This is a genomic window from Variovorax sp. 350MFTsu5.1 (assembly GCF_048302515.1).
Classification (GTDB): Bacteria; Pseudomonadota; Gammaproteobacteria; order Burkholderiales; family Burkholderiaceae_C; genus Variovorax; species Variovorax guangxiensis.
Map to the genome: position 1 here is coordinate 3,211,233 of NZ_CP157620.1, position 112,825 is coordinate 3,324,057.

Sequence of the window (112,825 nt, forward strand, 5' to 3'; positions counted from 1 at the left end):
GAAGGTGTCGGTGGACGGCCGCGAGTTCACCGCCGATCCGAAGGAGAAGGCCGACTTCGAGGCTGCCCTCGGCGTCTTCCGCTCAGGCCAGTTCGCGCAGGCGCAGACCGCGTTCGCCGAATTCGTCAAGCGCTACCCTCAGAGCGGCTACAACGCCTCGGCGCTGTTCTGGCTGGGCAACGCGCAGTACGCCACGCGCAACTACAACGAGGCCATCGCGAACTTCCGCTCCATGCTCTCGCTCGCGCCCGACCATGCCAAGGCTCCCGAGGCCGTGCTGTCGATCGCGAACTGCCAGATCGAGCTGAAGGACACGCGCGCCGCGCGCCGTACGCTGGAAGACCTGACCAAGGCCTATCCGCAATCCGAAGCCGCGCAGGCCGGCCGCGAGCGTCTCTCGCGCCTGCGCTGATGCGGGCGGAGCATTCCGCTTGAGCGCCATCATCGCTACCGCATCTCTCACTCCTCCCACAGCCGCCGCGGACGTCGTCACAGACTCCGCGGCGCCTGACTTTGCGCGCCGCTTCGGCGGGCTCGAGCGGCTCTACGGCGTGGCCGGCGCAGCGCGCATCCGCGATGCGCACGTGCTGGTCGTCGGCATCGGCGGCGTGGGCTCGTGGGCGGTCGAGGCCCTGGCGCGCAGCGGAGTGGGGTGCCTGACCATGATCGACCTCGACCACGTGTCGGAGTCGAACATCAACCGCCAGATCCATGCCCTCGACGCGACCGTCGGGCAGGCCAAGGTCGAGGCGATGCGCGAGCGCATCGCCCAGATCAACCCCGAGTGCAAGGTGCAGGCCATCGACGATTTCGTCGAGCCCGGCAACTGGCTTTCGCTGCTCGAGGCCGCGCAGGCTGTGAACGGGCCGGCAACGGCCGTCATCGACGCCTGCGACCAGGTGAAGGCCAAGGTGGCGATGGCGGCCTGGGCGCGTGCTTCGCGCGCCACCTTCGTCACCGTGGGCGCGGCGGGCGGCAAGCGGCAGGCGCACAAGGTAGACATCGAGGACCTTTCGCTGGTCACGCACGACCCGCTGCTGGCCCAGCTGCGCCAGCGCCTGCGCAAGGAGCATGGCGCCCCGCGCGAGGGCCGCAAGATCGGCGTCGCCTGCGTCTTCAGCCGCGAAAGCGTGGCCCCGCCGGACGCCTCGTGCGCCATCGAAAGCGGCGACGGCACGCTCAACTGCCACGGCTACGGCTCGGTGGTCAGCGTGACCGCGACTTTCGGCCAATGCGCGGCAGGTTGGGTTCTGGACAAAATCGCGTCCAACGTCGCGCTATAATCTTTGGCTTTGCCGGATATCACTTCGGCAAAGAACAGAAAAATGGTTCCGGGACGTTAGCTCAGTTGGTAGAGCAGCGGACTTTTAATCCGTTGGTCACTGGTTCGAATCCAGTACGTCCTACCAGACCTTCTTCGAAATCCTCGCCTGCCTTGTGCACGCGAGGATTTTTTCTTGGCCGCTCCAATACGCCTTGCCTGCGACATGTGTTCAAGGCCGCTGCTGAGGACACCCCAGCCTGAACTGCCTGTCCCGCGTGCGGTGCCGTTCGGCGCGCTGCCAATCCTGGGTGTACATGCCTTGCGGCTGCCTCCCAAGTGCGTCCAGCCACTTGATGCGCTCGGCAAGTCCGCTGCACTCATCGGCGAAACCTTGATCGACGTTCTGCGCCACCTGCCGTTCGTACTCCTGCTGTTGCGCCGCGATGACCGCGTTGTTCCGCCACGATGCCTCGCGCTCCTGCGGACTCATCCCATCGGCGATGTTCACGTCGCGCCGCAGGCGCACCGTCGTGGCGCGTGAGCCTTCGGGACACGGTCCGTCGGAGTACGCTGCCTTGCCGGAAGGCGTGAGGCACTTCGTGACCTCGAAGGTGTCCTGTGTCGTCGTTCTTTCCTGGGGAGGCGAAGGCGTCGCCGTAGGTGCAGGACGATTGCTCGCCGACGGCGGTGTGGCAGACGAGGGCATCGGGGTGGAACGCGGTCCGACAGGCTGGGTCAGCAGCCACTCGGCCAGCAGGTAGAACACGAACACCACCACAACGCCCACAACCAGCCACAGCCCCAGGCGACGTTCCGGCTGGGGCTGTCGCAAGCTGCGCTCCCAGGCGGCCATGGCCTCCCGGCGTTCGCGCATCGGATCGTGTTCGTCTTCGGTGCTCATGGGGCCGTAGTATCTGCGTTGAAGGCTCCCGCAGAGCGGTCGCCTGGCCCGGCAAGCACTCGGCTTTCACCTACGCAATCAGCTCTTCGCTCTCCACATCGAAGAAAACCACCTTCGACAGATCGACCGAAAACCGCGCCCGCGCCCCGGCCGTCAACGTCACATCCGGCGCCAGCCGCGCCGTGAAGTCATGCCCGTCGATGTCCAGCAGCACCAGCGTGTCGGCCCCGGTCGGCTCGACCACCTGCACGCGCGCTTCCAGATGGCACTGCGAGGGACCGGGCACCGCATCCGAAGCAACGAGGCTCACCGCCTCGGCCCGCAACCCGACGATGACATCCTGCCCAGCGCAGACCGCCTGCGGCACAGCCGCCAACACCTCCGCCGGCAGATTGATCGCCGTTTCCCCGGCACCACCATCCGCAGCCACCAGCCGCAGCTCCCCATGCCGCTCGCTTGCCATCCGCATGCGCAGCAGATTCATGCGCGGCGATCCCATGAAGCTGGCCACGAAGGTATTGGCCGGCCGGTTGTAGACCTGGTGCGGCGTGCCCAGCTGCTGCAGCACGCCGCCCTTCATCACCGCGATGCGCGTGGCCAGCGTCATGGCCTCGATCTGGTCGTGGGTGACATAAACGATGGTGGCGTTCAGGCGCTGATGCAGCTTCTTGATCTCGGTGCGCATGTCTAGCCTGAGCTGGGCGTCGAGGTTGGACAAGGGCTCGTCGAACAGGTAGAGCTGCGGCTCGCGCGCCAGCGCGCGCCCGATGGCCACGCGCTGGCGCTGGCCGCCGGAGAGCTGGCGCGGCTTGCGGTCCATCAGGTGGCCGATCTGCAGCAGCTCGCCCACCTTCTTCACGCGCTCAGCGCGGGTGGCCTTGTCGACCTTGCGCATCTCCAGCGGAAACTCGATGTTCTTCGCCACCGTCATGTTGGGGTAGAGCGCATACGACTGGAACACCATCGAGATGTTGCGTTCCGCCGGCGCGGCGTGCGTGATGTCGCTCCCGTTGAGCTGCAGCCGGCCTTCGCTGGGCTCTTCCAGCCCCGCGATGATGTTCATCAGCGTGCTTTTGCCGCAGCCCGAAGGGCCGACGAGCACGAGGAATTCGCCGTCTTCCAGCGCGATGGAGATGTCGTGCAGGATGTGCACGGGGCCGAAGCTCTTGCGGATGCCAATCAAGTCCAGAGAAGCCATTCACCTACCCAACTAACCTTTGACCGAGCCGGCCATGAGGCCGCGCACGAAATACTTGCCGGAGACCAGGTACACGATGAGCGTCGGCAGCGCCGCGATGAAGGCGCCCGCGAAGTGCACGTTGTATTCCTTGACCCCCGTGGAGCTGTTGACGAGGTTGTTCAGCGCCACGGTGATGGGGAAAGAGCTGTAGTCGCTGAACGAGGCCCCGAAGAGGAACTCGTTCCAGATGTTGGTGAACTGCCAGATCACCGTCACCACGATGATCGGCGTGCTGTTGGGCAGCAGGATGCGCCACAGCACGCCGAAGAAGCCCGCGCCATCCATGCGCGCCGAGCGCACCAGTTCCTGCGGAAAGGCCGCGTAGTAGTTGCGGAAGAAGAGGGTGGTGAAGCCGATGCCGTAGACCGTGTTGACGAACACCAGCCCCGTCACCGTGCCCGCGATGCCCAGCAGGCCCAGCGTCTTGGCCATCGGGATCAGCACGATCTGGAACGGGATGAACACCGAGAACAGCATCGCCGCGAACAGCAGGTGCGCGCCGCGCACCCTGAACTGCGTGAGGATGTAGCCGTTCACCGCGCCGATCAGCGTCGACAGCACCACGCCCGGCACAACCAGCAGGAACGAGTTGATGAAGTAGGGCTTCAGCCCGGTGGGCTGCACGCCGATCTGCGCTGTGCTCCAGGCGGCGCGCCAGGGCGCGAGGGTCCAGTCCACCGGCAGCGTCATCAGGTTGCCGTTGCGGATCTCCTGCAGCGGCTTCAGCGAGTTGACGACCATCACGTACACCGGCATCAGGAACACCAGCGCCATCGCAGCCAGGAGCGCGTAGAGCGCAATGCGCAGGCTCCGCTCAGCCATTGTTCTTCGCTCCCCGCATCTCGCGCAGCAGGTAGGGCACCACCACTGCGCTGATCGCCAGCAGCATCAGCACCGAGCTTGCCGCGCCCACGGCCATCTCGTTGCGCGCGAAGGTGTACTGGTACATGAAAACCGAAGGCAGCCAGGTCGAGCGCCCGGGCCCGCCGTTGGTCAGCGCGATCACCAGGTCGTAGGACTTGATCGCCATGTGCGCCAGGATCACGAAGGCCGAGACGAACACCGGCCCCAGCTGCGGAATGACGATGCGCGCGTAGATCTGCCAGGTGCGCGCGCCGTCGACGCGCGCGGCGCTGATCTGCTCGCTGTCCACGCCACGCAGCCCGGCCAGGAACATCGCCATCACGAAGCCGGAGGTCTGCCACACGGCGGCGATGACCACGCAGTAGATGGCCATGTCGCCGTCCTTGATCCAGCCGAAGGCGAAGCTGCTCCAGCCCAGGCTCTGCAGCGTGTGCTCCAGGCCCACGCCGGGGTCGAGCAGCCATTTCCAGGCCGTGCCGGTGACGATGAGCGAGAGCGCCATCGGGTAGAGGAAGATGGAGCGCAGCACGCCCTCGGCGCGGATCTTCTGGTCGATGAGTATCGCCAGCGCCAGCCCCAGCACCATCGCAATGACGATGTAGAGGCTGGCGAACACCGCGAGGTTGTGCAGCGACACCTCCCAGTTCTCCAGGCCGAGCAGGCGTTCGTAGTTCGCCGTGCCCGCCCACTCGGCGGTGGGCAGCATGGTCGACGTCGTGAACGACAGGTACACCGTGAACATGATGTAGCCGTACACGCAGACCAGCACGAGCAGGGCGCTGGGGCTCAGCAGGAGCCGGGGGAGCAGGTTGGATTTCAAGGGCGGCAGCAGGCGTCGGTGAGGTCTTCAGTTCTTCGCCGCCGACACCAGTGCCGCGACGGCCTTCCTGTCGTCCAGCTGGCCGTTGAAGTGCCGCGTGATCACGTCGTAGAACGCGTTCTTGATCGACGCGGGCACCGCGTGGCCGTGCGCCATCGAGCCCACCAGCGTGTTGCCCGCGCTGGCCTCGGCCACGTCCTTGATGGCCTTCTTGCCGCAGGCGTCGAAGGCGGTGTCCGGCACGTCGGTGCGTGCGGGCGCCGAGCCCTTCACCACGTTGAAGGCCGACTGGAAGCCCGGCTCCATGATCGCGGCGGCCAGCTTCTGCTGCGCGGCTTCCTTGTCGGCGTCCTTCATCTTGAACATCACGAACTGGTCGGTGTTGAAGGTGACCACGCCCTGCGTGCCCGGGAAGCGGAAGCAGGCGAAGTCCTTGCCCGGCACCTGCCTGGCGTTGACGAATTCGCCCTTGGCCCAGTCGCCCATCACCTGGAAGCCGGCCTTGCCGCCGATCACCATGCCGGAGGCCACGTTCCAGTCGCGTCCCGAGAAGTCCTTGTCGACCAGCTTGCGCAGCTGGCTCATGCGCTGGAACACCTTCTCGGTGATGGGCGAGCCGATGGTCTTGCCGTCGCGCTCGATGAAGACCTTGCGGTAGTAGTCGATGCCGCCCGTGGAGAGCGCCACGCTCTCGAACAGCGTCGCGTCCTGCCACGGCTGGCCGCCATGGGCGATGGCGACGAAGCCGGCCTTCTGCACCTTCTCGGCGGCGGCGATGAACTCGTCCCATGTCCTGGGCTCGGCCGTCACGCCGGCCTTGGCCAGCACCGCCTGGTTGGCCCACACCCAGTTGGTCGAATGGATGTTGACCGGCGCGGCGATCCACTTGCCGTTGTACTTCGAGAACTTCTGCAGCGCGGGCGGCACCACCTTGTCCCAGCCGCCTTTCTGGGCGAGCGCGTTGAGGTCGGCCACCACGCCCTGCTTGCCCCAGTCGAGGATGTCGAAGCCCAGCATCTGCGAGGCCGTGGGCGGGTTGCCCGCGGTCACACGTGCCCGCAGCGCGGTCATCGCGGCCTCGCCGCTGCCGCCGGCCACGGGCATGTCGTTCCACTTGACGCCCTGTTTCTCGAGGTTGCCCTTGAGCACGTTGAGCGCGCCGGCCTCGCCGCCGGAGGTCCACCAGTGCAGGACTTCCACACTCTGCTGTTGCTGGGCCATGGCGGCACCGCTGCCCATGGCGAGGCTGAGGGCGGCTGCGGTGAATCGGGATGAGGTTTTCATGTGCTTGTCTCTTCTCATTGCAGTGTCGGATGCCGGAGCCGGCGGCAGTTTAGGCAGCCCCTCCGGGGCCGCGCGCTGTGATTTCCCTGACGAAACACAGCGTTGCGAGCGCAACAAGAGCGCCGCCAGGAGCGTGTGCGGGATCGCCATTGCCTGGTTCACTCCCACCAGGCTTCCATCTGGATGCCGAACACGGTGGCGCTGCGCCGTCCGTTGGCGCCGAAGGTGCCTGCGTTGGCGTCGGCCGCGGCCTTGTTCCAGCTGGCGCGCGTGGCGTAGATGCGGAATTCCGGCCGGGTCCAGAAGTCGGTGTTCGGCGAGAAGGCCACGGCGATCGTGCCCTTGTTCAGCGTCTGCCTGGGCTGGCCGTCGATGCTGCGGCGCGTCGTGCCCAACTCGGCCAGCAGCTTCGTGTACTTGGCGATGCCGTAGGACACGCGCCCGCCCAGCGTGAAGTCGCGCGTCTCGGGGCCGTCGTCGGGGCGCGTGGTCTGGTAGCCGATCAGCGTCTGGCCGCCGAAGCGCCCGATCTGGAAGTCCATCGAGTCCAGGATGCGCCGCTGCTTCGCGCCCGTCTGCGGCGTGATCACCGTGCGCTCCACCAGCGGCGCGAAGAAGAAGCTGTCCGACTGGCCGATGCCCGCCGGCAGCAGGAAGCCGGTGGTCGTCGTGCTGTTGTCCAGGTTGTAGAACTTGCCGCTGAGCGACGAATGCCCGTTGGAGGCCTGCGCGATGAAGATGTTGTTCAGCCCCGGCGTCAGGAAGTTCTTCTGCACGTGCATCAGGCCCAGCGCGCCGCCGTCCTTGCCCTTGGCGAAGTTGCCCGAGATCAGCCCGCCCGTGACGGTGAGCTTGCCGTCCGGGTTGGTCGGGATGTCGCGCCACTGCACGTTGATGCGCTTGGCGTTGTTGGGGTTGCCGCTCCTGTTGTCGACCGAGTCGGCCGTGTGCACCGCCACGTTCAGCCGACCGAGGCCGCCCAGCGGAATGTCGTCGATGCCGGCGCCGTAGTTGTCGCCGTCCTCCACCACCCACTTGTCGACGATGTGCACGTCCTGCACGCGGTGGTAGCGCTGGCCCGCCCACAGCGTGGCGCTGTTGCCGAAGATGCCGCTGAGCGAGAAGTACGCCTGCGCGGTGCCGCTCTTGCCGTTGTAGATCGTGGGCATGTAGAACACGCCCCACTTGATGCCGTCGCCCAGGTCGAAGCGCTTGCCGATGCCGAACTCCAGGTAGTTGTCGCCCTCGTTGCCCAGGCGGTACTTCTGCAGGTCGCCGCCCAGCGAGTAGCCGCCCTTGGGCTTGCCGTTGCCGGCGCTGTAGAAGCCGCCGCGGCCGTAGCCCCAGAACTCCAGGCCGGTGGCCTCATTGACCTTCTTGACGAAGTCTTTGGTGGGGTCGGACTTAACCGCCGCCTCGGGCGGTGCGTCCGTCGGTGTCTCCGCAGTCTGGGCATGCGCCAGGCCGTGCAGGCCGGCGAGCAGCACGACGGCCGCGGCGGTGATTCGGTTCAGCTTGGGTCTCACGGGAGTCTCCTTGGTCAGGGTTGTTGTGAAGGCGTGAAAGAAGCGGGAAAGAAAAAAGAAAAAAAGGCCGTCCGGCCGCTTTGGGCAAAAGCGGTCCCGCACCGGTCGGAACCGGCGTGTCGCGTTCAGACGCGTTCGAACGGAAAGGGGGAGAGAGGGAGCGAGGGAGGCGCTATCGCTTCATCGGGCGACAGGCAGGGCGGGCGCACAGCACAGGGCGTTCGCGAAAGAAGTGACGCACGGCGATGCGGCAATGAGGCCTGCGTTCAGGCATTTGCCGGTCGTGCATGCAGGTCGCTGCCATGTGCTGTGTCTCCTCTTGTTGTGCTGCGTTTGCCGTGTCGCTCTTTGTCGGAAGGCCGGCTTCCCGAGGGGGCCCGACGTGTGACGGCACGCAGTGTAGGAGCGGGGTTTCGCGCGGCGATCTTGTGATTTCCCGGACGAAACACAGCGTTGGCAGCGCAAAAAGCGCCGGGGTGAAGAGCCTGCTGTGGCGGAAGAAAAGCGCTTCAGCCGCTCGTGCTCGCGCGCACGATCAGCTCGACGGGCAGCGTGTTGAGCCGGGGCATCGAGGAGCCCTGCAGCACCAGCTCGACACCGAAGCGGCCGAGTTCCTGGCGGTCCACGCGCAGCGTGGTGATGGGCGGATCGGACTGCGCCGCGGCGAGTGTGTCGTCGAAGCCGACGATGGCGATATCGCCCGGCACCGAGAGGCCCGCCTGCCTGCAGGTGCGCAGCGCGGCAAGCGCCGCTGCGTCGTTGTACGCGAACACCGCGTCGGGCGGCCTGCGCAGCCGAAGCAGCTGCTGCATCGCGGCGGACGCGCCCAGGTCGTGCAGCTGCCCGGTCGGCGCCACCACTTCCAGTTCGGGGTCGGCGAGGATGCCGGCCTCGAAGAGCGCGCGGCGGTAGCCCTGCGCGCGCTCGAGGATGCTCACATGCGCCAGCGAGCCCGCGATGTACGCGACGCGCTTGCGGCCGATGTCCAGCAGGTGGCGCGTGGCCATGTAGCCGCCCACCGCGTTGTCGGGGTTCACCGAGGGCAGGTCGCCCTGCGAGAAGTCGATGAGCGCGATCGGCAGCTCCAGCCCCGCGACCATCTGCAGCACCTCGCTCTCGAAGTAGCCGGCCGCGAGGATCATGTCGGGCTCGTGCATGCGCAGCTGCTCGCGTATCGGATCGGTGGGCCCGCAGGTCAGCAGCGTGGGCACGATGCCGAACCTGCGGCACGCCTCCTCGACGCCATGCAGCACGTCGGAGAAGAAGGGGTTGGTCGAGAAGTGGCTGTGCTGCCTGTGCACCATGAAGGCCAGCTGCCTGGCCTTGGCGCCACGCAGGCGCGCCGCGTTGTAGCCGATGTCGCGTGCCACCTGGCGGATCATGCGGCGCGTCTCGTCGGAGAGGCCGCGCTGGTTCTTCAATGCGCGCGATACGGTGCTGATGGAGACGCCGGAGGCCTCGGCCACATCGCGGATGGTTACGGGCATGGATCTCCTTGGGATGGGCTGTCGCGGTGAGAAAGGGCGCCATTTTGGGGTTGGCGGCGCGGCCTTGTCGAGGCACTGCTGCACGCGCGAAGCCTTTGCCTGGAAGGGGAAGCGCGCTGATTTGTTTCCCTGCCAACGCCATGTTTCGTTCGGGAAATCACAAGACCGCCGCGGCCGCGGCCGTACCTACACTGCGGCCGTCCGGCGCTCCGACCGTGAGCGATGTACAGACAACCAGGGAGACAGACAACATGGAAAAGAAGCTCGCATGCGGCAGGACCCTGGCCGCGAGCGTGATCGGTGCGTCGCTGCTTTGGGGCTGCGGCGGCGGTGGTTCGGGTGGCTACTCGATGCCCCTGCCGACGGCGGCAGGCGGGACGGCCACGGCTCCTCCGGCCGCGAACGGTTCCGACCCCGGCACCGTCGCCTCGGGCACGAGCCCTGGCCCCGATGCGGGTGCGTCGACGCCGACCGTGCCGGTGCAGGAAAAACGCATCGACATCCCGCTCACGCAGTACGTCAACCTGTTCGTCGGGACGAAGATCTCCGACACCGGCAGCGGCCACTCCGGCAACGTCAACCCCGGCGCGCAGGCGCCCTTCGGCATGGTGAGCTTCGGGCCCGACACGCGCGGCAGCGGCTCGCCCTGGGGCTACGGCTCCGGCGGCTACTACGACGGCGACAACGCCATCCGCTACTTCAGCATGACCCATCTCAACGGCCCGGGCTGCAGGGGGCAGGGCGCGGTGGCCATCCTGCCGAACAACGCCGGCGGCGGCATTCCCTCGGGCGGCCTTGTCTACACGAAGGCCAACCAGTCGGCCAGCCCCGGCTACTACAGGGTGAAGTTCAACAACGGCATCACCAGCGAGCTGACGGCGACCACGCGCACCGGCATGGCAAGGTTCAGCTACGCGGACAAGGACAAGGCCTTTCTCGTCATCGACTCCGCGCGCAACAACCCCAACCAGAGCGGCGTGCCCTACAGCGGCCTGACCGACATCGCGCTGGGCGCCGATCTCAGGTCGGTGTCGGGCACGGCGGTCGCCAACGAATTCTGCGGCGGCACCTGGAAGCAGCCCGTCTACTACTACGCGAGCTTCGACAAGCCGCTGAAAGCCGGCTCGGCCATCTCGGGCAAGGCCGCGCAGCTGCAGTTCGACCTGAAGGACAACGACCTCTCGGTGCAGCTCAGGGTCGGCATCTCCTCGGTGAGCGTAGCCAACGCGAAGGCCAACCTCGAGGCCGAGAACCTCGACGCCTCCTTCGACACCGTCAAGGCCACGGCCGACAGCAACTGGAACAGCCGGCTCAACGTCGTGCAGCTCGACCTCGCCAGGGCCGGCGAGCTCGACAAGCTCGATGCCGGCAAGAAGGACGACGCGACCACCCAGCTCGCGAAGTTCTACACCGCGCTCTACCGCGTCTACAGCGGGCCGACCGTCTACAGCGACGTCAACGGCGACTACCGCAGCATGAAGCAGGCCGACCTCTCGCAGTCCAACAACGTGCTGCCGGCGAGGGCCACCGAGAACGTCGCGAACTACAAGTTCAAGCTTGACGGCAAGGACGCCGGCTACAAGACGCACTACAGCGGCTTCTCGATGTGGGACACCTACCGCAGCCAGGCCCAGTTGCTCGCCATGATCGCGCCCGACGAGGCCAGCGACATGATGCAGTCGCTGGTGGCCGACGCGCAGCAGTGCGGCGCCTTCCCGCACTGGGTGGACGGCAGCGAAGACACCACGCCGATGAACGGCGACCATGCGCCCACGGTCGTCGCGGGTTCCTACATGTTCGGCGCGCGCAAGTTCGACCTCGACACGGCGCGCAAGTACATGCTGCAGGCCGTCACCAACCCCAGGGGCCAGTGCAACGACAAGTTCTCCATCGGCAAGCCCGGCGACAGCCTGGCCGACTACATGAGCCTTGGCTGGATTCCCTCCGACAGGGGCTACGACAACCCCTCGTCGACAACGCTGGAGGCCATCACCACCGACCGCTCCGTCGGTGCCTTCCTCGATGCGCTGCCCGCCACCCGTGCCACCGACAAGAGCGTGATCGACACGGTGTTCAGGCGCGCGGGCAACTGGCAGAACATCTTCGACGACACGAGCAAGACGCTGAAGTCGAAGACCGCGGCGGGCGACTGGGCCGGCGGCGTGTTCCATGAATCGACCGAAGCCAACTACCTCTGGACCTTCGCCTACGACTGGACCCGTCTCGCGCAGAAGCTCGGGGGCCAGAAGGGCACGCTCGACCGGCTCGCCAGCCTGTTCTCGCTCGATACCGCCGATGCCTTCAACGGCACCGAGCCCAGCGGGCAGGACCTGAACGGCGGGGAGAGTTCCGACAACTACTACATCGGCAACGAACCCGCCTTCCAGACGCCGTGGGCCTACAACTGGATCGGCTCCGCCAAATACGCGCAGTACGTCATCCCGGTCATCCTTCGCAAGAACTTCAGCCTCGGCTCGGGCGGACTGCCTGGCAACGACGACATGGGCGCGACCTCGGGCTGGTTCGTGTGGGCTTCGATGGGGCTGTATCCGGTGATTCCTTCTGCCCCCGGACTGGCCGTGTCCACGCCGCAGTTCTCGGGCATGACCCTCTGGCTGGGCAACGGGAAGAAGCTGCGCATCGAGGCCGACCGGCAGGCGCTCATCGACAACGTGCGCTACATCGGCGAGATGAAGCTCAACGGCACGACCTACGCGGGCTCGTGGCTGCCGCTCGACAGGATCAAGGACGGCGGAACGCTCTCCTTCAAGCTGTCGACGACGCCCACCGACTGGGCTTCCGATCCGTCGCTGACGCCGCCCTCGGGACCAGCCGCGGACTACACCAAGGCAACCGCCGCGGGTGCGATGTGAGCGCCCCGGCATGGTTCGCGGGCAGGGCTGCCCGGGCTGCCGCATGGGTTGTCGCGGCAGCACTTTGGGGGTGCGGCGGCGGCTCCGGCGGGGGCTTCCCGGTGCCGTCGCCGCAGGGTGGAGCACCCGGCGATCAGCAGCAGGTCGCCGGAAGCAATGGAGGCGAGGGCAACGGCAGCACAGGCGCGGGCAACACCATCGTTACCACCGTCACCACGGGCGGCACGAGCGGGAGCGCCCCGGCCCGCGAGAAGCAGGACCTCGCGAACTATGTCAACACGCTGCGCGGCTCCCACTCCAACGCCTACATCTACGACGGCTATTCGCGCGGCAACACCTTCCCGGCCACCGCCGTGCCCTTCGGCTTCACGATGTGGTCGCCGGTCAACCGCATCGACCCCGATGACGAGAGCTCGGGCTGGAGCAACACCAAGCCCTATGACGGCTACATGGGCAACGATTTCTTCTACACCTTCTTCGAGGACGAGAACGACACCAAGCCGCTGGACCGCATCTTCGCCTTCGCGGCGGTCCACGAGGCCAGCCCGTGGATGGGCAACCGCCAGTCGCTTCAGTTCATGCCGGTCACGCAGACCGACAGCGCTGGCAACCCGGTGCTCGACAAGGCCTCGCGCGGCGAGAAGTTCAGCCACGGGAACGAAGTGGCGCATGCGCACTACTACAGCGTGACCTTCGACAACGGCACCCGCACCGAGATCACCCCCACCGACCACGCGGCGTACTTCCGCTTCACCGCCGCCGCGAACCAGCCTTCGCTGGCGGTGGTGTTCGACGTGTTCAAGGGCGTGCCGGGTTCGCTGAACGTCGACGCAGCCAACGGCACGGTCTCGGGCTACACCGACCAGGGATCGCCGCGCATGTACTTCCACGCGGTGGCCGACGCACCGGTGAAGGCCTCGGGCGCGGCCTCGTTCCCGACATGGCTGAGCTTCGACACCGCCTCCGCGGGCAGGCAGGCGGTGGGCCTGAAGGTCGGTACCTCCTTCATCAGCGTGGAGCAGGCCAAGGCCAACCTCGTGCAGGAGATCGGCGCCAGGTCCTTCGACGACGTGCTGGGCGCGGCCAAGGAGGCCTGGAACGACAGGCTCAACACCATCCAGGTCGAGGGCGCGACGGAGGACCAGAAGACCATCCTGTACTCCAACATGTACCGGGCCTTCCTGTACCCCAACTCGGCCTGGGAGAACGTGAACGGCGCGCCGTCGTACCTGAACCCCTACGTGAGCCCGATGACGGTGCGGCCCGGCAAGCTGTGGGTCAACAACGGCTTCTGGGACACCTACCGCACCACCTGGCCGCTGTACACGCTGCTCTTTCCGCAGCAGACCGGCGAGATGCTCGACGGCTTCGTCAACGGCTACAAGGACGGTGGCTGGACCACGCGCTGGGCCAGCCCGGGCTATGCCGACATGATGGTGGGCACCAATTCCGACATCATCCTTGCCGACGCCTACCTGAAGGGCGTGCGCAACTTCGACGTCAACGCCGCCTACGACTCGATGCTGAAGAACGCGTCCGTCTACAGCCCCAACAGCGACCGCGGCCGCAAGGGAATGGAGAAGACGCCGTTCTACGGCTACTCGACGGTCTACGACGAGTCGGTGTCGTGGTCGCTCGAGGGTTACCTTAACGACTTCGGCGTGAGCCAGATGGCGAAGGCGCTGGGCAAGACCGACGACGCAGCCTACTTCGCCAACAGCGCGACCGGCTACGCCAACATCTTCGACGGCGCCTCCACCGGCACCTGGGCCGGCGGCTGGTTCCGCCAGAAGAGCACGGGCGGCGCCTTCGGCGGCGGCGCGCCGAACCCGATGGCCTGGTACTACGGCTACACCGAGGGCAACGCCTGGACCTACGCCTTCGCCACGCCGCAGGACGGCCGGGGCCTGGCCAACCTCTACGGCGGCCGCGCCGCGCTCAAGACGAAGCTGGATGCCTTCTTCACGACCAGGCCGGGCCTCGGCTACGACGGCACCGATCCGAACGGCTCGCACACCGGCATCAAGCCCGAGATCAAGTCGGCCTACGACGTGGACGCGTTGGCAGGCGTCGGGCAGTACCAGCACTCCAACCAGCCGGTGCACCACACGATCTACATGTACAGCCACGCCGGAAGCCCGGCCTCCGGCCAGAAGTACCTGCGCGACGTGATGGACAAGCTCTACTTCTCGGGTTTGGACAAGAACGGCGTGCCGAACGGCGACGGCTACATGGGCGACGAGGACAACGGAGAGATGTCTGCCTGGTACGTGCTCAGCGCCATGGGCTTCTATCCGGCCTCCACGGGACGGCCCGAGTACACGATAGGCGCACCGTACTTCCCGAAGATGACCGTGCTGGTGCCCAACGCGAAGGGCGAGCCGCGCGCCATCACCATCAGCGCGCCCGGCGTGAGCAGTACCAATCGCTACGTGCAGGGCCTGAAGCTCAACGGCGCGAGCATCACGCGCACCTACCTGACGCACGCCGAACTGGTGGAGGGCGCGACGCTGGAGTTCCAGATGGGGCCGAACCCGTCGTCATGGGGCACTGGCGACGACGATGCGCCTTCGTCCGTCACCAAGGACGCTGCCAGGCCTTCGCCCTTGCAGTCGCTGCTGCCAACCTCTGCCTTCGCCACCACCGCGAGCAATACGACCGGGCTGAAGAACCTGAACGACCGGACCTCGCTCACGGAATGGAGCAGTGGTGCCGGCGCGGCGTGGATCCAGGGCAGCACGACCGGCACGGCGCGCAAGGTGGCGATCTACACGCTCACCTCCAGCAGCAAGACTGGGCAGGACCCGGCCGGCTGGACACTGAAGGGCTCGAACGACGGCATCGACTGGACCACGCTCGACACGCGCCAGGGTGAAGTGTTCGCCTGGCGCCGCCAGGTACGGCCCTTCGTCGTGAAGACGCCGGGCGCCTATTCGACCTACCGGCTGGAGATCGGGGGAGGAGTGGGCGGGGGCGGGGCGGTCAGCCTCTCGGAATTCGAGCTGCTGGCCGCGCCGCTGAACTGAACTGAAGACCCGAGCCAGCCGCTCAGGCCTCGGGTGCCACGCTGCCCGGCAGCGCGGCCGGCGGCGTTGCACCGCTGGCAGGTTCCTCGCCCGGGCCTTCTTCCTTCTGGTGCCGCGCGGCGATGAAGAGGTACATCGCCGGCACCACGAAGAGCGTGAACAGCGTGCCGATGGAAAGTCCGCTGAAGATCACGATGCCCATCGCCTTGCGGCCCGCGGCGCCGGCGCCCGAGGCGATCACCAGCGGCAGAACGCCGAAGACCATGGCGGCGGTCGTCATCAGGATGGGGCGCAGTCGGGTGCCGGCGGCTTCCACGATGGCGTCGAGCTTGCTCAGGCCCTGCTTCTGCAGGCGGTTGGCCACCTCGACGATCAGGATGCCGTGCTTGCTGATGAGGCCCATCAGCGTCACCAGGCCCACCTGCGTGTAGATGTTCATCGAGGCGAAGCCCCAGAAGATGAAGATCATCGCGCCGAAGAGCGCCAGCGGCACCGACACCAGGATCACCACCGGGTCGCGGAAGCTCTCGAACTGCGCCGCCAGCGCCAGGAACACGATGATCAGCGCGAACACGAAGGTGATGGCGAAGTTGCCCGACTCCTGCACGAACTGTCGCGACTGGCCCGAGTAGTCCACCGTGTAGCCGCTGGGTGCCATCTGCTGCACCAGGCCGCGCAGGTACTCCAGCGTCTCGCCCTGCGTGCCGCTGGGCACGCCCTGGATGGTCACGGAATTGAGCTGCTGGAAGTGGTTCACCGTCTCCGGCTGCACGCTGTACTTCAGGCTCGCCACCGTGCTGGCCGGCACCACGCCGTTGGGCGTCTTGATATAGAAGTTCAGCACGTCCGACGGGTTCAGCCGGTCGACCTGCTGCACCTGCGGGATCACCTTGTACGAGCGGCCCGAGATGGAGAAGTAGTTGACGTAGGCGCCGCCCAGCGCCGCGCCCATCGCGTTGCCCACGTCCTGCTGCGTGATGCCCAGCGTGGCGATCTTGTCGCGGTCGACCACCACGGAGGCCTGCGGCAGGTCGATCTTCAGGTCGGCGTCGATGTAGTAGAACTTTCCGTCGGCGCGCGCCTTGTCCATGATCTGCTGGGCGAGGGCATTCAGGTTCTCGAAGGGCTCGGTGGTCTTGATGACGAACTGCACCGGCAGGCCCGAGGCGCCCGGCAGCGCCGGGAACTGGAAGGCCACCACCTTCGCGCCGGCGATGCCGTTCCAGCGCTTCTGCAGGTCGGTCTGGATGTCGTGCGCGCTGCGCGTGCGCTCGTCCCAGGGCTTGAGCAGCACGCCCGCAATGCCCGCGTTGGTACTAGGCACGCCGGTCAGCTGGAAGAGCTGCGCGTATTCGGGCGTGTCGTGCGCGATCTTGAAGATCTGGTCCGCATAGGTCTGCATCTGGTTGATGGTGGCCGTGGGCGCGCCCACCACCTGCGACAGCACGATGCCCTGGTCTTCCTCGGGCGCGAGCTCCGACTTCGACATCTTGAACATCACGAACAGCAGCGCCACCAGGATCGCGCCCATGACGATCATCACCGGCCAGGTCTTGAGCACGCCGCGCAATATCAGCTGGTAGCGGTGGTGCACGCGCTCGAAGACGTGCTCGATCTTCATCGCGAACTTGCCGCTGTCCTGCTCGGGCTTGAAGAAGCGCGAGCACATCATCGGCGACAGCGTGAGCGCCACGATGCCCGACACCACCACCGAGCCGGCCAGCGTGAAGGCGAACTCGGTGAAGAGCGAGCCGGTCAGTCCACCCTGGAAGCCGATGGGCACGTACACCGCCACCAACACCACCGTCATGGCAAGGATGGGCCCGCCCAGTTCGCGCGCCGCGAGCAGCGAGGCCTGCATGGGCGACTTGCCCTCTCGCATGTGCCGGTCGACGTTCTCCACCACGATGATCGCGTCGTCCACCACCAGGCCGATGGCCAGCACCAGCGCCAGCAGCGTGAGCAGGTTGATCGAGTAGCCCAGCGCCAGCATGATGAAGAAGGTGCCGATCAGCGACAGCGGCATCGCGATCACCGGCACCACCACCGCGCGCAGGCTGCCCAGGAACAGGTAGATCACCACCGTCACGATGACCAGCGCCTCCACCAGCGTCTTGATCACTTCGCTGATGGAGGTGTTGATGAAGTCGGTCGAGTCGTAGACGATCTTGCCCGTCAGGCCCGTGGGCAGCTGGGACTGGATGTCCGGGAACACCGTGCGCACCTGCTTGGCCACGTCGAGGATGTTGGCCTCGGGCGCGACCTTGATGCCGATGAACACCGAGCGCACGCCGTTGAAGGCCACGTTGAAGTCGTAGTTCTCCGAGCCCAGGGTCACGTTGGCCACGTCCTGCAGGCGCACGATGGCGCCGTTGGAGCTCTTCACCGACAGTTGCTTGAACTCGTCCACGCTGTGCAGCGAGGTGCCGGCCGTGAGAGGCACGCTCACCATCTGGCCCTTGCTCTGGCCGACGGCCGCGAGGTAGTTGTTGGCGGCCAGCGCCGCGCTCACGTCGGTGGCGGTCACGCCGTAGGCGGCCATCTTCTGCGCGTCGAGCCAGGCCCGCAGCGCGAAGGTGCGCGCGCCGAGGATCTCGGCGGTCTGCACGCCCGGAATGGCATTGAGCTTGGGCTGCACCACGCGCACCAGGAAATCGGTGACGTTGTTGTTGGGCAGGGTGTCGCTGTAGAAGCCGATGTACATCGCGTCGGTGGTCTGGCCCGTGGCCACCGTCAGCACCGGCTGCTGCGCCTGCGGCGGCAGCTGGTTGCGCACCGAATTGACCTGCGTGTTGATCTCGGTCAGCGCGCGGTTGGAGTCGTAGTTCAGCCGCAGCGTGGCGGTGATGGTCGACACGCCCAGGCTGCTGGACGACGACAGGTAGTCGATGCCCTGCGCCTGCGACACGGCGGCCTCCAGCGGCTGCGTGATGAAGCCCGCGACCGTGGCCGCGTCCGCGCCGTAGTAGGCGGTGGTGATGGTGACCACGCCGTTCTCGGTCTTCGGGTACTGGTTGACCGGCAGCCCGGCCAGCGCGCGCAGCCCGAGCACCACGATCAGCATGCTCACCACCATCGCCAGCACCGGCCGGCGGATGAAGATGTCCGTGAAGTTCATGCGGGCGACCTCACTTTTCCTGCGGCGTCGGCGCCGGGTTGTTGGCGGGCTGGACGCTGTTGTCCACCACCACCGGCGTGCCGTTCTTCAGCTTGTTCTGGCCGCTGCTCACCACCACCTGGCCGGCCGTGAGGCCCTTGACGATGGCGATCTGGTCGCCGCGCGTCGGACCGGTCTCGATGAAAACCTGCTGCGCGACGAGTTGCTTCGCGCCCGGCGGATTGGCGGGCTGGGCGGGAGCACCCGCGGCGCCAGCGGATCCTGCCTTGGGCGGCTCGGCCTCCTTCACCACGTACACGGTCGAGCCGTACGGGTTGTAGGTCACGGCGGTGGACGGCAGCGTGAGCTGCTCCTGCACGCCGCCCACGTCGATCTTCACGTTGGCGAACATGCCGGGCAGCAGTTGCTGCTTCGGGTTGGAGACGGTGGCCTCCACCTGCACGTTGCGCGTGGCGGCGTCCACCTTCGGGCTGATCGCGTTGATCTTGCCGCTGAAGGCCTGGCCCGGAAAGGTGTCCACCGTCAGGTTCACCACCTGGCCCACCGCCAGCCCCGCGAGTTGCTGCTGGGGCAGGGCGAAGTCGACGTAGATCGGGTCCAGCGTCTGCAGCGTGACGAGCTTGTCGCCCGCGTTCACGTACTGGCCGGGGTTCAGCGTGGTGATGCCCAGGCGGCCCGAGAAGGGCGCGCGGATCGACTTCTTCGCCACCACCGCGGCCTGCTGCTCGACCTGCGCGCGCTTGGCCTTCAGGTCGTTGGTGTCGGCGTCGATCTGCGCCTGGCTCACCGCCTGCACCGCGAGCTGCGCCTGGTCGCGCTTGAGCACGGTGGCGGCCTGCGCTGCGGCGGCCTCGGCCGAGTGCAGCAGGGCGATGTCGGAATCGGCGTTGAGCTCGATCAGCAGGGTGCCGGCCTTCACGTCCTGGCCCGACTTGAAATGCACCGTGCGCACCAGCCCGGCCACTTCGGTGCTCAGGTCGGCGCCTCGCACCGGGTTCAGCGTGCCGACCGCGGTGAACTGCGACTGCCACTGCAGCTTCTGCACTTCGGCCGTCGACACCGTCTGCGGCGCCGGCTTGGGCACGGCCGCAATCAGCGCGCGGATCTGCATGAACTTGCCGAACGCGAGCACGGCGACCAGCAGCAGTACGCAGCCGATCATGATGATCATTCTTCGGGTCATAAATTGGCTTTTCTTGGAGTTTTTGGAGTGTTCGGGGCCGCTCAGTTCTGCGGCGCTGCTGCCTGGGAAGCCTGTTGAGCCGATTGCGCCGATTGCGCCGGCTGTCCGGGCGCGATGGCCGCATTGGCGAGCGCACCGCGGTTCCACCAGCCGCCCCCCAGCGCCTGGAAGAGGGCGGCCGTGTCGGCATAGCGCGCGGCCTGCGCCTGCACCAGCGCGGTGTGCGTCTGCAGCCAGGCCTGCTGCGCGGTCAGCAGCGTCACGTAGCTCACCGCGCCGGCGCGAAACTGCGCGGTCGACAGGTCGAGCGATTGCCTGGCGAGCGATTCGGCCGTGGCCTGGGTCTGCAGCGCGGCGGCGTCGAGTTCGAGCGCGCGCAGTGCATCGGCCACGTTCTGGAAGGCGCCGAGCACCGTGTTGCGGTACTGCGCCGCCGCCGACTCGTAGGCCGCGACGGCCGCGCGCTGCTGCGCGCGCAGGGCGCCGCCGTTGAAGATCGGCTGCGTGAGCCCGGCGCCGATGTTCCACAGCGTGGTCGGCCCGGTGAACAGGTCGCGCGCGCGCAGCGAGGTGTTGCCGTAGCTGGCGCTCAGCTGTATCTGCGGATAGAGGTTCGCCGCGGCCACGCCGACCGCCGCGCTGGCCTGGTGCAGCTGCGCCTCGCTGGCACGCACGTCGGGCCGCTGGCGCGCGAGCTCGGAGGGCAGCGACAGCGGCAGCTCCTGCGGCAGCGAGAGGCTGGAGAGATCGAATTCGGGCAGGCCCTGCTCTGACGGCAGGCGGCCCGCGAACACCGCGAGTTGGTGGCGCGTCTGCGCGAGCGACTTCTCCAGCGGCGGGATCGCCGCCTGCGTCTGCGCGACCTGCGTGCGCTGCTGCAGCACGATCGATTTCGGGATCGCGCCGGTGTCGAACTGCTTTTCGATCACGCCCAGTTGCTCGCGCTGTGCCTGCAGCACCTCGCGCGTGGCCTGCAGCTGGCCGCGCAGCGCGGCTTCGCGGATCGCGGTGGTGACCAGGTTCGACGTGAGCGTGAGGTAGGTCGCCTCGACCTGGTAGCGCTGCGCTTCCACGGCGGCCTGCGCGCCCTCGATCTGCCGGCGCGAGCCGCCGAACACGTCGAGGTTGTAGCTGACGTTGACCGATGCGTTGTACAGCGTGAGCAGCTGGCCGCCCGGCACCTGCGTGCTGACCTCGGAGGCCCGCTCGCGCTGCGCGCCCAGTTGCGCCGTGATCTGCGGCCACAGCAGGTTGCCCGACTTCGCGTCATAGGTGGCTTCGGCCTGCCGCAGCGCGGCCTGCGCAGACGCCAGCGTGGGGCTCTGTTCGAGCGAGGCGCGGATCAGCCGGTCGAGCTGCTCGGAGCGGAACACCTCCCACCACTGGGCCGGGATGTCACGGCCCGGCAGCAGTTCCTGGGCCTGTCCGGCCGGCACGTCGGACTTCGCGGTGCGCGCCGGCATCGGCGCGGGGGTGTAGTCGGCACCGCTGGCGGCGGCGGGAAGATCGGGCGTCTTGAAATCCGGCCCGACCGCGCAGCCGCCCACCAGCAGCAGGACGACGCCGAGCACGGCACCCTGAACGGGCCACCCCGGCCGCGAGCGCGCAGGCGCAGCGCGCAACGACGAACCGGGGTGATCCTCCAACGCATTGTTTTCTTGATATTGCATGGGGCAGCGGTTGTACACCCGGAACGCCCGGGCTGCCTGACTTTCCCGAAGTCTCGTAGCCGTCGCCCCGCGTTGCGAGGCCGTTGCGACGAAACAGGATCTGCACGGCGCGAAATGTACGGGCAAGGCGCCAAACGCACCACCCCGAGACGCGGCGCAAGCCTCACCGCTGCCCCTATGCCAGGAACACCGAGGAACCGGCTTTGCCGGGCCTCAGGTGTTGCCCCCGGTAGGGGGTGGCGAAGCGGCACGCAGTGCCGCGCAGCCTGGGGGCGAGCAACATCCAGACAAAAAAAAGCCCGCACGAAGGCGGGCTCGAAGGTGACCTGCTGGAGGAGGGAGGATCAGAGGATGCAGGCCACAGGGAGAGCCATGAATATCGCTTCCGAACCTGCACGCAACCTGACCTCGACGGAATCCTGTTCCACGCTAATTTCCGGCTCATTCTTCGCCGGAAGCGTCAATCGCGCTCGCGATCGGTCCTCGCTCAGTCTTCGTCTTCCCACTTGCCGACAACGGTGCCCAGCACGGTGAAGGACGTGCGTACCGGCTCGTGCTTCGGGTTCAGCGGCAGCAGCCAGCGGCGGCCGTCGTCCTGCTTGAACACCTTGAAGGTGACCTCGTCGCTGTCATCGAGCTTCGCGATGACGCGTTCGCCGTCGTCGGGCTTTCTCAGCGCGGTATCGACGAACACGATGGAGCCTGGCGGGTAGCTCTTCAGCAGGCCGCTGGTGGAGGTCATGCTGTCGCCGCGAACGCGCAGCGCATAGCTCTGGAGGCTGTGGTGGGCGATGCAGGGAATCCAGCGCTCGGCGTGCGGCTGCTGCGAGATCTCGTGGCTGTCCCAGTTGGCTGCGTCGGCCCAGGAGATGAGCGGCACCGTGCCCGGCGTGCGCGGGTTGAAGCTGGGAATGGACGGCGGCGTGTGCGTCACCCGATAGGGGCCGAGCGGCTCGCTGACCCGGTCGCGGGCCTGGCGGAGCTGGTCTTCGTCCCACGGGGCGGGGCCGTCGCCGGTGTCCAGCCAGTTCGGATCGGCACGGTAGGCGCGCGCCAGGGCCAGCACGCTCATGGAGCGGGTGACGTCGCCTCGTTCGATCTTGGAAATGCTGGATTGCTTGACGCCCGAGACCGCTTCGGCCTGCTTCTGCGTCATCTTGGCGAATTTGCGCGCGGCAAGGGCGCGTTTGGCAATGCTGTCCATCGAGTGGGGATTTAAGCCCAAACGAATATTCTTCTCAAACTCTAGAATAGTAAGAAAAGGGAGGAAAGAATGAAGCCACGGGAGTTGGTTCTGGCGCTGAGGGCCATGGGCCTCACGCAGAAGCAGATCGAAGAGAGAACGGGAATTCCCCAGCCGACGGTCTCCAAGATCGGCCTGGGCCGGGTGGCCGACGTGATGTCGCGCCACTACGTCGCGCTGGTGGCCGCCTACGAGCAGCGGGTGAAGGAGGAAGCGCTCAAGCCCGGGCCGGAGGCTTTCCGCCAGCCCGAGAAGAAAAAGCAGCCGTAGCGATGAGCGCGCGATGCGCCGTCAACTATGGCCGTCGGGCCTGTGGCTCGACCGCACGCTTTGCGTGCTGCTGGCGCTGCTGTCCCTCGCGGGGCTTGCCTTCGGGCTGATCGCGGCGCGCCCGGCCTTTGCGGGCGGCGGCTGCTTCGGGCTGGTCTGCGCGGCGTGGGCGGCGCAGGTGCTCTTCGACGGCGAGGCGCTCAGGCGCTCGCGTGCGGTTCGGGCGGCGCGAGAGCGAGGGTGGTACTGACCCGGACGCAGTCCTTGATGTGCTGTTCGCCGAGGGCGCGCAGCGCCGCGTAGCCGAGCGCGGCCGACACCACCTGCCCGGCGATGGGCACGTACTTGGTTGCCTGCTTGGCCGTGAGGCGCACGCCCGCGTGCCTGGCGAGGCGCAGCAGCAGGTCGCGCGTGACCAGCCTGCCGACCAGCAGCGCGCCCACCGTGGTCGCGGCCTTCTGGATGCGCTCGCGCTGGTGCGGCGCGAGCTTCTCGACCTGCGTGACCGAAAGGCCGAACTCGGCGCTGATCTGCGGCACCAGCCGCGAGAGCAACGCGGCGTCGGCCATCCAGTCCAGGCCGGGCAGGGGAACCGCGCTGGCCGCCGCCGCCATCAGCGCCTTGCGGCTGATGAGGCGGCGGCTGCGGTGGACGGCGGCGATGAGCTTCTCATCGCCCCGGGCCAGTTCGATGGCTGACGGCATCCGGCGGCTCCTTCCTTCTTCCTGCCTGCGTGGCCTTGCGGTTCAGGCCGCCAGGGCTTCCAGCTGGTCCGAAAGGGCCAGCCAGCGCTCCTCGAGGCGGCCGATTTCGTCGTTGAGCGCCTTCAGCCGCTTGCCGGCTTCGGCGATCTCGGCGGAGGGCAGCGGCTGGGCCAGCCGAGCTTCGAGTTCCGCGCGCTCGGTGGCGGCCTTGGCCAGGCGCTCGTCGATCTGGGCGATCTCGCGCTTGATCGGCTTGGCCTGGTCGCTGCGCTGCTGGCGATCCTGGGCATCCTGCTTGCGCTGCTGGGGCGCGGGCGTGGCTGCGGCGGCCGGTGCCGCGGCGGCTTCGGCCTCGCGCACCGCCACCTTGGCTTCCTCGCGCAGGCGCTTGGACTCGTCGAGCAGGTAGCGCTGGTAGTCGTCGAGGTCGCCTTCGAAGTCGCCGACCACGCCGCGGCCCACCAGCCAGAACTCGTCGCACACCGAGCGCAGAAGCGCGCGGTCGTGGCTCACCAGCATCAGCGTGCCCTCGAATTCGTTGAGCGCCACGGCCAGCGCCTCGCGGGTGGCGAGGTCCAGGTGGTTCGTCGGCTCGTCGAGCAGCAGCAGGTTGGGGCGCTGCCACACCATCATCGCGAGCACGAGGCGGGCTTTTTCGCCGCCGCTCATGGTGCCCACGGGCTGCTTGACCATGTCGCCGCTGAAATTGAAACTGCCCAGGTAGCCGCGCAGCGCCTGTTCGCCCGAGGGCTCCCTGGCGTTGCCGCCGAGCTCGCGCGCCAGGCGCACCATGTGCTCCAGCGGGTTGCTCCCGGGGTGCAGCACGTCGAGTTCCTGCTGCGCGAAGTAGCCGATGTTCAGTCCCTTGCCCTCGGTGACCTGGCCCGCCAGCGCCCCCATCTCGCGCGCGATGGTCTTCACCAGCGTCGACTTGCCCTGGCCGTTGGCGCCCAGGATGCCGATGCGCTGGCCCGCCAGCACCGAGCGGTTGACGCCGCGCAGGATGGTCTTGGGCTCGGCGTCTTCCACGACGTAGCCGAAGCTCGCGTTGCTGATCGACAGCATCGGGTTCGGGATGTTGCCCGGCTCCTTGAACTCGAAGCTGAAGTCGGCTTCGGCCAGGAGCGGCGCCACGCGTTCCATGCGCTCCAGCGCCTTGACCCGGCTCTGCGCCTGCTTGGCCTTGCTGGCCTTGGCTTTGAAGCGGTCGATGAACTTCTGCAGGTGGGCGATCTTTTCCTGCTGTTTGGCGAAGGCCTGCTGCTGCTGCTCCATCTGCAGCGCGCGCATGTCCTCGAACTTGCTGTAGTTGCCGCCGTAGCGCGTGAGCTGGGCGTTGGCGATGTGCAGGGTGACGTCGGTCACGGCGTCGAGGAACTCGCGGTCGTGGCTGATGACGATCATGGTGCCCGGGTACTTCTGCAGCCAGGCTTCGAGCCAGACCAGCGCGTCCAGGTCCAGGTGGTTGGTGGGTTCGTCCAGCAGCAGCAGGTCGCTCGGGCACATCAGCGCGCGAGCCAGCTGCAGGCGCATGCGCCAGCCGCCGGAGAAGCTGTTGACCGGCGCGTCGAGCTCATGCGTCTTGAAGCCCAGGCCCAGGATGAGCGCCTGCGCGCGCGGCACGGCGTCGTGCTCGCCGGCGTCGGCCAGGTCGGTGTAGGCGTGGGCAAGCTCCATGCCGATGTCGGCGTCGTCGGGGTTCTCGGCGTAGGCGGCCTCGATGGCGGCCAGCTGCTCGCGCAGCTCGGTCAGGCGGGTGTCGCCGCCAACCACGAAGTCGGTGGCCGACTCCTCGGTCTCGGGCATGTTCTGCGCCACCTGGGCCATGCGCCACTGCTTGGGAATGGAGAAATCGCCGCCGTCTTCGTGCAGCGTGCCGTTGAGCAGGGCGAAAAGGGTCGACTTGCCGGCGCCGTTGCGGCCCACCAGCCCGACCTTCTCGCCGGGGTTGAGGGTGACCGTGGCGCCGTCGAGCAGGACCTTGGCGCTGCGGCGAAGAATGACGTTCTTGAGAGTGATCATGAAAGAGGAACCGTAGGGGCGATTATCCCGCCCGGCCTCCGGAGCCCCGGAAAAAGGGGCAAAGGCACGGGGAAATCGGTATCGATCGCCCGGTGAATGGGGTTTCGCAGCCAATGGCTGCGAGAAGGCGGCTGAAGGGGGCGCGGCGGGCGCAGCTAACGGACGCCGGCGCCGGCCACCAGGGCATCCCGCGTCACAAGCAGAACCTGGTCTTCGCCCGCCGAGGTTTCGAGCCAGAAGACTTCGAGCTGAGGAAATGCCGCCTCGAAGTATTCGCGCTCGTTGCCGATCTCCAGCACCAGCACTGCGCGCTCGCTCATGCGCGAGGGCGCATCGGCGAACAGCTGGCGCACGAAATCCATGCCGTCGGTGCCGCCGGCCAGCGCCAGCTCGGGCTCGGCGCGATATTCGGCGGGCAGGGCGGCCATGCTGGCGCTGTTCACGTAGGGCGGGTTGCACAGCACCAGGTCGTAGGGGCCGGGCAGGTTCTTCAATCCGTCGGATTCAACCAGCCTCACGCGCGAGTCCAGCTCGTGGCGGGTGACGTTGATGGCCGCCACTTCGAGCGCCTGCACCGACAGGTCGCCCGCGTCCACCGTCACTTCCGGGTAGGTGAGCGCGGCCAGCACGGCAAGGGAGCCGTTGCCGGTGCACAGGTCGAGCACGCGCTGCGTGTGTTCGCCCAGCCAGTAGTCGATGGTTCCGTCGGCGATCAGCTCGGCGATGAAGCTGCGCGGCACGATGGCGCGCTCGTCCACGTAGAAGGGCACGCCCTGCAGCCAGGCTTCCTTCGTGAGGTAGGCGGCGGGCTTGCGCGTGGAAATGCGCTCGTCGATGAGCGCTGCCACCTTGCCCGCATCGGCGGGCGACACGGGCCTGTCGGCCACGCCGTCGAGGTCGTCCAGCGGCAGCTTCAGGCGCCACAGCACCAGCCACGCTGCTTCGTCGAAGGCGTTGGCGGTTCCATGGCCGAAGGCGGCGCCGGCTTCTTCCAGCCGCTTCGCGCCCGACTCGATGAGTTCGATGACGGTGCTCATCCGGCGAGCGCGGCGTCCAGCCGCTTCAGGGCGCGCAGGTAGATGTTCTTCAGCGTCTCGATCTCGGCCACTTCGATGTGCTCGTCGATCTTGTGGATGCTGGCGTTCACCGGGCCGAGCTCGACCACTTGCCTGCAGATCTTGGCGATGAAGCGCGCGTCGCTGGTGCCGCCGCTGGTCGAAAGCTCGGTCTCGATGCCCGTTTCCTCGCGGATGGCGCCCTGCACCGCCTCCACCAGCTCACCCGGCGTGGTCAGGAAGGGCAGGCCGCCGATGGTCCAGGCCAGGGTGTAGTCGACCTGGTGCGCATCGAGCACGGCGTGCACGCGCTGCTGCAGCGACTCGGGCGTGGATTCGGTCGAGAAGCGGAAGTTGAAGTCGATCACCGCGCTGCCCGGGATCACGTTGCTCGCGCCGGTGCCCGCGTGGAAGTTGCTGATCTGCCAGCTGGTCGGCTGGAAGTACGGGTTGCTCGCCGCGTCCCAGCCGCCGGCGGCGTTGATGGCCACCAGCTCGGCCAGCGCGGGCGCGACCGCATGCACCGGGTTCTTCGCCAGGTGCGGATAGGCGATGTGGCCCTGCACGCCCCTGACCGTGAGCTTGCCGCTCATGGTGCCGCGGCGGCCGTTCTTGATCATGTCGCCGCAGCGCTCCACGGCCGTGGGCTCGCCGACGATGCAGTAGTCGATGGTCTCGCCTCGCGCGGCCAGCGCGTTGCAGACCACGACGGTGCCGTCGACGCCGGGGCCTTCCTCATCGCTGGTGAGCAACAGGGCCAGCGTGAGCCGCGGCTCGGGCACGGCCTGCAAGAAGTCTTCGATGGAGGTCACGAAGGCCGCGACCGAGGTCTTCATGTCGCAGGCGCCGCGGCCGTAGAGCTTGCCGTCGCGGTGCGTGGGCGTGAAGGGGTGGCTGGTCCACTGCTCGACGGGACCGGTGGGCACCACGTCGGTGTGGCCGGCGAACACCAGCGTCTTCGTGGCGGCCTGGGCGTTCGCGGGACGGCGCACCGCCCACAGGTTGGTCACCCGGAAGTCGGCCGGGCCGCTCTCGATGGTCTCCAGCGTGAAGCCCAGCCGCGCCAGCCGCTCGCCGAGGATCTGCTGGCAGCCCGCGTCGTCGGGGGTGACGGAAGGGCGCGAGATGAGTTGTTCGGCGAGCTGGAGAGTTCGGGACATGGCACAGGAATGGAGGGTGACTCTTCCAGGAACACCGCGGAACCGGCTTTGCCGGGCCGCTGGTGTTGCCCCCTGCGAGGGGGTGGCGAAGCGACACGAAGTGCGCGCAGCCTGGGGGAGAGTCAGAATTTGACGTCTAGCGTGATGTCGGTGAAAGTGGGTTCGTCGACCTGGTCCGTGAGGTGGCGGTCGTCGACCTGCTGCTTGGGCGCCGCGCGGTTCTGCAGGCGCCACATGAGGTTGGTGGGCGAGTCGGCCTGCGACAGGCCCTCTTCGCGGGTGATGCGCTCTTCGACGATGAGGCGGGCGATGTCTTCCTCGAAGGTCTGCGAGCCTTCGGCCATCGACTTTTCCATCGCCTCCTTCACGCCGGAGAAGTCGCCCTTCTCGATCAGCTCGGCCACCAGCGCGGTGTTGAGCATGACTTCGAGCGCCGGCACGCGGCCGCCGGTCGGCGTGCGCAGCAGGCGCTGCGACACGATGGCGCGCAGCGCGCCGCCCAGGTCGCCCAGCAGCGTGGGGCGCACCTCGACGGGGTAGAAGCTCAGGATGCGGTTCAGCGCGCGGTAGCTGTTGTTGGCATGCAGCGTGGCCACGCAGAGGTGGCCCGACTGCGCGTAGGCGATGGCGGCGGACATGGTGTCGCGGTCGCGGATCTCGCCGATCTGGATCACGTCGGGCGCCTGGCGCAGCGCGTTCTTCAGCGCCGTCTGCAGCGAGGTGGTGTCGCTGCCCACGTCGCGCTGGTTCACCACCGACTTCTTGTTGATGTAGGTGAACTCGATCGGCTCCTCGACCGTGAGGATGTGGCCGCTGGCGTGCTCGTTGCGGTAGTCCAGCATCGAGGCCAGCGTGGTGGTCTTGCCCGCGCCGGTGGCGCCGACCATCAGGATCAGCCCGCGCTTTTCCATGATGAGCGTCTTCAGGATGTCGGGCAGGTTCAGCTCGTCGAAGCTGGGAATGGTGGAGGCGATGTGCCGCACCACCACCGCGTAGGTGCCGCGCTGGCGCATGGCGCTGATGCGGTAGTTGCCGGCGCCCTCGATGTGCACCGCCATGTTCAGCTCGCCCGTGCTCTCCAGCTCCTGGATGCGCCCGGCGGGCACCACCTCGGACAGCAGTGCCAGCGGCGCCGTGGGCGGCAGCACCTGCGCGTTGACCGGCAAGCAGATGCCGTTGATGCGGATCAGCACCGGCGAGTGGGCCGAGAGATATATGTCGGAGGCCTTGCGTTCGGCCATCAGACGAAGAAGCCGTTCCATCATGTTCATCGGTCTCTCTCCTCGGGTGCTGTTTGTTTTCTCTGGGGCTCTGAAGAAGACCGGCCCCGCAAAGGAGGGGCCAGCGGGAGGCGATCAGTCGCGCAGCAGGTCGTTCAGGCTGGTCTTCGAGCGGGTCTGCGCGTCGACCGTCTTCACGATGATCGCGGCGTAGGTGCTGTAGTCCTGGCCCGACTTGGTCTTCTTGGGCAGGTTGCCGCTGATGACCACGCTGCCCGACGGCACGCGGCCGTAGGAGATCTCGCCGGTGTCGCGGTTGAAGATCGGGGTGCTCTGGCCGATGTACACGCCCATGCCCAGCACGGAGTTCTCTTCGACGATCACGCCCTCCACGACTTCGGAGCGCGCGCCGATGAAGCAGTTGTCCTCGATGATGGTCGGGTTGGCCTGCAGCGGCTCCAGCACGCCGCCCAGGCCCACGCCGCCCGACAGGTGCACGTTGGCGCCGACCTGCGCGCACGAGCCCACGGTGGCCCAGGTGTCGACCATGGAGCCTTCGCCCACGTAGGCGCCGATGTTCACGTACGAGGGCATCAGGATCGCGCCCTTGGCGATGAAGCTGCCGCGGCGGGCCACGGCCGGCGGCACGATGCGAACGCCGGAGTCCTTCAGCTCGTTGGCCGACAGGTGCGAGAACTTGGTGGGCACCTTGTCGTAGAAGCCGAGCGAGCCGGCCTGCATCTGCTCGTTGTCCTTCAGGCGGAACGACAGCAGCACGGCCTTCTTGACCCACTGGTGCACGGTCCACTTGCCCACGCCTTCGCGGGTGGCCACGCGCAGCTTGCCGTTGTTGAGTTCGGTGATGACGTGCTCGACGGCGTCGCGCACTTCGGCCGGCGACGAGGCGACCGAGATGTTGGCGCGGTCTTCCCACGCGGCGTCGATGATTTGTTGCAGTTGCTGGGTCATGGAGGGTCTCGGGTGAAAAATGGGAGCAGGGGCCAGGAGAGGTGGATCAGCGGCGGGCTTCCTTGCAGAAGCGCACGATGCGCTGTGCGGCCTCCACGCATTCGGCCGTTTCGGCCACAAGCGCCATGCGGATGCGGCCCCGGCCGGGGTTGACGCTGTGCGCGCCGTAGGTGGTCTGGCGCGCCAGATAGCTCCCCGGCAGAACCGTCACATTGTATTGAGCGTAAAGCGCCCGGGCGAAGGCTTCGTCGTCGCCAGCCCACACTTCGGGCACGCCGGCCCACAGGTAGAAACTGGCGTCGGGCAGGCGCACGTCGAGCACCGGCTCCAGCAGCGGGGTGACAGCGGCGAACTTGGCGCGGTACTGGGCGCGGTTGTCGACCACGTGCGACTCGTCGCCCCAGGCCGCGATGCTGGCGGCGGCTACGGTGCCGCTCATGGCGCTGCCGTGGTAGGTGCGGTAGAGCAGGAATTTCTTGATGATGGCCGCGTCGCCCGCCACGAAGCCGCTGCGCAGGCCGGGCACGTTGCTGCGCTTGGACAGCGAGGTCAGCGCGATCAGGTTGCGGAAGTCGGGCCGGCCGAGCTTGACCGAGGCCTCGAGGCCGCTGAGCGGGGGCTCGTCGCGGAAGTAGATCTCGCTGTAGCACTCGTCGGCGGCGATCACGAAGCCGTGGCGGTCGGAGAGCGCGAAGAGCTTCTTCCACTCGTCCAGCGCCATCACCGCGCCCGTGGGGTTGCCCGGCGAGCAGACGAACACCAGCTGGGTGCGGCCCCAGACTTCCTCGGGCACGCTGTCCCAGTCGACCGCGAAGTTGCGCTCCGGCACGCTGGGCACGTAGTACGGCTCGGCGCCGGCCAGCAGGGCCGCGCCTTCATAAATTTGATAGAACGGATTCGGCGACATCACCACCGGCTGCGGCGAGGCCGTCGGGTCGACCACCGTCTGGGCCAGCGAGAACAGCGCCTCGCGCGAGCCGTTGACCGGCAGCACCTGCGTGGCCGGGTCGAGGGTGAGGCTGTAGCGGGTCTTGAGCCAGTCGGTGAAGGCGGTGCGCAGCTTCAGGTCGCCGGCGGTGGCGGGGTAGGCGGCCAGCGCGCCGAGGCTGGCGCTCAACGCGTCCTTGATGAAGCCCGGCGTGGCGTGCTTGGGTTCGCCGATGCCCAGGCTGATGGCCGTGAACTCGGGGTTGGGCGTGACGCCCGCGAACAGCTGCTTCAGCCGCTCGAAGGGGTAGGGTTGCAACCGGGAAAGCAGGGGATTCATGGCCGGGATTATCGGTGACAGGTGTTACCGCTCCCGGCGAAGCGGCTACTCGCGGCGGCCGGCAGCAAGGCTCAGGCGGCGCTGCGGCGATAGAACGCCAGCGAGCCGGCCAGGGCCAGCAGCATGCCGCCGCAGGCGCGGTCGATCCAGCGCGTGGCCGACACGGTCAAGAGCCGGATCGCCCGGGCGCCGACGAAGGCATAGGCCTGCATCACCGCCATGTCCAGGCCGGCGAAGATCAGCGCAATGACGATGTACTGCGGCGCCTGCGCGGCCGAGGGGTCGATGAACTGCGGCAGGAGCGCCGAGCAGAAGATGTAGCCCTTGGGGTTGGTCACCGCCACCAGGAACGACTTGAAGAAAATGCGCCGGCTCTCGCCCGCCGTGGCCGAGGGCGCTGCGTCGGCGGCCGGCAGGTGGAAGCCGCCCCTGGAGCGCAGCATGCGCAGGCCCAGCCAGGCCAGGTAGATCGCGCCCACCCATTTCAGCATCGAGAACCAGAACTCCGACGCGGCCAGCAGGGCGCCCAGGCCCAGCGCCACCGCGCCAACCAGCACGAAATCGGACAGCACCGCACCGAGCATCCCCGGCAGCGCACGCCGCACGCCGTGGCGCGAGCCGTTGCTGAGCGCCAGCAGCACCGTGGGCCCGGGCGTGGCGATGGCGGCGAAGGCCACGATCGCGAAGAGCAGGGCGGTGGCGAGCGTCATCGGGGCAGTCTCCTTGTTGAGCTTTGGCGGCCGGGGCTAGATCTTCTTGACCAGCACCTGGCTCTTGCGGTCCCAGTTGTACTTGCGCTTGCGCGCTTCGGGCAGCCAGTCGGGGTTGACCTGCTGGAAGCCGCGCTTGAGGAACCAGTGCATGGTGCGCGTGGTGAGCACGAAGATGCTCTCCAGGCCGATGGCCTTGGCGCGATGCTCGATGTGCTTGAGGATGCGTTCGCCGTCGCCCTGCGACTGCGATTGCGGCGACACCGTGAGCGCCGCCATCTCGGCCGTGCGCGCCTCGGGATAGGGATAGAGCGCCGCGCAGCCGAAGATCACGCCGTCGTGCTCGACCACCGTGTACTGGTGGATGTCGCGCTCGATCTCGGTGCGGTCGCGCTTGACCAGCGTGCCGTCGCGCTCGAAGGGCTCGATCAGCTGCAGGATGCCGCCGATGTCGTCCACCGAGGCCTCGCGCAGGCTCTCGAGCTTCTCGTCGATCACCATCGTGCCCACGCCGTCGTGCACGTACACCTCCAGCAGCAGCGAGCCGTCGAGGGCGAAGGGCAGGATGTGGTTGCGCTCCACGCCGGCCTTGCAGGCCTTCACGCAGTGCTGCAGGTAGAAGGCGGTGTCGGTGGGCTTCTGCGGCGGCGGCAGCGAGGCCAGCAGCTTCTCGGCGGCGTCCAGCGGCAGCTCGGTGTCGATGGGGTTGTCCTCGCTCTCGGGCAGTTCGCTGTCGATGCGGATGCCGGGAATCTCGGTCAGGAAGATCAGCTTGTCGGCCTGCAGCGAAATGGCCACGCTGGTGGCGACTTCTTCCATCGTCAGGTTGAAGGCCTCGCCCGTGGGCGAGAAGCCGAAGGGCGACATGAGCACCATGGCGCCGAAGTCGAGCGTGCGGCGGATGCCGGCGGCGTCCACCTTGCGCACCAGGCCCGAATGCTTGAAGTCCACCCCGTCGACCACGCCCACCGGCCGCGCGGTGATGAAGTTGCCCGAGATCACCCGCACCGTCGAGCCCGCCATCGGCGTGTTGGGCAGGCCCTGGCTGAAGGCGGCCTCGATCTCGTAGCGCAGCTGGCCGGCGGCTTCCTGCGCGGAGTCGAGCGCCACTTCGTCGGTGATGCGGATGCCGTGCGAATACTTCGCCTCGTGCCCCTTGGCCGCCAGCTGCTCGTTGACCTGCGGGCGGAAGCCGTGCACCAGCACGATCTTCACGCCCATGCTCTGGATCAGCGCCAGGTCTTGCGCGATGTTCTGCAGCTTGCCCGCCGCGATCGCCTCGCCCGCGAGCCCGACCACGAAAGTCTTACCGCGGTGCGTGTGAATGTAGGGCGCGACCGAGCGGAACCAGGGCACGAAGGTGAAATTGAAGACGGTGGACATGGGGCGTGATTGTGCATTCATGAAAGGGCATTTGCCTGACTCCGCCCGACTCGGCCCGACCCGGGCCGGGTCAGGCGAATCAGGCGATCGCGCGCAGCACGCGGGCCGCGCTGGCGGGGACCGAGCCGCCGCCTGCGCGAGGCGCGGGAGGCGGCGGCAGCGGCAGTCCCCCGTGCCGGGCACGGAAGCCCGCCAGCAGCGCCGCGTAGGCGTCGGTGGCCGCGTTGGCCTCGCCCGAGCCCGGATCGGGCAGCCCCAGCATTGCCGCCAGCGCTGCCGGCGCGATGGAGCCGTCGCGCAGCAGCGCATCGACCACCGTCATCAGCGCCGGCGTGTGGGCCTCCAGCAGCGCCAGCGCGCGCTCGTGTTCCTGCGCCAGCAGGGCTTCGATCTCCGGGTTGGTGGCCGCGATATCGGTGTTGACGTTGTCGCCCGGGTCGTTCGCGACGTCGGTGCGGCTCAGCCGCGTGCCGAAGGCGAAGTGGCGCACGTACTGCGCCGCATTGGCGGTCGCCTGCATGAAGTCCTGCGTGGCGCCCGAGGTGCAGGCCTGCTCGCCGAACACCAGCTGCTCGGCGGCGCGGCCGGCCAGGCTCACGCAGATGCGGTCGCGCAGGTTCTCCTTCGACCAGGCCTTGCGCTGCTCGTAGCTGTTGTAGCCGCCCTCGAACGAGGCCACGTTGATCTTGATCTCCTGCGGCGCGCGGCCGAAGAGCAGGCCGTACGCCACGCCGTGGCCGGCCTCGTGCACCGCGAGGAGGGCGCGGAAGTCCTCGCTCGAACGCTGCTTGAGGCGGTTCAGCTCCAGTGCCACCGGAAACTGGCGGCGCGCCTTGCGGTACTTCGCCGAGATGGCCGACACGCCCGCGTCCAGCGAGAGCCATACCGGCTCGCTGCCGTTGGCGCCTTGCTCCAGCGCCCACAGTGCGGCGTTGACCAGCGTGGCGCTCAGGATCGCGTGGATCGACGAGAACAGCGGTCGCGTGCCCTGCGCCGGGAACACGGCGTTGGCGTAGATCTGCTCGTACACGCTGGCATCGAGCACGAAGCGCACGCCGGAGCTTTCCTGGATCTCGGCCACGTAGCGGTCGCAGATCGACAGGATCAGGCGCACGTAGGTCGCGCGGTTGAACGAGGGGTAGATCACGTGGTTGTTGCCGAGGCGTGCGATCTGCTCGGGGCGGAAGCGCTCGGCCAGCGCCTTCTTCACGTCGATGACGGAGAGCTTCTTCGTCAGGGCGTGGAAGATGTCGGCGTCGGTGTCGCAGTCTTCGACGCGCTGCGCCGTCTCGGCATACATCTCGTCGAGGTTGCCCGAGACGAACACCAGCAGCTTGCTGTAGTCGGTCTCCCAGCTCTGCTGGGTGTCGCGGAAGGCGCGCAGGCGCGCGTGCACCTCGGCGGGCTTCCAGGCCATGATCTGCAGCAGCGTTTCCGACAGCTTCAGGCAGCGCTTCACCTCGCGCGCCTCCCAGGGCGACAGGTGCAGCTTGCGCTTCTTGTCGTACTTCTTCTTGTCGGTGCCGTCGCGGTCCTGCGTGTATTCGGCGTAGGCCAGCGACGACTCGATCTCGCCGAGCATCGAAAGCGCGGGCGGCAGGCGGCCGTCGGACAGCAGCGCCCATACGTCCTGGTAGCGCTCTACCTTGGCGTCGTTGCCGCCGTTGTCGACCGTGCGGAAGCGCTGGAACTCGTCCAGCACCAGGATGCCGGGCATGCCCTCGGCGATGCCCGACTCGGCCAGCATCGCCGAGATGGAGCCGCGGCTGTGATGGCCCGAGCCATGGCTGAAGCCGTCCATCTGCACTTCGATGAAGCGGTCGTAGAAGCCCAGGTGCTGCGCGAGCCTGCGCACCAGCTGTGTCTTGCCGGTGCCGGTGAGGCCCCAGAGGCAGACGATGACGGGGCGGCTGATGAGCTGCGGCAGCACATACCAGGCGCGGATCGAGTCGATCACGCGATCGATGATGTCGTCGATGCCGAAGAGCTCGGTCTTCAGTGCTTCGGCGACGGTCTGCAGGTGGCGAGTGCGCTCGGCGAGCTCGGCATGCAGTTGGGTACGGATGTCTTTGGACATGTTTTTCTTCTTGGATATCTGACGGGAACAGGAATGCGGCCGGCCCCTTCACCATGAAGGAGTCGGCGGGCGTGACGCTGTGGGTGTCGGTTGCGGCGCTTCGGTCTGCGAAGCGCGCCGACCGTGTCGATGGCGCGGGCTTCAGGCCGGGCGAGGCAACTTGACCCTTCCGTGCGCACGGGGCGCACGGCTTGCGCAGCGACGGCGCAAGGTGGTGAGGGCAAGGCGGTAGGACATGGACGCGATCGTAGTGGCGGTTTGCAATCGAGTAAAGACTATTTACGGATCGTGTCGCGATCTTGCTGCAATCGGACTGCGGCTGTGGATGCCGTGCAACAACGGTGGTGCGCGCCGATAATCGACGGTTTGCCTGCCGCGCCGGCCCGACGACTGTTTTCCCTTGCCGACCACCACACCCCTTCGCATCGAATTCCCCGAATCGCTTCCTGTCTCCAGCAGGCGCGACGAGATCATGGCCGCCATCTCGGCGCACCAGGTCGTGATCGTCTGCGGCGAGACGGGCTCGGGCAAGACCACGCAACTGCCGAAGATCGCCCTCGCGCTGGGCCGCGGCAAGCTCAACGCCGAGCCCGGCAAGGGCCGGCTCATCGGCCACACGCAGCCGCGCCGCATCGCCGCGAGTTCGGTGGCCAAGCGCATCGCCGAAGAACTGAAGACACCGCTGGGCGACGTGGTCGGCTTCAAGGTGCGCTTCCAGGACCGCCTCTCGCGCGACGCCTCCGTCAAGCTGATGACCGACGGCATCCTGCTGGCCGAGACGCAGACCGATCCGCTGCTGAAGGCCTACGACACGCTCATCATCGACGAGGCTCACGAGCGCTCGCTGAACATCGACTTCCTGCTGGGCTACCTGCGCGAGATCCTGCCGCGCCGGCCCGACCTGAAGGTGATCGTCACCTCGGCCACCATCGATGCAGATCGCTTTGCCCAGCACTTCGCCTCGGCGAAGGGGCCGGCGCCCACCATCTTCGTCTCGGGCCGCACCTATCCGGTGGAGCAGCGCTACCGCCCCTTCGAGGAATCGCGCGAACACGACCTGAACGACGCCATCGCCGACGCGGTCGACGAACTCTGGCGCGATCCGCACAACGCGGGCGACATCCTCGTCTTCCTGCCCGGCGAGCGCGAGATCCGTGAGGCGGCCGACCACTTGCGCCGCCACCTGAGCCACCAGCCGCTGCTGCGCAGCGCCGAGGTGCTGCCGCTGTTCGCGCGGCTCTCGGGCCCCGAGCAGGACCGCATCTTCGACGGCCACACGGGCCGGCGCATCGTGCTGGCCACCAACGTGGCCGAGACTTCGCTCACCGTGCCGGGCATCCGCTACGTGATCGACACCGGCACCGCGCGCGTCAAGCGCTACAGCTTCCGCAGCAAGGTCGAGCAGCTGCTGGTCGAGCCGATCAGCCAGGCCGCGGCCAACCAGCGCGCGGGCCGCTGCGGCCGCGTGGCGAACGGCATCTGCATTCGCCTGTACGACGAGAAGGATTTCGAAGGCCGTCCGCGCTTCACCGACCCTGAAATCCTGCGCTCCTCGCTGGCAGGCGTGATACTGCGGATGAAGTCGCTGCGCCTGGGCGACGTGGCGCGCTTTCCGTTCCTCGAGGCGCCGTCGCCGCGCGCCATTGCGGACGGCTACCAGCTGCTCAACGAACTGGGCGCGGTCGACGACGCCAACGAACTCACGCACACCGGCGCCGAGCTGTCGAAGCTGCCGCTGGACCCGCGCGTGGGCCGCATGATCCTGGAGGCCCGCTCGCGTGGGGCGCTGGAAGAAGTGCTCGTCATCGCGTCGGCCCTGAGCGTGCAGGACGTGCGCGACCGCCCGATGGACGCGCAGCAGCAGGCCGACCAGGCACATGCGAAATTCGACGACGAGAAGAGCGAGTTCAGCGGCTACCTGCGGTTGTGGAAGTGGATCGCCGATGCTCGCGGGGGGCATGGAGACACCCACAAGCTCAGCAACCGGCAATACGAACAGCTGCTGCGCCAGAACTTCATCAACATCCGCCGCGTGCGCGAGTGGCGCGACATCCATTCGCAGCTACTCACCGTGGTCACCGAGCACAAGTGGCGCATCAATGCGCAGCCGGCCGGCTACGAGGCGCTGCACATGTCGATGCTGTCGGGGCTGCTGGGCAACATCGGCTGGAAGCTGGAGGACGACGAGGCCTACCTCGGCGCGCGGGGCATCAAGTTCCACAAGCACCCCGGCGCTCACCTGAAGAAGAAGCCCGGGCGCTGGATCGTCGCGGCCGAACTGGTCGAGACCACGCGGCTCTTCGGCCGCGGCATCGCCAACATCGAGCCGCAGTGGCTCGAACAGGTGGCGGGGCACCTGCTGAAGAAGCAGCTGCTCGATCCGCACTGGGAGAAGAAGGGCGCGCAGGTGTCGGCGCTGGAGCGCGCGACGCTCTACGGCCTGGTGGTCTACAGCGGCCGGCGCGTCGACTTCACCCGGGTCGATCCGGTGGCGGCGCGCGAGATCTTCATCCGCGAGGCGCTGGTGGGCGGCCAGTGGGAAACCAGGTTCCCGTTCCTGCAGGCCAACCGCAAGCTGGTGCGCGAGGTCGAGGGGCTGGAGCACAAGTCGCGCCGGCAGGACGTGCTGGTCGACGACGAGCTGATCTTCGCCTTCTACGACGCGCAGCTGCCCGCCGACGTGGCCGGTGGCGCCAGCTTCGAGAACTGGTACCGCCAGGCTTCCAAGGACCAGCCGCGCCTGCTGTACCTGACGCGCGACGAGCTCATGCGCCACCAGGCGGCGGGTATCACCACGCAATCATTCCCGCCTACGCTGCGGCTGGGCGGCGTCGATTGCGCCGCGACTTATCTGCACGAGCCTGGCGACGCGAAGGACGGCCTCACCGTCAGCGTGCCGCTCTTCGTGCTCAACCAGGTGAGCGAGGAGCGTTGCGAGTGGCTGGTGACCGGCATGCTCAAGGACAAGATCCAGGCGCTGCTCAAGAGCCTGCCGCAGCGCCCGCGCTCGCGGCTGGTGCCGCTGCCCGAGTCGGCCTCGAAGCTGGCTGAAGAACTGTCGGCGCCCGAAGTGTTCGGCACCGGCTCGCTGACCGACGTGCTGCTCAAGCGCGTGCGCGACATGACCAGCATTGACGTCAAGCGCGCCGACTTCAAGCTCGACATGCTGGCGCCGCACCTGTTCATGAACCTGCGCGTGGTCGACGAGCACGGCCGGCAGCTGGGCATGGGGCGCAACCTCGGCGCGTTGAAGGCGGAGCTGGGCGCGCAGGCGCGCGGTGCCTTCCAGGCGCTGGCGGGGTTGAACGTCAAGGCGTCGCCGCAGAAGAAGGCAGCCGCCGCCGCGCCGGACGACCGGTCGAAGACACCTCCCGCGAAGGCGGCCGAGGCCCCCGCCGCGCTGCCCGCCGGCCAGCGTTACACGGCCTGGACTTTCGGCGGGCTGCCTGAACTGATGGAAGTGCGCCGCGGCTCGCAGTCGCTGATCGGCTTCCCGGCGCTGCGCGACGAGGGCGACGCGGTGACCATCGAAGTGTTCGACGAACCGGCCGTGGCGGCCGCCAAGCATCGCGCCGGCCTGCGCCGCCTGTTCGCGCTGCAGCTCAAGGACGCGCTCAAGTACCTGGAAAAGAACATCCCCGACCTGCAGAAGATGTCGGTGGCCTACATGCCGCTGGGCACGTCGGAGGAACTGCGCGCGCAGATCATCGACGTGGCGATCGACCGCGCCTTCCTGCAGGAGCCGCTGCCGACCGACGAATTCGCGTTCAAGCGCCGGCTGGAGGAGGGCCGCGGCCGGCTCACGCTGATCGCCAACGAGGTCGCGCGGCTGGCCGGCACCGTCCTCGTCGAGTACGCGGCTGCCGTGCGCAAGATCAAGGACACGAAGGTCCAGCCTGAAGCCGTGCAGGACGCCGCGCAGCAGCTGCAGCGCCTTGTCGGCAAGCGCTTCATCTCCGACACGCCTTGGACGCAGCTGCAGCACTTCGCGCGCTACCTGAAGGCCATCGTGCTGCGGCTGGACAAGCTGCGCGCCGATCCCGCACGCGACGCGAGCAAGCTCGCCGAGCTGAAGCCGCAGGATCAGCGCTACTGGCGCCTGGTCGCAGAGCGCAAGGGGGTGGTGGACGAGCGCATGCTCGAATTCCGCTGGCTGCTGGAAGAGCTGCGCGTGAGCTTCTTCGCGCAGGAGCTGCGCACGCCGCAGCCGGTGAGCGTGAAGCGGCTGGACAAGGCCTGGGCGCAGCTGCAGGCCTGATGGCACGAAGAAAAGCCCGCTTGCGCGGGCTTTCCCTTGGTTCCCTCAGTAACGTGACGCGTTGGCCGCAAAGGCTATATGCGTCCCATGAGCACGAGGATCACCACGATCAGCACGACCAGGCCAAGGCCGCCGCTGGGTCCGTAGCCCCAGGAGCGGCTGTAGCCCCAGCTTGGCAGGGCGCCGATCAGCAGCAGGATCAGGATGATCAGCAGAATGAATGAGAGCGACATGTTTTCTCTCCAGGGCGTTGTTGCGATGAGTCTTCATGCTGGCCCCATCGAATCGCGCGGAGGGCCGGAGGGTAGCCCCTCCGGTGGTCAGGCAACGTCCTACCGTGGGCGTCGGCGCTTTGCCGGCGCGCTCGCAGGCATGAACAGAAGCCCCGCCGTCACCAGCAGGAAAACAAGGCCCAGGCCGCCCGTGATGGCCGCGCCGCCCCATAGCGAAAAGAAGCCGTCGAGCATGGCGTCCTGCGGGTCGTTCGGATCGAAGAACACATCGACCGTTTCGCCGACCTCGTAGGCCGGCGGGCTGCTGCTGCTCGACGGCGCGAACTCGATGATCTCGCCCGACGGTGCCTTGAAGCGCACCAGCGGCTTCCAGGTGCCCGACTCGTTGCGCTTCGAGCTTTCGACGTGGAGCAGCCGCATCACCTCGCCCTGCGTGCGGCTGGCCGAGGCGATGAAGGTTGCCGTGTTGTGGTGCAGCAGCCAGGCGACGGCGCACAGCACGAGGCCGACCGCACCGAAAACGAGCCTCAGGATCGCAACCGGGTTGTTCTTCATTCGGGCAGCGTCGTCCGGGCAACGCCGCCGCGTCAGAGGCGCGCGAGGCGCTCCAGCGCCGCGAGCAGCGTTTCGTCCTTCTTGGCGAAGCAGAAGCGCACCACGCGCTGGTCGAAGCCATTGCCGTAGAAAGCCGACAGCGGAATGGCGGCCACGCCGATCTCGCGCGTGAGCCACAGGCAGAACTCGGCCTCCGAGAGGTCGCTCACTGCCGAGATGTCCACGCACTGGAAGTAGCTGCCTTCGCTGCGCAGCAGCCTGAAGCGGGTCTTCTCGGCCAGGCCGGCGGCGAACAGGTCGCGCTTGCGCTGGTAGAAGGCCGGCAGTTCCAGGTACGGCTTCGGCTCGGCCATGTACTGCGCGAGCGCGTGCTGCATCGGCGTGTTGACGGTGAACACGTTGAACTGGTGCACCTTGCGGAACTCGGCCATGAGCGGGGCGGGCGCGGCCACGTAGCCGACCTTCCAGCCCGTGACGTGATAGGTCTTGCCGAAGCTGCTGACGATGAAGCTGCGTGCGGCCAGCCCCGGAAAGCGCGCCACGCTCTCGTGGCGGGCACCGTCGAACACCATGTGCTCATAGACCTCGTCGCTGATCACGAACACGTCGGTGGGCGCGAGCAGTTCCTCCAGCTTGCGCATCTCGGCTTCGGTCCAGACCGTGGCGCTCGGGTTGTGCGGCGTGTTGATGATGATGGCCCGCGTGCGCGGCGTGAGCGCGGCGGCGATCCTGTCGAAGTCGGGGCGGAAGGTGCCGGGCACCAGCGGCACGCGCACCACGCTGCCGCCGGCGAGCTCGATGTTCGGAACGTAGCTGTCGTAGCAGGGCTCCAGCACGATCACCTCATCGCCCGGGCGCACCACGGCGAGGATGGCCGTGATGATGGCCTGCGTGGCGCCGGCGGTGACGGTGATCTCGGTCGCCGCGCTGTAGGTGTGGCCGTACTGCGCCGCGATCTTGGCCGAGATGGCGTCGCGCAGCGCCGGGATGCCGGGCATCGGCGGGTACTGGTTGTGGCCCGCGGCCATGGCGGCCGTCACGTCTTCGAGCAGCTTCGGATCGCAGTGGAAGTCCGGGAAGCCCTGGCCCAGGTTGACCGCGTTCTTCTCCGCGGCCAGCGCCGACATCACGGTGAAGATGGTTGTGCCGACGGCCGGCAGCTTGGTGACGATGTCGGGCGTGCGTGGGGACGTGCTCATGATGTTCGTGATTTCTTCAACTGTTGTTCCACATGCCACTTGCTCGTCGCGGCCCCTTCCAGGAACGCCGCGGAACCGGCTTTGCCGGGCCGCAGGTGTTGCCCCTGCAAGGGGGTTGGCGAAGCGACACGAAGTGCGCGAAGCCTGGGGGTGATCCTGTTTACAGTTCGTAGTCTTGTTGGTGGCCACTCAAGGCCTTCGCGATCAGGTTGCGGTCGAGCCGGTCGGAGAGCAGCTCGGCGAACTTGAACACGAAGTTGCGCAGGTAGGCGCTGCGCTTGAACGCGACCCGCGCGATATTCTGGCCGAACACATGGCCCATCGGGCGCACCACGAGGTCGGCGTTCGACTCGTCGCGCACCGCCATCTCGGCCACGATGCCCACGCCCAGCCCCAGGCGCACGTAGGTCTTGATCACGTCGGAGTCGATGGCCTCGAGTGCGATGCGCGGGGTGAGCTTCTTCTGCGCGAAGGCGTGGTCGATGCGGGTGCGGCCGGTGAACGAGGGGTGGTAGGTGATGATCGGCTCGCTCGCCAGGTCTTCGAGCGAGACGCGCTCCTTGGAGGCCAGCAGGTGGTCCTTGGGCAGCACCAGCACGTGCTGCCATTCGTAGCAGGGCAGGGTCACCAGCTCGGCGTAGCCGTCGAGCGACTCGGTGGCGATGCCGATCTCGGCGATTTCGTCGATCACCATGCGCGCCACCTGGTCGGGCGAGCCCTGGTGCAGGCTGACGTTGACCTTGGGGTAGGCCTCGCGCAGGTTGGCCACGGGCACCGGCAGCACGTAGCGCGCCTGGGTGTGGGTGGTGGCGATGGAAAGCGTGCCGCTGTCCTGTGCGCTGAACTGCTCGCCGATGCGCTTGAGGTTGCCCACCTCGCGCATGATCAGTTCGATGCTGGCGATGACGTGCTGGCCGGGTTCGGTGACGCGCTTCAGCCGCTTGCCGTGGCGCGCGAAGATCTCGACGCCCAGTTCTTCCTCGAGTTCGATGATGGCCTTGGAGACCCCGGGCTGCGAGGTGTGCAGTGCCTTGGCCGCCTCGGTGAGGTTCAGGTTGCGCCGCACGGCTTCCTGAACAAACTTGAACTGATGCAGATTCATATCAAATTCCGTCTTATTGCGGAATTCATTATGCCTTCGGAATCTATCGAAATTGCCGAATGTTCATGATTTGACCGCAATCCGGGCCAGGAGATCGACCAGTTCTGGCTCTTCGCCAACGATGCGAGCGAGCGAGAAGCCGATGGCGGGCCAGCGTTGGCGCAGCGCCTCGACCTGCAGCGGCAGGTCTTCGCGCGCGTGCTTGCCCATGCCGAGGAAGAGCGGAACCACCCGGATGGCGGTGGCGCCGCCGCCGATCAGCGTCTCGACTGCGGTGGGCAGGTCGGGCGTGGCCAGCTCCATGTAGGCGCAGGCCACGAGGGCGTCGGGACCGTCGGCGCGCACCCGCTGGGCGACGGCCTCGATGGGCTGGCGCCAGCGCTCGTCGCGCGAGCCATGCGCCAGCAGGACGATGCCCCGCCGGATGCCCTGGGCTGCGGTCATCGTCGCAGCACCAGCCAGCTGAAGGCCGTGAGCGACATCACCGAGTAGATCAGCCCCGGCGCCGCCGCAGTGAGCCATGGCGACCAGTTGCTGAGGTTGCCCAGGTAGCCGAACACGTTGTTCAGCAGGAAGAAGCTGATGCCGATCATCACGCCGCCGAACACGTAGGTCGTGATGCCCGACTGGCGGAAGTGCAGGTAGGCGAAGGGCAGGGCGAGCACCACCATCACCAGGCACGACAGCGGGTAGAACACCTTGCGCCAGAACTCGATCTCGTAGCGCTGCGCGGTCTGGCCGTTGGCGTCGAGATGGCGGATGTAGTCGAACAGGTCGATCGTGCTCATCCGGTCGGGCCGCAGCAGCGCCACCGACACCATCTCGCCGGTCAGCGAGGTCGGCCAGTTCAGCTGCGGGATCTTGGTGGTGACGATGTGCGCCTGCTCGGCCGAGCTGCGCGTGTCGTATTTCTGCTCTTCCACGCCGGTGAGCATCCAGTGGCCGTCGTTGCCGATGGCGGCCGAGGCCGCGGTGATCTGTGTCTTGATGTAGCCGTTCTCGTCGAACTCGAAGATGCGCGGGCTCTTCAGCGCGCCCTTGCGGTCGATGGCCAGCACGTTCACCGCGTAGGAGACGTTGTCGCGCTTCTCCTTGAGCCAGGCGCCGGTGTTGCCGGCCAGCGAGTAGGTGCCCTGGTACTTGGCCTTCAGCAGCTGGCCGGTGCGCTCGGACAGCGGCGCGACGTAGTCGCCGATGGCGAAAGTCAGCACCACGAAGCCGATGCCCATGAGCAGAAGCGTGCGCAGCGCGCGCCAGGGACCCAGTCCGCTGGTGCGCAGGATGGTGTATTCGGAGCTCTGCGCCAGCCGCGCCATCACGAAGATCGAGCCGATCAGCACCGTGATCGGCAGCAACTCGTAGAGATGGCTCGGGACCAGCAGGGCCACGTAGACGAGCGCCTGCGCGGGCCCGTAGTTCAGGCTGTCCGGCTTGCCGATGGACTGGAGTTCGTCGACGAAGTCGAAGAAGAAGAAGAGGCTCAGGAAGCCGAGCGTCACGAACGCGACGGCCTTCAGCACCTCGACGTAGATCAGGCGTCTTATCGTTTTCACGTGGGTTCGATCCTGGGAGCGGAAGGCGGCATGGCCGGGGTGGCGGACGGGCTCCTCCTGATCCGGCGTCCCCAGTTGTTCTGGCGGGCGCCGAGCCATGCCAGGTTGATCAGCAGCACGCCGCCGTGCAGCAGCAGCATGAAGCCACCCATGCCGAACTTGCCCGAGCTGATCCAGCTCTGGCCCAGGTTGAGCATGTTGTAGTAGACGACGAAGGCGAAGAGCGCGAGCAGGAGGTTGCCACTGCGGCCCACGCGCGGATTGCCGCTGGAGACGTTCAGCGCCAGCAACACGAAGTTGACGGCCGCCAGCAGCATGCCGATGCGCCAGGCCAGCTCGCCGCGGCTCGCATCGCTCGCGTCGGTCAGCAGCGACAGCGTGGTGCGCGCGCGCGGAGGTGTCGCGTCTCCCGTGAGGCCGGAGCTTCCGCCGGCGCGCGTGCCATAGGTCTTGAATTCGCTGATCTTCAGGCCGGTGGCGGTCATCGGCTGCTCGAGCCGCTGCCCGTTGTTGAGCAGCAGGTAGCGCGAATCGCCGATGTTCTCGATGCTGCCGCTGCGCGCCGAGGTCGTGATCTGCATGTTGCGCTCGATCGACCAGATGAAGACGTTGGTGGCCCTGGAGTTGTCGGGCGTCTCCTTGTCGATGAAGAACACGCGCACCCGGCCGGCGGATTCGCGGAATTCACCCGGCGCCACGCGCTCGATGTCGCTGCGCTGCTCGTACTGCTTGCGCATGCCGATGGTCTGCGAATTGGCCCAGGGCCAGCCCACCAGCGCCATCACGGCGATCAGGATCAGCACCGGCCAGGCGAAGCGGAACAGCGGCTTGACGAAGTCGGCCATGCCCTGTCCGCTGGAGAGCCAGATGACCATTTCGCTGTCGCGGTACATGCGCGACAGGGTGCCGACGATGGCGATGAACAGGCTCAGGCTCAGGATGGTCGGCATGTAGCCGAGCACCGTGTAGGCCATCACCAGGAACACCTCCTGCGGATTCACACTGCCCTTGGACGCGAGCCCGAGGGTGCGGATGAGCATCATGGTCATCACGATGGTGACCAGTACCACGAGGGTCGCTCCGAAGCTGCGGGACAGCTCCTTGCGTAGGGAAGAATGGAATAACATCGTTCGAGGAAAAAAAGGATTATGGACTTTCAACTCAAGACCCTCACCGTCGCCCAGGCCGCAGCCGAGAAATCCGATGTCCTGATCGTGCTCGTCGGCAGCGCTCCCATCACTTCCAAAGACCCGCTTTCCGTGCTCGCCGCCAGCGCCCGCAAGGCCGGCGACCTGCCCGACAAGGCCGGCAAGCTGCTCGGCCTCTACCGTCCTGAAGACGTGGTCGCGGGCCGCGTGGTGCTCGCCGCCATCGGTGACGGCAAGCCCGCCTCGGTGCGCAGCGGGGTCGCGGCGGCAATCAGTGCCGCCAAGGCGCAGGCTCCCAAGCGCGTGACCCTGGCCTTCGCGCAGCCCGCCGATGGCGCGGCGGTGGCCGCAGCCGTCACCGCGGCGGCCGACGCCAGCTATGTCTACACCACCACCAAGTCGAAGGCCGAACCCCGCAGCATCCGCCAGCTGACCATCGGCGTGGCCGACGCCGGGGCGGTCTCCGCCGCCTTCGACGAAGCCCGCGCCACCGTCCGGGGCATCGAACTGGCCAAGGAATGGGGCAACCGCCCCGCCAACCACGCCACGCCCACGCTGCTGGGCGAGGCAGCAAAGGAGTTGGCGAAGCTGCCGAACATCAAGTGCGAGGTGCTGGGGCCGAAGGAAGTCGAGAGGCTCGGCATGGGCTCCTTCGCCGCCGTGGCGCAGGGCTCGGCGCAGCCGCTGCGCTTCATCGTGCTGCGCTACCACGGCGCGCCCAGGAGCCAGGCACCCGTGGTGCTGGTCGGCAAGGGAATCACCTTCGACACCGGGGGCGTCTCGCTCAAGCCGGCGGCCGAAATGGACGAGATGAAGTTCGACATGTGCGGCGCGGCCAGTGTGCTCGGCACCTTCCGCGCGCTGGGCGACATCCAGCCCGCCATCAACGTGGTCGGCCTCATTCCCTCGTGCGAGAACATGAACGACGGCCGTGCCGTGAAGCCGGGCGACGTGGTGACCAGCATGAGCGGCCAGACCATCGAAGTGCTCAACACCGACGCCGAGGGCCGGCTCATCCTGTGCGACGCGCTGACCTACGCCAAGCGCTTCGAGCCCGCCGCCGTGATCGACATTGCCACGCTGACGGGCGCCTGCGTGATCGCCCTGGGCGGCGTGCGCAGCGGCCTGTTCGCCAGCGACGACACGCTGGCAGCCGCGCTCGAAGCCGCCGGCGAAGCTTCGCAGGACCGCTGCTGGCGCATGCCGCTGGACGACGACTACGCCGAGGGCCTGAAGAGCAACTTCGCCGACGTGGCCAACATCGCCGGCCGCGCGGGCGGCGCCATCACCGCCGCCAAGTTCCTGCAGCGCTTCACGAGCGACTTCGCATGGGCGCACCTGGACATCGCCGGCACGGCCTGGAAGAGCGGGGCAGCCAAGGGCTCGACCGGCCGGCCGGTGGGGCTGCTGGTGTCCTACCTCATGGGCCGCGCGGGCAGCGCCGACGCAGCGGGCAAGGCCGACGGTGCCAAGGCGAAGTCCGGCAAGAAGGCCGGCAAGGCCGCCGCGGCTCCCGCTGGAAAGACCCGGACCGAGAAGTGACCGAGATCGGCTTTCACTACAACGCGCGCGACAAGCTGAACTACGCCTGCCGGCTGGTTCGCAAGGCCGTGAACACGCGCAGCCTGCGCGTGGTGGTGGTGGGCGATGCGCGCTCGCTCGATGTGGTCGATGCGGCGCTCTGGCAGCTGTCGCCGGTGGACTTCGTCGCGCACTGCCGCGACGATGCGCCGGCCCATGTGGTCGCGCGCTCGGCCGTGGTGCTGTCGTCGCAAGGCGCCGACGCGGCCTCGCTGCCGCACCGCGAGATGCTGGTGAACCTGGGCCTCGAAGTGCCCGCGGGCTTCGAGCGCTACGAACGCATGATCGACATCGTGAGCGACGAGGCCAACGACCGGCAGGTCGGCCGGTCGCGCTGGCGCCACTATGCCGATCGTGGCTACACCATCCAGCCGCACGACTTCGCAAAGAGTTCCTGACATGGCCAGCACGCTGCGCACGCCGCCCCGGTTCGTTCCCACACTGACGACGGTGCTCGACATTCCCGCGGAGCCTGCGAGTCCCGAGCCGCAGCCCGAGCCGGTGCCCCAGCCCGACCCCGCGAACTCGATGGCATTGCCGCCTGCGGCACAGCTATCGCAGGCAGAAATCGTCAGCCTCGAAGAGCAGTTGCTGCACCGCGTCCTGCAGCGCGTCGACCTGTCCCTGGAGGAGCGTTTGAGCGACACCGTGTCAGCTGCCGTTCAGCATCAACTCGATGCGATGGTGCCGCGTCTGCGCAATGAAATCGAGGCTGTTCTGCGTGCGCTCGTGATCGAGGCAATGGCCGCGGAACTCAGCGAAAACACCGGGTCTACGCCAGCTTCCGGGGCCTGAATACTGGGCTAAACTGCGCCGCAGGTCGGAAGGGCGTGAGGGTGCCGCTGGTCTGCGGCGCGAAACTTGCGAGGTCTGCGCGCCCGGATCACACGACCGGTGTTTTTATTCTTTTCATCCAAGTTCTGGAGGTTCCCATGCAATTGAAATGGACTGCGGTCGCACTGGCTGCAATCACGCTTGTGGCTTGCGGCAAGAAGGAAGAAGCCGCTGCCCCTGCGGCAGCGCCCGCGCCAACGGCCGCGGCCCCGGCTGCTGCGCCTGCACCCGCACCTGCCGGAGACACCCTGGTCGTCAAGATCGGTCACGTGGCACCTACCAGCGGTCCCATCGCCCACCTCGGCAAGGACAACGAGTTCGGCGCCAAGATGGCCATCGAAGACCTGAATGCAAAGGGCATCAAGATCGGCGACAAGGTCGCCAAGTTCGAACTGGTTCCCGAAGACGATGCTGGCGACCCGAAGCAGGGCACGGCCGTCGCCCAGAAGCTCGTGGACGAAAAGGTCAATGGCGTTGTCGGTCACCTGAACTCCGGCACCACTATCCCCGCCTCCAAGCTGTACAGCGACGCTGGCATTCCGCAGATCTCGCCTTCGGCAACCAACCCGAAGTACACCCGCCAGGGCTTCAAGACCACCTTCCGCGTCGTGGCTGACGACACGCAGCTCGGCGGCACGCTGGGCAAGTACGCCGTCGAAACGCTCAAGGGCAAGAACATCGCCGTGATCGACGACCGCACCGCCTACGGCCAGGGCGTCGCAGAAGAATTCGAGAAGTCGGCCAAGGCAGCTGGCGCCACCATCGTGGGCCACGAGTTCACCACCGACAAGTCGACCGACTTCAACGCCATCCTGACCAAGCTGAAGGCTGCCAAGCCCGACGTCCTGTTCTTCGGCGGCATGGACGCCGTGGGCGGCCCGATGCTCAAGCAGGTCAAGCAACTCGGCCTGAACGTCAAGTTCATGGGCGGCGACGGCCTGTGCACCGGCGAACTGCCGAAGCTGGCTGGCGATGCCATCGGCGAAGACATGGTGGTGTGCGCTGAAGCCGGCGGCGTCGACGGCGACTTCAAGCAGCCCCTGGAAGACTTCAAGGCCAAGTTCAAGACCAAGAACGGCGTGGACGTGCAGATCTATGCACCGTACGTGTACGACGCGGTCAACGTGCTGGCAGAAGCCATGGTGAAGGCCGGTTCGTCCGACCCCGCCAAGTACCTGCCCGAGGTCGGCAAGGTCCAGTACAAGGGCGTGACCGGCCCGATCGCCTTCGACGAGAAGGGCGACATCAAGAACGGCGCCCTGACGCTGTACACCTACAAGGGTGGTGCGCGTACCCAGATCGCCGTGGTGCGCTGATTCGCTCCAGCCGAAAAGAGAAAAGGGCCTTCGGGCCCTTTTTCATTCCCGTGACCCGTCCTGCCCAGCGTTGACACCTTTCATCGACGAAAGGAGAAAACGCAATGGACACAGGCGCGAAGAGAACGCAGCGCGACTACACGATGGCCTTCAAGTTGGCTGTGGTCGAGCAAGTGGAAAAAGGGGAGATGACCTGGAGCCAGGCGCAGAGCCGCTATGGGATTCAGGGCAACTCGACCGTATTGAACTGGCTGCGCAAACACGGTCGCCAGGGGTGGGGGCGTGCGGCATCATCGGCGGCTATGCCGATCGACAAGACAGCCATTGCACCGACGCCGGAACAGCGGATCAAAGAATTGGAGACGCAACTGGCCAGAGCACAGGAAAAGGCCCGGTTGTTCGAAGCGGTGCTGGAGGTCCTGAAGAAGGATCACGGCGTGCGTGTTGTAAAAAAGCCTTCGGGCAAGTCCTTGCGCAAGGCCTCGTCCAAGGGCTGAGCGTGACCCGGGCTTGCCGCCACATGGGCATGAGTCGTCAGGCGTACTACCAAGGCCGGCACAGGGCCGCCCGGCGCCACGAACGCGCCGAAACGGTGGTGCAGTTGGTCAAAGAGCAGCGGATGCGCCAGCCCAGGCTGGGTACGCGCAAGCTGCACTACCTGCTGCGCGAGCCGCTGCAGCGCCAAGGCATCGAGCTGGGACGTGATGCGATGTTCGATGTGCTGCGCAACGCGCGGCTGCTTGTGGCAAACCGCCGGGCGTACCACAAGACGACGGACAGCCATCATCGCTTTCGCCGCCACCCGAACCTGGTCAAGGCGGGGCCTGCGCAGATTCGCGTCACGCGCAGCGAGCAATTGTGGGTGGCCGACATCACGTACCTGCCTACGGCCGACAAAGTGGTCTACCTCAGTCTGGTCACCGATGCGCATTCGCGCAAGATCGTGGGCTGGCACGTCCATGCCAGCCTGCAGACCGAGGAGGTGGCGCGGGCCCTGAAGATGGCGCTGCGCGGGCGACAGACGCGCGAGCAACTCGTACATCACTCCGATCGCGGCATCCAATACTGCTCGAACTACTATCAGGCGCTGCATCGCCGCCATGGCCTGAAGTGTTCGATGACCGACGGCTACGACTGCTACCAGAACGCGTTGGCCGAGCGCATCAACGGCATCCTCAAGACCGAATTCCTGCTGAGCCGGCCAGTTGACCTGGCTCAGGCCAGACGACTGGTGGCTGAGTCCGTGCAGATCTACAACCACGAGCGACCCCATCTGTCGCTCAAAATGCAAACGCCCGATGCCGTGCACCGGGCGTCCATGGTCGGCTGAGGCCGGCTGTTTGGGTGTCAACGCATTTCAGGACGGGTCACCGCTCCGTTTGCGGGAGCTGTGGATCAGAGTGGCGTCAGAGCGGCGCCAGGCCAGACGGACGGTTGGCGTTGCAGTATTCGATGAAGGCGTCGAGGTCCCGCGACTTGTCGAACACCGCGTCGGCGCCCAAGGCGGTGCAGCGGGCCCGAATGTCGGCCGTCACGTAGTTGCTGAGAACCACGACCCGCTGGCTGGGGTTGCGCTCCTTGCAGCCGCCGAGCACGCCGAGGCCGGAGCCTTCCTTCAGGAACAGGTCGACGATGAGCAGTTGCCAGTCGTCGGGATGCGCAGCGAGCCAGGCGAGGGCGTCGCTCTCGGTCTCGGCGAAGCCGACCACACGGCCATTGACCAAATCCTCGAGTGCCGGGACCAGGTTGTCCCTGATGGTCTTGTTGTCCTCGACGAGGAACGTGATGAGGGCCATGCCGTGGTTTCGCTTTGAGAACGAATAGCGTAGCGTGCCTGACGCTGCCCACGCGTAGGAGAAAGGATATGGACGCGGTGCGCCGCCCCGTCAGTCCGAACCCTCGGCGCGGATCTTCGCCTTGAGCTTCTCGGCCAGCGCCTGGCTTTCGTCGCGCTCGGCCGTCACCTCGAGCCGTTTCTCGATTTCCTCGCTCAGGGCCGCATTCACCTCGGCGAGCTTCTCGGCAGACTGGGCCAGCTTTTCCTCCAGCTGGCTGGTGTGCTCGATGGCCTGCGCCACCTCGCCGACCTGCACTTCCTCGGGCAGCTCCTGCTCGAGCACCGTGTTCACCACGGCGAGGTTGTCCGATGCCCGCTGCACTTCGGCGGCCACCTGCTCGCTCTTCTCGAGGGTGTGGTCCAGCGTTGTGGTGCCGCGCGGCGGGTTTTTGGGTTTTCCGGCCATCGGAGTTCCTTAGGGGGCTTGGAAGTAGAACCTTTGGATCGTACTGCCAGACGAGGGGCTCGGGAGGCCATGGCTGGTTGTTGCAAAGCAACGCATTGCCTTTCAAGCCGAGGGCGCGACCCGGATGGCAAAAACAAAAAAAGCCCAGGTGCTTTGGGCAACCTGGGCTTCTTGTTTCTCTGGCGGAGCAGGCGGGATTCGAACCCGCGGAGGGCTATTAACCCTCACACGCTTTCCAGGCGTGCGACTTAAACCGCTCATCCACCGCTCCGAAGCCCACGATTGTAGCAGTCAGATCAGCCCTGATTCGGCTGACCTTGCGCCGAAGACTTGCCGGCCTGCACCATCCGCATCGCCGAAGCGATGAGCGAGGCGGTCTCGGTCATGTTGCTCGGCACGATCAGCGTGGTCTTGGAGTCGGCCGCGACCTTGCCGTAGGCGTCGACGGCGCGCTCGGCCACCTTGAGCTGCACGGCCTGTTCGCCGCCCGGCTGGCGGATGGCGGCCGCCACCCGCTCGATGGCATCCGCCGTCGCCGTTGCCACCGCCGTGATGGCCGCTGCCTCACCCTGGGCGTTGTTGATCTGCGCCTGCTTCTCGCCCTCGGAACGGGCGATGAAGGCCTCGCGCTCGCCGGTGGCGATGTTGATCTGCTCCTGGCGGCGGCCTTCCGAAGCCGCGATCAGCGCGCGCTTCTCGCGCTCGGCGGTGATCTGGCGCTGCATCGCCTGCAGGATTTCCTTCGGCGGCGTCAGGTCCTTGATCTCGTAGCGCAGCACCTTCACACCCCAGTTCAGCGCCGCCTCGTCGATCGCCGCCACCACCTGGGCGTTGATGACATCGCGTTCCTCGAAGGTCTTGTCGAGTTCCAGCTTGCCGATCACGCTGCGCAGCGAGGTCTGGGCGAGCTGCGTCACGGCCACGATGTAGTTCGACGAGCCATAGCTGGCACGCATCGGGTCGGTCACCTGGAAGTACAGGATCCCGTCGACCTGCAGCTGCGTGTTGTCGCGCGTGATGCAGATCTGGCTGGGCACGTCGAGCGGGATTTCCTTCAGGCTGTGCTTGTAGGCCACCCGGTCGATGAACGGGATCAGGAAGTTGGGGCCGGGCGTCATCGTGCCGTGGTACTTGCCCAGCCGCTCGCGGATCCAGGCGTTCTGCTGCGGCACGAACTTGACCGACTGGCTGATGAAGATGATCGCGATGACCAGGATGATGAGGGGTACCGAAAATTCCATGGTGCGCTTCCTTTTCTGAGTTCTACCTACGACAGACTGACTGACTAAACCTTGTCGACCACCAGCCGGCTGCCGACCACCTCGACCACGCGATGCTCGCCGGTGGAGGGCGTGCGGCCGGCCCGCTGGACCACTGTCCACTGAGCGCCCCGGTAGCGCACGGTCGCCGTGCCGTCGGCGTTCCAGGCGTCGACCTGCACGCTCTCGCCGATGTCGAGGTTCACGTCGCGGTTGGCTTCGGTGGGAGGGGCAGGGGGACGCCTGCGCTGGATCGTGTACCAGACCAGCACAGCCCCCACGCCGATGACGGCCGCCACGATCAGCTGAGTGACGGTGCCGAAGCCCAGGTGCGCGGAGATCGCCGCAGCCGCGAAGCCCGCCGCCAGCAGCAGGAGATAGACGGTGCCCGAGAGCAGTTCGAGCACGATGGCCGCCCCCGCGATCAGCCACCAGACAGTGGAATTTGCCATGTCGACTCCTCGTTTTTGCTTGTTCGATGCGCGCCATTCTGAGGCATCCGATCCAAGCGCTTGTCCTACGTAGGGATACTGGGCAGGAAAGGGAAAAACCGGTCTTGTCCGACGGCACCGGATGTCTTGCGCGAAGCTGACCGGATCCGTCATCCGAATTCCGTACACTTCGCGCCTCGCTACATTGCCCTGTGTGTCCTTTCCAGCCTGACCGTCCGGAGCCCCGCTCATGAAATTCCGCTTTCCCATCGTCATCATCGACGAGGACTTCCGCTCCGAAAACACTTCGGGCCTCGGCATCCGCGCGCTTGCGCAGGCCATCGAGACGGAAGGTTTCGAGGTGCTGGGCGTCACCAGCTACGGCGACCTGAGCCAGTTCGCCCAGCAGCAAAGCCGCGCCAGCGCCTTCATCCTGTCGATCGACGACGAGGAGTTCACCATCGGCCCCGACCTCGACCCGGCCGTGCTGAACCTGCGCACCTTCATCGGCGAAGTGCGGCGCAAGAACGCCGACGTGCCGATCTACATCTACGGCGAGACCAAGACCTCGCGGCACCTGCCCAACGACATCCTGCGCGAGCTGCACGGCTTCATCCACATGTTCGAGGACACCCCCGAATTCGTGGCGCGCCACATCATCCGCGAGGCCAAGAGCTACCTCGAGAGCGTGCAGCCGCCGTTCTTCAAGGCGCTGATCGACTACGCGGAAGACGGCTCCTACTCGTGGCACTGCCCGGGCCACTCGGGCGGCGTGGCCTTCTTGAAAAGCCCCGTGGGCCAGATGTTCCACCAGTTCTTCGGCGAGAACATGCTGCGCGCCGACGTCTGCAACGCCGTGGAAGAGCTGGGCCAGCTGCTCGACCACACGGGCCCTGTGGCGGCCAGCGAGCGCAACGCGGCGCGCATCTTCAACGCCGACCACTGCTTCTTCGTGACCAACGGCACCAGCACCAGCAACAAGATGGTGTGGCACCACACGGTGGCGCCGGGCGATGTGGTGGTGGTCGACCGCAACTGCCACAAGTCGATCCTGCACGCGATCATCATGACCGGCGCGATTCCGGTGTTCATGAAGCCCACGCGCAACCATTTCGGCATCATCGGCCCCATTCCCAAGAGCGAGTTCGAGCAGAGCGCCATCAAGGCCAAGATCAAGGCCAACCCGCTCCTGGCCGACGTGGACGCCGACAAGGTCAAGCCGCGCGTGATGACGCTCACGCAGTCGACCTACGACGGCGTGATCTACAACACCGAGACCATCAAGAACATGCTCGACGGCTACGTCGACACGCTGCACTTCGACGAGGCATGGCTGCCGCACGCGGCATTCCACCCGTTCTACGGCGCCTACCACGCGATGGGCAAGCGCCGGGTGCGCCCGAAGGAATCGCTGGTGTTCGCCACGCAGTCCACCCACAAGCTGCTGGCCGGCATCAGCCAGGCCAGCCACGTGCTGGTGCAGGACTCGCAGAACCGCCAGCTCGACCGCGACCTCTTCAACGAGGCCTACCTGATGCACTCCTCGACCAGCCCGCAGTACGCGATCATCGCGAGCTGCGACGTGGCCGCCGCCATGATGGAGCCACCCGGCGGCACCGCGCTGGTGGAAGAGAGCATCCTCGAGGCGCTGGACTTCCGCCGCGCCATGCGCAAGGTCGAGGAGGAGTTCGGCAAGGACGAGTGGTGGTTCAAGGTCTGGGGCCCCGAGAAGCTGGTCGAAGAGGGCATCGGCCGCGCCGAAGACTGGATCATGCACGGCGAGAAGAACGGCCAGCAGAAGACCGGCAAGGGCAAGAACTCGTCGCGCAACTGGCACGGCTTCGGCGAGCTGGCCGACGGCTTCAACATGCTCGACCCGATCAAGTCGACCATCGTCACGCCGGGCCTGGACCTCGAAGGCAACTTCGCCGAGACCGGCATCCCGGCCAGCGTCGTGACCAAGTTCCTCGCCGAGCACGGCGTGATCGTCGAGAAGACCGGCCTCTACAGCTTCTTCATCATGTTCACCATCGGCATCACCAAGGGCCGCTGGAACACGCTGCTGACTGCGCTGCAGCAGTTCAAGGACGACTACGCGCGCAACCAGCCGATGTGGCGCATCATGCCGGAGTTCTGCCAGCAGCACCCCGGTTACGAACGCCTGGGCCTGCGCGACCTGTGCCAGCACATCCACCAGCTGTACGCGCGCTATGACGTGGCCCGCCTCACGACCGAGATGTACCTGAGCGACCTGACGCCGGCCATGAAGCCCAGCGACGCCTTCGCCCACATCGCGCACCGCAAGACCGAGCGCGTGGAAATCGACGACCTCGAGGGCCGCATCACCACCAGCCTGATCACGCCGTACCCGCCGGGCATTCCGCTGCTGATCCCGGGCGAGGTGTTCAACAAGAAGATCGTCGACTACCTCAAGTTCTCGCGCGAGTTCAACACGCAGTGCCCGGGCTTCGAGACCGACATCCACGGCCTGGTGGCGCGCGTCGACGAGACGGGCAAGAAGCGCTACTACGCGGACTGCGTCAAGGAATCCAGGTAAGGGGCGAGAGGGCTGATCAGGGCTGATTGGCCAGCCCAGCAGCCGGCCAATCAGCCTTCGCGCACCCGCATGAAGCGTGCGAAGCGGGGCAGGCCCTTGGCGGTCAGGCCGTTGTAGCGGTAGGTCACCCAGGTGCCGATGGCGGGCGGATTCTCTCGCTCGGCATCGGTCAGGCCGGTGCCGAGCCTGAAGCGTTTGCCGTCGGGCGTCTCGACCACCAGCGCGCCCAGCCGGGTGCTGTGCCTGCCCTTGCCGGGCAGGTGCTCGATCACTCGGGCTTCGGCGTCCTCGTAGGGTTTGACCTTGAGCAGGTCGTTGCCACGTTCGCCCTTGTAGAGCGAAGCCCCGCGGTGGAGCATCAGGCCTTCGCCGCCCATCTTCACCGTCTTGTCGAGCAGCGCCTGCAGGGCTTCGTGCGTGGTGGCGCGCTCCTGTGGCACGGGCACGACCCACGGTGCGTCGGTGATCGGCAGCAGCCTGCGCAAGGCAGCCAGCCGCGTCGTGAAGTCGCCGGGCTGCGCAGGCAGGTCGAAGACCATGTAGCGCATCTCGTGCCAGGCGATGTCGTTGGGCGTCTGGTTGCGTGCGGTCGACACCGCGTGCGCGAACCGGCCCCGGCCGGCCCAGAGCTCGCCGTCGAGCGGCTGCTTCGGCAGTGGAGTGGTGAACCATGCCGGGGCGACGATGCGCTCGCCGCCGCGCGTCCAGAGCTGCCTGCCGTCCCAGAAAGCGCGCACGCCGTCGTACTTCTCGCTGACCCAGTAGTCCGCCAGCGACATGTCCCGGCGGTAGGTCTCGGCCAGCATCAGCGGCGGCGCGGGCTCGCGCGCGAGCGCGGCCGGCGCGATGGCCAGGCCGAAAGCGGCGAGCAGCAGGGAGCGGCGGTTCAACACGATGCTATGAAATAGAGAGCAAAAAAAGCAAGGCCGCTTGCGCGGCCCGTCTTGGTGGGCGTTGGGCGGGCTACTCGGCCATGCCTCCGACCACGTTGCTGAAGCCGCCGTCCACGTAGGTGATCTCGGCAGTCACGCCGCTGGCCAGGTCGCTCAGCAGGAAGGCGGCGACGTTGCCCACTTCCTCGATGGTCACGTTGCGCCGGATCGGCGATGCGTCGGCCACGGCCGCCAGCATCTTGCCGAAGCCCTTGATGCCGCTGGCCGCCAGCGTCTTGATCGGGCCCGCGCTGATGCCGTTGACGCGCATGCCCTTCGGGCCCAGCGAGGCGGCCGTGTAGCGCACCGAGGCTTCGAGCGAAGCCTTGGCCAGGCCCATGGTGTTGTAGTTGGGCAGCGCGCGCTCGGCACCCAGGTAGGTCAGCGTGAGCAGGGCCGACTTGTCGTTGAGGTAGGGCAGGGCCGCCTTGGCCATGGCCGGGAAACTGTAGGCGCTGATGTCGTGCGCGACCTTGAAACCCTCGCGCGAGAGCCCGTCGAGGAAGTCGCCCGCGATGGATTCGCGCGGCGCGAAGCCGATGCTGTGCACGAAGCCGTCGAACTTGGGCCAGGTTTGGGCGAGGTCGGCGAAGAGCTTGTCGATCTGGGCGTCGTCGCTCACGTCGCAGTCGAAAATCAGCTTCGAGCCGAAGTCTGCGGCATATTCGGTGATACGGTCCTTGAATCGCTCGCCGACGTAGCTGAAGGCGAGCTCCGCGCCCTGGTCGTGACAGGCCTTGGCAATGCCATAAGCAATGGAGCGATTGCTCAGTACACCGGTGATCAGCAGTTTCTTGCCCGAAAGAAAGCCCATGGGGTTGCCTTGTGAAAATCTTGGGCAGAATTCTCGCATGCGAGGTTGGCTGCTTCTGACGATGGCTCTCTTGGCGCCCACCTCGTGGGCGGCACACGGTCTGGGCATGGGCTACGAGCCCAAGTACCCGGCGTCCTTCAAGAATTTCGACTACGTGAACCCCGACGCCCCCAAGGGCGGCGACCTGGTCCTGTCGTCCAGCGGGAGCTTCGACAAGCTCAATCCGTTCACGCTCAGGGGTGTGCCGCCGGTGGGCATGGGCTACAGCTCCAACGGTTTCGTGTTTTCCGAGTACGGCCTGGTCTTCGACTCGCTGATGACGCCCAGCGAGGATGAACCCTTCTCCAACTACGGCCTGCTCGCCGAGGACGTTCAGCTGGCGCCGGACCGCCTGAGCGTCACCTTCCGCCTGAACCCGAAAGCGAAGTTCTCCGACGGTTCCCCTGTGCTCGCGAAGGACGTGAAGTACTCCTTCGACACCCTGATGAGCAAGCAGGCCGGCCCGACCTTCCGCTCCTACTGGGTGGACATCAAGGACGCCGTGGTGGTCGGGGAGCGCACGATCCGCTTCGATTTCAAGCGCCAGAACTCCGAGTTGCACATGATCATCGGCCAGTTGCCGGTGTTCTCTAGCGCCTGGGGCAAGGGCAAGCCCTTCGACCAGATCGTGAGCGAGCCGCCGATCGCCAGCGGGCCCTACGTGGTGGACAAGGTCGATTTCGGCAAGTACATCTCGTACCGCCGGCGGACGGACTACTGGGCCGCCGATCTGCCGGTACGCAAGGGCATGTTCAATTTCGGCTCGGTGTCCTACCAGTACTTCAAGGACAAGCTCGGCGAGGAAGAGTCGCTCAAGGCCGGCTCGCTGGACGCGATGGAAGAGGGCTCGATCATCGCCTGGGTGCGTCGCTACAAGGGCCGCCGCTTCGACTCCGGCGAGCTGATCAAGGAAGAGATCTCGCACCGCCGCTTCACCGGCATGCAGGGCCTGGTGCCCAACCTGCGGCAGCCCCGCTTCCAGGACATGCGCGTGCGTCAGGCACTCGCGCTGGCCTTCGACTTCGACTGGCTCAACCAGCATCTGTTCTATGGGCGCCGGGCGCGCACCACGAGCTACTTCCAGAACAGCGACGACCTGATGGCGCAGCCCGATGTCACTCCGGAAGAGCAGGCGCTCATGGATCACCTGAAAAACAGGCAGCGCTACATCGACAACACCAGGGGCGAGCTGCCGCGCCCGGCCGCAAGCGGAGACACGGCCGAGGGCCTGCGCCGCAACCTCGTGCGCGCGCAGGAACTGCTGCGGGAGGCGGGCTGGACCTACAGGAACGGCGCCCTGCGCGACAAGGACGGCACGCCCTTCGTCATCAACTTCGACATCGCGGATCGAAGCTCGGGCGTGGTGCTCGCGCCTTACGCGCGCAACCTCGCCAAGCTCGGGATCACGCTCGACTACCGCCTTCGCGATCCGAGCCTGCTGAAGAAGAAGCAGGACGACCTCGAGTTCGACATGGCCATCAACATCGCCGGTGGCTCGTCGAGCCCGGGCAACGAGCTTTTCGACGACTTCGGCTCCAAGTCGGCCAACGAGAAGGGCAGCCAAAACCTTGGCGGCATCAGCGATCCGGTGATCGATGAGATCCTGGAGGTGATCGTCAACTCCCCCGACCGCAAGTCGCTTGCCGCTGGCGCGCGCTTGCTGGACCGTTACTTGCTCCACCAGAACTACGTGATCCCGATGTACTACGGCAAGCAGTATTTCATTGCCCACAAGCGCAAGCTGCGCCGGCCGGAGGCCCCGCTGCCGCAGCGCCTGCTCGCCGGCTCGGCGATGCTGACGATGTGGTGGATCGACCCCGCCGCGAAGTAGCCGGGCGGACGGACCAGCAACCCATAAGCAAACCGAGACACGAGCAGACCAGACCGCATGGCCGCCTACCTCCTCAGACGCCTTCTGCTGATCATTCCCACGCTGTTCGGGGTGCTGCTGATCAATTTCATCATTGTCCAATTCGTTCCGGGCGGTCCCGCCGAGCAACTTCTGTCGCAGCTGACGAACAAGGAGAACCGCATCTCCGGCGGTCCCGCCGGGCGCGCCCTCGATGCCAGGCAGGTGGCGGAAATCAAGGCGCTCTATGGCTTCGACAAACCAGCGCCGGAGCGTTTCTGGCAGATGCTCAAGCAGTTCGCCAGCTTCGACCTGGGCAAGAGCTTCTTCCAGAGCAAGGACGTATGGCAGCTCATCAAGGAGAAGCTGCCAGTCTCCATCAGCCTCGGGCTCTGGACCTTCTTCATCAGCTACCTTATAGCGGTGCCGCTCGGCGTGGCAAAGGCGGTGCGCGCCGGTTCGCGCTTCGACTTCCTGACCACGCTTCTGGTGCTGGTCGGCTATGCCATTCCGGGCTTCGTGCTGGGCGTGGCGCTGCTGGTGATCTTCGGCGGCCAGCTCCAGTGGTTCCCGTTGCGCGGGCTGACCTCGCCGAACTGGGAGTCGCTGAGCTGGGGCGCGCGAATCGTCGATTACCTGTGGCATATCACCCTGCCGGTCACGGCGATGGTGCTCGGCAGCTTCGCGATCACCGCGATGCTCACCAAGAATTCCTTCCTGGAGGAAATCCGCAAGCAGTACGTGCTGACGGCGCGCGCAAAGGGGCTGGCCGAGCGCCAGGTCCTGTGGAAGCACGTGTTGCGCAATGCGCTGATTCCGATCATCACTGGCTTCCCGGCGGCGTTCATCGGCGCCTTCTTTGCGGGTGCGCTCCTGATCGAGACGCTGTTCTCGCTCGACGGCATGGGCCTTCTGAGCTACGAGAGCGTTCTGCGGCGCGACTACCCGGTGTTCCTGGGCACGCTCTATCTGTTCACGCTGATCGGACTGGTGACCAAGCTCATCTCCGATCTCTGCTACGTCTGGGTCGATCCGAGGGTGAAGTTTGACTGACAAGAAGAACGAAGCACCCGCCGTGGTGTCGGTGAGCCCGGGGCGCCGCGCCTGGCGCCGCTTTCGCCGCAATCCGCTCGGGTTCTGGAGCCTGGTGATTTTCTCGGCGCTTGTGGTGCTGAGCCTTTTCGCCGACGTGCTGTCCACCGACAAGCCGCTCATCGTGCGCTACGAGGGTCAGACCTATTTCCCTGTACTGCGCGACTATTCCGAGAAAACCTTCGGCGGCGATTTCGAGACGCCGACCGACTACCTCGATCCATTCATCGAGCAGCGCATCACGCAGGGCGGCAACTGGGCGATCTACGCGCCCAACCGCTACGGTCCCAGCACGCTCAACTACTTCTCGAAGCCGCCGAACCCCGCGGCGCCCTCGGGCGAAAACCTGCTCGGCACGGACGAGCGGGGGCGTGACCTGCTGGCGCAGCTGATCTACGGTTTCCGCGTGAGCGTGCTGTTCGCGCTGGCGCTCACGGTGATCGGCGTGGTGCTGGGCGTTGCGACCGGCGCGGTACAGGGCTTCTTCGGTGGCAAGACCGATTTGACCTTCCAGCGACTGATCGAGATATGGAGCGCGATGCCGGAGCTGTACCTGCTGATCATTTTCAGCGCCATCTTCACGCCCAGCGTGGCGCTGCTGCTGATTTTGCTGAGCCTGTTCGGCTGGATGGGGCTGTCCGACTACGTGCGCGCCGAGTTCCTGCGCAACCGCCAGATGGACTACGTGCGCGCAGCTCGCGCCCTGGGCGTAGGCAACCTGCAGATCATGTGGCGCCACATCCTGCCCAACAGCATGGTGCCCGTCGTCACTTTCCTGCCGTTCCGGATGAGCGCGGCCATCCTGGCGCTCACTTCGCTCGATTTCCTCGGGTTGGGCGTGCCGCCGGGTACGCCATCGCTGGGCGAACTGCTGAGCCAGGGCAAGTCCAACATCGATGCCTGGTGGATATCGATCTCCACCTTCGGCGTGCTGGTCCTGACGCTGTTGCTGCTGACCTTCATGGGCGACGCCCTGCGCGACGCTCTCGATCCCCGGAAGGCCGACAAGTGATGAGCAGCGACGTACAACAAACCGCCGGCAATCGGCAGCCTCTTCTCGAAGTGGATGGCCTTCGCATCGCCTTCGGCGGCAAGGAGGTGGTGCACGGCATCGACTTCCGGATGGCCGCGGGCGAGAAGCTTGCGCTCGTCGGCGAATCGGGCTCGGGCAAGACCGTCACCGCACTGTCGCTGCTGCGGCTGGTGCAGAACGCCGAGCTTTCGGGCAGCGCCCGGCTCTTCGGCAACGGGCAGAAGGAGCAGAAACAGCAGGTGCCGCGCGACCTGTTGTCGATCCCTGAGCGTCAACTGCGCGGCATCCGCGGCAAGGAGATCGCCATGATCTTCCAGGAGCCGATGACCGCGCTGAACGCGCTCTACACCGTGGGCGACCAGATCGCCGAGGTGCTCGAGCTGCACGAGGGCCTCTCGAAACGGGAGGCGCAGGCGGCGGCGGTCCAGCTGCTGGCCGATACGGGCATTCCCGAGCCGGCGCGGCGGGCCAGGGCGTTTCCGCACCAGCTCTCGGGAGGCCAGCGCCAGCGCGCGATGATCGCCATGGCGCTCGCCTGCAAGCCGCGCCTGCTGCTGGCCGACGAGCCGACCACCGCACTCGACGTGACCGTGCGCGCGCAGATCCTCGACCTGCTCGCCGACCTCCAGCGCAAGCACGGCATGGCGGTGCTGCTCATCACGCACGACCTGAACCTGGTGCGCCGCTTCGCCGATCGCGTGGTGGTCATGGAAGGCGGTCGGATCGTCGAGCATGGCCGGGTGGCCTCGGTGTTCGAGGCGCCGCAGCATCCCTACACGCGCAAGCTGATCGACAGCCATCCCGAGCGTGACGTGGCAGCCGTGGCCGTGAACGCCGGCACGTCGCCGCTGATCGAGGCGAAGGCGCTGCGCGTGAGCTATCCGGTGCCGAAACCGGGTTTTGCCGGCTGGTTCGGCAAGGGCGAATTCGTGGCGGTGCAGGGCGCCGATTTCCGCATCGCGCCCGGCGAGACGCTGGGCGTGGTCGGCGAGTCGGGCTCGGGCAAATCGACACTGGCGCTGGCAGCGCTGGGATTGCTGAAGCACAAGGGCGCGCTCACGGTCGCCGGCAAGGGCTGGGCGGTGGACCGGGCCTCCGACCTGGCGTTGCGGCGGGTGATGCAGGTGGTGTTCCAGGATCCGTTCTCCTCGCTTTCTCCGCGCATGACGGTGGAGCAGATCGTGGGCGAAGGGCTGCGGGTGCATGCGCCGGAGCTGGGTGTCGAGGCGCGCCGCGCGCGTGCGCTGGCCGCGCTGGCCGACGTCGGCCTGACGGAGGCGCAGTTTCCGGCGCTGCTTGATCGCTATCCGCACGAGTTCTCGGGCGGGCAGCGGCAGCGGCTGGCGATCGCCCGGGCGCTGATCGTCGATCCGCAACTGCTGGTGCTCGACGAGCCCACGAGCGCGCTCGACGTCACGATCCAGAAGCAGGTGCTGGGCCTGCTGCAGCGGCTGCAGCGTGAGCGGGGGTTGAGCTACCTGCTGATCACGCACGACGTGGAGGTGATCCGTGCGATGGCGCACAACGTCATCGTGATGAAGGACGGCGCCATCCTCGAAACCGGGCGGGTCGAACAGGTGCTGGACGCGCCCGAGCACCCCTATACGAAGAAGCTGGTGGCCGCCGCGCTGCTGGAATAAGACGGAGACTGCAAGAAGAATGTCGGAAATCGGACGCGACCGGCGCGGTGCATGGCGCGCGGCGCTTGCCTGCATGGTCACCCTCGCGGTGGCGATGGGCCTGGGGCGCTTCGCCTTCACCCCCATGCTGCCCATCATGCTGCACGAAGGAAAGCTCGAACTGGCTGCCGGCGGGGTGCTGGCGTCGCTCAACTACCTGGGCTACTTCCTCGGCGCCGTGAGCTGCGCGGCTATCGGCATCAAGGCATCGAGCATGGTGCGCGGCGGCCTGCTGGCCACGGCCGCGCTGCTGGTGGGCATGGGGCTGCTGCACAGCTTCGCGAGCTGGGGCGTGCTGCGCACGGCGGCGGGCGTGATGAGCGCCTGGGTCTTCGTCTTCGCCTCGGGCTGGGGGCTGCGCCGGCTGGCGGAGACGAATGCGCCGACGCTGGCCGGAGTGATCTATACGGGGCCGGGGATAGGCATCGCCATGACCGGGCTGCTGGGCGGTGCGCTGGGGCGGTGGGGCTCAGACGCGGGCTGGATCGGGCTGGGCATCCTCGCGGTGGTGCTGATCGCCCTGATCTGGCGGGTGTTCGACGACGGCGAAATTGCGCCGGCCGGCGGTGCGGCGGCTCCGGCGCCGGCTGCGGCGGCCCGCATTGCCGGGCCTGACGACCGCAGCGACGCGATCTGGCTGGTCGTGCTCTACGGACTGGCGGGCTTCGGCTACATCATCACGGCCACTTTCCTGCCGGTGATCGCCCGGCAAGCGCTGCCGGGGTCGTCCTGGCCGGATTTCTTCTGGCCGCTGTTCGGGGCGGCCATCATTCCGGGGGCGCTGATCGGTGCCCGTGCGCCGACGCACTGGGATAACCGGCTGCTGCTGGCCGTGGCCTATGCGCTGCAGGCGCTGGGCGTGGTGCTTTCGGTGGCGTGGCCCAGCATTCCCGGGTTCGCGCTGGGCAGCCTGCTGTTGGGCATGCCGTTCACCGCCATCACTCTTTTTGCGATGCGGGATGCGCGCCGGCTGCGCGGCAATGCGGCGGCGGGGCTGATCGGCTATGCGACTGCCTCGTACGGGGTGGGGCAGATCATCGGGCCGCTGTTCGCCGCGCCGCTGGCGCAGCGGACCGGGTCGTTCCAATTGCCCTTGCTGGTTGCGGCGGCTGCGTTGGCGCTCGGGGCGGTGCTGTTCGCCTTCGTCTGGTTCAAATCGCGCCGCGCGGCCGTGGGGACCCCGCAATAGCGGGTCAGGGCGCTTGGAAGCCCTTCATTAATTGCGCAAATAGCATATAATTCGAGGCTCACGACCAAACGGGCGGGTACCAACCGCCCGTTTTTTTTGGTCCATCCATTCCAGGCTTTCATTCATGGCTATCTGGCATCCGTGGCGGGCGGATGGCAGGGCCGGGCATTTAAAGGCGCTTTCGAACACGTGGCATTGCAGCAAATAGTGGAACAAACCGTGGCCGGTCTCGGCTACGACCTGGTCGAGATCGAGCGTTCGGCCGGGGGATTGCTGCGCGTGACGATTGATTTGCCCTGGAAAGGCCCCAACTCCGAAGCTGCGGCCGCTGGCCTGCCGGAACCTTTCGTCACCGTCGAGGACTGCGAGAAGGTCACCCGCCAGCTGCAATTCGCGCTCGAGGTCGACGGCGTCGATTACAAGCGGCTCGAGGTGTCCTCGCCGGGTATTGACCGGCCGCTGCGCAATGAGCAGGATTTCGAGCGATTCGTGGGCGAGGTGATCGACATCACACTCAAGGCGCCGATGGGCGCCGCCGCGGCCGGCCAGGTGGCGGCCAACCGCAAGAAGTTTCGCGGCACGCTGGAGCGGGCCGCACAGGTAGAGGGCGCCGGCGCCCCGGGCTGGCAGATCGTCTGGAGCGATGCGCCCGAGCCCAAGCCGGGTCAAAAAGTGAGCAAGAAACGCGCGCCCGCAACGCTGCAGGCGCTCGGCTTCGCGCTGGACGAACTGCGCGAGGCGCGGCTCGCGCCAATTGTGGATTTCAAGGGCCGCAAGGCCAGAACCCAGCCGGGTTTTTCGGATATTGACGACGGAACGCAGGTTCCGGACTGACCAGAGGAGTGGTGGCATGAATCGCGAAATGTTGATGTTGGTGGATGCGATCTCGCGCGAGAAGAACGTCGAGCGTGACGTGGTCTTCGGCGCGGTCGAGTCCGCGCTGGCGCAGGCCACCAAGAAGCTCCATCAGGGCGATGTGGACATCCGCGTCTCGGTCGATCGCGACAGCGGCGACTACGAAACCTTCCGCCGCTGGCACGTCGTGCCCGACGAGGCCGGCCTGCAGCTGCCCGACCAGGAAATCCTGCTGTTCGAAGCCAAGGAAGAAATGCCCGACATCGAGGTCGGCGAGTACATCGAGGAGGCCGTCGACTCGGTGCCGATCGGCCGCATCGGCGCCATGGCCGCCAAGCAGGTCATCCTGCAGAAGATCCGCGACGCCGAGCGCGAGATGCTGCTCAACGACTTCATGTCGCGCGGCGACAAGATCTTCGTCGGCACCGTCAAGCGCCTGGACAAGGGCGACATCATCGTCGAGGCCGGCCGCGTCGAAGGCCGTCTGCGCCGCAGCGAAATGATTGCCAAGGAGAACCTGCGCAACGGCGACCGCGTGCGCGCCATGATCATGGAAGTCGATCTGACGCTGCGCGGCGCGCCGATCATCCTGTCGCGCTCGGCGCCCGAGTTCATGATCGAGCTGTTCCGCCAGGAAGTGCCCGAGATTGAGCAGGGCCTGCTCGAAATCAAGAGCTGCGCCCGCGACCCGGGCTCGCGCGCCAAGATCGCCGTGCTCTCGCACGACAAGCGCGTCGACCCGATCGGCACCTGCGTCGGCGTGCGCGGCACCCGCGTCAACGCCGTGACCAACGAACTGGCCGGCGAGCGCGTGGACATCGTCCTGTGGAGCGAAGACCCGGCCCAGTTCGTGATCGGTGCGCTGGCTCCGGCCAACGTGTCGTCGATCGTGGTCGACGAAGAGAAGCACGCCATGGACGTGGTGGTCGACGAGGAGAACCTCGCCATCGCCATCGGCCGCGGCGGCCAGAACGTGCGCCTGGCTTCCGACCTCACCGGCTGGAAGATCAACATCATGGACGCCAACGAGTCGGCCCAGAAGCAGGCGAGCGAAACCGACGCCAGCCGCAAGCTCTTCATGGAGAAGCTCGACGTCGACGAGGAGATCGCCGACATCCTCATCTCGGAAGGCTTCAACAGCCTCGAGGAAGTGGCCTATGTGCCGATCTCCGAGATGCTGGAGATCGAGGCCTTCGACGAAGACACCATCAACGAGCTGCGCGCGCGTGCCAAGGATGCGCTGCTGACCATGGAGATCGCCAAGGAAGAGGGCGTCGAGTCGCAGTCCGCGGTGTCGCAGGACCTGCGCGACCTCGAAGGCCTGAACCCCGAGCTGATTCCCAAGCTGCACGAAGCGGGCGTGAACACCCGTGACGACCTTGCCGACCTCGCGGTCGATGAACTCACCGAGATCACCGGCCAGAGCGCCGATGACGCCAAAGCCCTCATCTTGAAGGCCCGCGAACACTGGTTCGCCGGCCAAGAGTGACGGTCATGGAGGCACGAAACCAATATGTCCAGTACCACTGTCGCCGAGTTCGCGAACGAGCTCAAGAAGACTCCCGAAACCTTGCTTGACCAGCTCAAGAGCGCAGGCGTGCCCAAGGCTTCCGCCGCCGACGCCCTCACCGAGGCCGACAAGCAGCGCCTGCTCGGCCACCTGAAGGCCAGCCACGGCACTGTCGAGCCCGAGCGCAAGAAGATCACGCTGACCAAGAAGTCGACCAGCGAGATCAAGCAGGCCGACTCCACCGGCCGCGCCCGCACCATCCAGGTCGAGGTGCGCAAGAAGCGCACCTTCATCCAGCGCGACGACGGCCACCTGGCCGCCGCCTCCGAGACGACGCCTGCCGCCGTCGAGGCGCCCGCTGCGGCTCCCGCGGCCCCTCGCATCGACGAGGCCGAACTGGCCCGCCGCGAGGAAGAGGCACGCCGCCAGGCCGAACTGATCCGCCGCCAGGAAGAAGAGCTGGCCGAGAAGCGCCGCCAGCGCGAGGAGGCCGAGGCACGCGAACGCGAGCAGGCCGAGAAGGCTGAAAAAGCCGAGCAGGAAGCTGCGCGCGCCGCCGCCGAAGCAGCCGAGAAGAAGGCTGCCGCTGCGGCCGCGGCTGCTGCTGCCGCCGCCAAGCCGGTCGCTGCCCCTGCGCCTGCGGCTGCCGCGGTCAATGCTGCCGCCGATGCTGCTGCTGCCGAAAAGGCAGCAGCCGAGCAGAAGGCCGCCCAGGCCAAGGAAGACGCGAAGGCCAAGGCCGCCGCCGAATCCAAGGCCCGCGCCGAGGAAGAAGCTGCGCGCGCCCGCGATCTGGACGAGCGCCGCCGCAAGGCCCTGGCCGAGGCCGAGGCCATCCGCGCCATGATGAACGCGCCGGCCCGCGTGCTGGTGCCGCACAAGGCGCCCGAGAAGCCGCAGGCCGAGAAGGCCGGTGGCGTCAAGGGCACGCTGCACAAGCCGACCGCTCCGGCAGCGCGCGCGGGTGCGCCCGCGGCTCCTGGCGCTGCAGCGGCTCCCGCCGCGCCCGGCAGCGGCAAGGAAGTCAAGTCCGCGAAGCTCTCGTCGAGCTGGGCTGGCGATCCGGCCAAGAAGAAGGAAATCAAGACCCGCGGCGACGCCAGCGGCGGCGTGGGCCGCAGCAACTGGCGCGGTGGCCCGCGCGGCCGCCGTGGCAACGACCGCGGAGGCCATGAAGAGCAGCATGTGCCGGCCGCACCGGTCGAGGCACGCGTGCTCGAAGTGCACGTGCCCGAAACCATCACCGTGGCCGAACTGGCGCACAAGATGGCCGTCAAGGCGCAGGAAGTCATCAAGCAGCTGATGAAGCTGGGCCAGATGGCGACCATCAACCAGTCGCTCGACCAGGACACCGCCATGATCCTGGTGGAGGAAATGGGCCACAACGCGGTGGTCGCCGCGCTGGACGACCCCGAAGCCTTCACCGACGAGGACGTGTCGGCGCAGATCGCCGAGCCGCTGCCGCGCGCTCCGGTCGTGACCGTCATGGGTCACGTCGACCACGGCAAGACCTCGCTGCTGGACTACATCCGCCGCGCCAAGGTCGCCGCGGGCGAAGCCGGCGGCATCACGCAGCACATCGGCGCCTACCACGTGGAAACCGAGCGTGGCATGGTGTCGTTCCTGGACACCCCGGGTCACGAGGCCTTCACGGCCATGCGTGCCCGCGGCGCGCAGGCAACCGACATCGTGATCCTGGTGGTGGCGGCCGACGACGGCGTCATGCCCCAGACCAAGGAAGCCATCAAGCACGCGAAGGCTGCTGGTGTGCCGATCGTGGTCGCGATCAACAAGATCGACAAGCCCGATGCCAACCTGGACCGCGTGAAGCAGGAACTGGTGGCCGAGGAAGTCGTGCCCGAAGAGTACGGCGGCGACGTTCCGTTCGTCGGCGTGTCGGCCAAGACCGGCCAGGGCATCGACGACCTGCTCGAGCAGGTGCTGCTGCAGGCCGAAGTGCTGGAACTCAAGGCGCCGGTGGATGCCGCCGCCAAGGGCCTGGTCATCGAAGCCCAACTCGACAAGGGCCGCGGCCCGGTCGCCACCGTACTGGTGCAGTCCGGCACGCTGAAGACCGGCGACGTGGTGCTGGCCGGCTCGACCTACGGCCGCGTGCGCGCCATGCTGGACGAAGACGGCAAGCCGACCAAGTCCGCGGGTCCGTCGATCCCGGTCGAGATCCAGGGCCTGACCGAAGTGCCGCAGGCCGGCGACGAGTTCATGGTGATGGGCGACGAGCGCCGTGCGCGGGAAATCGCCACCTACCGTGCCGGCAAGTTCCGCAACACCAAGCTGGCGAAGGCCCAGGCCGCGAACCTGCAGAACATGTTCACCGACCTGTCGGCGGGCGAAGTGCAGACGCTGCGCATCATCATCAAGGCCGACGTGCAGGGCTCGCAGGAAGCGCTGTCGCAGTCGCTGCTCAAGCTGGCGACGGACGAGGTCAAGGTGCAGGTGGTCTACGCCGGCGTTGGCGGCATCAGCGAAAGCGACATCAACCTCGCCATCGCCTCGAAGGCGGTCGTGATCGGCTTCAACGTGCGCGCCGACGCCGGTGCGCGCAAGCTGGCCGAGAGCAACGGCGTGCAGCTGAACTACTACAGCATCATTTACGACGCCGTGGACGAGATCAAGGTCGCGATGTCGGGCATGCTGGCGCCGGAGCGCCGCGAGGAAATCATCGGCTCGGCCGAAATCCGCACGGTGTTCGTTGCCTCGAAGATCGGTACGGTCGCGGGTTCGTACATCACCTCGGGTTCTGTCAACCGCAGTGCGCATTTCCGCCTGCTGCGCGACAACGTGGTGATCTACACCGGCGAGATCGACTCGCTCAAGCGCATGAAGGACGACGTGCGCGAAGTCCGCGAAGGCTTCGAGTGCGGTATCAAGCTCAAGAACTTCAACGACATCAAAGAGGGCGATCAGCTCGAATTCTTCGAGATCAAGGAGATCGCTCGCACGCTGTAAAGCGCGCCGCGATATCGGGCTCATTGCCGCGTTGCAGCCGTCTTGCCGTACTGAAGTACTGTCTGCGACGGCGCGCCTTGCACTGAGCCCGATCTCGCGACGCTAGTGATTTATCGAATGCCTAAGAAAAAAGCAGCCGCTCCCAACCGCGCCTTCAAGGTCGCCGATCAGATCCAGCGTGATCTGACGGAGCTGATCGCGCGCGAGTTGAAGGACCCGCGCGTGGGCATGGTCACGCTCCAGGCCGTCGAGGTCACGCCCGACTATGCGCACGCGAAGGTCTTCTTCAGCCTGCTCACGGGCGACGTGGCCGAGACGACCGAAGCACTGAACCAGGCCGCGGGCTTCCTGCGCAACGGCTTGTTCAAGCGCCTGCATATCCACACCGTGCCGACGCTGCACTTCGTGTTCGACCGCACCACCGAGCGTGCGGCCGACATGAACGCGCTCATCGCACAAGCCGTCGCTTCGCGCTCGAAAGACGACTAGCCATGAACGCGCCACGCACAAGGGTGCAGCGGCGCCCTGTGCATGGGGTGTTGCTGCTCGACAAGCCGCTGGGTTTCTCCAGCAACCAGGCCTTGCAGAAAGCCAAGTGGCTGCTGCGCGCCGAGAAGGCGGGCCATACCGGCACGCTCGACCCGCTGGCCACCGGCGTACTGCCGCTGTGCTTCGGCGCCGCCACCAAGTTCAGCCAGCTGCACCTGGACGCCGACAAGACCTACGTGGCCACGGCACGCCTTGGCGTGAAGACCTCCACCGGCGATGCCGAGGGCGAGGTTGTTTCCCGGCGCCCGGTCCATGTCACCCCTGAGGACCTGGCACGCGTCGAGGCGCAGTTCACCGGTCCGATCCGCCAGGTGCCGCCGATGCACAGCGCGCTCAAGAAAGACGGCAAGGCGTTGTACGAGTACGCCCGCGAAGGCGTGGAGGTCGAGCGGGCGCCGCGCGACGTGGTCATCCACAAGCTCGAGATCGGGGCGATCGACGCCGACACCATCCGCATCCTCGCGTCCGTCAGCAAGGGCACCTACATCCGCACGCTCGGCGAAGACATCGGCGAGGCGCTCGGCTGCGGCGCGCACCTGAGCTCGCTGCGGCGCGTCGCGACCGGCGGCTTCGCCGAGGCCCAGTGCGTCACCATCGAGGTGCTGGAGGCCATGGACGAGGAGGAGCGCCTCGCGCAGCTCCTGCCGGCCGAATCGCTCGTGGGCGGCCACAGCCGCGTCACGCTGGGCACGGAAGATGCGGCACGCTTTCTTTCGGGCCTGCGCCGCCGCGGGGCCTGGGCCGATGCGGACGAGGTGGCCGTCTTCGGCGCCCAGCCGCCGGCTTTTCTCGGCACGGCCCACGTCAAGGCCGGCGAACTGATTCCGGGGCGCTTGCTGAACCCCATCGAAATCCAGCAAATTCTTTTGAACGCACAACAGACCGAAGCGACACCATGAGTACCAAGCAAATCCGCAATATCGCCATCATTGCCCACGTTGACCATGGCAAGACCACGATGGTCGACCAGTTGCTGCGCCAGTCGGGCACCTTCGCCGAGCACGAAAAAGTGGTCGACACCGTGATGGACAACAACGCGATCGAAAAGGAACGCGGCATCACCATCCTGGCCAAGAACTGCGCCGTGAGCTGGAAGGGCACCCACATCAACATCGTCGACACCCCCGGCCACGCGGACTTCGGCGGCGAGGTGGAGCGCGCTCTCTCGATGGTCGACGGCGTGCTGCTGCTCATCGACGCCCAGGAAGGCCCGATGCCGCAGACCCGCTTCGTGACCAAGAAGGCGCTGGCGCTGGGCCTGAAGCCCATCGTGGTGGTGAACAAGGTCGACAAGCCGGGCGCCAACCCCGACAAGGTGGTCAACGCCGCCTTCGATCTGTTCGACAAGCTCGGCGCGACCGACGAGCAGCTCGACTTCCCGGTGGTGTACGCCTCGGGCATCAACGGCTGGTCGTCGCTGGAAGAAGGCGCGCAGGGCGAGCAGTGGGGCCCCGACATGTCGGCCCTGTTCGACACCATCCTGAAGCACGTGCCCTCGCAGAAGGGCGACCCGGCCGCGCCGCTGCAGCTGCAGATTTCCGCGCTCGACTTCTCGACCTTCGTCGGCCGCATCGGCGTGGGCCGCATCAGCCAGGGCACGCTCAAGCCCATGATGGACGTGCTGGTCATGGAAGGCCCCGATGGCAAGACCATCAAGGGCCGCGTGAACCAGGTGCTGACCTTCCAGGGCCTGGACCGCGTGCAGGCCACCGAAGCCGGCCCGGGCGAGATCGTGCTGATCAACGGCATTGCCGACATCGGCATCGGCGTGACCGTCACCGACCCGGCCAACCCGGCTCCTCTGCCGATGCTGAAGGTCGACGAGCCGACGCTGACGATGAACTTCTGCGTCAACACCAGCCCGCTGGCCGGCCGCGAAGGCAAGTACGTCACCAGTCGCCAGATCTGGGACCGCCTGCAGAAGGAACTGCAGCACAACGTCGCTCTGCGCGTGAACGAGACCAGCGAAGAGGGCGTGTTCGAAGTGATGGGCCGCGGCGAACTGCACCTGACCATCCTGCTGGAGAACATGCGCCGCGAAGGCTACGAAATGGCCGTGTCCAAGCCGCGCGTGGTGTTCCGCGAAATCGACGGCGAGCGCCATGAGCCGATCGAGCTGGTGACGGCCGACATCGAGGAAGGCCACCAGGGCGGCGTGATGCAGGCACTGGGCGAGCGCAAGGGCGAACTGGTCAACATGGAACCGGACGGCCGCGGCCGCGTGCGCCTCGAATACCGCATTCCGGCGCGCGGCCTGATCGGCTTCACGAACGAATTCCTGAACCTCACGCGCGGCTCGGGCCTCATCAGCAACATCTTCGACAGCTACGAGCCGCACAAGGGGGACATCGGCGGCCGCAAGAACGGCGTGCTGATCTCGATGGACGACGGTGAAATCTTCACCTACGCGCTGGGAAAGCTGGACGACCGCGGCCGCATGTTCGTGAAGGCGAACGACCCGGTGTATGAAGGCATGATCGTCGGCATCCACAGCCGCGACAACGACCTGGTGGTGAACGCCACGCGCACCAAGCAGCTGACGAACTTCCGCGTCTCTGGCAAGGAAGACGCGGTCAAGATCACGCCCCCGATCGAACTCACGCTCGAATACGGCGTGGAATTCATCGAGGACGACGAGCTGGTCGAGATCACGCCCAAGAGCGTGCGCCTGCGCAAGCGCTTCCTGAAGGAGCACGAGCGCAAGCGCGCCAGCCGCGACCTGATGCAGGGCTGAGATCGAACGGCCGCTCGCAAGGCACCGTTCTTTTTCTTCTCTCTCCATGCGCCTGACGCACGGCGGCGCCGTCTGGCTGATGGTCGTCGTGACCCTGATGTGGGGCACGGCGGGCGTCGTCACGCGGCATCTGACGCAGGCGCACAGCTTCGAGATCACCTTCTGGCGCAGCCTCTTCACGACGCTGGCGCTGCTGGTGATCCTGCCGCTTTGGCGCGGACGCGCCGTGTTCTCCCAATTGCGCCGCGGCGGGCGCGAGATCTGGATCTCCGGCGTGTGCTGGGCCGTGATGTTCACGGCCTTCATGGTCGCGCTCACGCTGGCTTCGACGGCCAGCGTGCTGGTCACCATGTCGCTCGGGCCGCTGTTCACGGCGCTGGCGGCGCGATTCTTCATCGGGCACCGGCTGCCGGCGCGCACCTGGCTGGCCATCGTGGTCGCGGGGGCGGGCATCGGCTGGATGTATGGCACGCAGCTGATGGCAGGCGGTGGCGGGTCGCTGGCCGGCACGCTGCTTGCGCTGTGCGTACCGCTGGCGGGCGCGGCGAACTGGACCGTGGTTCAGCACGCTCAGGCCAAGGGGCACAAGATTGACCTGGTGCCGGCGGTGCTCATCGGCGCGGTGATCACGGCGCTCTTCACGCTCCCGTTGGCGTGGCCGTTCCGGGCCGGCGCGCATGATCTCGGGCTGCTGGCTTTCCTGGGCGTGTTCCAGCTCGCCATTCCGTGCGTGCTCTCGGTGCTGTGCGCCCAGGTGCTGAAGGCGCCCGAGGTCGCGCTGCTGGCCTTGCTGGAAGTGATTTTCGGCATCGCGCTGGCCTGGATCGGTGCAGGCGAACAACCCGCGCCAAGCGTGCTGGCCGGGGGCGCGCTGGTGATCGGCGCCCTTGTGTTCAACGAGCTCCTGGCGCTGCGCGGACGGCGCACCGCCGTTGCCGACGCCGCGGTGCCGGGCGCGCACTGACTTTTTTCGCTACTGCCGCAGGCTTGGATTCGGCACGCCGATGCTGCCCATGCGCGCCTCGAGCACCTTGCGCATGAAGGTCTGGGCGAAATCGTCGCCCACGCGCCAGCCGCCGTTGTCGTCTTCCACGAAGGTGAATTCACCCTTGACCGGCAGCGAGCTGTCGCTGCCGGAAAGAGCGCTCATCAGGCTGTCGTTGTATTCGACGACCAGCGGGCAGGCATGGCCCGTGCCGTCCTCCAGCTTTCGGCAGGGGCCGGTGGGCTCGATCTCGGCAATTGCCCGCGAACGGTTGGGGTCCTTGCGCACGAGGCCGGAGTCGGTGCGCGGGCGCATGCGCGCGGCCGAGGCCGTCCGCGCGGAGCCGAGCGGCGCCGCGCCTTCGCGGAAAGCCTTCTCCATCGCCTCGCGGCCGATGGGCTCGGCGTTGTAGAGCGGCCGGCCGTCGGCGTCGAGATTCCCGAAGCGGGCCTCGACGATGGCCACATCCGCGCCTCGCACCACCATGTCGTCGCCCTTCGGTTCGGTGGGGCCGATGGTGTAGGCCATCGGCTCCCTGCTGTCGCCCTGGGTCATGACCGCGGTGCAGCCGCGGATGCGCTCCGGCTTGCGGTAGCCGACCTCGCGCATGCCGCCGACGGTGGGCGTTTCGATCACGGCTCCCGCGTCGGGATCGAGGCGGCGCATGCGCACGTCCATGCTCACGCGGCGCATGAGGCTGTCGAGCGTCTTTCGGGTGGACGCGGCATCGCAGGCGGGCACGCTGGCCGGAGCGAAGGCATACCAGCCGATCCCGCCGCCGATCACCGCCACCGCCACGGCGAACTTCAGCGCGCCTATGCGGCTGGTGCGTTTCTGGCGCGCCTGCCATGCCTTCACGGCCTGCTCGTCCGCCTCGATGAGTGCCTGCGCGCCGGCCACGATGCGCACGCGCTCGACGGCCGTGGCAAAGGCCGGCTCGGCCGCGACCTGGGCACGCAGGGCGTCGAAGCGCTCTCTTTCGAGCGGACCTTCCGTGGCCAGCCAGGCCAGCGTGGCGATGGGGGAGGCGGGCACGGTGCCCACGACGGGCGTTTCTATCAGCGCCATGTCGCGCGTCTCGGCGTCGATCAGGGAGTCCTTGCAGAGCGATTCGACGGCTTCGTGCGTGATTCCCTGTTCCGCGAGTTCGAAGAGGTCGTCGGCGTCGATGGCTGTGTCGGTGGCGTCGTCCCAGTGCGGGGCGTCCTCGTCGATACGGTCGACCGCGGCGTTCTGTTCTGCCTCGGTGACGAGGCCGCGCACGCGCATCCATGCCAGTGCATGGGCCGGGCTCGGCAGCGGAGGGAGTGCGGCGGTCTCGGGGTGGGCGAGCACGGCGCCGTGCTGCGCATCGCTGATCAGGCCCTGGTTCAGCAGGGCGCGGAACGCGTCCAGGTTGGCGTCGGGAGTCATGCGGGGATTCTGCCGTGTGCGGCGCCGGCCCCGTACCGGGGGAACCGGCAAGAAAAACGCCGGCGGGAGCCGGCGTTTGCAAGTCGAGCCTGATGTCGATCAGGGACGGGCGATCTTCCAGGCCCCGTTCGCGAAGCCGTCGCCGGTCTTGTCGCCTGGCTTGGCGTCCTTGGCCCAGTAGTACAGCGGCCAGCCCTTGTAGGCCCACTGGCGCTTGCCGTCTTCGCGAATGATGATGGTGTAGCCACCGATGGGCTTTGCGGTGTCGGCCACGCCCAGCGGAGGCCAGTTGGCGGCGCATTGGCCGTTGCAGGCGGAGGTACCGGCACCGGCGGTGTCCTTGGTGAAGGTGTACAGCGTCATTCCGGTCGGCCCGACCAGCACGCCGTCGGCGGTGCGGGTGGGCGTGTCGGGTGCGCTTGCGGTCTTGTTGGACATGCTGCCGCAGCCGGCAAGCAGGGCCGCCGCGAGGATCGAGGCGCTGAGCAATTTCATGCAGTTTCTCCTTCGGTTGAAAAATCGCGAAAACCAGGGCCGGCGGCGAAGCACCGGACGAGGGGGATGCGCGAGCCGGCAGTTTATGCGGTCATCAAGACAGATCGCGGTAGGCCAGCGTCGCAAGTTTGAGCAAAAGGTCGCGCGGCAGCTTGCCGGCGATGGCGTAGCCGAAGCCCTGGTCCACCCAGTAGAAGCTCGGCACGGGGCCCTCGGAGGCAAAGCGGAAGGCGGTTTCGTTGCCGGCGGGGCCGCCGGCGGCACGTGCGTCGAGGGTGCCGACGTAGAGCGTCACGCGCTCGCCGGCGGCATCCTCGAACATGAACTGCGCGCGCGCGCCGGTCTCGCCGGGCAGCAGGCGGCCGCCGACCAGCGTGTAGCCCTGGCTGGAGAGATCGGGCACCTTCAGCGGCCGGTCGAGGCGCCTGGAGAGCCACTGGACCAGGTGCTGCTGCTCGGACGCGGCCACTTCGACGGGGTGCCGTTTTTCGGGCGCATAGACGGCATGGGCCACCGAGGCGTCGTGCACGAATTCGCGCAGGGCCGGCGCTCGGGCCAGCTGCGCGCCTGCGTGCGGCGCGGACCACCGGGCCCATTGCGCATTCCCGATCCAGCCGGCGGCGAAGGCCACCAGCAGGCCGGCAGCCAGGCCACCCCAGCGCATCCAGGAGCCGCCTGGGTTGCGATCGAGCGCGCCCATCAGCGGCGTGGGAATGGGCGTATCGAGCAACTCGCCGTGCAGCCGGCGCAGGGCATCGCGCTGCGAATGCCACGCGGCGACCTTGGCGGACACGGCGGGATCTCGCACCATCGCAGCCTCGACCGCCTCGCGGCGATCGGGGGCCAACTGGCCGTCGACCCAGGCATGCAGTTCGTCTTCGGTAGGGGGCGGGGCGGGGCGGTTCATGGTCTTGCTGCGGTGGGTTCGTTCACTTGAGACGGCGCAGGCCCGGGCGTGCCGGGGCCGATGCGCCATCCATCAGTTCCTGCAGCCGGACGCGGGCGCGCGAGAGGCGCGACATCACCGTGCCGACGGGAACGCCGAGCACCTTGGCGACCTCGGCGTACGACAGGTCTTCGAGTGTCACCAGCAACAGCACGGCACGCTGCTCCTCGGGCAGTTGCATCAGGCAGCGCTGCAGGTCCAGGCCCGTGCCCTGGTCGCGGCCGGGATCGGCGAGGCCCTGCACCTCGTGCGCCACGTCGTCGAGCGGCACCACAGCGTGGGGCGGCGGCGTGCGCCGCACCTGGCTCGCGAAGATGTTGTGCATGACGGTGAAGAGCCAGGCGCGCAGGTCGCTGCCCACCACCCACAGTCGCCACTTGCCGCAGGCGCGCTCCAGCGTGTCCTGCACCAGGTCGTCGGCCGCCCAGGCATTGCCCGTGAGCGCTCGCGCGTAGCGGCGCAGGCTCGGGATGTGCTCTACGAGCAGGCGGGCGTCCATGGGGTGGCTGGCTGGTCAGGGCCTGGCGGTCTTCCAGGTGCCGTTGACGCCGTCACCGGTCTTGTCGCCAGGCTTCGTGTCCTTGGCCCAGTAGTACAGGGGCCAGCCCTTGGCGGCCCATTGCTTCTTGCCATCGTCGCGCGTGACGATGGTGAAGTCGCCGCCGGGCTTGTCGCCATCGGCGGCCATGAAGGGCGGCCAGTTGGTGGCGCAGGCGCCGTTGCAGACCGACTTGCCGTTGCCGGCCGTGTCCTTGTCGAACGTGTAGAGCGTCATGCCGTTAGGCCCGACGAGCGCGCCGTCGGCGGGCTTGGGCTGGGCGAAGGCGGGGACCGCGAGAACGGCGCTGAGCAGAACGGCCGAAGATGCACGGAAAGGCGACATGGAGAACTCCTTGTGTTGGCGACACCGGCGTTCCGGTGACATCCGCACAAACGCCCGCGGCCGGGCTTTTATTCCGCCGCCTTGCAAAAAAAAGTTCAGCGGTTGCGGCTCTTCATCGCGCGCTCGACCTCGCGCTTGCCTTCGCGGTCCTTGATGGTGTCGCGCTTGTCGTGCTCGGCCTTGCCCTTGGCCAGCGCGATCTCGCACTTCACCTTGCCGGCCTTCCAGTGCAAATTGAGCGGCACCAGCGTGTAGCCCTTTTGTTCGACCTTGCCGATCAGGCGGCGAATCTCGTCCTTCTTGAGCAGCAGCTTCTTGGTGCGCACCGAGTCCGGGTTGACGTGGGTGGAGGCGCTCTTGAGTGGGTTGATCTGGCAGCCCAGCACGAAGAGCTCGCCGTTGCGGATCACGACGTAGCCGTCGGTCAGCTGCACCTTGCCTTCACGCAGCGATTTGACTTCCCAGCCTTCCAGGACCATGCCGGCCTCGAAGCGCTCTTCGAAGAAATAGTTGTACGCAGCCTTCTTGTTGTCTGCGATGCGGGAGGAGGAGGTATCTTGTTTTTTGGTGGCCATGACTCGGAAATATGGGGGCTGCATGGCTTCAATACAATCCGTCGCGCACGCTGTGCCGATTCTATGAAAACAGTCAACAAGTCCGTCCTCATCTGGTACAGCGCCGAAGAGATGTATGCGCTCGTCACCGATGTGGCCAAGTATCCGCAGTTTCTTCCGTGGTGCGACAAGTCGCGCGTCATCGAGGAAGACGAGGCCGGCATGACGGCCGAAGTCGGTCTCGCATTCGCCGGCCTGCACCAGAGCTTCACCACCCGCAACACCCATGTTCCGGGGCGTGAGGTGCAGCTGAAGCTGGTCGACGGCCCGTTCTCCAACCTCGACGGCAAATGGAAGTTCACGCCCGTGGGCGAGCAGGGCGAGCGGGCTTGCCGCGTCGAGCTGCACCTGAGCTACGGCTTCAGCAACTTCGCCCTGCAGGCGCTCGTGGGCCCCGTGTTCGACACCATCGCGTCCAGCCTGGTCGAGGCCTTCGTCAAGCGCGCCGAGCAGGTCTACGGCTCGTCCTGAGCGCGACGATGACCATCGAGGTCACACTGAGCTGCTCGCCCGCGCCCCGCGAGGTGTTCGAGCAGGTGCTGCATCTTCCTTCCGAGGCGACACTGGCCGATGCCGCGAAGGCCAGCGACCTCTCGCAGCGCTTTCCGGATCTCGATTGGCGCCACGCCATGACGCCCGGTATCTGGGGCAAGGCCGTGGACTGGGACCAGACGCTCAAGGACGGCGATCGCGTCGAGCTGTGCCGGCCGCTCACGGTCGATCCGAAAGTGGCGCGCCGGGAGCGCTTCCAGCGCCAGGGTGCGCGGGGCACCGGCCTGTTCGCGAATCGCCGCAAGGGCGGCAAGGCCGGTTACTGATCGTTTGACCGCGGCTTACTTGCAGTCGCTGTTGATCACGTCCTGGATGCGCTTCTGCTCGGCGGCGCGGGCGTTGTCATCCATGATCTCGCGCTCGCCCTTGGCGTTGACACGCGCAAGGCGGATGCCGCTGTCGACCGTGGCCTTGCTCTGGCGGGCGAGGGCGCAGTTGTCGGCCTTGGCCTTGGCCACCTTGGCTTCTTCGGCGGCCTGCTTGGCCTTCTGCTCGGCTTCGGCTTTCTTGGTCTTTTCCTCGAGTTCCTTGTCCACGCCGGTGGGCTTCGGCGCTGCGGCGGCCTTCGGCGCGGCAGCGGGGGCTTCGGCGGTGCCTTCCGCGGCCGGTGGCGCGTCGACGTTCGGGTTGGCGGTGGAGCGCGCCGCGGGCGGCGGGCCCACGCGGCGCAGGATGTTCTTCTCGGGCACGTCGGGCGGCGGGGCCTGGTCGCTGAAGACCTTCTTGCCGTTCTTGTCGAGCCATTGCCATTGGGCGCTTGCCGACATCGGCAGCGCAACGACACATCCCAGTACCAGCCAGTGCACGAATTTCATCCCTGAAGTTTAGCCGGGCCTTACTTTTTGCAACATCCGGATAGGGTGGTTTTGCAACGTTCGTCAATCGCCCGCACCGGCAAACCCATTGGCGGCCTCGTTACAATCCTTCTTTTGGAGCCTCACCCATGCGCCTTCTCGGCAAAGCGCTGACCTTCGACGACGTGTTGTTGGTGCCAGCCTTCTCCCAGGTCCTGCCCAAGGACACCTCCCTCGCCACCAAGTTCTCCCGCAACATCACGTTGAACCTGCCGCTCGTTTCCGCGGCCATGGACACCGTGACCGAAGCCCGCCTCGCGATCGCCATCGCGCAGGAAGGCGGCATCGGGATCGTGCACAAGAACCTCACCGCGCAGCAGCAGGCCGCAGAAGTGGCCCGGGTGAAGCGCTACGAGTCGGGCGTGCTGCGCGATCCGGTCGTGATCACGCCGACGCACTCGGTGCGCCAGGTGATGGCCCTGTCCGACCAGCTCGGCATCTCGGGCTTCCCGGTGGTCGACGCCGGCAAGGTGGTCGGCATCGTCACCGGCCGCGACCTTCGCTTCGAGAGCCGCTACGACGTGCCCGTCAGCGAGATCATGACGCGCCGCGAAAAGCTCATCACCGTGCCCGACGGCACCACGCTGGCCGAGGCCAAGGCGCTGCTGAACAAGCACAAGCTCGAGCGCCTGCTCGTCATCAACGGCGACTGGGAGCTCAAGGGCCTCATCACCGTCAAGGACATCACCAAGCAGACCAGCTTCCCCAACGCCGCGCGCGACGCCAACGGCCGCCTGCGCGTGGGCGCCGCGGTGGGCGTGGGTGACGGCACCGAGGAACGCGTCGAGGCACTGGTGAAGGCCGGCGTCGACGCCATCGTGGTCGACACCGCCCACGGCCACAGCGCCGGCGTGATCGAGCGCGTGCGCTGGGTCAAGAAGAACTATCCGCAGGTCGACGTGATCGGCGGCAACATCGCCACCGGCGACGCCGCCCGCGCGCTGGCCGATGCCGGCGCCGACGCGGTCAAGGTCGGCATCGGCCCCGGCTCCATCTGCACCACCCGCATCGTGGCCGGCGTGGGCGTGCCGCAGATCATGGCGGTCGACAGCGTCGCCACTGCGCTGCAGGGCACGGGCATTCCGCTGATCTCCGACGGCGGCGTGCGCTACTCGGGCGACATCGCCAAGGCCATCGCGGCCGGCGCCAGCACCGTCATGATGGGCAGCATGTTCGCCGGCACCGAAGAGGCTCCGGGCGAAATCGTGCTGTACCAGGGCCGCAGCTACAAGAGCTACCGCGGCATGGGCTCCATCGGCGCGATGCAGCAGGGCAGTGCCGACCGGTACTTCCAGGAATCGACCACCGGCAACCCCAACACCGACAAGCTGGTGCCCGAAGGCATCGAAGGCCGCGTGCCCTACAAGGGCTCGATCGTCTCGATCGTCTACCAGATGGCCGGCGGCGTGCGCGCCAGTATGGGCTACTGTGGTTGCGCGACCATCGAGGACATGCAGAACAGGGCCGAGTTCGTCGAAATCACCACGGCCGGCATTCGTGAGAGCCACGTTCACGACGTGCAGATCACGAAGGAAGCGCCGAACTACCGCGCTGATTGACCACAATCTGGCCAGACCTTGAAAGTCAGGCCAGACTAGGTTTAAAATTCGGGCCAGATTCAAATTTTCTGGCCCAAATGCAATCCATCGGCATCGCCGAAGCCAAGAACAACTTCTCCGCCCTGATCGACTCCGTCGAAAAGGGCGAGGAGGTTCGCATCACCCGCCACGGCAAGGAAGTCGTGCGCATGCTACCGGTGCGCCGCAAGCCGGTCATCACCGACGAGCAGATCGAGCGCGAGCTGGGCCAGATCGACGCGCTCCACGCCACCATCCAGCCCGGGCCGCAGCCGCGTGCCCTGCTCGACGAAGGGCGCCAGCAATGACGGCCTTCGTCATGGACGCCTCGGTCACCGCCGCCTGGCTGCTTCCCGACATGGCCAGCGAACATACCCGCAGGCTCTACGCCGCCATCCGCCGCGACGAGGTCGAGCCGCAGGCGCCCAACGCCTGGCAATGGGAGTGCGCCAACATCCTCGCCAACGGCGTGCGCAGCGGCCGCATTCCGTCGTCCGCCGTCGAAGGGCTGTGGAGCGTGCTCGACGCCATCCGCCACCGGGTCGAACTGCACGAGCTCGCGCCGGCCCAGCACAAGGCCGTGCTCGCCGTGGCCATCGACGCCGGCGTGTCTCTCTACGACGCGGGCTATCTCTGGCTCGCCAAATCGCTCAATCTCCCGCTCGCCACCTTCGACGAGCAACTCATCCAGGCTGCACCCCAGGCGGGAGTGAAGCTGCTCGACATTTCAACGCTCTGAGTCCTTTCGCCATGCAACACGACAAGATCCTCATCCTCGACTTCGGCTCGCAGGTCACGCAGCTCATCGCACGCCGCGTGCGCGAAGCCCATGTGCTGAGCGAAGTGCATCCCTGCGACGTCACCGACGAGTGGGTGCGCGAATACGCCGCCGACGGCCACCTCAAGGGCGTGATCCTCTCCGGCAGCCACGCCAGCGTGTACGAGGAAACCACCGACAAGGCCCCGCAGGCCGTGTTCGACCTGGGCGTGCCCGTGCTCGGCATCTGCTACGGCATGCAGACCATGGCTCACCAGCTCGGCGGCAAGGTCGAGGGCGGCCACAAGCGTGAGTTCGGCTTCGCGGCCGTGCGCGCCCATGGCCACACCGCGCTGCTGAAGGACATCGCCGACTTCACCACGTCCGAGGGCCACGGCATGCTCAACGTATGGATGAGCCACGGTGACAAGGTCACCGAGCTGCCGCCGGGCTTCAAGCTCATGGCCAGTACTGAAAGCTGCCCCATCGCCGGCATGGCCGACGAGGCCCGCCGCTACTACGCGGTGCAGTTCCACCCCGAAGTCACGCACACCATGCAGGGCAAGGCGATCCTCGAGCGCTTCGTGCTCGGCATCTGCGGCGCGAAGCCCGACTGGGTCATGCGCGACCACATCGCTGAAGCCGTCGAGAAGATCCGCGAGCAGGTGGGCGATGAAGAAGTCATCCTGGGCCTCTCGGGCGGTGTCGATTCGAGCGTGGCCGCCGCGCTCATCCACCGCGCCATCGGCGACCAACTGACCTGCGTGTTCGTCGACCACGGCCTGCTGCGGCTGAACGAGGGCGACATGGTCATGGAGATGTTCGAGGGCAAGCTGCACGCGAAGGTGATCCGCGTCGACGCCAGCGATCTCTTCCTCGGCAAGCTCGCGGGCGTGAGCGACCCGGAAGCCAAGCGCAAGATCATCGGCGGCGAGTTCGTCACCGTGTTCAAGCAGGAGGCCGCGAAGCTCAAGGCGGGCGGTGGTGGGCACAAGGGCGCGACCTTCCTGGCGCAGGGCACCATCTACCCCGACGTCATCGAGTCGGGCGGCGCCAAGAGCAAGAAGGCCGTCACCATCAAGAGCCACCACAACGTGGGCGGCCTGCCCGAACAGCTCGGTCTCAAGCTGCTGGAGCCGCTGCGCGACCTGTTCAAGGACGAAGTGCGTGAACTGGGCGTGGCCCTCGGCCTGCCGCCCGAAATGGTGTATCGCCACCCGTTCCCCGGTCCCGGCCTGGGCGTGCGCATCCTCGGCGAAGTGAAGAAGGAATACGCCGACCTGCTGCGCCGCGCCGACGCGATCTTCATCGAGGAGCTGCGCAACTTCACCGACGAAGCCACCGGCAAGACCTGGTACGACCTCACCAGCCAGGCCTTCACCGTGTTCCTGCCCGTCAAGAGCGTGGGCGTGATGGGCGACGGCCGCACCTACGACTATGTGGTCGCACTGCGCGCCGTGCAGACCAGCGACTTCATGACCGCCGACTGGGCCGAGCTGCCGTACGCGCTGCTGAAGAAGGTGTCGGGCCGCATCATCAACGAGGTGCGCGGCATCAATCGCGTGACCTACGACGTGTCGAGCAAGCCGCCGGCGACGATCGAGTGGGAGTGACGAACGACGCAACGCGGCTGCGCTGATGCAGGGCCGCGTCGATCAGGCCTCGGAAGAAGCGGACTCTCAGAAGCTCGCCTTCAAACCCACCGTAAACATCCCGCCCTTCGCCTGCTTCGACAGCTTGCCGAAGTAGTCGTAGTCCGCGGTGACCGACAGGTTCTGCGTCATGCGGTACTCGGCGCCGAAGCCGGCCATCATGCCGGTCGAGCTGCCCGAGATGCGCTGGCTGGGCAGCACCCAGTTGTTGTCGCCGGAGACGCGCCCGCGCGCGATGCCCAGGCGCCCGTTGAGCGCGAAGGATTCGCCCAGCGGCAGGCGGGCGGTGGCGGCTGCGTAGAAGACCTGGCCGGTGCCGGACTGCAGGCGTGAATAGGCGCCGTTCGAACTCCACTGGCTGACGCGGCCAAGGCGTGCATAGCCGGCTTCGACGCCGAAGGTTTCGGTGAAGCGATACCCGCCGTACAGCTTGTAGGCCGTTGCGCTCTTGCTGCTCTTCTCGCCGCCCCATGGCACGGGCACGCGGTTGGAGGACGAGAGGCTGTAGCTCGAACGGCCGATGGCGCCGCCCACATAGATGCCGGAGTCCTGGTTCTGGCCGGCGGCGCTCGCAGTCATGGAGACGGTACCTAGCAGAAGGGCTGCTGCGAGGACGGTGCAGGCTTGCGTTTTCGTCAAGATGAAGTTCCTGGTTGGATGGTTGATTGAGATCGATCGACAGGTGGCTTCCGTGCATTGACTGCCGCAGTGCCACCAGCGTGAGACGATTCTCGAAACGCAGCCTGAAGGAGTGCTTGTCGCTTGCTGAAGAGCAGATGAAGGGCGCATGCCATGGGCGATGATCGAGGCATGTCAGATCAGCTTCTTCTTCCCGGTATCGAGCCTCCGCCAAAACCCTTGCCGCGCCCTCGGAGCAAAGCGCGCAGCAGCAAGGCTCCGGCGCCGGAGCACTCTCTCTTCTTCGCAATTCTTCCGGGCCCGCAGGATGCCGCTTCGATCGCCGCGCTGGGCGAGCGCATGAACTCGCAGCACGCACTGAAAGGAACATTGGTCGCGGCGCATCGCTTGCACGTCACGCTCTTCGATCTGGGCGAGTTCGCGGAGGTGCCGGCCGACAAGGTCGCGTTGGTCATGAAGGCAGCCGCCTCGGTGCCGGCTCCCGCGTTCGACATCGTCTTCGAGAAGGCGATGAGCTTCGCCAAGGGCGCGCTCGCGCTGTGCTCCGACGACGAGGAGGGTACCTCCGCGCTCAAGGCCTTCAGGCAGCGCCTGGGCGAGGCGCTCGCCGATGCGGGCCTGAAGCCCGCGCGCTCCTTCACGCCGCACATGACGCTGGCCTACGCACGGCGCAAGCTCGAAAGGCATGCGCTCGAAGCACCGGTCCGGTGGTCGGCTGGCTCTTTGGTGCTGATCGACAGCCATGTGGGCGAGGGCGTGCACGAAGTGCTGGGCCGTTGGCCCTATGCGGCCTGAAAAGATGGAGCTCTGCGCTCTGTTCTGCCTCGCATCGACGCCTTCTGTATCTGTTTCGTCTTGCACGCGCTGATGACAATGGCACTCCCTTTCACGGAATCGACATGACAGCAGAAATGACCCGGGACCAGATCGCAGACCAGATTGCCGCCGAACTGGGCCACAGCTTCGACGGCGAGATCATTGCCGGTGGCCATTACGTGCCGCTGGTGCGCGACGGCCGCACGATCTACCTGAGCGGCCAGGTGCCGCGCGTGGGCACCACGGTGGTCGTCACCGGTCGCGTGGGCGATGCGGTGTCGCTCGACAAGGCGCGCGAGGGCGCGCAGATCTGCGCATTGCGCAGCCTCGCGCTGCTGCGGCGCGCGCTCGGCTCGCTCGATGCGGTGGAGAAGGTCCTGCGCGTCGGCGTGTTCGTGCAATGCACGGCTGATTTCACCCAGCAGAGCGAAGTGGCCGACGCCGCTTCCGACCTGCTGCACCGCGTGTTCGGCGAGGCCGGCGTGCATGTGCGCACGGCGGTCGGCGTCTATGCGTTGCCGAAGAACGCGACCGTCGAGGTGGAGATGACGGTCGCCGCGAAGCAGAACATCGGCTAGCGCGGCGCGATGGCCAGGATGTCCCGCGCCAGCTGCGCGATCGTCAGCGGCGCGCAGCCTTCGGCGTTGTTGCTCACGGTGACGAAGGCGTTCTGGCCCGCGCGGGTGGTGCCGGCAATCACCTTGGCGAGCGCAGCGCGCGTTTCCGGATCCGGGTCGACGATCTTGTCGAAGGGGCCGTAGAGCTTTTCGGCGTCTTCGTACCCGAAACGGCCGTGGCGCCGGTGCAGGTTCCAGCGGCACACCAGCGGACCGGGCCACATGGCACGCAGCATCGGAAGCTGGTCCTCGATCGGCGGCATCTTCGCGTGCAGGCCCATGCAGAAGGTGGCGCCCACGCTGCGCAGCATTTCGGCGAAGGCTGGGTTCAGCAGTTGCGGGTCGCGCACTTCGACGGCGATCACGGCGTCCGGCGCGGTCGACGAGATGTCGGGCAGCGATTCGAGCATCGCCGCGATGCGCGCCAGCAGCGCGGGCTGGTCGGCCAGGATGTGCCCCGGAATCGGGCTCAGCTGGAACACCAGCACGCCGATGCGATGGCCCAGCCCTTCGAGCGCGGGCAGCACGAATTCCTGCCGCGCGATCTCGCTGCTGAGGAACACCGGGTTGGCCTGCATGCCGCGGCCGCTTTCGTCGCGCACCGTCGCGTCGGTCACCAGGCTCGGCGCCTTCACCATGAAGCGGAAGTCGTCGGGCACCATGCCCGCGTAGCGGGCGTACTGGCTGGCGGTGAGGGCACGGTAGAAGTTGCGGTCCACGCTCACGGTGCGGAACAGCGGATGCTTCGCGAGCGCCGAGAGGCCGTTCTTCGAGAGCACTGTCTCGGCGTATTCGCCGTCCCAGACCAGGTTGGCCCAGCCGGGGTAGCTCCACGATGAGGTGCCGAGGCGCAGGTTGGGCGGCAGCGCAGCCGCCAGCTCGACCAGTTCCGGATCGCTGGGCGCGGGCTCGACCGTGGCGGCGCGCGGCTTCTTCTTCGCGGCTGGCTCGGCGGGCGGCGGCGCGGCCGAAGGAGCGTCCTCGGGGCGCGGAAGATCGGGAAAGAGGGAGTCCTGTACATCGGCCATGGCTGGTTCCGCATTTTCGGCCAGGCGAATGGCTTCGCCGCGCCGGGCACAATCCGCGCCATGAAACAGTGGTTGCGCGCGCAAGGTGGTTGGTGGCTGGCATGGCTTGCCCTTACCGCCGTGGGCGCTGTGTGGATCGCACGTGCCGAGCTCGCGCAGATGCAGCAGGACTTCGAGACCGACGTGCGCATCGCGCACCGCCTCATGAGCCAGCAGATGGTGCAGTACGACGCCGTGCTGGCTACGCTCGCGCTGCTGGAGCCCAGTACGGGCGCGGAACATCCCGAGCAGCGCCTGCCTTCCGTCTATTCATCGATCCTGCGCGTGCAGCGGCGCGACCGCGACCAGCCGTGGCCCGACAGCGCCCGCGCCGGCGCACTGGAAGCCGCCGAGGCGCGTTCGCGCAGCCTTCAGCGCGCCGATCTGGCCACGCTCGATCTGGCCCGTGGCCGCTACACGCTGGTGATCGGCGCCACGCCCTTCAGCTATGCGCTCGACATCGACCTTGCAGGCTCCGTGCCGTGGCGCGACTGGCCGATGAATCCGCAGCGCAGCCCGGTACGGCTGAGCCTGCAGCGCGACGGCCAGCAACTGGTGCTGCAACCCGGCGCCCTGTCCGCGAGCCCGGAGAGCGGATGGCGTTTCGCCCTGAGCAAGGCGCTGGCCTCGCCGAGCCAGCCCTTCGATCTGGTGGCCGAGCGGCAGGTGGGATGGGGAGAGCTGCCATGGCGCGCCATCGCGGGCTGGGCCCTGGCGATGGCGGTGTTGGTGGCGGGACTGTGGGCCGCGCAGCGCCAGCGCGTGGGGCGGCGGCGGGCCGAGGAGCTGCTGCGGCTCGGTCAGGTCGCGCGGCTCAATGCGCTCGGAGAACTGTCCGCAGGCCTCGCGCACGAACTCAACCAGCCGCTGACGGCGGTGCTCGCCAACGCCCAGGCCGCCCGCCGGTTGCTCGACGAAGAGCCGCCCGACCTGGCCACCGCACGCGACGCCATGGGGCAGGCCGTCGAGCAGGCCCGGCGCGCGGCCGGCGTGGTGGGACGCCTGCGCCGCGTGATAGAGCGGCCCGAGGCCGGCGGCGATACCAGGCCACTGGTGCTGCAGGAGGTGGTGCGCAGCGCCATGCACCTGCTGGCGCCCGAGTTCGCCAAGCACGACGTCGCCGCGCAGTTCGATGCCACGGCCCAGGCGCCGGTGCGCGTGCAGGCCGAGGCGGTGGCGCTGGAACAGATCGTGCACAACCTGCTGATGAACGCGCTGCAGGCGCTGGAGCTCGTGCCGGCGGCCGAGCGGCGCCTCGTGGTGTCCGTCGGTCGCAACGGGCAGGAGGGCGTGCTGACCGTGACGGACAACGGACGCGGCATCGCCCCCGAAGCCCTGCCGCGCCTCTTCGAGCCTTTCTTCAGCACACGCGAGGGCGGGCTGGGCCTCGGCCTGAGCCTCAGCGAGACGCTGGCCGGCGGCATGGGCGGCAGCCTGAGCGCCGCCAACGTCTCGCCGCGCGGCGCGCGTTTCACGCTGCTGCTCCCACTCGTCGCACCCTCGCCGTGACCCATCCGAACACCCATCCGCCGCAGTCCCCGCTGGTTCACCTGATCGACGACGACCAGGCGGTGCGCGACGGCCTCTCGCTGCTGATCGGCACGGTCGGGCTGCGCGTGCAGGCCTGGGCCGATCCGCAGGCTTTCATCGACGGGTTCGACCGCGCGAGCGTCGGCGCCATCGTGCTGGACGTGCGCATGCCAGGCATCAGCGGGCTCACCGTGCTCGACCGGCTGGTGGCGCAGGGCGTGGACCAGCCGGTGATCATGCTGACCGGCCACGGCACGGTCGAGATGTGCCGCCGCGCCTTCAAGGCCGGCGCGGCCGAGTTCCTCGAAAAGCCGGTGGACGACGAACAGCTGCTCGAGGCATTGCAGCAGGCGGTGCGCCAGCACGTGCGCTCGCGCGAACGCTCGCAGGCCGACAACGCCGCGCGCGAGCGGGTGGCGCAGCTGTCGGAGCGCGAGCGCGAGGTGCTGGCCTTCATCGTGCAGGGGCTCACCAACAAGGAGATCGCGCGCACGCTCGCGCTGTCGCCGCGCACGGTCGAGACGCATCGGGCCAACCTGTTCGCCAAGCTCGGCTGCGATTCGCTGGCGCAGCTGATCCGGCGCTATGCGGTGCTGGTGGACGGGGAGGGCGCTCCGTAGAACTACGGAGCGCCGGGCGTAGCCGTACGAATGGCACGCGCGGGCGGCGTTTTCTACAGTGGCGCAGCCGTCGGCAACAGCCGGCGCAACAACCCGAATCCACTGGAGATAACGAACAATGCAATCCATCATCCGCCTCGGCGGCGTCGCCGTCCTGCTCGCAGCCTCAGTCGCCCAGGTACAGGCCCAGGCCCAGGCGCCCGCGCCGGCCGTGCGCACCGAGAAGAACATCTCGCTCGCCCTGGCCAACCAGATCGCCGCCGAAGCCGTGGCTGCCTGCGCCGCCAACGGCTACAACGTGGCCGCCACCGTGGTCGACCGCGCCGGCACCGTGCGTGCCGTGCAGCGCGCCGACAACGCCGGCCCGCACACGCTGGCGTCGAGCGAGCGCAAGGCCTGGACTTCGGCTTCGGCCAAGAGCCCCACGCAGGCCATGATGGAAGGCGCGCAGAAGAACCCGGGCGCCGCCAACCTGGTGTACCTGCCGGGCTTCCTGCTGCTGGGCGGCGGCGTGCCGGTCAAGTCGGGCAATGAAGTGATCGGCGCGGTCGGCGTCGGCGGCGCGCCCGGCGGCCATCTCGACGACCAGTGCGCCAACGCGGCGCTCGAGAAGGTCAAGGGCTCCCTCTGATGATGGCGCGCGGTATCTGGCCGGGCCTGCTGGCTGTCGCGCTCGGGCTGGGCGTGCCGGCTGGTGCGCTCGCCCAGGTGCCGCCGCTGGCGGCCGAGGTTCTGGCCTTCGACGGGCTGCACCAGGCCGCCTGGCATGGCGATGCGCAGAAGCTGAAGGCGCTGATCGCCTCGGGGGCGAATCTCAATGCACGCGACACGCGCGGGCGCACGCCGCTGCACGTTGCCACCTTCGCCCGCCAGCGCGAGGCGATCAAGCTGCTGGCCAAGGCCGGCGCCGACCTCGACCTGCTCGAAGACGACCGCTACGACGCCGTCACCATCGCCGCGGTGGCCGACGATGCCGCGACGCTCTCGGTGCTGCTCTCGCTCGGCGCCAAGGCCGGGCAGACCACGAGCCGGTACGACGGCACGGCGCTCATCGCGGCCGCGCATCTCGGGCACGATGAGGTGGTGCGCAGGCTTATTGCAGCCGGCGCACCGCTGGACCACGTCAACAACCTGCACTGGACGGCGGTGATCGAATCCATCGTGCTCGGCGACGGCGGCCCGCGCCACCAGCGTACGCTGGCTGCGCTGGTCGACGCCGGCGCCGACATCAGGCTGACGGACCGCCAGGGCAACACGCCGCTGCAGCTGGCGAGGGCGCGCGGCTACACCGCGATGGCGAAGCTGCTGGAGACACCGCGCGCAAAGTAGGCGGCTCGGGGAGAATGGGGCCTCGCCACGAGGCGCCACGAGGAAACCGCCCCATGTACATGCCCCCGCAGTTCAATGCGAAGGACCCGGCCATCGCGCTGGAGCTGATGCGCTCGCATCCCTTCGCGAGCCTGATCTCGAACGACGACGACGGGCTGCCGTACGTCACGCACCTGCCGCTGGTCGCCGAGCAGCGCGCGGGCGACGAACTGGTGCTGTGGGGCCATTGCGCCAAGCCGAATCCGCATTGGCGCTACCTGCAGGCCAGGCCCCGGGCGGTGGCCACCTTTCTCGGGCCGCATTCGTACCTCTCTCCCTCCGTCTACCCCGACCTGGCCCGCGTGCCGACGTGGAACTACCTGGCGGTGCATTGCACCGTCGAGGCACGGCTGATCGAGGAGCCCGCCGACAAGGACGCGCTGCTCAAGAAGCTCATTCACGACCACGAGCCCGCCTACGCGCAGCAGTGGCGCGACCTGGGCGAGGAGTTCCAGCTCAAGATGCTGGCCGGCATCGTGGGCTTCGAGCTGCGCGTGACTGCCCTGCAATGCAAGATCAAGCTCAACCAGCACCGCCGCGAATCGCATGCCGCGATGCACGCGGTCTACAGCGCTGGCACGCCGGACGAGCGGGCGCTCGCCGTGTGGATGGGCCGCCTGGGCATGGCCGCCGAGGCTCCCGTGGCGGAGGGCGGCTGAGATGCGCGGACTGGGCCTGATCGGCCTCGTGCTCGTGCTGGCGATCGTCGGGCTGGTCGCGAAGAAGCAGATGAGCAGCATGGCCTCTTCCGCACAACCGTCCGTGCCTGGCGTTGCAGCACCCGCCGCGGGCGATGCGCGAATGAATCCGCAGCAGGTGCAGCAGCAGGTCAAGGAAGCGCTGGACGCCGCGGTCAAGACACGCCAGATGCCCGATGACAACTGAGGCGACTCCATTGCCGGACGTGCACGACGACACGCACTGGATGGCGCTCGCGCTCGCCGAGGCGCGGCTTGCCGCCGAAGCGGGCGAGGTGCCGGTGGGCGCGGTGCTTGTGAAGGACGGCCGCCTGGTCGCGACGGGGCGCAACACGCCGGTCGCGCAGAACGATCCGAGTGCGCATGCCGAGATCAACGCGCTGCGTGCGGGAGCCCTCGCGCTCGGCAACTACCGGCTCGACGGCTGCGAGCTGTTCGTCACGCTCGAACCGTGCGCGATGTGTTCAGGGGCGATGCTGCATTCGCGCCTCGCGCGCGTGGTGTACGGCGCGGCCGATCCGAAGACCGGCGCGGCCGGCTCGGTGCTCGATCTCTTCGCGGAGCCACGGCTTAACCATCGCACGGTGGTGCAGGGCGGCGTGCTGGCGCAGGAGTGCAGCGCGGTCTTGCAGGCTTTTTTCCAGCAGCGCCGGAACGCTGCGCGCGCGACTGCCGAGCCCTTGCGCGACGACGCACTGCGCACATCGCCCGAGCGCTTCGAGGCCTTGGCCGGCTATGACTTCGCGCCGCATTACGTGCAGGACCTGCCTAGCTTGCAGGGCTGGCGCATGCACTACGTCGATGAAGGTGCGGAGGATGCGGCCTGTTGCCTTTGCCTGCACGGTCCCGGCGAATGGGGCTACTTCTTCAGGCATCTCGTGGGCCTGCCGGGGCTGCGCACGCTGGTGCCCGACCTGATCGGCTTCGGCAGGAGCGACAAGCCCAAGCGCGAGGCGGCGCATAGCCTGCAATGGCATCGCCACGTGCTGCTCGAATGGATGGCGCGGGTGGGAGTCGAGTCGGTGGCGCTCGTGCATAGCGAGGCCGCTTCCGAACTCGCCGTGCTGCTGCAGGCGGCAGCGCCCGGTCGGTTCGCGGCGGCACTGGTCGCGCCGGAAGGGCACGAGAACATCAAGGGCGCATGGCGCGCGCCTTTTCCCGACCGGGGATACGAAGCAGCGCTGCGCGCACTGGGGCCTCTTGCCACTTCCTCAGGGCCGACGCCGGAGCAGGCCCGAACGGTCGTTCTGCAAGTGCGAAACGCAATGGGATACTCGAACGCGTGACCAAACACATCTATATCTACTCTCCCTCCAGCGCGGTCCGGGACAAGGCCGCTTTCCGGCGCGGCGTGAAGCGGCTCAGAGCGCTGGGTCATGAAGTCGAAGTCGACGACGCGGCGCTGTCGGTGCACCAGCGCTTCGCGGGCGACGATGCCACGCGGCTCGCCGCGATCTCGCGTGCCGCGGCCAGCGGCGCGGACGTGGCGCTCATAGCACGCGGCGGCTACGGGCTCACGCGCATCCTCGATGCGGTTCCGTACAAGGCGCTCACGAAGGCGATCGAGAAGGGCACGGAGTTCGTCGGCTGCAGCGACTTCACCGCGCTGCAGAACGCGCTGCTGGCAAAGACCGGCGCGGTGACCTGGTCGGGCCCCGCCGTCGGCGAGGACTTCGGTGCGGAGGCCGGCCCCGACGACATCATGGAAGCCTGCTTCGACGACCTGCTCACAGGGCAGGGCGAAGGCACGGGCTGGCGCATGCCGGCGCGCGATGTCGATCTGAAGTTCAAGCCCGTGCAGGACGCCACGTTGTGGGGCGGCAATCTCTGCGTGCTGACCAGCCTGCTCGGCACGCCGTACTTTCCGATGGTGGAGAAGGGCGTGCTCTTCATCGAAGACGTGAACGAGCACCCGTACCGCGTCGAACGCATGCTCGATCAGTTGAAGATGGCCGGTGTGCTGGCGCGCCAGCGTGCCATCGTGTTCGGGCAGTTCACCGGCATCCGGCCGGTGCCGGGCTACGACCGCGGATTCGGCCTCAACACCGTGATCGACCGGCTGCGCGCAACGCTCAAGGTGCCCGTGCTCGCGGGCCTGCCGTTCGGGCACGTGCAGACGAAGGTGTTATTGCCCGTGGGTGCGAAGGTGTCGATGGCCGCGGAAGGGCGTGATATTTTTCTCGTTTGGGGCCACAGGCATGCACATGGTCATGACGACCACCATGGACATGACCATCATCACGCCCATTGATCCGGACACAAAGAGAATAGAGCGTTAAAAATCAGAACGGCCCCGAGGGGCCGTTGCAGTTTCAGTTGTTTTTGGTGAAGCGCTGATGCGCGCGCGGCCCCATCGAGCCGGGCAATCCGCCCTTGAACATGCTGTTGATGGCTTTCATCTGGCGGCGCGCGGCGGTTTCGCCGTCGATGGCGCTCAGCGCGATCATCACGTCCTGCCGCAGGTACCAGAGAGCTTCGACGTCGGCGGCAAAGCGCACGCGCTGGCTGACGCGTTGCACGGAATGACCGCCATGGCCCTGGAGCGCCGACAGCATCGCGGTACGGATGCGCCCCAGCTGGTTCTCCGTCGCTTGACGGGATCCGGAGCCGGGTACGTTCAGCAGACGGAGAAGACGGCGAAAGAGCATGGGACGGGAAGTGTGTTGCCGGAACCGAGAACGGCCGCTACCTTAAGCCTGAGTTAACCATTCCACAAGATCTGAAACGTTGTTTCTTGTTTGCAAACAACACGCTTTACTTATCGTTTTCACTAGTCATTGAATTTTGTTTTCCAAAGTACTACAAGCCGATGAATGACTCTGTCTGCATTCGCCCTGTCGGCAGCGGCGTATACCCGGGAAGACAACAAAAGGGGCACGCAAGCTGCATATTCCGTGTGTGAGCGGGCGCGCGTACGCAGCGCCGGCCGCATGGACATGGAAGTGCGAAGGGCCCTGGGCAATTACAACCATCGGTAGAAATCGAGAAGAGCAAAAAGTATGGGTGTCAATTCCACAGTCGTATTCGCGGACTTGACGGGGAGCACGAGGGTCTTCGAGGCCATGGGAAATGCGCGGGCCACGGAGACAGTGACCCGTCTGACGCAATGGATCGGCGGCGTGTGCCAGGCGCACGGCGGCCGCGTGGTGAAGTCGCTCGGCGACGGCGTGTTCGCCATCTTCACCAGCGGTGCCGCGGCCACGCATGCGGTCATCGAGCTGCAGCGCTATCACCAGAAGCGGCTGCTCGCGTGGCCCGCGCCCCTGCGCATGGCGTTGCAGATCGGCGTGGCCAGCGGCGAGGTGGTGGAAGTCGAGGGCGACTGCTACGGCGATGCCGTCAACCTCGCCTCGCGTCTGAGCGACCTGGCCGGCCCGGGCCAGATCTGGGTGACTGCCGCGGTCATCTCCCAGTTGCGCGAAGGTTCGGTGCAGCACCGCGACCTCGGCCTCATCAACATCCGCGGGCGCAGCGAGATGTCGGTCGTCCACCGGATCGACTGGCAGGAGGACGTGACCTCGTTCCTCACCGTGCCCGCGGCGCTGGCCCCGCTGCGCATGCCCGATTCCTCGTTCGGCCAGATCGAACTCGCGTGGCTCGACGTGCGCTCGATGTTCCGCACGGAGGAGCTGCCGATCCACCTCGGCCGTGTCGACGACGCCCAGTTCGTCGTCAACGATCCGCGCGTCTCGCGCCTGCATGCGCGCATCGAGTTGCGCCAGGGCAGCTGCGTGCTGATCGACGTCAGCACCTACGGCACCTGGGTGCGTTTCCACGGCAACGACGGCCCCAGCACCGAGATCGCCTTGCGGCGCGAGGAGTGCGTGCTGCACGGCCGTGGAGAGATCGGCCTGGGCGCGCCGCTCAGCGATTTCAGTGCGCCGACCATCGCCTTCAACACGAGTAGCGGCGACGTGATGCTGTCGCGGCGCGAAATCGCGCGCTGATGCGGCCGCGCACCGCCCGAAGCGGTGACGTTTGGCTACCATGCCCGCATGCAATCGGGTGCACCGCGAGCACGCGTCGGGCGTTGCGTATCCACTCGGGCGCTGTCCGCCCCAGGCCTGGAGCCACTGTGAACTTCAAATCTCGATCTTCTGTTTTCAAGCTGGCGGCCATCGGTGCCGTCATCGCCGGCGCGTTGCTGGCGGCGGGAGCCGCGAACGCGCGCGGAAGCTGGTCGGTGCAGATCGGCACCCCCGGCTACGTGGCCGGCGGCTACCCGGCGCCGTACTACGCGCCGCCACCGGTCTACAGCTATCCGGCACCCATCTACTACGCGCCGCCGCCGCCGGTCTACTACCGGCCGCCCCCTCCGGTGTATTACCGCCCGGCACCCATCTACACGCCGCCGCCCGGCCGCATCTACTACGGGCCGGGCTATCCCTACCGCCCGCCGAACGACTGGGACGACGAGCGCGACTGACACTGTCACCTGAATGTTTTCTGAAGCATTGGCATGCCCTCTGGCATGCCAATTTTGTTTCAAGGAGTGACTAAAAAGTCACATTGGCACACATTTTTGTGGTGACTTGGCCCATCCTGGGCACTTGCCTTGCTGTTTTTTGGAGGGCATGCCGCTTGCCTTAACGCTCCAACAGGCGTCGATACGCCGCAGGAGCGAGGATCATGTTGGAACAGCTGGAGGCCGAGCACACAAGACCGGCCGACGAGGTGGTGTACGTCGCGGAGACGGCGGCCACCCATGAAAACGAGGCGGCGCCCGACGGCTCCCGCTCGCTGAAGGCGGCAGCCGCGTTTTCCATTTCGGCGGCGCTGGCCGCATGCGGCGGCGGCGGAGGAGGGGGTGGGAGCGGCGCCGGGGGCCTTGGCTTCCCGATCGGCGGCGGCACGCCCGGCGCCAACCCGGGCACCACGCCCGACACCGGTCCGTATCACTACCCCCAGGCGCAGAACGACGCCGAAGCCGCGCGCTTCCTGCTGCAGGCCCAGTTCTCGGCTTCCGACGACGAGATCGCCGCCGTGCGCGCCAAAGGCTACCTGCCGTGGCTCAGCGAGCAGCTCGGCGCGGCGCGACAGCCTTCGGCCTGGGAGTGGGTCAACAGCAAGGAGTACGCAGACGTCGAGACCGACGCCATGATCTGGCGCCAGCTCATGACGGCCGCCGACCCGGTGCGCAAGCGCATGGCACTGGCGCTCAGCGAGATCTTCGTGGTCTCCGGCACGGAGATCGGCTCGAGCTGGCCCACGGCCATGATGGCCCAGTACTGGGACATGCTCGCCAACGGCGTCACGGGCAACTTCCGCCAGTTGCTGGAAGACGTGACGCTCAACCCCGCGATGGGCTTCTATCTCAACACCCGCGGCAACAGGAAGGAAGACAACTCCGGCCGCCAGCCCGACGAGAACTACGCGCGCGAGGTCATGCAGCTCATGACCATCGGCCTCTACCAGCTCGAGGGCGACGGCACGGTGAGGACCGGCGCCGACGGGCAGCCCATAGAGACCTACGTGCAGAACGACGTGACCAATCTGGCGCGCGTCTTCACCGGCTACGACCTCGACATCCGCTCGTCCGAGCGCAACGCCTTCACTCCGCCCGGAGCCAGCTACACCATCGAGACCAACGCGTGGACCACGCGTCCCATGGCCTACAAGGCCTCCAATCACTCGATGCTGGAGGCGCGCTTCCTGGGCGCCACGGTGCCCGCGGGCACGGACGGTCCGGCGGCGCTGAAGATCGCGCTCGACACGCTCTTCAACCATCCGAACGTCGGGCCTTTCATCGGCCGGCAGCTGATCCAGCGGCTGGTCACGAGCAACCCGAGCCCCGCCTACGTGAAGCGCGTGGCCGACATCTTCGCCAACAACGGCGCTGGCGTGCGCGGCGACATGAAGAGCGTGTTCGCCGCCGTGCTGATCGACGACGAGGCGCGCGGCCCCGCGGGCCTTTCCGATCCGAACTTCGGCCACCTGCGCGAGCCCATGCTGCGGTTCGTGCAATGGGGCCGTACCTTCGGCATCGGCTGCACATCGGACAACTGGAACATCGGCAACACCTCCGACCCCAGTTCGAGCCTGGGCCAGTGCCCGCTGCGCTCGCCCTCGGTGTTCAATTTCTTCCGGCCCGGCTACGTGCCGCCCTCGACCGCCATCGCCAGCAACAAGATGGTCGCGCCCGAGTTCCAGCTGGTCAACGAGACCAGCGTGGGCGGCTATCTCAACTTCCTGCAAGGCAGGCTGCAGAACGGCTTCGACAACAAGGACGTGATCGCCACCTATACGGCCGAGAAAGCGCTGGTGAACGACCCCGCCGCGCTGGTGCGCCGGCTCAACCTGCTGCTCACCGGCAACCAGCTCTCGGCCGCCACGGTCGCGCTGATCACCGACGCCCTGAGCAAGGCGCCGCTGGCGAATCCCTCCACCGACGCCCGAAGGCTCGACCTCATCTGCGCCGGCGTGCTACTGGTGATGGGCTCGCCCGAATACCTCGTGCAGAAATGAAGAAGAAAGAAGCCGGAGCGAACCGAACATGCACCTGATCGATCCTGCCCGCCACACGCGCCGCGCCTTCCTGCGCCGCTCGGGCCAACTCGCGATGGCCGGCACCGCGCTGCCGTTCGCGCTCAACCTCGCCGCCATGGGCGAAGCGGCCGCCCAGGCCGCGCCGGGCGACGACTACAAGGCGCTGGTCTGCGTCTTCCTCTTCGGCGGCAACGACTACGCCAACACGCTCGTCAACTTCGACACCGACAGCTACAACAAGTACAGCACCATCCGCGGCGGCATCGCGCTGCCGTACGCGGGCCTCGCGGCCACCGAGCTCACGCCCGACGTGGCGCTCGCCAACGGCCGCAAGTACGCGCTGAATCCGGCCATGCGCGGCCTCGCCACGCTCTTCGGCCAAGGCAAGATGGCCGTGCAGCTCAACGTCGGGCCGCTCGTCAAGCCGCTCACGCGTGCGCAGTTCAACAGCACGAACCGCCGGGATTTCCCGATCCCGCCCAAGCTGTTCTCGCACAACGACCAGCAGTCGATCTGGCAGTCGTCGTCGCCCGAGGGCTCGACCATCGGCTGGGGCGGCAACCTCGGCGACCTGATGCTGAGCGGGCAGCGCAACGCATCGCTCTTCACCTGTATCTCGGTGGCGGGCAACGCGGTTTTCCTCTCGGGCGACGAGGCGCTGCAGTACCAGGTCGGCACGGGCGGTGCGGTGCGCATCAACAGTGTGAGCCCGGCCACCGGCAGCGTGTACGGCTCATCGGCGGTCAAGGCCGCCATGCAGCAGATCGCGCAGCAGGCGTGCGGCCATACGCTGGAGAACGAATACAACAAGGTCACGCTGCGCGCCGTCGAGGCCGAAGGCAAGATCACCGCCGCCATTCAGGCCAACGACCTGAACGGCAACTTCCCGACCGGCAACAATCTGGCCGACCAGCTCAAGATGGTGGCGCGCCTGATCCGTGGGCGCACCTCGCTGGGCGTGAAACGCCAGGTGTTCTTCGTCTCCATGGGTGGCTACGACCTGCACGACGACCTCGACACCAAGCAGGGGCCGTTGATGCAGCGTCTGTCCGAGGCCATGACCGCCTTCCAGCGGCAGATGGAAACTCTCGGCGTCTCCGACAAGGTGACCGCCTTCACCGCCTCCGACTTCGGCCGCACGCTCTCGAGCAACGGCAACGGTTCCGACCACGGCTGGGGCAGCCATCACTTCGTGGTGGGCGGCGCGGTGAAAGGCAAGGCCTTCTACGGCACGCCGCCGCCGGTGAGCGTGGGCAACACATCGGCCGACGACGACCAGTGGCACGTCGGCCAGGGCCGGCTGCTGCCCACCACTTCGGTCGACCAGTACGCGGCGACGCTGGCCAAGTGGTTCGGCGTGCCTGATCAAGACCTCAACGGCATCCTGCCGAACCTGAAGAATTTCAACAACATCACCGCGCCGAGCGGCATCAGCTACCCGCGCGACATGGGGTTCATGACATGAACACAGCAATGAGCAGCATGGCCAGCATGAGCGCCATCGGCGGCCTCAACGGCATGGAGGGCGGCGCCAGCGTCAACTTCAGCGCCGACCCGCCTGAGCAGGCACACGCCCCCGCGCGCAACAAGGGCGTGACCCACGTGCGCCCCTTCACCAGCGTCGATGCCGCCGTCGCGGCGGTGGAGTCGCTGGACCGCGATCTCAAGAAGTTCGAGCTCGCGGTGGCCGACAGCCTGCAGGACTACCTCGGCGTGCAGATGGCGCAGATCACCGACTGTGCGCTGGCGCGCGGCTGGGAGCCAGTCAGCTTCATGCAGCGCGACGGCTTCCGCGTGTATCGCTACGAAGCCATGCGCAGCCCCCGCAAGAGCAAGAAAGGTGCAGCGGGGAAGACCGATCGCGCCTAGCCAGCCGATGCCAGGATTTGCCCCAGCTTCTCGATGTCGACCGGCTTCTGCAGGTGATGGTCGAAGAGCCCCTCGGCCGAGCGGCCGCCCGCGTCCTGCGCGGAGAAGCCCGAGATGGCGACCAGCAGCTTCGGCGTGCCTTCGCCGGTGCTCTCGCGCAGCCGCCGCGCCACCTCGGTGCCGGGCAGGTCGGGCAGGCTGAGGTCGATCAGCGCCGCGTCGAAGCTCCCGGCGGCGGCCGCGTCCAGCGCCTGGCGTGCCGTGTAGGTGCATTGCGCGGTGTGGTCGTGCAGGCTCAGCAGCTCCTGCAGCAGGTCGGCCGAGGCCTGGTTGTCATCGACGATCAGCACGTTCACTGGGGGTTCTTCTTTCCGTCAGGTTGGGCGTCAGATTGATTGGGAAGTATGGCGGGCGCCTGCAGCGGCAGCTCGACCGTGAAACGCGACCCTTCGCCCGGTGCGCTTTCCACGCCGATGCGCCCGCCGTGCAGGTCCACGATCTTGCGGGTGATGAAGAGCCCGAGGCCCAGTCCGGCCGCGTGCTTGCGGCTGTCGTCGGTGCGCTCGAACTGCTCGAAGATACGGGCCTGGTCCTCGGGCGCGATGCCAATGCCCTGGTCGCGCACGCTCACCTGGGCCGTGTTGCCCAGCTGCCGAACGACCATCTCGACCGGCTTGCCGCCGCCGTAGCGCAGCGCGTTGGTCAGCAGGTTGGTCAGCACCTGCTCGATGCGGAACTCGTCCCATGCGCCGCGCAGTTCGGACGGCGCCGAGAGCGTGATGGCCGCGCCCGCGGCTTCGGCCTGCTGGCGCAGGTTTTCCACCACCGCGTGCGCAAGCGCCGCCAGATCGGTCGGCTGGGGCTTGATGGACAGCGCGTCGCGCCGCATGCGCGTGACGTCGAGCATGTCGTCGATCAGCCGCACCATGTTGCGGATCTGCCGCTGGTCGCGCTCGATCATCGCGGGCAGGCGCTCGGGCGAGAAGCTGGCGAGATTGCCCTTCGCCAGATGCAGCTGCCGCAGCTGCGCCTCGAGGTAGAGGGTGTTCAGCGGCGTGCGCAGCTCGTGCGACACCATCGACATGAAATCGTCGCGCATGCGCACCGCGCGCTCCAGGTCGTGCTGCGTCTGCTGCAGCTGCTGCACCAGTTCTTCCTGCTTTTTGTGGGCGGCGGCGAGCGAATCCATTTCGTGGCGCAGCGCCTTGCGGTGCTGGTAGAGGTCGACGAACACGTTCACCTTGCTGACCACCGCGTGCGGGTCCAGCGGCTTGTGCAGGAAGTCGACCGCGCCGCTCTCGTAGCCCTGGAAGGCGTAGTTCAGCTCGCGACCCGCGGCGCTCACGAAGATGATGGGGATGTGCCGCGTGCGCTCGGTGCCGCGCATCAGCTCGGCCAGCTCGAAGCCGTTCATGCCGGGCATCTGCACGTCGACGATGGCGAGCGCGAATTCGTGCTCCAGCAGCAGCGCCAGCGCGGCGTCGGCCGAACCGGCGCGGTAGGCGATGCGGCCGGGCGCGCGGATCAGCGCCTCCAGCGCCAGCAGGTTTTCGGGCAGGTCGTCCACGAGCAGCAGCTTGCTTTCGATGTCAATGTTCATGGACGGCTTCCAGTTGGAGCAGCAGGTTGCGCAGTTCGCGCAGGGGCAGCACGTAGTCGGGGATATGGCGCGCGATGGCGGCCTGGGGCATGGTGGGAATCTGGGCTTCCCCGGGTTCCTGCACGGCGGTGAGCCCGCCGGCCAGGTGGATGCGGTGCAGGCCTTGCGCGCCGTCGTCGTTCGCGCCGGTCAGGAGGAAGCCGGCGAGGGCGGGGCCGTAGGCATCGGCGGCCGAGCCCATCAGCAGGTCGATGGACGGGCGCGAGAACAGCACCGGCGGCTCGCAGCTCAGCGAGAAGGTGCGCTCGCGCTCGATCGACAGGTGATAGCCCGGCGGCGCGAAGTACAGGCTGCCGGCCGAAACCGGCATCTTGTCGTTGGCCTCGTGCACGGGAATCGGCAGGCGCTGCGCGAAGATCTCGGCCAGGCGGCTCTCGTGCTCCTCGGGCAGGTGCAGCACCACCGCCATCGGCAGGCGCCAGCTGGGCGGCAGGTCTTCGAGCAGGACGCAGAGCGCGTCGATGCCGCCGGCCGAGGCGCCAAGCACCACGGCGTCCACGCGCTTGCGGATGGGGAAGCGCAGCTGGCGTTTCATCTGGCCCGTCATGCGGCTTTCTTGCGGTAGATGCGCTCGGCGCGCGCATGCGCGTCGAAGCGGTCGGCGTAGCCCGAGAAGTCGATGCTCTCCTTCGAGCCCAGTCCCAGAAAGCCGCGGTGCGACAGCGACTCGTGGAACAGGCCCAGCGCCCGGTCCTGCAGCTCGCGGTTGAAGTAGATCAGCACGTTGCGGCACGACACCAGCTGCGTCTCGGCGAACACGCTGTCGGTCGCCAGGCTGTGGTCGGCGAAGATCACGTCGGCGCACAGCGAGGGGTCGAAGCGCGCGGCCTCGTAGGCGGCGGTGTAGTAGTCGGAGAACTCGCTGCGTCCGCCCGCGCGCTGGTAGTTGGTGGTGTAGCCCCGGATGGCCTCCAGCGGGAAGATGCCCTGCCTGGCCTTCTCCAGCGAAGCCGGGTTGATGTCGGTGGCGTAGATCTGCGTGCGCGCGAGCAGGCCTTCCTCGCGCAGCAGGATGGCCAGCGAGAACACTTCCTCGCCCGTGCTGCAGCCCGCCACCCATACCTTGACGGAAGGGTAGGTGTGCAGGATAGGCACCACGTGCTGGCGCAGGGCCAGGAAGTACGACGGGTCGCGGAACATCTCGCTCACCGGGATCGTCAGGAACTGCAGCAGCCGGCCGAAGAAGGCCGCATCGCGCAGCACCCGCTCCTGCAGCGCCGAGATGCTCGGCAGCCCGAGCTGGTCGAGCGCGTGCAGCACGCGGCGCTTCTGCGAGGCCACCGTGTAGTTGCGGAAGTCGTAGCTGTACTTGAGGTAGATCGCCTCCATCAGCAGCCGCAGCTCGATCTCGGTGTCGCTCAGCGGCGGCAGCGGCGCCACGCCGTTGCCGTTCTTCGGATTGCGCGGGCTCGTGGTCACAGCCGCTCCATCTTCGGCAGCCAGACGCGCAGCAGCGAGAACAGGCGCTCCAGGTCCACCGGCTTGGCGAGGTAGTCGTTGGCGCCGGCGGCCAGGCATTGCTCGCGGTCGTCCTTGGTGGCCTTGGCGGTGATGGCGATCACCGGCATATGGGCGAAGCGCGGGTCGCCGCGCAGGCGCCGGGTGGCTTCCAGGCCATCCATCTCCGGCATCATCACGTCCATCAGCACCAGGTCGATCTCGCTGACCTGGTCGAGCTTTTCGAGCGCCTCGCGGCCGTTGCGGCCGATCTCGACGATGGCGCCGCGCTGCTCCAGCGCGCTGGTCAGCGCGAAGATGTTGCGCACGTCGTCGTCCACCAGCAGGAGGGTGCGGCCCTCGAAGATGCGGTCGCGCCCGCGTGCCGTCTTCAGCATGCCCTGGCGCTCGCTCGAAAGCTCGGCCTCCACCTTGTGCAGGAAGAGCGTCACCTCGTCGAGCAGGCGTTCCGGCGAGCGGGCGCCCTTGATGATGATCGAGCGCGAGTAGCGCTGCAGCTCGGTCTCTTCGTCGCGCGTGAGGTTGCGCCCGGTGTAGACGATGACGGGCGGGAACGACACGATCTCCTCCGCCGCCATGGCCTTGAGCAGCTCGCTGCCCTGCATGTCGGGCAGCTTCAGGTCGGTGATCATGCAGTCGAACACGCGGGTGCGCAGCAGCTCCAGCGCCTCCTCGCCGGAGCCGACGGCGACGATCTCGATGTCGTCGTCGCCGATCAGCCTGATGACGCTCTCGCGCTGGAGTTCGTCGTCTTCCACCAGCAGCACGACCTTGACCTTCTGCGTGAGCTTTTCTTCCAGCCGGCCGAACACCTTCATCAGCTCGTCGCGGGTGGCCGGCTTCAGCGCATAGCCGACAGCGCCCATCTGCAGCGCCGCGCCCTGCGCGCTCTCGGCGGCCGAGACCACGTGGATCGGGATGTGCCGGGTGTGCGGCGAATCCTTCAGCCGCTGCAGCAGGTCGAGGCCGGTGCTGTCGGGCAGGCGCATGTCCAGCAGGATCGCGTCGGGCAGGAACTGCGAGGCCAGCTCGAAACCGTCGGCCGCGCCATGCGCCACCAGGCAGCGGTAGCCCAGCTCGTGCGCCAGGTCGTAGAGGATGTGCGCGAACTGCGGCTCGTCCTCGATCACCAGCACGCGGCGCACCTGGTCGCGCGGCAGGCTGCGGTCGTCGGCGAACTGCGGCGCAGGCACCGGCGCGGGAGGGTTGGGCGCCAGCGTGGGCTGCACGTGGACGGCAGGCGAGTGCGCGGAGCGGGGCGTGTAGACGGCCGGCGGCTTCTGCTGCTGCTGCTGCTGCTGCTGATAGTCCGGCGAAGCCTGCGGCGCCCTGGCCGGCAGCTCGAGCACGAAGGTGCTGCCCTGGCCCGGCGTGCTGTCGACGGTGAGCGTGCCGCCCAGCAGCTGCGTGAGGTCGCGCGAGATCGACAGGCCCAGCCCGGTCCCGCCGTAGCGCCGGCTGGTGGTGCCGTCGGCCTGGCGGAACGCTTCGAAGATCAGCTCGTGCTGCTGCGGATCGATGCCGATGCCCGAGTCGGACACCGCGAAGGCCGCGCCGCCGCCCGCCGCCGGCGAGATCTCCAGCTTCACCTCGCCGCTGTCGGTGAACTTGATCGCGTTCGACAGCAGGTTCTTCAGGATCTGCTCCACCCGCTGCCGGTCGGTGAGCAGCGAGACCGGTGCATCGGGCTGCAGTTCGAGCCTGAATTTCAGGTTCTTCTGCATGGCCAGCGGGCCGAAGGTGCTCTCCAGGCTGTGGGCCAGCCGGGCCAGGGGCACGTCCTCGGTCACCACCTCGAGCTTGCCGGCCTCGACCTTCGCGATGTCGAGGATGTCGTTGATCAGCACCAGCAGGTCGTTGCCCGACGAATAGATCGACTCCGCGAACTTCACCTGCTCGCTGGTCAGGTTGCCCTGCGGGTTGTCGCCCAGCAGCTTGGCGAGGATGAGCGCGCTGTTGAGCGGCGTGCGCAGCTCGTGGGACATGTTGGCGAGGAATTCCGACTTGTAGCGGCTGGCGCGCTGCAGTTCGTCGGCGCGGTCTTCCAGGTCGCGCTGCACGCGGCGCAGCGCGGTGTTGCGCTGGTCGAGCGCCTCGGTGCGCTCCGAAAGCTGGCTGTTGGTCTGCTCCAGCTCGGCCTGCTGGTTCTCCAGCATGGCCTGCGAGGCGCGCAGCGCGCGCGACTGTTCTTCCAGTTCCTCGTTGGCCGTGCGCAGCTCTTCCTGCTGCACCTGCAGCTCCTCGTTGAGCTGCTGGGTCTCGGCCAGCACCTCCTGCAACTGCTCGCGGTAGCGCGCCGCCGCCAGCGAGGTGCCGATGTCGTCGGACACCATCTCGACCAGCTGGCTGCCGCGCTCGTCCAGCGCGCCAGGCAGTCCGAGCTCGACCACGCCGTTGACCATGCCGCTGCTGGCCACCGGCACCAGCAGCACCGCCTTCGGCGCCATCTCGCCCAGGCCGGAGTTGACTCTCAGGTATTCGGCGTCGATCGGGTCGATCAGCATGCGCCGGTTCTCGGCCGCGGCCTGGCCGACCAGGCTTTCTGTGGGCGAGAAGACCTGCGGCATGGCCTCCGCGGCGCTGGAGAAACCGTAGCTCGCCGCCCGGCGCAGCGTGCCGTGGCGCTCGCGCACGTAGATGGCGCCCACCGAGGCGCCCAGGTGGCGCGAGAAGAAGGACAGGATCTTGCGGCCCATGTCCGGCGCGCTGAGCTCGCCCACCAGGTCGCCCACCAGTTCGGTCTGCGCGCCGCGCAGCCAGGCCTCGTGCGCCAGCCGGTCGTTATGGCCCGCCTGTTCTTGCAGCACCACGTCGTAGCTGTCCGACAGCCGCACCAGCTGCCTGCGTCCGAAGTAGGCCACCAGCCCCGTGAAGCCCAGCGTGAACAGCAGGAACAGGCCGACCACCCACCAGGCGGTGCGGTTTGCCTCGTTGTTGCGCTGGAAGCGCAGGGCCTGCTCGGTTTCCATGAACGCGGTGAACTCGGCGCGCATGCTGTCGGTCAGCCGCTTGCCCCGGCCCAGGCGCACCTGCATCTGGGTGTCCTGGCCGTTGCGGTGCGCCGAGATCAGGTCGGCGGCGTAGTCGTTCCAACTGGCCTGGATGGCTGCGATGCGGTCGACGCGCTCCACCTGCTGGCGGTTGTCCGCCACGAGCTCGCGAAGCATCGCCGTATCGGCCTTCACGCGGGGCAGGGCGTTCTGGTAGGGCTCCAGGAAGCTCTCGTCGTTGGTGATCAGGAAGCCGCGCATGCCGGTTTCCATGTCGATGCTCTGGCGCTGCAGTTCGCTGGCGGCGCGGGTGACGCGGTCGGTGTGCTCGACCCAGCCGATGGTGGACAGCAGGAACAGGATCAGCCCGACGAACACCACGGCGCCGAACACACCGCCGATCAGGGGGAGCTTGATGTTGCGGCTCAGCAGTCGCTCGAAATCGTCGGGGTCGATCGCGGTGGGGGTTTTCGTCATCGGTGCTATTTGTAAGCAAAACTTGTGAAGTCTGGCCGATAAAAGCGCGTGACCCTGTCGGAAAACATCCCGACAGGGCACCAAGGCGGGGCGTGCAGGGTGGAGTGCCTCGTTATACTGTTATTTCATACAGTAAACGCCAGATGGGCTCCGAACCCTTCAAGCCGCAAGACGCGGCTCCCGCCGTTGCCAGGCACGTAGTGTCGGTCAAGGCCCTGTGCGCCTTCGGCGCGAAGGCGGGCGACCTCGACCTGCGCTTCGTGCCCGCGCCCAGCGCGCTCGAAGGCATGGCCGGGCATGCGCTGGTTCAGCACCGGCGCGGCGGCGAATACGAGTGCGAGGTCGCGCTCGAAGCCACCTGCGGTGCGGTTCACGTGCGCGGCCGTGCCGACGGCTACGAATTCCACCGGGCCAGGGTCGAGGAGATCAAGACCTTCCGGGGCGACTTCGACGCCATCCGCGGCAACCACCGCGCGCTGCACTGGGCGCAGGCCCGCACCTACGGCTGGATGCTGTGCGAGCGCGACGGCCACGACGAGATGGTGGTGGCGCTGGTCTACCTCGACCTCGCCACGGGCGACGAGACCGTGCTGGAGGAGCATCACACCCGAGAGGCCCTGCGCGAGCATTTCGAGCTGCTGTGCGGCCGCTACGTCGCCTGGGCCGCGAGCGAGGCTGCTCACCGTGCCGCGCTCGACGGCACGCTGGCCGGGCTGGAATTCCCGTACGGCAGCTTCCGCGCCGGGCAGCGCGAACTTGCGGAGGCCGTCTACCGCGCCGGTGCGGGCGGGCGCTGTCTCATGGCGCAGGCGCCCACCGGCATCGGCAAGACGCTGGCCACCATCTTCCCGTTGCTGAAGGCCCGTGCGGCCCGCAGGATCGACAAGCTGTTCTTCCTCACGGCCAAGACCTCGGGCAGGCCCGTGGCGCTCGATGCGCTGCGCGTGCTTGACAAGGGCCGGGGGCAGGGCAGGCTGCGCGTGCTCGAGCTCGCGGCGCGCGAGAAGGTCTGCGAGTACCCCGACCGCGCCTGCCACGGCGACGCATGCCCGCTCGCCCGGGGCTTCTACGACCGCCTGCCCGCCGCGCGCGAGCAGGCCGCGCAGATGGCGTGGCTGGACCGCGAGGCGCTGCGCGACATCGGCCTCGCGCACGAGGTCTGCCCCTATTTCCTGGCCCAGGAGATGGCGCACTGGGCCGATGCCGTCGTCGGCGACTACAACTACTACTTCGACAGCAGCGCCTTTCTCTACGCCACCATGCGCGAAGACGACTGGCGTGCCGCGGTGCTGGTCGACGAAGCCCACAACCTGCTCGAACGCGCGCGCGGCATGTACACGGCCGAGCTCGACGGCGGCGCGCTCGAGGAGGCCCACCGCGCAGCCCCCGCCGTGCTGCGCGGCCCGCTCGCGCGGGTGTTCCGCGAGTGGGACACGGTGCAGCAGTCGCAGCAGGCCGGCTACGAAACCGCCGACGAGATTCCCGAGCGCTTCCTGCGTACCCTGCAGGCCGCCAACACCGCCATGGCCGAGCACTTCGCGGCCACGCCCGAGGCGTCGCAGGGGCCGCTGCAGCGCTTCTTCTTCGACGCGCTGCACTTCGCGCGGCTGGCCGAAGCCTTCGGCGACCACTCGGTGTTCGAGCGCACGCTGGGGGCCACGCAGCAGGCGCGCCGCCTGGCCATCCGCAACCTGGTGCCGGCGCCTTTCCTGCAGAACCGCTTCGCGGAAGCGGCTTCGGTCACTTGCTTCTCGGGCACGCTGTCGCCCTTCGGGTTCTACCGCGACGCCCTCGGCATGCCCGAGGACGCCGCGCTGCTGGACGTGGCCTCGCCATTCCACAGCACGCAGCTGCGCGTCGAGGTGGCGATGCACGTGTCGACGCGCTTTCGAGACCGCGCGGGCTCGCTGCGCAACGTGGCCGACATCATCGGCGCCCAGTTCGAGCGCCTGCCGGGCAACTACCTGGCCTTCTTCAGCAGCTTCGACTACCTGGAGAAGGCCTGCGCCGCCTTCTCGCTGCGGCACCCCGGCGTTCCGGTGTGGACCCAGACGCGCGGCATGCGAGAGGCCGAACGCCAGGGCTTCGTGGCGCGATTCGAAGAGGGTGGGCAGGGCGTCGGCTTCGCGGTGCTGGGCGGCGCTTTCGGTGAGGGCATCGACCTGCCGGGCAGCCGCCTGATCGGCGCCTTCGTGGCCAGTCTGGGCCTGCCCCAATACAACGAACTCAATGAGATCACGCGCGAGCGCATGCAGGCGCGCTTCGGCAAGGGCTACGAGTACACGTACCTCTACCCCGGCCTGCAGAAAGTGGTGCAGGCCGCCGGCCGCGTCATTCGTACCGAGGAAGACCAGGGCGTGTTGCACCTGCTGGACGACCGCTTCGCACGCGCCGAGATCCGTGAACTGCTGCCGCGCTGGTGGGACGTGCGAATGGTGAAGGACTGATGCGATGGGTGCCGGCCGGCGGAATCCGCCTTCGGGCGGGCGCAATTGCAAACTATCGGGACCTGGCGCGCTCTCAATTGAAAAACATCTCAGAGGAGAGCTCAATTCAATTGCTGGACTGAATTGTAAACTTTTGGGCGAATCTAGAATTAAAAACCGAATTCAATGAGGAGGAAATTCCATGCAATCAGATCGCCTGATCGAACAATCAGCCATTCCTGAAAAATCGCGCAGGCAATTCCTGCAAAAGGGTGCGCAGGCAGCCACGGCGCTCCTGGGCACCTCGGTCATAGGCGCTTGCGGCGGCGGTGGTGGTGGTGATGGAGGCAGTGGAGCGGCCAGCACCTCCAATCTCGCAGCCCTGCTGCCTGCCTCGGCAAATCCTGCAGGTCCGATTTCGCCCGAGTCTTCCGCCGCACCGCCAGCGGCCGCAATGCCGGCCCTGGCAAAAAGCCCGGTCATCCATTCCTTTTCTCCGGGCCTGGAAAAGCGAGGCAAGGTAATTGTCATCAGCGGCGCCGAATTCGACTCGAGTGCCTCGGTTTGTTTTGGCGAGGTCGTTGCGACCAGGTTCAGCGTCGATTCCCCGAACCAGATTTCGGTTTTCGTGCCCGATTCGGCAAAGGACGCGGAAATCATCGTCCGTACCGCCGGCGGCGAAACCAGATCGAGCCGCAAATTCGAAGTCGCGCTGGTGCCGGAGTCGGCCAGGGACTATCGGCTCGCGTGGCACGACGAGTTCGAAGGCAGCGCGCTCGACCCCGCCAAATGGGCTGCGGTCACCGGCGTGCGCGCCAACGCGGTCCAGACGCCCGAAGCCGCCACGGTGGCGGACAGCGTCCTGAAGATCTCGACCTACACCGACCCTTCGGCCGGCACCCATCACACCGGTTTCCTGCGCACGGCCCGGCTCTACGAATTCCGCTTCGGCTACATCGAGGCACGCGTGCGCTTCGCATCGAAGCAGGGGCAGTGGAGCGCGTTCTGGCTGATGTCCAACGCGAACAGGGCGGCCACGCCGCCCGATCCCGCCGCCGGCGTGGAGGTGGACATCATCGAGCACCGGGCAGTCCCGGGCGGCAGTCTGACCGATATCAGCAACCAGTTTTCGAGTGCGGTGCACTGGAACGGCTACGAGACTGGCAAGACCATCAGCCGGGGTAGCGAGCAGCAGAAACTGCCGGCGGGACAGTCGTTCTCCGAATGGCACACGCTGGGCCTGCTTTGGACCCCGGACGGCTACCAGTTCTACCTCGATGGCGCGGCGACACCCTACGCGACCATCAAGGAGGGCGTGTCGCTGAGCAACCAGTACATCAAGCTCACCTGCGAGATCAAGGACAACGGCTGGGCAGGCAATATTCCTTCCAGCGGCTACGGCCCCTTGGGCGCCGGCACGAACGCGACCATGGAAGTCGACTGGGTCCGCGTCTGGCAGGCCGCCTGAGATGACGCGCGCCGCCCGACGCCTCGAACACGCCGGACAGCCCGACCTGTTCGGCGAGGCGCCGGTGGCTGCCATCGAAGGGCTTCGCTACGAGAACGGATTCCTGTCGCGCGAGGAGGAGGCCGGCCTGCTGACCATCGTGCAGGCCTTTCCGCTCAAGGAGATGCGCTACAAGGAATACACCGCCCGCCGCAGGGGCACGAGCTTCGGCGGCAGCTACGACTTCGACACCAACCGCCTGAAGCCCGGCGCATCGCTGCCTCCGGAGTTGCATCCGCTTCGCGACAAGGCCGCGGCCTGGGCCGGCATCGCGCCCGAAGAGCTCACGCACATGCTGATCGCCGAATACCGCCCCGGCACGCCGCTAGGCTGGCATCGCGACGTGCCCGATTTCGAGGACATCGTCGGCATTTCGCTGAACAACGACGCCGTGATGCAGTTCAGGCCCTACGTGCCGGGCGCGGCGGCGTCGGGGCCGGCCACGCTCGAATTCCTGATCGAGCCGCGCTCCGTGTACCTGCTGCGCGGGCCGGCGCGATGGGCATGGCAGCACGCGATCGCGCCGACCGAGGCGCTGCGCTACTCCATCACCCTGCGTACGCGGGCTCATCGTGTCCGGACTTCTCCCGCGCCTTCTCCTTCTTCTCCTTCTTCTCGTTCTTCCGCGGCGCGAACAGCGGGGCTGCCGCCGACAGGTCGCTGATCCACGCTTCCCACGCCGATTCGCGCTGCGCAGGGTCGCCACGCAGCAGCGCCGAGGGATGCAGCGTGACCAGCACGCGCCGTCCCGCCGGGTCTTCAAGCCACTGGCCGCGCAACCTGGTCACGGCCACCGGGCGCCCGAGCAGCGATCGCGCCGCCACGGCGCCCAGCGCCACGATGGCGTGGGGCCGGACCAGCTCCAGTTCGCTTTCCAGCCAGTGATGGCAGGCCTCGGCTTCGCGCTGCCCCGGCGTCTTGTGCATCCGCCGCTTGCCGCGCCACTCGTACTTGAAGTGCTTGACGGCGTTGGTCACGTACAGCTTCTCGCGCGACCAGCCCAGTTGCGCCACCGCCCGGTCGAAGAGCCTGCCGGCCGGGCCGACGAAGGGGCGGCCGGCAAGGTCTTCCTTGTCGCCGGGCTGCTCGCCGACCACCATCAGCACCGGCCGTACCGGGCCTTCGCCGAACACCGACTGCGTCGCGTACTGCCCGATGGGGCATTCGCGGCACGCGTCGGTCGCTCTGGAGAGCGTGCGCAACCCGGCGTGCGCGTCGCGCACGGAAATCCGTCGGCCGCGCATGCCGCCCTGGCTGCTCAGGCGGCCGCCGCCATGCTCCGGCATTCGGTCTCGCACTGCCGGCAGGCTTCTGCGCAGCGCTGGCAGTGGTCCATGTCATGGCTGCCGCATTCGGCGGCACAGCGCTGGCAGATCTCGGCGCACATGCCGCATGTGACAACGATGTTCTCGCCGCCGCGCGCCATCACGGCAGCGGCGAAGGCGCAAGCCGCGGCGCAGTCGATGTCCAGCGCGATGCAACGCGCCATGCCGCTCCTGCCTTCAGCCAGGCAGGCGGCCGCGCAGCGATTGCACGCCAGCGCGCAGTCATTGCACGCCGCGATGCAGCGATCCATGGCGTCGCTCGTGTTCAGTGCCGCGGTGGTCATTGCGCACCTCCGCGGCGGGCCTGCAGCTGATTGCTGCCGCCTACGTGGCTCTCGCGGTCGCTGCGGCTCTCGGGCGTGCGCCGCGGCTCGTTCTTCGGGGTGGCCGGCTGGTTGCCGGCCTTGTTGTGCTGCGTGGGCAAGCTGTCGTGCTCGTCGGTGGTGACGGCGTCGGGATTCTGGTGCGGGGTCTGTTTGGGGGATGTCATGGGGACGGAACTCCTTCGAAAGAACGGGTTGAAAAACTGCTCGTCATGGTCTTTCTGCTGCGTCCCGCGAGGCATGCATGTGGGAATGGGCCGACCCCGTGCGTCGTCCCCGGAGGGCACGCCGGCTTCCTGGTCAGGCCCGAGTTGGCAATCAGCAACGCCGGACAACGCCGACGCCCGGCATGACCGTCTTCTTACCCACGGCGCACATGCCGCGCCCAGCATGAAAGCTCCTCAAACAACTGCAGGAGCACCACATGCCAAGAGGCGACAAGTCGTCCTACACGGACAAGCAGAAGCGGCAGGCCGAGCACATAGAGAAGGGCTACGAGCATCGCGGCGTCGGCAAGGGCGAGGCTGAGCGCCGCGCGTGGGCCACGGTGAACGCCGAGACCGGCGGTGGCAAGAAGAGCGGTGGTGGCCGCGGCAAGGCCGAGAACCACGGGCCTTCGCGCAAGGGCGGAAAGCTGGGCGGTGCGGCCGCGGCGCACCGCACCGCGGCCGAGCGATCGGCCTCCGCGAAGAAGGCCGCTGCCACGCGCAAGCGCAACGCCGAGAAGCGCGGCTGAACGGAACGCGGAGGCTGACGATGCACATCATCCTGGGAGCGACCGGCCACGTCGGCTCGGCGCTGGCGCAAGCCCTGCTCGAACGCAGCGAGCCGGTCACGGTGGTCACGCGCGACGCGCACAAGGCCGAGGCGCTTCGTACCAAAGGCGCGCACGTGGCGCAGGTCGACGTGTTCGACACACACGCGCTGCACCAAGTGTTCAGGGGCGGAAAGCGCGTGTTCGTGCTGAATCCGCCCGCGCCGCCGTCTTCGGACACGGTGGCCGAGGAGCACAGGAGTGTGCGCGCCATCGTTTCGGCGCTCGAAGGCTGCAAGCTCGAGAAGATCGTCGCCGAATCGGCCTACGGCGCGCAGCCGGGCGAAGGCATCGGCGACCTCAGCGTGCTGTACGACCTGGAACAGGCGCTCGCCGCGGGCCCGGTGCCGTTCAGCGCGCTCCGAGCCGCGTACTACATGAGCAACTGGGACACCGCGCTGGAAACCGCGCGCAAGGAAGGCAAGGTCCACAGCATGTTCCCCGCCGACTTCACGCTGCCCATGGTGGCGCCGCACGACCTCGGCCAGTACGCCGCGAAGCTGATGCTGGGCCCCGCCGAATCGTCGGGGCCGCACCACGTCGAAGGGCCCGAGCGCTAT

103 protein-coding genes and 2 tRNA genes (2 of these 105 only partly in view) are annotated in these 112,825 nt (G+C 67.2%); 52 read left to right on the forward strand and 53 right to left on the reverse strand.

The window, feature by feature from the left end; all coding sequences use genetic code 11:
• From ybgF to ABL843_RS14595, 3 genes are all read left to right on the forward strand, one after another.
• Window positions 1-412, forward strand: the 3' portion of a protein-coding gene (gene ybgF / locus ABL843_RS14585; RefSeq protein WP_126019439.1) for a tol-pal system protein YbgF. It extends 338 nt beyond the left edge of the window; the window shows 412 of its 750 coding nt (coding positions 339-750); the start codon falls outside the window, past its left edge; it ends in the stop codon at window positions 410-412.
• Window positions 413-431: 19 nt separating this feature from the next.
• Complete coding sequence (locus ABL843_RS14590; protein ID WP_418120308.1) at window positions 432-1,283, forward strand: ThiF family adenylyltransferase; 852 nt, start codon at window positions 432-434, stop codon at window positions 1,281-1,283.
• 50 nt (window positions 1,284-1,333) lie between these two features.
• Window positions 1,334-1,409 (forward strand) — tRNA-Lys (locus ABL843_RS14595).
• A gap of 84 nt (window positions 1,410-1,493) precedes the next feature.
• Here ABL843_RS14595 and ABL843_RS14600 read toward each other — a convergent pair.
• The 7 genes from ABL843_RS14600 to ABL843_RS14630 all read right to left on the reverse strand — a co-directional run bounded on the left by ABL843_RS14600 (window position 1,494) and on the right by ABL843_RS14630 (window position 9,386).
• The gene (locus ABL843_RS14600; protein WP_418120309.1) at window positions 1,494-2,165 is read right to left on the reverse strand and encodes a hypothetical protein; all 672 of its coding nucleotides are present in this window, start codon (window positions 2,163-2,165) and stop codon (window positions 1,494-1,496) included.
• A gap of 70 nt (window positions 2,166-2,235) precedes the next feature.
• Entirely contained in the window at window positions 2,236-3,363 is a 1,128-nt protein-coding gene (locus ABL843_RS14605; protein ID WP_418120310.1) for an ABC transporter ATP-binding protein, read from the reverse strand.
• A 12-nt stretch (window positions 3,364-3,375) separates the two neighbouring features.
• Window positions 3,376-4,227: a carbohydrate ABC transporter permease gene (locus ABL843_RS14610; protein ID WP_418120311.1), complete on the reverse strand. Its 852-nt coding sequence runs from the start codon at window positions 4,225-4,227 to the stop codon at window positions 3,376-3,378.
• A complete protein-coding gene (locus tag ABL843_RS14615) occupies window positions 4,220-5,089 on the reverse strand; it encodes a carbohydrate ABC transporter permease (RefSeq protein WP_418120312.1) in 870 nt (289 codons plus the stop codon). The genes ABL843_RS14610 and ABL843_RS14615 overlap by 8 nt, the downstream gene beginning before the upstream one ends.
• Before the next feature lie 27 nt (window positions 5,090-5,116).
• Window positions 5,117-6,373, reverse strand: a complete 1,257-nt coding sequence (locus tag ABL843_RS14620; RefSeq protein ID WP_418120313.1) for an ABC transporter substrate-binding protein — start codon at window positions 6,371-6,373, stop codon at window positions 5,117-5,119.
• A gap of 158 nt (window positions 6,374-6,531) precedes the next feature.
• A complete protein-coding gene (locus ABL843_RS14625) occupies window positions 6,532-7,899 on the reverse strand; it encodes a carbohydrate porin (RefSeq protein WP_418120314.1) in 1,368 nt (455 codons plus the stop codon).
• Window positions 7,900-8,408: 509 nt separating this feature from the next.
• A complete protein-coding gene (locus ABL843_RS14630) occupies window positions 8,409-9,386 on the reverse strand; it encodes a LacI family DNA-binding transcriptional regulator (protein ID WP_184638165.1) in 978 nt (325 codons plus the stop codon).
• 251 nt (window positions 9,387-9,637) lie between these two features.
• Between ABL843_RS14630 and ABL843_RS14635 the strand changes: the two genes are divergently transcribed.
• Entirely contained in the window at window positions 9,638-12,259 is a 2,622-nt protein-coding gene (locus ABL843_RS14635) for a GH92 family glycosyl hydrolase (protein ID WP_418120315.1), read from the forward strand.
• Between the two features lie 101 nt (window positions 12,260-12,360).
• The gene (locus ABL843_RS14640) at window positions 12,361-15,285 is read left to right on the forward strand and encodes a GH92 family glycosyl hydrolase (RefSeq protein WP_418120316.1); all 2,925 of its coding nucleotides are present in this window, start codon (window positions 12,361-12,363) and stop codon (window positions 15,283-15,285) included.
• Between the two features lie 22 nt (window positions 15,286-15,307).
• On the opposite strand, the gene ABL843_RS14645 is transcribed toward ABL843_RS14640, so the two are convergent.
• The 4 genes from ABL843_RS14645 to ABL843_RS14660 form a co-directional block, all read right to left on the reverse strand.
• Window positions 15,308-18,403, reverse strand: a complete 3,096-nt coding sequence (locus ABL843_RS14645) for an efflux RND transporter permease subunit (protein ID WP_184638162.1) — start codon at window positions 18,401-18,403, stop codon at window positions 15,308-15,310.
• Between the two features lie 10 nt (window positions 18,404-18,413).
• Window positions 18,414-19,574, reverse strand: a complete 1,161-nt coding sequence (locus ABL843_RS14650) for an efflux RND transporter periplasmic adaptor subunit (RefSeq protein WP_418120317.1) — start codon at window positions 19,572-19,574, stop codon at window positions 18,414-18,416.
• A gap of 53 nt (window positions 19,575-19,627) precedes the next feature.
• Window positions 19,628-21,256, reverse strand: coding sequence for an efflux transporter outer membrane subunit (locus ABL843_RS14655; protein WP_418120318.1), 1,629 nt, complete (start codon window positions 21,254-21,256; stop codon window positions 19,628-19,630).
• A gap of 487 nt (window positions 21,257-21,743) precedes the next feature.
• Window positions 21,744-22,460: a helix-turn-helix domain-containing protein gene (locus ABL843_RS14660; protein WP_126019449.1), complete on the reverse strand. Its 717-nt coding sequence runs from the start codon at window positions 22,458-22,460 to the stop codon at window positions 21,744-21,746.
• Between the two features lie 69 nt (window positions 22,461-22,529).
• Here ABL843_RS14660 and ABL843_RS14665 point away from each other — a divergent pair, with 69 nt between their 5' ends.
• Window positions 22,530-22,769: an XRE family transcriptional regulator gene (locus tag ABL843_RS14665; protein WP_126019452.1), complete on the forward strand. Its 240-nt coding sequence runs from the start codon at window positions 22,530-22,532 to the stop codon at window positions 22,767-22,769.
• 13 nt (window positions 22,770-22,782) lie between these two features.
• Window positions 22,783-23,019: a hypothetical protein gene (locus ABL843_RS14670; protein ID WP_126019454.1), complete on the forward strand. Its 237-nt coding sequence runs from the start codon at window positions 22,783-22,785 to the stop codon at window positions 23,017-23,019.
• Here ABL843_RS14670 and ABL843_RS14675 read toward each other — a convergent pair.
• The 10 genes from ABL843_RS14675 to ABL843_RS14720 all read right to left on the reverse strand — a co-directional run bounded on the left by ABL843_RS14675 (window position 22,970) and on the right by ABL843_RS14720 (window position 35,336).
• Complete coding sequence (locus ABL843_RS14675; RefSeq protein ID WP_126019457.1) at window positions 22,970-23,473, reverse strand: hypothetical protein; 504 nt, start codon at window positions 23,471-23,473, stop codon at window positions 22,970-22,972. The two genes, ABL843_RS14670 and ABL843_RS14675, sit on opposite strands and share 50 nt — an antisense overlap.
• Window positions 23,474-23,515: 42 nt before the next feature.
• Window positions 23,516-25,495 (reverse strand): ABC-F family ATP-binding cassette domain-containing protein, encoded by a 1,980-nt coding sequence (locus ABL843_RS14680; protein WP_418120319.1) that lies wholly within the window; start codon window positions 25,493-25,495, stop codon window positions 23,516-23,518.
• Between the two features lie 155 nt (window positions 25,496-25,650).
• Window positions 25,651-26,532, reverse strand: coding sequence for a 50S ribosomal protein L3 N(5)-glutamine methyltransferase (gene prmB / locus ABL843_RS14685; protein WP_418120320.1), 882 nt, complete (start codon window positions 26,530-26,532; stop codon window positions 25,651-25,653).
• Window positions 26,529-27,710, reverse strand: coding sequence for a succinyl-diaminopimelate desuccinylase (dapE, locus tag ABL843_RS14690; RefSeq protein ID WP_184638151.1), 1,182 nt, complete (start codon window positions 27,708-27,710; stop codon window positions 26,529-26,531). The genes prmB and dapE overlap by 4 nt, the downstream gene beginning before the upstream one ends.
• Before the next feature lie 122 nt (window positions 27,711-27,832).
• Window positions 27,833-28,981, reverse strand: coding sequence for a PilT/PilU family type 4a pilus ATPase (locus tag ABL843_RS14695; RefSeq protein WP_418120321.1), 1,149 nt, complete (start codon window positions 28,979-28,981; stop codon window positions 27,833-27,835).
• An 84-nt stretch (window positions 28,982-29,065) separates the two neighbouring features.
• Window positions 29,066-29,899, reverse strand: coding sequence for a 2,3,4,5-tetrahydropyridine-2,6-dicarboxylate N-succinyltransferase (gene dapD, locus ABL843_RS14700; protein ID WP_184638149.1), 834 nt, complete (start codon window positions 29,897-29,899; stop codon window positions 29,066-29,068).
• 46 nt (window positions 29,900-29,945) lie between these two features.
• Complete coding sequence (dapC, locus tag ABL843_RS14705; protein ID WP_418120322.1) at window positions 29,946-31,166, reverse strand: succinyldiaminopimelate transaminase; 1,221 nt, start codon at window positions 31,164-31,166, stop codon at window positions 29,946-29,948.
• A 71-nt stretch (window positions 31,167-31,237) separates the two neighbouring features.
• A complete protein-coding gene (locus ABL843_RS14710; protein WP_418120323.1) occupies window positions 31,238-31,876 on the reverse strand; it encodes a LysE family translocator in 639 nt (212 codons plus the stop codon).
• 36 nt (window positions 31,877-31,912) lie between these two features.
• On the reverse strand, window positions 31,913-33,259 hold the full coding sequence (gene argA / locus ABL843_RS14715; RefSeq protein ID WP_126019475.1) for an amino-acid N-acetyltransferase: 1,347 nt from the start codon (window positions 33,257-33,259) through the stop codon (window positions 31,913-31,915).
• A gap of 79 nt (window positions 33,260-33,338) precedes the next feature.
• Window positions 33,339-35,336, reverse strand: a complete 1,998-nt coding sequence (locus tag ABL843_RS14720; protein WP_418120324.1) for an AAA family ATPase — start codon at window positions 35,334-35,336, stop codon at window positions 33,339-33,341.
• Window positions 35,337-35,808: 472 nt separating this feature from the next.
• On the opposite strand from ABL843_RS14720, the gene hrpA reads away from it, so the two are divergent.
• The gene (hrpA, locus tag ABL843_RS14725) at window positions 35,809-39,594 is read left to right on the forward strand and encodes an ATP-dependent RNA helicase HrpA (RefSeq protein WP_418120471.1); all 3,786 of its coding nucleotides are present in this window, start codon (window positions 35,809-35,811) and stop codon (window positions 39,592-39,594) included.
• Between the two features lie 74 nt (window positions 39,595-39,668).
• Here hrpA and ABL843_RS14730 read toward each other — a convergent pair whose 3' ends face one another.
• From ABL843_RS14730 to lptF, 7 genes are all read right to left on the reverse strand, one after another.
• Window positions 39,669-39,827, reverse strand: a complete 159-nt coding sequence (locus ABL843_RS14730; protein WP_126019481.1) for a DUF3309 family protein — start codon at window positions 39,825-39,827, stop codon at window positions 39,669-39,671.
• Window positions 39,828-39,926: 99 nt separating this feature from the next.
• Window positions 39,927-40,382: a DUF3592 domain-containing protein gene (locus ABL843_RS14735; protein ID WP_418120325.1), complete on the reverse strand. Its 456-nt coding sequence runs from the start codon at window positions 40,380-40,382 to the stop codon at window positions 39,927-39,929.
• A 32-nt stretch (window positions 40,383-40,414) separates the two neighbouring features.
• Window positions 40,415-41,581, reverse strand: a complete 1,167-nt coding sequence (locus ABL843_RS14740; RefSeq protein ID WP_369658225.1) for a pyridoxal phosphate-dependent aminotransferase — start codon at window positions 41,579-41,581, stop codon at window positions 40,415-40,417.
• A gap of 160 nt (window positions 41,582-41,741) precedes the next feature.
• Entirely contained in the window at window positions 41,742-42,683 is a 942-nt protein-coding gene (locus tag ABL843_RS14745) for a CysB family HTH-type transcriptional regulator (RefSeq protein ID WP_418120326.1), read from the reverse strand.
• Between the two features lie 63 nt (window positions 42,684-42,746).
• Window positions 42,747-43,127 (reverse strand): sirohydrochlorin chelatase, encoded by a 381-nt coding sequence (locus ABL843_RS14750; RefSeq protein WP_418120327.1) that lies wholly within the window; start codon window positions 43,125-43,127, stop codon window positions 42,747-42,749.
• Window positions 43,124-44,236, reverse strand: coding sequence for an LPS export ABC transporter permease LptG (lptG, locus tag ABL843_RS14755; RefSeq protein ID WP_126019490.1), 1,113 nt, complete (start codon window positions 44,234-44,236; stop codon window positions 43,124-43,126). Before lptG ends, ABL843_RS14750 begins: the two co-directional genes overlap by 4 nt.
• Window positions 44,233-45,363 carry an LPS export ABC transporter permease LptF gene (gene lptF, locus ABL843_RS14760; protein WP_126019492.1) on the reverse strand — a complete coding sequence of 377 codons (1,131 nt, stop codon included), beginning with the start codon at window positions 45,361-45,363 and terminating at the stop codon, window positions 44,233-44,235. The genes lptG and lptF overlap by 4 nt, the downstream gene beginning before the upstream one ends.
• Before the next feature lie 21 nt (window positions 45,364-45,384).
• Between lptF and ABL843_RS14765 the strand changes: the two genes are divergently transcribed.
• From ABL843_RS14765 to ABL843_RS14785, 5 genes are all read left to right on the forward strand, one after another.
• The gene (locus ABL843_RS14765) at window positions 45,385-46,926 is read left to right on the forward strand and encodes a leucyl aminopeptidase (RefSeq protein ID WP_418120328.1); all 1,542 of its coding nucleotides are present in this window, start codon (window positions 45,385-45,387) and stop codon (window positions 46,924-46,926) included.
• Entirely contained in the window at window positions 46,923-47,363 is a 441-nt protein-coding gene (locus ABL843_RS14770; RefSeq protein ID WP_418120329.1) for a DNA polymerase III subunit chi, read from the forward strand. Before ABL843_RS14765 ends, ABL843_RS14770 begins: the two co-directional genes overlap by 4 nt.
• Before the next feature lies 1 nt (window position 47,364).
• Complete coding sequence (locus tag ABL843_RS14775; protein ID WP_126019498.1) at window positions 47,365-47,760, forward strand: hypothetical protein; 396 nt, start codon at window positions 47,365-47,367, stop codon at window positions 47,758-47,760.
• Window positions 47,761-47,897: 137 nt separating this feature from the next.
• Window positions 47,898-49,115, forward strand: coding sequence for a branched-chain amino acid ABC transporter substrate-binding protein (locus tag ABL843_RS14780; RefSeq protein WP_126019500.1), 1,218 nt, complete (start codon window positions 47,898-47,900; stop codon window positions 49,113-49,115).
• A 104-nt stretch (window positions 49,116-49,219) separates the two neighbouring features.
• Window positions 49,220-50,445, forward strand: a protein-coding gene (locus ABL843_RS14785; protein ID WP_418117605.1) for an IS3 family transposase whose coding sequence is annotated in 2 segments (ribosomal slippage) — window positions 49,220-49,561 and window positions 49,564-50,445 — 1,224 coding nt in all. Because the reading frame shifts where the segments join, the coding sequence is not laid out codon by codon here.
• A 76-nt stretch (window positions 50,446-50,521) separates the two neighbouring features.
• Here the strand turns inward: ABL843_RS14785 and ABL843_RS14790 are convergent.
• From ABL843_RS14790 to ABL843_RS14810, 5 genes are all read right to left on the reverse strand, one after another.
• On the reverse strand, window positions 50,522-50,911 hold the full coding sequence (locus ABL843_RS14790; RefSeq protein ID WP_418120330.1) for a response regulator: 390 nt from the start codon (window positions 50,909-50,911) through the stop codon (window positions 50,522-50,524).
• A gap of 90 nt (window positions 50,912-51,001) precedes the next feature.
• Complete coding sequence (locus tag ABL843_RS14795) at window positions 51,002-51,358, reverse strand: hypothetical protein (RefSeq protein ID WP_126019505.1); 357 nt, start codon at window positions 51,356-51,358, stop codon at window positions 51,002-51,004.
• A 180-nt stretch (window positions 51,359-51,538) separates the two neighbouring features.
• Window positions 51,539-51,629: transfer RNA gene (locus ABL843_RS14800), tRNA-Ser, on the reverse strand.
• Window positions 51,630-51,654: 25 nt separating this feature from the next.
• Entirely contained in the window at window positions 51,655-52,599 is a 945-nt protein-coding gene (locus ABL843_RS14805; protein WP_418120331.1) for an SPFH domain-containing protein, read from the reverse strand.
• A 44-nt stretch (window positions 52,600-52,643) separates the two neighbouring features.
• On the reverse strand, window positions 52,644-53,069 hold the full coding sequence (locus tag ABL843_RS14810; RefSeq protein WP_126019510.1) for an NfeD family protein: 426 nt from the start codon (window positions 53,067-53,069) through the stop codon (window positions 52,644-52,646).
• A gap of 229 nt (window positions 53,070-53,298) precedes the next feature.
• Between ABL843_RS14810 and ABL843_RS14815 the strand changes: the two genes are divergently transcribed.
• The gene (locus ABL843_RS14815; protein WP_126019512.1) at window positions 53,299-55,605 is read left to right on the forward strand and encodes an arginine/lysine/ornithine decarboxylase; all 2,307 of its coding nucleotides are present in this window, start codon (window positions 53,299-53,301) and stop codon (window positions 55,603-55,605) included.
• A 50-nt stretch (window positions 55,606-55,655) separates the two neighbouring features.
• On the opposite strand, the gene ABL843_RS14820 is transcribed toward ABL843_RS14815, so the two are convergent.
• The gene (locus tag ABL843_RS14820) at window positions 55,656-56,498 is read right to left on the reverse strand and encodes a DNA ligase (RefSeq protein WP_418120332.1); all 843 of its coding nucleotides are present in this window, start codon (window positions 56,496-56,498) and stop codon (window positions 55,656-55,658) included.
• Window positions 56,499-56,568: 70 nt separating this feature from the next.
• On the reverse strand, window positions 56,569-57,351 hold the full coding sequence (gene fabI, locus ABL843_RS14825) for an enoyl-ACP reductase FabI (RefSeq protein WP_126019517.1): 783 nt from the start codon (window positions 57,349-57,351) through the stop codon (window positions 56,569-56,571).
• Window positions 57,352-57,412: 61 nt separating this feature from the next.
• On the opposite strand from fabI, the gene ABL843_RS14830 reads away from it, so the two are divergent.
• From ABL843_RS14830 to ABL843_RS14885, 12 genes are all read left to right on the forward strand, one after another.
• On the forward strand, window positions 57,413-59,221 hold the full coding sequence (locus ABL843_RS14830) for an extracellular solute-binding protein (protein ID WP_260319275.1): 1,809 nt from the start codon (window positions 57,413-57,415) through the stop codon (window positions 59,219-59,221).
• Between the two features lie 57 nt (window positions 59,222-59,278).
• Entirely contained in the window at window positions 59,279-60,292 is a 1,014-nt protein-coding gene (locus tag ABL843_RS14835) for a microcin C ABC transporter permease YejB (RefSeq protein WP_126019520.1), read from the forward strand.
• Window positions 60,285-61,343, forward strand: coding sequence for an ABC transporter permease (locus tag ABL843_RS14840; protein ID WP_418120333.1), 1,059 nt, complete (start codon window positions 60,285-60,287; stop codon window positions 61,341-61,343). The genes ABL843_RS14835 and ABL843_RS14840 overlap by 8 nt, the downstream gene beginning before the upstream one ends.
• Entirely contained in the window at window positions 61,343-63,004 is a 1,662-nt protein-coding gene (locus ABL843_RS14845; RefSeq protein WP_418120334.1) for an ABC transporter ATP-binding protein, read from the forward strand. The genes ABL843_RS14840 and ABL843_RS14845 overlap by 1 nt, the downstream gene beginning before the upstream one ends.
• Before the next feature lie 19 nt (window positions 63,005-63,023).
• The gene (locus ABL843_RS14850) at window positions 63,024-64,232 is read left to right on the forward strand and encodes a YbfB/YjiJ family MFS transporter (RefSeq protein WP_418120335.1); all 1,209 of its coding nucleotides are present in this window, start codon (window positions 63,024-63,026) and stop codon (window positions 64,230-64,232) included.
• 189 nt (window positions 64,233-64,421) lie between these two features.
• Window positions 64,422-65,066, forward strand: a complete 645-nt coding sequence (rimP, locus tag ABL843_RS14855) for a ribosome maturation factor RimP (RefSeq protein WP_418120472.1) — start codon at window positions 64,422-64,424, stop codon at window positions 65,064-65,066.
• Between the two features lie 16 nt (window positions 65,067-65,082).
• Window positions 65,083-66,576: a transcription termination factor NusA gene (nusA, locus tag ABL843_RS14860; RefSeq protein ID WP_184638110.1), complete on the forward strand. Its 1,494-nt coding sequence runs from the start codon at window positions 65,083-65,085 to the stop codon at window positions 66,574-66,576.
• 24 nt (window positions 66,577-66,600) lie between these two features.
• The gene (gene infB, locus ABL843_RS14865; protein WP_184638108.1) at window positions 66,601-69,564 is read left to right on the forward strand and encodes a translation initiation factor IF-2; all 2,964 of its coding nucleotides are present in this window, start codon (window positions 66,601-66,603) and stop codon (window positions 69,562-69,564) included.
• 117 nt (window positions 69,565-69,681) lie between these two features.
• Entirely contained in the window at window positions 69,682-70,053 is a 372-nt protein-coding gene (rbfA, locus tag ABL843_RS14870; protein WP_019652808.1) for a 30S ribosome-binding factor RbfA, read from the forward strand.
• A gap of 2 nt (window positions 70,054-70,055) precedes the next feature.
• Window positions 70,056-71,012, forward strand: coding sequence for a tRNA pseudouridine(55) synthase TruB (gene truB, locus ABL843_RS14875; protein ID WP_418120336.1), 957 nt, complete (start codon window positions 70,056-70,058; stop codon window positions 71,010-71,012).
• On the forward strand, window positions 71,009-72,847 hold the full coding sequence (typA, locus tag ABL843_RS14880) for a translational GTPase TypA (RefSeq protein ID WP_126019534.1): 1,839 nt from the start codon (window positions 71,009-71,011) through the stop codon (window positions 72,845-72,847). The genes truB and typA overlap by 4 nt, the downstream gene beginning before the upstream one ends.
• Before the next feature lie 46 nt (window positions 72,848-72,893).
• Window positions 72,894-73,811 (forward strand): DMT family transporter, encoded by a 918-nt coding sequence (locus ABL843_RS14885; RefSeq protein ID WP_418120337.1) that lies wholly within the window; start codon window positions 72,894-72,896, stop codon window positions 73,809-73,811.
• 9 nt (window positions 73,812-73,820) lie between these two features.
• Here ABL843_RS14885 and ABL843_RS14890 read toward each other — a convergent pair whose 3' ends face one another.
• From ABL843_RS14890 to smpB, 6 genes are all read right to left on the reverse strand, one after another.
• Window positions 73,821-75,245, reverse strand: coding sequence for a hypothetical protein (locus ABL843_RS14890; protein WP_418120338.1), 1,425 nt, complete (start codon window positions 75,243-75,245; stop codon window positions 73,821-73,823).
• Between the two features lie 99 nt (window positions 75,246-75,344).
• The gene (locus tag ABL843_RS14895) at window positions 75,345-75,740 is read right to left on the reverse strand and encodes an ATP-binding protein (protein ID WP_418120339.1); all 396 of its coding nucleotides are present in this window, start codon (window positions 75,738-75,740) and stop codon (window positions 75,345-75,347) included.
• A 94-nt stretch (window positions 75,741-75,834) separates the two neighbouring features.
• Window positions 75,835-76,647: an anti-sigma factor family protein gene (locus tag ABL843_RS14900; protein ID WP_418120340.1), complete on the reverse strand. Its 813-nt coding sequence runs from the start codon at window positions 76,645-76,647 to the stop codon at window positions 75,835-75,837.
• Window positions 76,648-76,669: 22 nt separating this feature from the next.
• Window positions 76,670-77,185 carry an RNA polymerase sigma factor gene (locus ABL843_RS14905; protein ID WP_369658212.1) on the reverse strand — a complete coding sequence of 172 codons (516 nt, stop codon included), beginning with the start codon at window positions 77,183-77,185 and terminating at the stop codon, window positions 76,670-76,672.
• Between the two features lie 15 nt (window positions 77,186-77,200).
• Window positions 77,201-77,569 (reverse strand): hypothetical protein, encoded by a 369-nt coding sequence (locus ABL843_RS14910; protein ID WP_184638094.1) that lies wholly within the window; start codon window positions 77,567-77,569, stop codon window positions 77,201-77,203.
• Window positions 77,570-77,664: 95 nt separating this feature from the next.
• A complete protein-coding gene (smpB, locus tag ABL843_RS14915; protein WP_126019548.1) occupies window positions 77,665-78,144 on the reverse strand; it encodes an SsrA-binding protein SmpB in 480 nt (159 codons plus the stop codon).
• A gap of 63 nt (window positions 78,145-78,207) precedes the next feature.
• Between smpB and ABL843_RS14920 the strand changes: the two genes are divergently transcribed.
• Together ABL843_RS14920 and ABL843_RS14925 are read left to right on the forward strand one after the other, a co-directional pair.
• On the forward strand, window positions 78,208-78,654 hold the full coding sequence (locus tag ABL843_RS14920; RefSeq protein WP_126019549.1) for a type II toxin-antitoxin system RatA family toxin: 447 nt from the start codon (window positions 78,208-78,210) through the stop codon (window positions 78,652-78,654).
• A gap of 8 nt (window positions 78,655-78,662) precedes the next feature.
• Window positions 78,663-79,001 carry an RnfH family protein gene (locus ABL843_RS14925; RefSeq protein WP_126019551.1) on the forward strand — a complete coding sequence of 113 codons (339 nt, stop codon included), beginning with the start codon at window positions 78,663-78,665 and terminating at the stop codon, window positions 78,999-79,001.
• 15 nt (window positions 79,002-79,016) lie between these two features.
• Here the strand turns inward: ABL843_RS14925 and ABL843_RS14930 are convergent, their stop codons facing one another.
• Complete coding sequence (locus tag ABL843_RS14930; protein WP_126019553.1) at window positions 79,017-79,550, reverse strand: DUF4124 domain-containing protein; 534 nt, start codon at window positions 79,548-79,550, stop codon at window positions 79,017-79,019.
• A 128-nt stretch (window positions 79,551-79,678) separates the two neighbouring features.
• Between ABL843_RS14930 and guaB the strand changes: the two genes are divergently transcribed.
• From guaB to guaA, 4 genes are all read left to right on the forward strand, one after another.
• A complete protein-coding gene (gene guaB, locus ABL843_RS14935; protein ID WP_369658211.1) occupies window positions 79,679-81,148 on the forward strand; it encodes an IMP dehydrogenase in 1,470 nt (489 codons plus the stop codon).
• A 77-nt stretch (window positions 81,149-81,225) separates the two neighbouring features.
• Window positions 81,226-81,474 (forward strand): type II toxin-antitoxin system Phd/YefM family antitoxin, encoded by a 249-nt coding sequence (locus ABL843_RS14940; RefSeq protein WP_093195299.1) that lies wholly within the window; start codon window positions 81,226-81,228, stop codon window positions 81,472-81,474.
• A complete protein-coding gene (locus ABL843_RS14945; RefSeq protein ID WP_184638092.1) occupies window positions 81,471-81,905 on the forward strand; it encodes a type II toxin-antitoxin system VapC family toxin in 435 nt (144 codons plus the stop codon). The genes ABL843_RS14940 and ABL843_RS14945 overlap by 4 nt, the downstream gene beginning before the upstream one ends.
• An 11-nt stretch (window positions 81,906-81,916) precedes the next feature.
• On the forward strand, window positions 81,917-83,536 hold the full coding sequence (gene guaA / locus ABL843_RS14950) for a glutamine-hydrolyzing GMP synthase (RefSeq protein WP_418120341.1): 1,620 nt from the start codon (window positions 81,917-81,919) through the stop codon (window positions 83,534-83,536).
• 66 nt (window positions 83,537-83,602) lie between these two features.
• Here the strand turns inward: guaA and ABL843_RS14955 are convergent, their stop codons facing one another.
• Entirely contained in the window at window positions 83,603-84,214 is a 612-nt protein-coding gene (locus ABL843_RS14955; protein WP_418120342.1) for a porin family protein, read from the reverse strand.
• Window positions 84,215-84,553: 339 nt separating this feature from the next.
• Between ABL843_RS14955 and ABL843_RS14960 the strand changes: the two genes are divergently transcribed.
• Together ABL843_RS14960 and ABL843_RS14965 are read left to right on the forward strand one after the other, a co-directional pair.
• Window positions 84,554-85,009 carry a 2'-5' RNA ligase family protein gene (locus ABL843_RS14960; RefSeq protein ID WP_418120343.1) on the forward strand — a complete coding sequence of 152 codons (456 nt, stop codon included), beginning with the start codon at window positions 84,554-84,556 and terminating at the stop codon, window positions 85,007-85,009.
• 104 nt (window positions 85,010-85,113) lie between these two features.
• Window positions 85,114-85,608 (forward strand): RidA family protein, encoded by a 495-nt coding sequence (locus ABL843_RS14965; protein WP_418120344.1) that lies wholly within the window; start codon window positions 85,114-85,116, stop codon window positions 85,606-85,608.
• On the opposite strand, the gene ABL843_RS14970 is transcribed toward ABL843_RS14965, so the two are convergent.
• Window positions 85,605-86,675 carry a DUF72 domain-containing protein gene (locus tag ABL843_RS14970; protein ID WP_126019565.1) on the reverse strand — a complete coding sequence of 357 codons (1,071 nt, stop codon included), beginning with the start codon at window positions 86,673-86,675 and terminating at the stop codon, window positions 85,605-85,607. The two genes, ABL843_RS14965 and ABL843_RS14970, sit on opposite strands and share 4 nt — an antisense overlap.
• A gap of 60 nt (window positions 86,676-86,735) precedes the next feature.
• On the opposite strand from ABL843_RS14970, the gene ABL843_RS14975 reads away from it, so the two are divergent.
• The 8 genes from ABL843_RS14975 (at window position 86,736) to ABL843_RS15010 (ending at window position 93,181) form a co-directional block, all read left to right on the forward strand.
• A complete protein-coding gene (locus ABL843_RS14975) occupies window positions 86,736-88,223 on the forward strand; it encodes a sensor histidine kinase (protein ID WP_418120345.1) in 1,488 nt (495 codons plus the stop codon).
• Window positions 88,220-88,864, forward strand: coding sequence for a response regulator transcription factor (locus ABL843_RS14980; protein ID WP_418120346.1), 645 nt, complete (start codon window positions 88,220-88,222; stop codon window positions 88,862-88,864). The genes ABL843_RS14975 and ABL843_RS14980 overlap by 4 nt, the downstream gene beginning before the upstream one ends.
• A 118-nt stretch (window positions 88,865-88,982) precedes the next feature.
• Window positions 88,983-89,495 carry a GlcG/HbpS family heme-binding protein gene (locus ABL843_RS14985; protein WP_184638077.1) on the forward strand — a complete coding sequence of 171 codons (513 nt, stop codon included), beginning with the start codon at window positions 88,983-88,985 and terminating at the stop codon, window positions 89,493-89,495.
• A complete protein-coding gene (locus ABL843_RS14990) occupies window positions 89,495-90,193 on the forward strand; it encodes an ankyrin repeat domain-containing protein (protein ID WP_418120347.1) in 699 nt (232 codons plus the stop codon). The genes ABL843_RS14985 and ABL843_RS14990 overlap by 1 nt, the downstream gene beginning before the upstream one ends.
• 53 nt (window positions 90,194-90,246) lie before the next feature.
• Window positions 90,247-90,891 (forward strand): FMN-binding negative transcriptional regulator, encoded by a 645-nt coding sequence (locus ABL843_RS14995; protein WP_418120348.1) that lies wholly within the window; start codon window positions 90,247-90,249, stop codon window positions 90,889-90,891.
• A 1-nt stretch (window position 90,892) separates the two neighbouring features.
• Window positions 90,893-91,117, forward strand: a complete 225-nt coding sequence (locus ABL843_RS15000; RefSeq protein ID WP_126019577.1) for a hypothetical protein — start codon at window positions 90,893-90,895, stop codon at window positions 91,115-91,117.
• Window positions 91,107-92,216: a tRNA adenosine(34) deaminase TadA gene (gene tadA / locus ABL843_RS15005; RefSeq protein WP_418120349.1), complete on the forward strand. Its 1,110-nt coding sequence runs from the start codon at window positions 91,107-91,109 to the stop codon at window positions 92,214-92,216. The genes ABL843_RS15000 and tadA overlap by 11 nt, the downstream gene beginning before the upstream one ends.
• Complete coding sequence (locus ABL843_RS15010) at window positions 92,213-93,181, forward strand: LD-carboxypeptidase (RefSeq protein ID WP_126019582.1); 969 nt, start codon at window positions 92,213-92,215, stop codon at window positions 93,179-93,181. The genes tadA and ABL843_RS15010 overlap by 4 nt, the downstream gene beginning before the upstream one ends.
• Before the next feature lie 61 nt (window positions 93,182-93,242).
• Here the strand turns inward: ABL843_RS15010 and ABL843_RS15015 are convergent, their stop codons facing one another.
• Complete coding sequence (locus tag ABL843_RS15015) at window positions 93,243-93,578, reverse strand: hypothetical protein (RefSeq protein ID WP_126019584.1); 336 nt, start codon at window positions 93,576-93,578, stop codon at window positions 93,243-93,245.
• 351 nt (window positions 93,579-93,929) lie between these two features.
• Between ABL843_RS15015 and ABL843_RS15020 the strand changes: the two genes are divergently transcribed.
• The 5 genes from ABL843_RS15020 (at window position 93,930) to ABL843_RS15040 (ending at window position 99,285) form a co-directional block, all read left to right on the forward strand.
• Entirely contained in the window at window positions 93,930-94,877 is a 948-nt protein-coding gene (locus ABL843_RS15020) for an adenylate/guanylate cyclase domain-containing protein (RefSeq protein ID WP_126019586.1), read from the forward strand.
• A gap of 128 nt (window positions 94,878-95,005) precedes the next feature.
• Window positions 95,006-95,356: a hypothetical protein gene (locus tag ABL843_RS15025; RefSeq protein ID WP_418120350.1), complete on the forward strand. Its 351-nt coding sequence runs from the start codon at window positions 95,006-95,008 to the stop codon at window positions 95,354-95,356.
• Window positions 95,357-95,559: 203 nt separating this feature from the next.
• A complete protein-coding gene (locus ABL843_RS15030; RefSeq protein ID WP_418120351.1) occupies window positions 95,560-97,395 on the forward strand; it encodes a DUF1800 domain-containing protein in 1,836 nt (611 codons plus the stop codon).
• 28 nt (window positions 97,396-97,423) lie between these two features.
• Window positions 97,424-98,881: a DUF1501 domain-containing protein gene (locus ABL843_RS15035; protein WP_418120352.1), complete on the forward strand. Its 1,458-nt coding sequence runs from the start codon at window positions 97,424-97,426 to the stop codon at window positions 98,879-98,881.
• Window positions 98,882-98,889: 8 nt separating this feature from the next.
• On the forward strand, window positions 98,890-99,285 hold the full coding sequence (locus tag ABL843_RS15040; RefSeq protein WP_418120353.1) for a hypothetical protein: 396 nt from the start codon (window positions 98,890-98,892) through the stop codon (window positions 99,283-99,285).
• On the opposite strand, the gene ABL843_RS15045 is transcribed toward ABL843_RS15040, so the two are convergent.
• From ABL843_RS15045 to ABL843_RS15065, 5 genes are all read right to left on the reverse strand, one after another.
• On the reverse strand, window positions 99,282-99,641 hold the full coding sequence (locus tag ABL843_RS15045) for a response regulator (protein ID WP_418120354.1): 360 nt from the start codon (window positions 99,639-99,641) through the stop codon (window positions 99,282-99,284). The genes ABL843_RS15040 and ABL843_RS15045 overlap by 4 nt on opposite strands.
• Window positions 99,638-100,885, reverse strand: coding sequence for a hybrid sensor histidine kinase/response regulator (locus ABL843_RS15050; protein WP_418120355.1), 1,248 nt, complete (start codon window positions 100,883-100,885; stop codon window positions 99,638-99,640). Before ABL843_RS15050 ends, ABL843_RS15045 begins: the two co-directional genes overlap by 4 nt.
• Window positions 100,875-101,492, reverse strand: coding sequence for a chemotaxis protein CheB (locus ABL843_RS15055; protein WP_369658198.1), 618 nt, complete (start codon window positions 101,490-101,492; stop codon window positions 100,875-100,877). The genes ABL843_RS15050 and ABL843_RS15055 overlap by 11 nt, the downstream gene beginning before the upstream one ends.
• On the reverse strand, window positions 101,489-102,274 hold the full coding sequence (locus ABL843_RS15060; protein WP_418120473.1) for a CheR family methyltransferase: 786 nt from the start codon (window positions 102,272-102,274) through the stop codon (window positions 101,489-101,491). The genes ABL843_RS15055 and ABL843_RS15060 overlap by 4 nt, the downstream gene beginning before the upstream one ends.
• 86 nt (window positions 102,275-102,360) lie before the next feature.
• Window positions 102,361-105,870 carry a response regulator gene (locus tag ABL843_RS15065; protein WP_418120356.1) on the reverse strand — a complete coding sequence of 1,170 codons (3,510 nt, stop codon included), beginning with the start codon at window positions 105,868-105,870 and terminating at the stop codon, window positions 102,361-102,363.
• 143 nt (window positions 105,871-106,013) lie between these two features.
• Here ABL843_RS15065 and ABL843_RS15070 point away from each other — a divergent pair, with 143 nt between their 5' ends.
• From ABL843_RS15070 to ABL843_RS15080, 3 genes are all read left to right on the forward strand, one after another.
• Window positions 106,014-108,317 carry a helicase C-terminal domain-containing protein gene (locus tag ABL843_RS15070; protein WP_418120357.1) on the forward strand — a complete coding sequence of 768 codons (2,304 nt, stop codon included), beginning with the start codon at window positions 106,014-106,016 and terminating at the stop codon, window positions 108,315-108,317.
• A 181-nt stretch (window positions 108,318-108,498) separates the two neighbouring features.
• Window positions 108,499-109,764 carry a family 16 glycosylhydrolase gene (locus tag ABL843_RS15075; protein WP_418120358.1) on the forward strand — a complete coding sequence of 422 codons (1,266 nt, stop codon included), beginning with the start codon at window positions 108,499-108,501 and terminating at the stop codon, window positions 109,762-109,764.
• A 1-nt stretch (window position 109,765) separates the two neighbouring features.
• On the forward strand, window positions 109,766-110,467 hold the full coding sequence (locus ABL843_RS15080; RefSeq protein WP_418120359.1) for an alpha-ketoglutarate-dependent dioxygenase AlkB: 702 nt from the start codon (window positions 109,766-109,768) through the stop codon (window positions 110,465-110,467).
• Here the strand turns inward: ABL843_RS15080 and ABL843_RS15085 are convergent.
• The 3 genes from ABL843_RS15085 to ABL843_RS15095 are packed head-to-tail and all read right to left on the reverse strand — an operon-like array spanning window position 110,352 to window position 111,618.
• Window positions 110,352-111,101, reverse strand: coding sequence for a UdgX family uracil-DNA binding protein (locus ABL843_RS15085; RefSeq protein ID WP_418120360.1), 750 nt, complete (start codon window positions 111,099-111,101; stop codon window positions 110,352-110,354). The genes ABL843_RS15080 and ABL843_RS15085 overlap by 116 nt on opposite strands.
• Window positions 111,062-111,412, reverse strand: coding sequence for a four-helix bundle copper-binding protein (locus ABL843_RS15090; RefSeq protein ID WP_240650482.1), 351 nt, complete (start codon window positions 111,410-111,412; stop codon window positions 111,062-111,064). Before ABL843_RS15090 ends, ABL843_RS15085 begins: the two co-directional genes overlap by 40 nt.
• Window positions 111,409-111,618 (reverse strand): hypothetical protein, encoded by a 210-nt coding sequence (locus tag ABL843_RS15095; RefSeq protein WP_184638047.1) that lies wholly within the window; start codon window positions 111,616-111,618, stop codon window positions 111,409-111,411. The genes ABL843_RS15090 and ABL843_RS15095 overlap by 4 nt, the downstream gene beginning before the upstream one ends.
• A 257-nt stretch (window positions 111,619-111,875) precedes the next feature.
• Between ABL843_RS15095 and ABL843_RS15100 the strand changes: the two genes are divergently transcribed.
• Together ABL843_RS15100 and ABL843_RS15105 are read left to right on the forward strand one after the other, a co-directional pair.
• A complete protein-coding gene (locus ABL843_RS15100) occupies window positions 111,876-112,187 on the forward strand; it encodes a plasmid stabilization protein (protein ID WP_126019609.1) in 312 nt (103 codons plus the stop codon).
• Window positions 112,188-112,207: 20 nt separating this feature from the next.
• Window positions 112,208-112,825, forward strand: partial view of an NmrA family NAD(P)-binding protein gene (locus ABL843_RS15105; protein ID WP_418120361.1) — the 5' portion only. It continues 249 nt past the right edge of the window; only the first 618 of its 867 coding nucleotides appear in the window; the start codon lies at window positions 112,208-112,210; its stop codon lies off the right edge, out of view.

Excerpts from the sequence above, each read along its gene's own strand:
- ABL843_RS14600 (WP_418120309.1), bottom strand. The coding sequence starts at position 2,165 with ATGAGCACCGAAGACGAACACGATCCGATGCGCGAACGCCGGGAGGCC.
- ABL843_RS14605 (WP_418120310.1), bottom strand. The coding sequence starts at position 3,363 with ATGGCTTCTCTGGACTTGATTGGCATCCGCAAGAGCTTCGGCCCCGTG.
- ABL843_RS14610 (WP_418120311.1), bottom strand. The coding sequence starts at position 4,227 with ATGGCTGAGCGGAGCCTGCGCATTGCGCTCTACGCGCTCCTGGCTGCG.
- ABL843_RS14620 (WP_418120313.1), bottom strand. The coding sequence starts at position 6,373 with ATGAAAACCTCATCCCGATTCACCGCAGCCGCCCTCAGCCTCGCCATG.
- ABL843_RS14630 (WP_184638165.1), bottom strand. The coding sequence starts at position 9,386 with ATGCCCGTAACCATCCGCGATGTGGCCGAGGCCTCCGGCGTCTCCATC.
- ABL843_RS14635 (WP_418120315.1), top strand. The coding sequence starts at position 9,638 with ATGGAAAAGAAGCTCGCATGCGGCAGGACCCTGGCCGCGAGCGTGATC.
- ABL843_RS14645 (WP_184638162.1), bottom strand. The coding sequence starts at position 18,403 with ATGAACTTCACGGACATCTTCATCCGCCGGCCGGTGCTGGCGATGGTG.
- ABL843_RS14650 (WP_418120317.1), bottom strand. The coding sequence starts at position 19,574 with ATGATCATCATGATCGGCTGCGTACTGCTGCTGGTCGCCGTGCTCGCG.
- ABL843_RS14655 (WP_418120318.1), bottom strand. The coding sequence starts at position 21,256 with ATGCAATATCAAGAAAACAATGCGTTGGAGGATCACCCCGGTTCGTCG.
- ABL843_RS14660 (WP_126019449.1), bottom strand. The coding sequence starts at position 22,460 with ATGGACAGCATTGCCAAACGCGCCCTTGCCGCGCGCAAATTCGCCAAG.
- ABL843_RS14665 (WP_126019452.1), top strand. The coding sequence starts at position 22,530 with ATGAAGCCACGGGAGTTGGTTCTGGCGCTGAGGGCCATGGGCCTCACG.
- ABL843_RS14670 (WP_126019454.1), top strand. The coding sequence starts at position 22,783 with ATGCGCCGTCAACTATGGCCGTCGGGCCTGTGGCTCGACCGCACGCTT.
- ABL843_RS14675 (WP_126019457.1), bottom strand. The coding sequence starts at position 23,473 with ATGCCGTCAGCCATCGAACTGGCCCGGGGCGATGAGAAGCTCATCGCC.
- ABL843_RS14680 (WP_418120319.1), bottom strand. The coding sequence starts at position 25,495 with ATGATCACTCTCAAGAACGTCATTCTTCGCCGCAGCGCCAAGGTCCTG.
- prmB (WP_418120320.1), bottom strand. The coding sequence starts at position 26,532 with ATGAGCACCGTCATCGAACTCATCGAGTCGGGCGCGAAGCGGCTGGAA.
- dapE (WP_184638151.1), bottom strand. The coding sequence starts at position 27,710 with ATGTCCCGAACTCTCCAGCTCGCCGAACAACTCATCTCGCGCCCTTCC.
- ABL843_RS14695 (WP_418120321.1), bottom strand. The coding sequence starts at position 28,981 with ATGAACATGATGGAACGGCTTCTTCGTCTGATGGCCGAACGCAAGGCC.
- dapD (WP_184638149.1), bottom strand. The coding sequence starts at position 29,899 with ATGACCCAGCAACTGCAACAAATCATCGACGCCGCGTGGGAAGACCGC.
- dapC (WP_418120322.1), bottom strand. The coding sequence starts at position 31,166 with ATGAATCCCCTGCTTTCCCGGTTGCAACCCTACCCCTTCGAGCGGCTG.
- ABL843_RS14710 (WP_418120323.1), bottom strand. The coding sequence starts at position 31,876 with ATGACGCTCGCCACCGCCCTGCTCTTCGCGATCGTGGCCTTCGCCGCC.
- argA (WP_126019475.1), bottom strand. The coding sequence starts at position 33,259 with ATGTCCACCGTCTTCAATTTCACCTTCGTGCCCTGGTTCCGCTCGGTC.
- ABL843_RS14720 (WP_418120324.1), bottom strand. The coding sequence starts at position 35,336 with ATGTCCAAAGACATCCGTACCCAACTGCATGCCGAGCTCGCCGAGCGC.
- hrpA (WP_418120471.1), top strand. The coding sequence starts at position 35,809 with ATGGCCGCCATCTCGGCGCACCAGGTCGTGATCGTCTGCGGCGAGACG.
- ABL843_RS14730 (WP_126019481.1), bottom strand. The coding sequence starts at position 39,827 with ATGTCGCTCTCATTCATTCTGCTGATCATCCTGATCCTGCTGCTGATC.
- ABL843_RS14735 (WP_418120325.1), bottom strand. The coding sequence starts at position 40,382 with ATGAAGAACAACCCGGTTGCGATCCTGAGGCTCGTTTTCGGTGCGGTC.
- ABL843_RS14740 (WP_369658225.1), bottom strand. The coding sequence starts at position 41,581 with ATGAGCACGTCCCCACGCACGCCCGACATCGTCACCAAGCTGCCGGCC.
- ABL843_RS14745 (WP_418120326.1), bottom strand. The coding sequence starts at position 42,683 with ATGAATCTGCATCAGTTCAAGTTTGTTCAGGAAGCCGTGCGGCGCAAC.
- ABL843_RS14750 (WP_418120327.1), bottom strand. The coding sequence starts at position 43,127 with ATGACCGCAGCCCAGGGCATCCGGCGGGGCATCGTCCTGCTGGCGCAT.
- lptF (WP_126019492.1), bottom strand. The coding sequence starts at position 45,363 with ATGTTATTCCATTCTTCCCTACGCAAGGAGCTGTCCCGCAGCTTCGGA.
- ABL843_RS14765 (WP_418120328.1), top strand. The coding sequence starts at position 45,385 with ATGGACTTTCAACTCAAGACCCTCACCGTCGCCCAGGCCGCAGCCGAG.
- ABL843_RS14775 (WP_126019498.1), top strand. The coding sequence starts at position 47,365 with ATGGCCAGCACGCTGCGCACGCCGCCCCGGTTCGTTCCCACACTGACG.
- ABL843_RS14780 (WP_126019500.1), top strand. The coding sequence starts at position 47,898 with ATGCAATTGAAATGGACTGCGGTCGCACTGGCTGCAATCACGCTTGTG.
- ABL843_RS14790 (WP_418120330.1), bottom strand. The coding sequence starts at position 50,911 with ATGGCCCTCATCACGTTCCTCGTCGAGGACAACAAGACCATCAGGGAC.
- ABL843_RS14795 (WP_126019505.1), bottom strand. The coding sequence starts at position 51,358 with ATGGCCGGAAAACCCAAAAACCCGCCGCGCGGCACCACAACGCTGGAC.
- ABL843_RS14805 (WP_418120331.1), bottom strand. The coding sequence starts at position 52,599 with ATGGAATTTTCGGTACCCCTCATCATCCTGGTCATCGCGATCATCTTC.
- ABL843_RS14810 (WP_126019510.1), bottom strand. The coding sequence starts at position 53,069 with ATGGCAAATTCCACTGTCTGGTGGCTGATCGCGGGGGCGGCCATCGTG.
- ABL843_RS14815 (WP_126019512.1), top strand. The coding sequence starts at position 53,299 with ATGAAATTCCGCTTTCCCATCGTCATCATCGACGAGGACTTCCGCTCC.
- fabI (WP_126019517.1), bottom strand. The coding sequence starts at position 57,351 with ATGGGCTTTCTTTCGGGCAAGAAACTGCTGATCACCGGTGTACTGAGC.
- ABL843_RS14830 (WP_260319275.1), top strand. The coding sequence starts at position 57,413 with ATGGCTCTCTTGGCGCCCACCTCGTGGGCGGCACACGGTCTGGGCATG.
- ABL843_RS14835 (WP_126019520.1), top strand. The coding sequence starts at position 59,279 with ATGGCCGCCTACCTCCTCAGACGCCTTCTGCTGATCATTCCCACGCTG.
- ABL843_RS14845 (WP_418120334.1), top strand. The coding sequence starts at position 61,343 with ATGAGCAGCGACGTACAACAAACCGCCGGCAATCGGCAGCCTCTTCTC.
- ABL843_RS14850 (WP_418120335.1), top strand. The coding sequence starts at position 63,024 with ATGTCGGAAATCGGACGCGACCGGCGCGGTGCATGGCGCGCGGCGCTT.
- nusA (WP_184638110.1), top strand. The coding sequence starts at position 65,083 with ATGAATCGCGAAATGTTGATGTTGGTGGATGCGATCTCGCGCGAGAAG.
- infB (WP_184638108.1), top strand. The coding sequence starts at position 66,601 with ATGTCCAGTACCACTGTCGCCGAGTTCGCGAACGAGCTCAAGAAGACT.
- rbfA (WP_019652808.1), top strand. The coding sequence starts at position 69,682 with ATGCCTAAGAAAAAAGCAGCCGCTCCCAACCGCGCCTTCAAGGTCGCC.
- truB (WP_418120336.1), top strand. The coding sequence starts at position 70,056 with ATGAACGCGCCACGCACAAGGGTGCAGCGGCGCCCTGTGCATGGGGTG.
- typA (WP_126019534.1), top strand. The coding sequence starts at position 71,009 with ATGAGTACCAAGCAAATCCGCAATATCGCCATCATTGCCCACGTTGAC.
- ABL843_RS14885 (WP_418120337.1), top strand. The coding sequence starts at position 72,894 with ATGCGCCTGACGCACGGCGGCGCCGTCTGGCTGATGGTCGTCGTGACC.
- ABL843_RS14890 (WP_418120338.1), bottom strand. The coding sequence starts at position 75,245 with ATGACTCCCGACGCCAACCTGGACGCGTTCCGCGCCCTGCTGAACCAG.
- ABL843_RS14895 (WP_418120339.1), bottom strand. The coding sequence starts at position 75,740 with ATGAAATTGCTCAGCGCCTCGATCCTCGCGGCGGCCCTGCTTGCCGGC.
- ABL843_RS14900 (WP_418120340.1), bottom strand. The coding sequence starts at position 76,647 with ATGAACCGCCCCGCCCCGCCCCCTACCGAAGACGAACTGCATGCCTGG.
- ABL843_RS14905 (WP_369658212.1), bottom strand. The coding sequence starts at position 77,185 with ATGGACGCCCGCCTGCTCGTAGAGCACATCCCGAGCCTGCGCCGCTAC.
- ABL843_RS14910 (WP_184638094.1), bottom strand. The coding sequence starts at position 77,569 with ATGTCGCCTTTCCGTGCATCTTCGGCCGTTCTGCTCAGCGCCGTTCTC.
- smpB (WP_126019548.1), bottom strand. The coding sequence starts at position 78,144 with ATGGCCACCAAAAAACAAGATACCTCCTCCTCCCGCATCGCAGACAAC.
- ABL843_RS14920 (WP_126019549.1), top strand. The coding sequence starts at position 78,208 with ATGAAAACAGTCAACAAGTCCGTCCTCATCTGGTACAGCGCCGAAGAG.
- ABL843_RS14925 (WP_126019551.1), top strand. The coding sequence starts at position 78,663 with ATGACCATCGAGGTCACACTGAGCTGCTCGCCCGCGCCCCGCGAGGTG.
- ABL843_RS14930 (WP_126019553.1), bottom strand. The coding sequence starts at position 79,550 with ATGAAATTCGTGCACTGGCTGGTACTGGGATGTGTCGTTGCGCTGCCG.
- guaB (WP_369658211.1), top strand. The coding sequence starts at position 79,679 with ATGCGCCTTCTCGGCAAAGCGCTGACCTTCGACGACGTGTTGTTGGTG.
- ABL843_RS14940 (WP_093195299.1), top strand. The coding sequence starts at position 81,226 with ATGCAATCCATCGGCATCGCCGAAGCCAAGAACAACTTCTCCGCCCTG.
- ABL843_RS14945 (WP_184638092.1), top strand. The coding sequence starts at position 81,471 with ATGACGGCCTTCGTCATGGACGCCTCGGTCACCGCCGCCTGGCTGCTT.
- guaA (WP_418120341.1), top strand. The coding sequence starts at position 81,917 with ATGCAACACGACAAGATCCTCATCCTCGACTTCGGCTCGCAGGTCACG.
- ABL843_RS14960 (WP_418120343.1), top strand. The coding sequence starts at position 84,554 with ATGAACTCGCAGCACGCACTGAAAGGAACATTGGTCGCGGCGCATCGC.
- ABL843_RS14965 (WP_418120344.1), top strand. The coding sequence starts at position 85,114 with ATGACAGCAGAAATGACCCGGGACCAGATCGCAGACCAGATTGCCGCC.
- ABL843_RS14970 (WP_126019565.1), bottom strand. The coding sequence starts at position 86,675 with ATGGCCGATGTACAGGACTCCCTCTTTCCCGATCTTCCGCGCCCCGAG.
- ABL843_RS14975 (WP_418120345.1), top strand. The coding sequence starts at position 86,736 with ATGAAACAGTGGTTGCGCGCGCAAGGTGGTTGGTGGCTGGCATGGCTT.
- ABL843_RS14985 (WP_184638077.1), top strand. The coding sequence starts at position 88,983 with ATGCAATCCATCATCCGCCTCGGCGGCGTCGCCGTCCTGCTCGCAGCC.
- ABL843_RS14990 (WP_418120347.1), top strand. The coding sequence starts at position 89,495 with ATGATGGCGCGCGGTATCTGGCCGGGCCTGCTGGCTGTCGCGCTCGGG.
- ABL843_RS14995 (WP_418120348.1), top strand. The coding sequence starts at position 90,247 with ATGTACATGCCCCCGCAGTTCAATGCGAAGGACCCGGCCATCGCGCTG.
- ABL843_RS15000 (WP_126019577.1), top strand. The coding sequence starts at position 90,893 with ATGCGCGGACTGGGCCTGATCGGCCTCGTGCTCGTGCTGGCGATCGTC.
- tadA (WP_418120349.1), top strand. The coding sequence starts at position 91,107 with ATGACAACTGAGGCGACTCCATTGCCGGACGTGCACGACGACACGCAC.
- ABL843_RS15015 (WP_126019584.1), bottom strand. The coding sequence starts at position 93,578 with ATGCTCTTTCGCCGTCTTCTCCGTCTGCTGAACGTACCCGGCTCCGGA.
- ABL843_RS15020 (WP_126019586.1), top strand. The coding sequence starts at position 93,930 with ATGGGTGTCAATTCCACAGTCGTATTCGCGGACTTGACGGGGAGCACG.
- ABL843_RS15030 (WP_418120351.1), top strand. The coding sequence starts at position 95,560 with ATGTTGGAACAGCTGGAGGCCGAGCACACAAGACCGGCCGACGAGGTG.
- ABL843_RS15035 (WP_418120352.1), top strand. The coding sequence starts at position 97,424 with ATGCACCTGATCGATCCTGCCCGCCACACGCGCCGCGCCTTCCTGCGC.
- ABL843_RS15040 (WP_418120353.1), top strand. The coding sequence starts at position 98,890 with ATGAGCAGCATGGCCAGCATGAGCGCCATCGGCGGCCTCAACGGCATG.
- ABL843_RS15050 (WP_418120355.1), bottom strand. The coding sequence starts at position 100,885 with ATGAACATTGACATCGAAAGCAAGCTGCTGCTCGTGGACGACCTGCCC.
- ABL843_RS15055 (WP_369658198.1), bottom strand. The coding sequence starts at position 101,492 with ATGACGGGCCAGATGAAACGCCAGCTGCGCTTCCCCATCCGCAAGCGC.
- ABL843_RS15060 (WP_418120473.1), bottom strand. The coding sequence starts at position 102,274 with ATGGAGGCGATCTACCTCAAGTACAGCTACGACTTCCGCAACTACACG.
- ABL843_RS15065 (WP_418120356.1), bottom strand. The coding sequence starts at position 105,870 with ATGACGAAAACCCCCACCGCGATCGACCCCGACGATTTCGAGCGACTG.
- ABL843_RS15070 (WP_418120357.1), top strand. The coding sequence starts at position 106,014 with ATGGGCTCCGAACCCTTCAAGCCGCAAGACGCGGCTCCCGCCGTTGCC.
- ABL843_RS15075 (WP_418120358.1), top strand. The coding sequence starts at position 108,499 with ATGCAATCAGATCGCCTGATCGAACAATCAGCCATTCCTGAAAAATCG.
- ABL843_RS15080 (WP_418120359.1), top strand. The coding sequence starts at position 109,766 with ATGACGCGCGCCGCCCGACGCCTCGAACACGCCGGACAGCCCGACCTG.
- ABL843_RS15090 (WP_240650482.1), bottom strand. The coding sequence starts at position 111,412 with ATGACCACCGCGGCACTGAACACGAGCGACGCCATGGATCGCTGCATC.
- ABL843_RS15095 (WP_184638047.1), bottom strand. The coding sequence starts at position 111,618 with ATGACATCCCCCAAACAGACCCCGCACCAGAATCCCGACGCCGTCACC.
- ABL843_RS15100 (WP_126019609.1), top strand. The coding sequence starts at position 111,876 with ATGCCAAGAGGCGACAAGTCGTCCTACACGGACAAGCAGAAGCGGCAG.